Below are 112,027 nucleotides of genomic sequence, written 5' to 3' on the forward strand. Positions count from 1 at the left end.
GGAAGCGCCGGACCGGAGGCGTCCGCGCCCCTGCGGCCGCTCGACCGGGGGCGGACCGCGCGGCGGATGCGGACCGGGGCCGGGGGCCGGGCGGGAGGCCACCCGAAGAGTGGACTAGACCTTTCCCGGCAGTCACGGGAGACTGTCCCCGTGACTCCTCGGCTGAACGACACCCCGTACGTCATCGCCCTCGACGTGGGCGGCACCGGCATGAAGGCCGCCCTCATGGGCGCCGACCGCGCGCTGCTCCACGAGGCGCGCCGCCCCACCGGGCGGGAGGGCGGGCCGGAGGCGGTCGTGGACAACGTCCTCTCCTTCGCCGCCGACCTGCGCGAGACGGGCCTGCGGCGGTACGGCGCCGAGCCCGCCGCGGTGGGCGTCGCCGTTCCCGGGATCGTCGACGGCGCGACGGGCACGGCGGTCTACTCGGCCAACCTCGGCTGGCGGGACGTCCCCCTGCGCGACCTGCTCGTCAAGCGGCTGGACGCGCCCGCCACCCCCGTCGCCCTGGGCCACGACGTGCGCACCGGCGGGCTCGCCGAGGGCCGCATCGGGGCGGGCGCGGGCACGGACCGCTTCCTGTTCGTGGCGCTGGGCACCGGCATCGCCGGGGCCATCGGCATCGACGGCCGGGTGGAGCCCGGCGCCCACGGCGGCGCCGGCGAGATCGGGCACGTCACCGTGCGCCCCGGCGGCTCCGAGTGCCGCTGCGGACGGCGCGGCTGCCTGGAGCTGTACGCCTCCGCCGCCGCCGTCGGCCGGGCCTGGGCCGCCGCGTGCGGCGACCCGGAGGCGACGGCGGCCGACGCGGCCGGGGCCGTCGAGGCCGGCGACCCGCGGGCGCTCGCCGTCTGGAGCGACGCCCTCGACGCGCTCGCCGAGGGCCTGGTCACCGCCGTCACCCTGCTGGATCCCCGGGTGCTGATCGTCGGCGGCGGGCTCGCCGAGGCGGGCGAGACGCTCCTCGCGCCGCTGCGCGAGGCCGTGCGCGCCAGGCTCACCTTCCAGCAGTTCCCCACCATCGTTCCGGCGGCCCTGGGGGACGCCGCCGGGTGCCTGGGCGCGGGACTCCTCGCCTGGGACCTACTCTCCGCGGAGGTTTCGAGCCGATGACGCCGACCACACAGCCCACACGGCGCGCAGTGCTGACCGGTGCCAGGGTGGTACTGCCGGACGGCGTGGCCGAGGGAGGGCGGGTGACCGTCGAGGGCGGCCGGATCGCCGAGGACGCCCCCGGCGAGGCGAGCACGCTCGACCTGTCGGGCCACTGGCTCGTGCCCGGCTTCGTCGACATGCACGTCCACGGCGGCGGCGGTGCGTCCTTCTCCGCCGGCTCGGCCGAGGAGGCGCTGGAGGTCGTCGCCACCCACCGGGCGCACGGCACCACCACGATGGTCGCCTCCACCGTGACCGGCCACCTGGACGACCTGGCCCGGCAGGCGGCCGTGCTGTCGGAGCTGGTGGAGCAGGGCGACCTCGCGGGCGTCCACTTCGAGGGGCCGTTCATCTCCCGCAACCGCTGCGGCGCCCACGACCCGGCCCTGCTGCGCGACCCGGACCCGGCCGACGTGCGCAAGCTGGTGGAGGCGGCGCGCGGCACGGCGCGGATGGTGACGCTGGCGCCCGAGCTGCCCGGCGGCCTGGAGTCGGTGCGGATGCTCGCCGACAGCGGGGTGATCGCGGCCGTCGGCCACACCGACGCCGGCTACGAGGCGGCGGTCGAGGCGGTGGAGGCGGGCGCGACGGTCGCCACGCACCTGTTCAACGCGATGCCCACGCTGCTGCACCGCACGCCCGGCCCGGTGGCCGCGCTGCTGGAGGACGAGCGGGTCACCGTCGAGCTGATCAACGACGGCACCCATCTGCACCCGGCCGTCCTGGAGCTGGCCTTCGCCCGCGCGGGCGCGGACCGGGTCGCGTTCGTCACCGACGCCATGGGCGCGGCCGGGATGGGCGACGGCGTCTACCCGCTCGGTCCGCTCCAGGTGCGGGTCACCGACGGGGTCGCCCGGCTGGTGGAGGGCGGCTCGATCGCGGGCTCCACGCTCACCCTGGACACCGCGCTGCGGCGCGCGGTGACGGTGGACGGACTGCCGGTGGCGGACGCGGTGCGGGCCCTGACGGCCACCCCGGCGCGGATGCTGGGGCTCGCCGACCGGGTCGGGAGCATCGAGCCGGGCAAGGACGCGGACCTGGTGGTGCTGGACGGCGACTACCGGGTGGCGGGCGTGATGCGCAAGGGCGAGTGGGTGGTCGCTCCCCCGGCCGCCGGAGCGCCCGCCTCGCCCGGACGGTCCGGGACGGCCTGATCTCGTTCCGGTCTCGTTCGCACATCGAGCGGGGGCAGCCCGCCCGAACCACTGGGCCCGCCGCCCCCCGCTTTGGCATGATCGCTCGCGCGGCCGCCCCGCCTACGCCACAGTAGGTACCCCGGATGTTCACGTGCCGCCGTCGGGAGGTGGAGAGACCGGATGATCCTGACCGTCACGCTCAACGCGGCGCTGGACATCACCTACCGCGTGCCCCGGCTGGAGCCCCGCTCCTCCCACCGGGTGCGGGAGGTCGTCGAGCGGCCGGGCGGCAAGGGCCTGAACGTGTCCCGGGTGCTGGCGGCGCTGGGCCACGAGACCCTGGTGACCGGTTTCGCCGGCGGACCGTCGGGCGAGCGGCTGCGGACGCTGCTGGCGGAGGTGACGGAGGAGGGCCCGGTCGGGGACGCGCTCGTGCCCGTCGCCGGGAACACCCGCCGCACCGTCGGCGTCGTGGACGAGGCCGCCGGCGACGCCACCCGGTTCAACGAGCCGGGACCGCAGATCACCCCCGCCGAGTGGGACCGCTTCCTGGAGACCTACGACGGGCTCCTGCACGACGCCACCGCCGTCGCGCTCTGCGGCAGCCTGCCGCCCGGCGTACCCGTCGGGGCGTACGGGACGCTGGTGCGCGCCGCGCGCGCCGCCGGGGTGCCGGTGCTGCTGGACACCAGCGGGGAGCCGCTGGTGCGCGGCCTCGCCGCCCGTCCGGACGCGGTCAAGCCCAACGCCGGCGAACTGGCCGCCATAACGGGCACCACCGAACCGCTGCGGGCCGCGGAGCAGGTGCGGCGGCGCGGGGCGCACGCGGTGGTGGCCTCGCTGGGCGCCGACGGACTGCTGGCGCTCACCCCGGACGGCTCCTGGCGCGCCGAGCCGCCCCGGCGGCTGGCGGGGAACCCCACCGGAGCGGGCGACTCGGTGGTGGCCGCGCTGCTGGCCGGACTCGTCGAGGGGCTGCCCTGGCCGGACCGCCTGGCCCGCGCCGCCGCCCTGTCGGCGGCGACGGTACGGGCCCCGGCGGCGGGCGAGTTCGACCGGGCCGTCTACGAGGAACTGCTGCCCGGGACGAAGGTCACCGCGCAGCTGGTGGCGGCCTGAGGCCGCGGGCGGCGCGGGCCGCCGGGAGAGCGAGTGCGAGGGAGCAGTCGGCATGCCACTGGTGGGGACCGGGGAACTCGTCGCGCGGGCGCACGCGGCCGGGCACGGCGTCGCGGCGTTCAACGTGATCACCCTGGAGCACGCCGAGGCCGTCGCCGCCGGCGCGGAGGCCGCGGGTGCCGCCGCGGTCCTCCAGGTCTCCGAGAACGCCGTGCGGTTCCACGGCGGCCGGCTCGGTCCGGTGGCCGCCGCGGCGGCGGCCGTGGCCCGCGCCTCCAGCGCGCCGCTGGCCCTGCACCTGGACCACGTGGAGAGTCCCGAGCTGCTGCGCGCCGCCCCCGGCGCGGGCTTCGGCTCGGTGATGTTCGACGCCTCGAAGCTGCCCTACGCCGAGAACGTCGCGGCGACCGCCGAGGCCGTGCGCTTCGGCCACGCGCACGGGATGTGGGTGGAGGCCGAGCTGGGACGGGTCGGCGGCAAGCCCGGCGACCCGTCCCCCGGGCGCGGCCCGCTCGACGCGCACGCCCCCGGGGCGCGCACCGATCCCGAGGAGGCGCGGGAGTACGTCGCCGCCACGGGCGTGGACGCGCTCGCCGTCGCGGTGGGCAGCTCCCACGCGATGACCGAGCGGACCGCCGCCCTCGACCACGGCCTCATCGGCGAACTGCGCCGGGCCGTCCCCGTGCCGCTGGTGCTGCACGGCTCGTCCGGGGTGCCGGACGGCGAGCTGCGGCGGGCGGTCGCCTCCGGCATGGTCAAGATCAATGTGGGGACGGCGCTGAACGCCGCCCTCACCGGCGCCGTCCGCGCCTTCCTGGAGCGGGAGCCCCGGGTCGTCGACCCGCGCAGGTACCTGGCGCCGGCGCGCGAGGCCATGGCGGAGACGGTGGCGTCCTTCCTGCGGACGGTCTCCCCGGCGGGCGGCCCCGCCGGAGCCGTGCCGGCCGGGGCCGTCTCCCCCTGATCCCCGCCCCCGCGGCTCCCGGCAGGGACGGCGCGGACGGCGGGGACGGCGGGGACGGCGCGGCAGAAAGACGACGGGGGCGCGGACCGGATCCGTCCGCGCCCCCGCCCTCCGTTCCGCGTCACCTGTTGACGTGGCCTTCCTTCAGCCACACCTGGTCGATGACGAAGCCGCACTGGTTCCCCTGCTCGCAGGAGATCCTGACGGTGTTGGCGCCCTTCTTCAGGTCGACCCAGGCGAAGGTGCGCGTCCAGCCCTTCTCCCAGGCGCCTTCCTCGGCCCCGGCGAAGTTCTTCATGTTGAGGGCCTGCTGGCGGGGCTCGCCGTTGACCGTGAGCGTGGCATCGGCGTCCTTGCCGGGCACGCCGTAGCCGACGAACAGCGTGTACTTGCCGTCCTCGGGGACCTCGAAGGTCCAGTTCACCGCGGAGCCGGGCTGGTCCAGGCCCCCGACGTAGGAACCGCTCTTGGCCCGGGAGCCCTTGATGTCGCCGGCCGCGTTCGCGGCGCCCTCCAGGCGGAGGCTGGCGGCGTCCTCCTCGGGCAGGGAGGCCGGGACCTCGGTGGCGCCGTCGGCGCCCTCGTCCCTGCCCCCGGCCGCGTCCTCGGTGGCCCCGGCGGTGGGGGCCGGAGTGGCGCCCGCCCGGTCGTTCCCGGTGTCGTCGCCGTCGCTGAAGACGATCGCGGCGCCCACGCCGAGGATCACGGCCGCGACGACCGCGATGGCACCGACCAGCAGTCCGTTGTGGTTGCGTCCCCCGCGTCCCCGCCCACCGGGTCCGCCCGGAGCGCCGGCGGCGTCGCGGCGCGCGGCGGCCCGGCCGCCGGGGACGGTCTCGGGGGCCGCGTAGTGCGCGCTCGGCTGCTGCTGGCCGGCCGCCTGGTGGGGGGCCTGCTGCGTCCCCTGGGCGCCGTACCGGCGCTGCCCCACCGCGCGGACCTGGTTGTACGAGGTACGGGGAACGCCGGGCTGTTGTGGCGCCGCGCCGCCCGCGCCACCGCCCGTACCGCCCTCGGAGCGGTAGAGGTAGGCGAACGGGTCGTCGTTCTCCGGCGTGCCCGAGCCGTTGTTACCGGCGGTCATTCCGTGCGCTCCTCCATTACAGGTGCCTGCCCGGCGCAGCCTACCCCTTTCGGGGTAAAGGTCGTGGCGCCCTTGACCCTCCGGCCGCGGCGGGCGAGGAATCTCACCCGGCCCGGCGGTGGGCCTTCGAACGCGCCCTCTTCTCGATGTACATCCGCTGGTCAGCGGAGTGCAGCACCTCTTCCGCCGTCATCCCGCACCCGGCCCAGCCGATACCGAAGCTGGCCCCTACCCGCACCGCGCGGCCCTCCACCCGAATGGGCGGAAGAATCGCGTTGCGCAGGCGTACGGCCAGGTCAGCGGCATCCTCCCGGCCCAGTCCGTCCGCGAGTACAACGAACTCGTCACCACCCAGACGCGCGACGGTGTCGTTGTCGCGAACGCCACTCGACAGCCGGCGCGCGACCTCGATCAGCACGGCGTCCCCGCAGTGGTGGCCGAAGCGGTCGTTGATCGACTTGAAACCGTCCAGGTCGCAGAAGAGGACCGCCAGCCCCTTGTCCGAGGCGCCGTCGCCCGACGGCGGGACGACGTGCACGTGGTGGTCGTAGGGGTCGTAGCCGCCGGGCGGCTCGGGGAAGCCGTCCCCGAAGTCCGGGTCGAAGCCGGAGCCGGATCCGGCGCCCACGCCCGGCCCCATCTGCGCCGCGTCGGGTGCCGGCGCGGGCTTGTCGCACAGCCGGGCGCTGAGCCGGGCGCGCAGTTCGGCGCTGTTGGGCAGGCCGGTGAGGGAGTCGTGGCTGGCGCGGTGGGCGAGCTGGAGCTCGTGCCGCTTGCGCTCCTCGATGTCCTCGACGTGGGTGAGCAGGAAGCGGGGGCCGTCGGTGGCGTCGGCCACCACGGAGTTGCGCAGGGAGACCCAGACGTAGGAGCCGTCCCGCCGGGCCAGCCGCAGCTCGGCCCGTCCGCCCTCGGCGGAGGTGCGCAGCAGGGTGGCCAGGTCCTCGGGGTGGACGAGGTCGGAGAAGCTGTAGCGCCGCAGCGCCGACGCCGGGCGGTCCAGCAGCCGGCACAGCGCGTCGTTGGTGCGCACCAGCCGGCCGTTCTGGTCGCCGCCCAGCTCGGTGATCGCCATGCCGCTGGGCGCGTACTCGAAGGCCTGCCGGAAGCTCTCCTCGCTCGCCCGCAGCGCGTGCTGCTCCCGTTCCAGCCGGACCAGCGCGCGTTGCATGTTCGCCCGCAAACGCGCGTTGCTGATCGCGATGCCGGCCTGGAAGGCGTACATCTGGAGCGCTTCGCGCCCCCATGCACCCGGGCGCCGTCCGTTGCGCGGCTTGTCGACGGAGATCACACCCAGCAGGTCCCCGTCGGAGGAGTACATCGGCGCCAGGAGGAGGTCCATCGGGTGCCACTCGTCGGCGTACCGCGGCGCCGGCCCGGCGGTGTGCCACTGCGGCACGTCGTCGTCGAGCAGGACCCACGCCTCGGTGTACGGGATGAAGCGCAGCTCCCCCCAGCGCTCCCCCATCGCCAGCCTGCGCTCCCAGGCCGCCCGGGAGCCCGTGCGGCCCGCCATCATGGCCTCGGCGCCCTCGCTGCCTGCGACGGCGGCCACCACGAGGTCTCCGTCGGGCTTGACGAGGTTGACCGCGGCCAGCTCGAAGTCCATGCCCTTGACGATGCCGTCGGCGACGGTCTGCAGGGTGTCGGCCAGACTGCGGGCGGTGTTCAGCTCCGCCATGGACTGGTGGAGCTTGCGCAGGGTGGCGAGGCGCACGTAAGGCTCCGACTCGGCTTCCATCCGCCCTCCCCCTGAGACTCGAACGAGCAACTCCAGACGATTCGGGTTGTGACTTTCCGCCTCCGTCAAGCCACTGAATCACAGCGTGCTGCCCGACAGGTACACAGGGTCAACAATTGGTCCCTCATGTGACTCAAGTCACAACGGAGCGTGGGCGGATGACTGCGGTCCGTTGAGGAGCCCCACCCTGCTTCACACCCGTACCGAACGCAAATCCCGGCTCTGACCTGCGGAACGTTCAGCCAATGTACCTAGGTCCGGCCTGGGACCGGGGGCCGATGCGGCGCCGCGGCGCACCGTCTAGCGTGCGGTGTGTGCACCCGACACCACCGCAGCAGATGCCCCAGAACGTCCCCGTATCGCAGGAGGCCGCCGGCGCCCCCCATCCTGGAGGGGTGGACGAGGAGGAGTTCCGCGCCGCCATGGCGCGACTGGCCGCGGGAGTGGTGCTCGTGACCGCGCACGACCCGGAGGACGGGCCGCGCGGCGAGGACGTCGGCATGACCGCGACCTCCTTCCTCTCCGTCTCGCTGGAGCCCCCGCTGGTCCTGGTGAGCGTCCGCCAGGACTCCCGGATGGACGAACTGCTGGAACGGCAGCCGCTGTGGGCGGTGTCCGTCCTCGCCGAGGGCCAGCGCCCCATCGCCGGCCGCTTCTCCATGCGCGGCCGCGTCAGCGACCGCCTCCTCTTCCAGGACATGCCCCGCACACGCGGCACCGTCTCCGGCGCCCTCCTCGTCGACGGCGCCCTGGCCACGGTGGAGTGCCGCACCGAGCAGCGGGTGGACGCGGGCGACCACACCCTCGTGATCGGCCGGGTGCTGGCCACCTCGCTGCCGGCGGGCGCGGAGGGCGGGCCGCTGGCGTACTTCCGGGGACGCTACCGCCGCCTGGCGTAGCCCCGCACGGCCGCGCGCGGCCGAACGCCCGCCACTGGCCGGTGGGTTGACCCAGGCGCCGACTACACTGCCGTACCACGACCATGGCGCAACGTGACGGCTGACCGGGGGACGGGGGACACGGCGTGACGGGCGGACGTGACACGGGCGGTGGCAAGGACCTCTCGTACGAGGCCGAGTCACTGGCCTCCTTCAAGGGGCGGATCGACACGATCCTGAGGGAGCTGGAGGGCTCCCCCGCCTCCCACCGGCAGATCAGCAGCCAGGACATCACCCCGGACGCGTACGGGACGGGCTTCAGCGCGGCGGCGGACCTCTCCTCCCTCTACGACAAGGTCCACACCCGGCTCCAGGACCTCTCCCGCCTCTTCGGCGAGCAGTTGGAGGCCCTGGGCATCGCCACGCAGATCGTGGACAAGGGCTACCAGAACCTGGAGGCCGACCAGGTGCGGCGCTACCAGACCATCCAGGAGCGGGTGGAGGAGTACAGCCAGGCGCGGCAGGACGGCGGGAGCGGTCCGGAGGCCGAGCGGGACACCGCAGCCGACGGCGGCAGGAAGTCCGGCGACACGGACACGGACTTCGGTTAAAGGGGGCAGGAATGGCCACGGGAGAGTTCGAGGACAAGTCGCTCGGCGCACTCCGCGCGATGGTCGCGAACGCCGATCCCGGTGTGCTCGCCTCGCGGGGCGAGGCCCTCGCCAAGGCGAGCACCGACCTGGACGGCATCGGCCGCGAACTGCGCACGTACGTCGACCGCGTGGAGTGGAAGGGCGAGGGTGCCGACGCCTTCCAGGAGTGGGGGCGGCACTTCGCGCTGGAGACCATGCGGTTCGCCCTGTACGTCCGCACCCTGGGGCGGCACATGGTGGACGCCGGCCAAGCCCTGACCGAGACCAAGGCCGCCATCCCGAACCCGGAGATGTGCTACGCCGACCCGGAGAAGGACAAGGCCCGCCGGGAGGCCGAGGAGAAGCAGCGCCAAGAGGCGATCAACCAGATGAACCGGTTGTCGTCGTACTACAGGGCGGCCGGGGAGAACCTGCGGGGCGCGGAGGAGCCGGAGTTCAAGCCGCTGCCGGGTAACGCCGAGCGTCTCCCTGGGAGTTCAACCACGTCGCCAGGGGCTGCTCCCACAGGAGATACCGAACAGCGAGAAGCAAGCACCGCACACAAGGGGACCATTCCTGGTCAGGAAGCGGGAGGTGCACACAGTTCCGCCCCTACATACCACGGTAGATCTCCTATGACGGACCAGCCCGTCACCACAACCATCGACTCTGTGGCACCGCCTCCCTCCGTCGAATCACGTTCGCAGACGATCACCCCTACGCCCCCATCCCCCTCCACCGGGCCGTCCTCATTGACCCCGGGCCCGGTTCTGCCCTCCACCCCGGCCCACCGGACCGACCGAACACCTTCGTCATCTCGCAGCCCGCTCAATGGCAGGTCGACGGGCAGCAGGGGAAGCAGCATTCTGCCGCGGGATCCCAGCGGTAAGAACATCACCGGTGGGACACCCCGTCAGCCTGGTGTTCCCGCGGTTGGTGGGTCAGGCAGCACACCTCCTCGCGGGGGAAACGTCGTGGGTGGGGATCGCTCACTCACCGGACGGCCCATAAGCGGCGGCTATCCCGCAGGCACGGGTGGGGGAGCTCCGGCAAGCGGAGGTACGCATCCAGGACGCCCCGTGTCCCCACAACCTGGTGTCAATGCAGGGGCGCCACGCACGGGCAGCGGCCGCGTAGCGTCAGCGTTCACCCCTGGCGGTACTGGCCTTGTCCGGGGAGGCGCCACCTCCCCCGGTGGTACAGCACGGGCGGCCAACACGAGCCCTCCCCCAAGAGCCCGCCGAAACAACAGCGAACGCCCCGACTACCTCGCCGAGGACGAAGAGACATGGTCGGCAGGGCAGCGGAACGTGGTGCCACCGGTCATTGGTTAACTCCCGAGAAAGTGCACAGCTTCATGCGAACCCAAGCCCTCGCCCCACAGAGGCGCGCGCTGGCCGTAATGGCATTGCTGGCGGCCATGCTCGTGCATCTGGGTCTGTTCTCTCCACCCGCTGCCGCCAACATCAAGCCGGATCAGCAGTGGTATCTCGATTCCATGAGGGCATCAGAAATCTGGGATGTCACCAAAGGTGAAGGCACCACCGTTGCTGTCATCGACTCGGGAGTTGACCCGATCTCCAGTCTGAAGGGGAGGCTCCTACCGGGGAAAAGCTTTGTACCCGAAAAAGAAGTTCACTCTGATCCGACCGGCCACGGCACGACAATGGCCTCCTTGATCGCTGGTTCGGGGACGGAAAACAGCCTTCAGGGATTGGCGCCCGATGCGAAGGTTCTTCCTCTGCGGGTGAGCGATGGCAAGTTCTCGTACGGGCCCACATGGGCGACCAGGTTGACTGACGCCATCCGCTACGCCTCTGCGAGCGACGCCAGGGTCATCAACATTTCAATGGGAATGTCCGGGCTGGACAGAAGCGCGGTGACCAAGCTTCAGAAAGCAATCGATGAAGCCAATGAACGCGGGAAGCTCATTTTCGCCGCCGTTGGGAACGACGGTCGTCGGATTGACGGCACCGATTACCCGTCAGTGCTTCCGGGTGTAGTCGCTGTGGGCGCAGTCAACGAGAAGGCCACCGTAACCGACCTCTCCAACTACGGCCCCCACCTGGTCCTCTCCGCCCCCGGTGACCCCGGCGGGACCAGCCAGGCCACCGCGCTGGCCTCCGCGACCGCCGCGCTCATCTGGTCCAAGCACCCCGACTGGACCAACCACCAGGTCCTGCGCGTGATGATCGAGACGACAGGCATGTCGGAGCGGGGCGAGAAGCCGAGCATGTACCTCGGGCACGGCATCATCCGCCCCTCCAAGGTCATCGTCGACGGCCAGGGCGACCCGGGGCCGGCCGACAAGAGCCCCGTCTTCTCCAAGTACTTCGCCTCCCTCGAAGCCTCCGGCTCCCCCTCCCCCGGCTCCGACTCCGGTTCCGGGGACGACAGCCGGACGGACGGCCGGAACCAGGGGAGCGAGAAGGAAGCACCTTCCGGACCGGACTCCGACCGGAGCCAGAACGCGGCACAGGCGGACGACGACAACACCACGCTGTGGGTGACCGGCGGCATCGCCGCCGCAGTACTCGTCGTCATCGCGGCCACCATCGCCGTCATCGCCGTCCGACGGCGGGACCGGGAACGGCAACCCCGGTACTGACCCCGGCCCCGGCCCCCGAAAGACCCCGAAGGCCGACGGAGAGCCGCCCCGGCTACCCCCAGTCGCGACCGGAGCGTCCCCGCTTGACGTCGGAACGGTGCTTCTTGCTCCGCAGCCGCCGCTCGTTGATCCCGCGCGGGACCTTGCCCTTCCTGCGCGGGCGCGGGGGCGGGGCGGTGGCCTCCGCCAGGAGCGAGGCCATCCGCACGGCCGCGGCCTCGCGGTTGCGCCACTGGGAACGGTGCTCGGCGGCCCGGACGACCAGCACCCCGTCCACCAGCCGCCCGGCCAGCCGCTCCAGCGCGCGCTCCTTCCACACCTCGGGCAGCGCCTCGGTGCGTGCGAGGTCGAAGAGCAGCTCGACGCGGCTGTCGCTGGTGTTGACGTGCTGGCCGCCTGGTCCGGAGGAACGTGAGAAACGCCAGGTCAGCTCGGCCTCCGGCAGGGAGACCGAGCCGCGGATGACATAGGGCCCGGACATGACTCCCATGATCCCGCCCTTCGGGGGACGCCGTCACGGCGTTTTCGGCCCCCGGTCGGCCGCGCCCCTGCCGGGACGGCGGTGTCCGGTCCGGTGCCGATGGTAAAGAAGGCAAAGAAGCTGGAACCCCGCCGCCCCTCGCCGACGTTTGGGGGGTAGGAAGTGGACCAGTAACGGGTCAGCAGAGAACCACCACAGAAGGGCACCCCGATGGCTGTAAGCCTGTCCAAGGGCGGCAATGTCTCCCTCACCAAGGAGGCCCCCGGCCTGACCGCCGTGACGGTCGGTCTCGGCTGGGACGTCCGGACGACCACCGGCACCGACTTCGACCTGGATGCCAGCGCCATCGCGGTCAAGGCCGACGGCAAGGTCTACTCGGACCAGCACTTCGTCTTCTTCAACAACAAGTCCACCCCCGACCAGTCGATCGTCCACACCGGCGACAACCGCACCGGTGAGGGTTCGGGCGACGACGAGCAGATCAACGTCAACCTCGCCGCGCTGCCCGCCGACATCGACAAGATCGTCTTCCCGGTCTCGATCTACGACGCCGAGACCCGCAGCCAGAACTTCGGCCAGGTCCGCAACGCCTACATCCGCATCGTCAACCAGGCCGGCGGCACCGAGATCGCCCGCTACGACCTGAGCGAGGACGCCGCCACCGAGACGGCCATGGTCTTCGGCGAGCTGTACCGCCACGGCGCCGAGTGGAAGTTCCGCGCGGTCGGCCAGGGCTACGCCTCGGGCCTGGTGGGCATCGCCCAGGACTTCGGCGTCAACGTCTGAGACGGGCCCGCCCCGGCGGTTCCGCCGCATTCCGCAGGGCGCCCGGCACCGTGTGCACACGGTGCCGGGCGCCCTGCGCGTTCCGCGGGGAACGAGCCGGGGCGTCCGCCGGGCCTGCGTCCACAGCCTGTGGGTCAGGCGCCGTCGTCCCGGTGGTGGCAGGGACAGGTGCAGGTCAGGACGGTGACGCCGTCGCAGGGCGGCCCGGGGTCGGGCGGATCCGCGTGGCGGCAGGCGGGGTGCTGTCCCAGGCGGCAGGACACGGAGCGGTAGGGCTCGGCTGCCTGCCGGGCGTGGAGTTCGTCCCTGAGCCACTGCGGGGCGTGCGGGAGGGTGGCGAACCAGCGGGCGTGGTCCGGGCAGGCGTAGAGCATTCCGCCGGGGCCGGAACCGGATTCGACCACTCCGACCAGGACGGGGCGGTCGGTGAGGCGTTCACAGCGGCAGCAGGGCACCCGCCGCCCGGTCACCGAGCGGCCCCCACACGCACACCGTGGATGAGGTGCGGACCGACGTCGATGCCGTCGAGTGCCAGGGCGAGCGCGCGACGCCGTTCGCGCTGTTCGTGGGCGATCACGAACGGACGCACCAGGGGCACGTCGACGGGGGCCGGTTTGTCGGTCGTCCACCGGCACCGCCGCGCAACCGGCGCCGGCATCGCCCGACCGGTGACGAGGACGCGTGTCCTGACGTACCCGCGTCGGTGGCGGGCCACGGCCTCGGTGACGGGCGTGCGGGGCTCGCGGGGCGAACGGGGAGGGCGGGGAGGGCAGGCCCGGTGCCGCCCTCGTCCCGGCGGCGCGAGCAGCGCCCTGAGCCAATCGAGGCAGCGGCGGATAAGGTCTTTCACGTCGATCTGCTCCATTCAGGTCGGCCATGCCCCCGGACCGGTGCCAGCGGTCGCGGGGGCGCTTGGTGTGGTCGACGATACACACACCTGTATATGCCCTGCCATGGCATGACACAGATTCATCAGGCCATTCCTGCCTTCATACGGTCGGTTCATGGTGGAGATTCCCGACGGTTACGGACCCGACGACGAGATCGATCACGATGCACCGGAACCCGTCTACCTACAGCTCGCCGCCGTGCTGGTGGCCCGCATCAAGCGAGGCGACTACCCGCCGCGACGTGCCGTTCCGGGCGTGGACCGGCTGGTGCAGGAGTTCGGCATCGCTCGGGGCACCGCGCGGAAGACGCTTGTGTTCCTCGCCGAGAAGGGCATCGTGCAAACCGTCGTCGGCAAGGGTTCCTTCGTGATCGAGTCGTCACAGGAGTCCGGCGACGCCTCGGAGTGACCCGCCCCCGCCTCCGCACCGGCCGGTGGCGTGCCACCATCGCTTCCGTGCTCGACATCGGCTACTCCCTCTCCCGCCGCTTCCCCGACCCTCCGCAGACCGACTACCGCTCGGCCGACGTGCGGACGCTGCGGCACGACCTGTTCTGCGGTGACGTCTACCTCGCGGACACCGACACCGACCGGGAGCTGTCCACGGCCCGGGGGACGGTGCCGGTGCTCGACTTCGCCTGGGCGCTGTGCGACATCGCCGAGCGCCTGGACCGCGACCCGCTCGGCAGCCGCGCCTCCCGTCCCCAGCGCGCCGAGCTGGACTTCGTGGAGTCGGCCGACAGCCTCCGCTTCCTGCGCCGCTTCGGCTGGGTGGAGATCACCGCCGACTGGCTGCCCGAGGACGAGCCGCCGCTGACCGTCAACCACGGCGTGCTGCGCCGTGAGGCCCGCGACTTCCTCCACGATCTGATCGCCGACCTCATCGACATCCACGACGACCTGGGTGACAACCCCGTGATCTGGGACCTCCAGGCCCGCTTCCCCCGCGTCTGACGCCCGGCGCCGCCGCCCCGGACGGACTTGACCTCAAGGCGGCTTGAGGTCGGAGAGTGGTCACCGCCAACGGCACGACCACCCGCACATCCCGAGGGGGACCTCTCATGCACGCCGTTCGTCTGCATTCCTTCGGCCCCGCCGACAACCTCCGCCACGAGCGGGTTCCCGACCCCGAACCCGGTCCCGGCCAGGTACGGATCGCCGTGAGGGCGGCCGGGGTGCACCTGGTGGACACCGCCCTGCGCGAGGGGCTGCGGATCGGCCCCGTCCCCCTGCCGGAGCTGCCGACGATCCCCGGACGCGAGGTGGCCGGGACCGTCGACGCGGTCGGCGAGGGGACCGATCCCGCGTGGCTGGGCCGCCGCGTCGCCGCCCACCTGGGCCACGCGCCCGGCGGCTACGCCGAACTGGCCGTCACCGGAACCGAGCGGCTGCACGCCCTGCCCCACCGCCTCAGCGAGGACCACGCCGTCGCCCTGGTGGGCACCGGGCGCACCGCGATGGGCATCCTCCGCTTCACCGACCTCTCCCCCGCCGACACCGTCCTGGTGCTCGCGGCGGCGGGCGGCATCGGCTCGCTCCTCGTCCAGTACGCCCGGCACCGAGGCGCCGCGGTCGCCGGCGCGGCGGGTGGCCCGGTCAAGGTGGAGGCGGTGCGGGGGCTGGGCGCGGACCTCGCCGTGGACTACACGGAGGACGGCTGGGAGGAGCGGATCCGCGAGAAGTTCGGGGACCGTCCCCTCACCCACGTCTTCGAGGGGGTCGGCGGAGACCTGGGCCGCGCCGCCGTGACCCTCCTGGCCCCCGGCGGCACGCACCTGTCGTACGGCTACGCCTCCACCGGTTTCTCGTCCGGGGGGCAGGCCGTGCTCTCCGGCGAGGAGCAGCGGAGGCTGGGGATCACCTCGCAGTCGGTGCTGGGCGAGCCGATGTTCGACAAGGTCGGCGGGGCGGGGAACCTCAGGGTGCTGGAGGACGAGGCCATGGAGCTGGCCGCCGCGGGCGTCCTCGTCCCGCTCGTCCACCACTTCCCGCTGGCGGACGCGGCCCGCGCCCACCGCGCGCTGGAGACCCGCGGCACGCTGGGCAAGGTCGTCCTCGTCCCCTGACCCGGCACGCCGTGCCGGACCCGGTGGGGCGGGTCCGGCACGGCGCGGGACCGGGCCCTCGGGCCCGGCGGGATCGGTCAGCGCAGGTAGACGTCGGGTCGGGGCGGGGTGCTCATGCCGTGCCCGAGGAAGAAGCTCGGGTGCGGCGGCTGGTTGTAGGCGGTGTTCTGCCAGGCCAGCGCCACCCGGTACTGGGCGTCGTGGACCAGGGTGTGCAGCTTCAGGTCCGTCCGCGCGGTGGTGGCGTAGATGCGCAGCGCCGAGTTGTCGCTGTGCCGCCAGACCACCTCCTCGCGCCAGTCGCCGAACAGGTCGCCCGAGAGGACGGGCGTGGACTTGGTGCCGTTGCTGGACGCCACGCCGCTGCCGGTCAGCAGCCGGGTCTCGCCGCCGGTGCCGTACTTGTCGACCCGGGTGCCGTCGAGCAGTTCGCGCACCGGGTCACCGTCCCACCAGACCAGGAAGTTGGCCGAGGACGGGTTGCGGCCGACGTTCGCTCCGGAGGCGTCGCGCAGGTTGGTCATGTTCGGGCCCGACCCCCAGAACTCGGCACCGGGGTTGCCGGCGTGTATGTCGGCGGCCACGCCGCGCCCCGGTCCCTCCGAGCCGCTGGTGGGGGTGCGGTGGAGGACCTGGCCGGTGCGGGCGTCGTGGAGGTCGGAGCCGGGCTGGTTGCCGGACTCGTGGATGGTGAAGACCTCCAGGCCCGACCGGGACGGCACGAAGTCGCCGACGTGCAGGGCGTCGCCGTGGCCGAAGCCGGTGGCGTACATCAGGGTGCCGTTGTCGTCGATCGTGGCCGAGCCGTAGACGATCTCCTGGCGGCCGTCGGCGTCCACGTCCGCGACGGAGAGCTGGTGGTTGCCCTGGCCGTACGCGGCGCCGTTGCCGGAGGTGTTGGAGTCGAACAGCCAGCGCCGGGTGAGCTGCCCGTCGCGGAAGTCCCAGGCGGTGACGGTGGCGCGGGTGTAGTAGCCGCGGGCCGTGATCAGCGAGGGACGGGAGCCGTCCAGGTAGGCGGTGCCGGCCAGGAAGCGGTCGACGCGGTTGCCGTAGGAGTCGCCCCAGGAGGAGACGTTGCCGCGCCCCGGCTGGTAGTCGACGGTGTCCAGCGCGGCGCCGGTGCGGCCGTCGAACACGGTCAGGTACTCGGGGCCGGTGAGGATGTAGCCGCTGGAGTTGCGGTGGTCGGCGCTTCCGTTCCCGATGACGGTGCCGCGGCCGTCGCGGGTGGCGTCGGCGGTCTTCGCGGCCACCTCGGCCCGGCCGTCGCCGTCGTAGTCGTAGACCTGGAACTGGGTGTAGTGGGCGCCGGCGCGGATGTTGCGGCCCAGGTCGATGCGCCACAGCCGCTCACCGGTCAGCCGGTAGGCGTCGAGGTACACGTTGCCGGTGATGCCGGACTGGGAGTTGTCCTTGGCGTTGTCCGGGTCCCACTTGACGACCAGTTCGTACCGTCCGTCACCGTCCAGGTCGCCGGGGCTCGCCTCCACGGGGGTGTAGGTGAAGCCGGGGCGGGAGAGCGGCACGTCGAGGTGGTCGCCGCCGGTGAGGCGCAGGGAGTTCTCGGAGGCGGCCTGCTCGGTGCCGTTCACCACGGCGCGCACGGTGTAGGCGGCGTCGGCGGGCGCGCCGGAGTCCAGGTAGTTGGTGGAGTCGGTGATCGGCGAGGAGTTGACCTTCGTGCCGCCGCGGTAGAGGTTGAAGGCGACGTCGCGGCCCTCGGTGCCCAGCAGCCGCCACGACACCAGGTTGCCCGTGCCCGAACGCACCGAGACCAGGCCCCTGTCCAGGTCCTCCATCTGCTTCGCGCTGCCGGGCGGCGGGTCGACGGGGCCGGGGCCCGGGCCGCCGTCCACCCTCACCAGACGCCACTGCTGGTTGGCGCTTCCGTTGTCGGTGTACTGGGAGATCCGGGCGCCGTCGGCGGTGGACCGCTCCCACACGTCCAGCGCCTTGCCGCTGTGGCGGTTGATCAGCCGGATGTGGCCGCCGTCGGAGTCGGCGACGCGGAACTGCTGGTTGGTGCCCTGGGTGTCGGTCCACTGGACGACGTCGGCGCCGTCGGCGGTGGAACGGCCCGACACGTCCAGCACCTTGCCGCTGTGGCGGGCGGCGATCCGGTACCAGCCGTCGCCGGAGGGGAGGAACCGGAACTGCTGGTTGGCGCCGGTGCCGGGTGTCCACTGCACCACGGCCGCGCCGTCGGCGGTGGAGCGCTCGGCGATGTCGATCGCCTTGCCGCTGTGGCGGGAGATCAGCTGGTAGTAGGCGGAGGTGTCGATCTCGGCCGCGCCGGCCTCCTGCCGTGGCAGGACGACGAGCGAGACGGCCGCGAGCAGGACGGCGAGTGCCCCGGCGTACAGGGTGCGGAAGCGGGCGCGGGGGGTGCCCGGGCCGACGGGCGCGTCGGGGACTCTTCGGGTACTGCGGGCAGGCATCGCGGCTCCTTGGTGGGGGTCGAGGCGCGCTCCGGGCGTGGGAAGAGTCTTATGAAACGTTTCATTAACCTACCGCGGCCACCATGGGCGAGCCGGCGGCCGGACAGGGGGATGGGAGCGCTCCCGTGACCATAGGGCCGCCCGCTCGGGAACGACAAGGGGCGTGCACGGAAACGGCTCCGGCCCACCGAGGAGCCCTCTCCTCCCCGGCGGCGGAGAGGACGGGCCGCGGCGGGCCGGAGCCGCCGTCCGGGTCCGCGGCGCCGGATCAGCCCGCCGAGGGCCCCGTCCAGCCGGCCGGCACGTGGCCGACGCGCACCCGCTGCGGGTGGTCGCCGACGGGGACGGAGACCACCTTCCGCCCGGTCTCGAAGTCGATCACGCTGACCCGGTCGGCGCCGCTCTCGGAGACCACGCAGTGCCGCCCGTCACCGCTCACCGTCGCCCAGTACGGCTTGGCGGCGGGCACCAGCGGCCCCTCCCGGAGCGTCCCGCGGTCCACGACGGTGGCGTAGTCGTCCATCGTCCCGGCGACGCACAGCCTGGTGCCCTGCGGGTTCACGGACATCCCGTGGTGGCGCGAGTCGTTGACCCAGGTGGTGCGGTCCTCGTCCGTCCCCGGGTTCTTCGGCAGCTCCTTCAGCCGCGTGATCTCGTCCGCGGCCACGTCGTACTCCAGGAAGCCGTTGAAGAACGACACCTGGAAGTAGAGCGTGGACCCGTCGGGTGTGAAGGCCACGGGACGCACCGAGTCCGACAGGTCCCGGCGGCCGAAGGCGTCCAGCCGCTCGCGCATGTCGATCACCCTCACCCGCTCGAAGGTGTCCGCGTCGGCGACGGTGATGCGCCGGTCGCCCTTCGTCCAGTCCAGCCAGGGGGCGTCGAGGGCGTTGTTGACCTCGCCGATGGACATGTTCCAGACGTACCGGCCGCCGTCGGTGAAGACGTTCTCGTGGGGCTTGTCCCCGGTCCTGAACGAGCCCAGCTCCCTCCCCGTGACGATGTCCAGGACGTGGACGGTGTTGGAGGTCGAGGCCGAGACGGCGACCTTCCGCCCGTCGGGCGAGACGGCCATGTGGTCGGAGCGGAAACCGGACACCGGGAAGCGCCAGTCGACCTTCCCCGTGGTGACGTCGATGGAGACCACGTCGGCGAAGCTGGGCCGGGAGACGACGACGGCCGAGCCGTCCGGCGTGGAGTACATGTCGTCGACGTACTGGTCGTGGCCCTCGCCGACGGTCTCGCGGATGCCCAGGTAGAAGGCGAGCCTGATCGGGTCGAGGTGGATCTCCCGCAGCCGTTCGCCCTTGTCGGGGACGACGTCGATGCGTCCCACCCTCGCGTAGTCGCCGGTGGACTCGATGACGTCGGCGGTCCCCTCCCAGTTGTTGCCGACGAACATCACCTCGTTCAGGCCGGCCCTCGCCGTCCCCGTGTCCGCGGGGGCGGCCGCCGACGCCGGCGCCGCGGCCGCGGCGGCCAGCACGAGAGCGGCGGCGCAGCCTGCGGCTCGGGGGACGCGGCGGTGCCGCGGGGAGGGGCCGTGGGGTGACGTACGGATCGTCATGCGCGCTCCCTGGTCGAACGGACGGACGGGTTACCGTTGGTAACGTAACGTTCGTCCGAGCGGTCGGCCAGATGCGCGGCAGCCGTAAAACCCGTTGCCGTGCGCGCGCCGTTCCCACTCCAATGCCCGTATGACCGCTCACGGTGAACACGTGGAGACCAACCGGCGCTACTGGGACGAGGAGGCCGCCGCCTCCCACGGCCCGCTCGCCCGCGCCCACTGGTCGACGACCAAGCCGGCGTGGGGCCTGTGGAGCACCCCCGAGTCGCGCCTGTCGCTCCTGCCCGGCGACCTCGCCGGCCGGCGCGTGATCGAACTGGGCTGCGGCACCGCCTACGTCTCCGCCTGGCTCGCCCGGGCCGGGGCCCACCCGGTCGCCGTGGACCTCTCCCGCGAACAGCTCGCCACCGCCCGCGCCATGCAGGAGGAGTTCGGCCTCGACTTCCCCCTCCTGCACGCCGACGCCGAGCGCGTCCCCTGCGCGGACGGCAGCTTCGACCTGGCCGTCAGCGAGTACGGCGCCTCGCTGTGGTGCGATCCGCGCCGCTGGATCCCGGAGGCCGCGCGGCTGCTCGCCCCCGGCGGGCTTCTGGTGTTCATGCGGTACTCGCCGCTGTTCGCGCTCTGCGCCTCCCCGGACGGCCCGGCGTCCACCGCCCTGCGCCGCCCGCAGTTCGGCCCCGGCGGCCTGGGGCGGCTGGAGCTGGGCGGCCGCGTGGAGTTCGTGCTGCCGCACGGCGAGATGATCCGCGTCCTGCGCGACGCCGGGTTCACCGTCGAGGAGCTGGTCGAGATCCGCGCGCCCCGTCCCGCGCCCCGCGAGTACCGCGAGGTCACGTCCGCCTGGGCGCGCGACTGGCCCTGCGAGGAGGTCTGGAAGGCCCGCCTGGAGGGCTGAACCGCCCGGCGCGGGAGGGCCGTTCGCACCCCGGCGGCCCTCCGCTCCACCGGTCCCCCGCCGGAACGGGGCCGGGCGCCCGGACGTCAGCCTGCCGGAGCGGCCGCCTCATGGGCTATGTCCACCACGAGCCGGCCCTCGGCCACCGTCACCCGGAAGCCCGGACGCCCCCCGCCCCGCCGGGCGTCGACGCCGATGCCGAAGCGGGTGTCCCCCTCGAAGTAGCTGACGAGTTCCACCTCCCGGACGGTGGGGGTGGCCGCGGCGCGAGGGCCGGGGTCGAACTTCCGCTCGGGGTGCTCGGGCTGGGCCCTGCTGAGGATGATCATGATCTGGTGCTCCCCGGCGACGGGGACCTCCTCGCCGGAGCCGTCCTGGTGCAGCGCGTCCACGTACTCGGCGGTGTACGCCGGAACGCCTCTCTCGAAGTCGAGGACGACCCGGTCGTAGGAGCCGTGGACGCCCACCCGCACCCCGGTCAGCACCGCGAGTTCGGTGGCGTCCGCTCCCCGGCCCCCGCCCGTCTTCCGCGAGGTGTCCCGGGGGGTGTCGGCCGCCGGCCCGTCCCCGCCGGCGGCGGGCGCGTCCGGGACCCCGGCCGAGGAGGTGGAGGGCGTGGCGGACGCGGCCCCGGAGGCGCCGGGAGCACCCGGGCCCCCCGTCTCCCCGGCGCTCCGGGACGCGGTGGGCTCCGGGGGCGGACTCACGGACTCCGCTGTTCCGCTCTCTCCTCCGCCCCCTCTCCCGCAGGCCGCGACCAGCAGGGCCGTGCCGAGGGCGAGGGCGGTTGCGGTCATGGTGGAACGGCGTGTCACTGCGTGCTCCTGGGCGTAGACGGCCGGATGGACGGCTCGGTGCTCGCACCGGCCCGGAGGGGACGCGCCGGTCCGCCGTCCGCCGCGCCGGGTGCCTCCCGGCCGCGGACGGGCCCGGTCCCACCGGTGCCGGACGGGTGGATCCGTGCCACCGTAACAACCGTCACCATCCCCTCGAAAGGGGCATTTTCGCCGTTTCCGCAACCCCGTGGCCGAACGCGCCGGCCGGGGGGGCGGCGGCGGACCGTTCCGGGCGGCCCCCGCAGCCCCGGCGCACCGGTGCTCCCCCCTGACGCTCCGGACCGCCGGCGGGTCACCCGCCCGGCGGCCTCTACAGTTGCCCGGTGGCCATACGAACTCGCGTTCTGACATCGCTCACCTCGGCGCTCGTGCTGGTGCTGGCGGCGGCGGGCTGCCAGGAGACGGCGGCCCTCCCCGAATCGGCCGCGGAACCGTGCTCCGTCCCCGCGGGCATAGCGCACCGCGGCTCCCCCGGCGACGGGGCACCCGAGAACACCATGGCGGCCTTCACCGCGGCGGTCGCCGACCGGGCCGACGGACTCGAACTGGACGTGTGGTGGACCGGCGACGGCGTGCCGGTGGTGATCCACGACGACACGGTGGACCGCACCACCGGCGGCACCGGCCGGACGACCGACCTGACCGCCGCCGACCTCTGGCGGCTGGACGCCGGGCGGGGCGAGCGCGTGCCGACCCTGGACCAGCCGCTGGAGCACGCCGCCGCCCACGACGTGACGGTGGTGGTGGAGCTCAAGCAGGTCCCCACGGACGCCCAGGCGCGGTCGCTGCTGGAGACGGTCCGCCGGGCCGGTGCGGCGGACCTCGTGACCGTCAGCAGCTTCGAGACGCGGGCGCTGGAGGTGGTCCGCCGGACCGCCCCGGACCTGCCGACCGCACTGACGGTGGGGAAACCGGTGTCCGCGGCCGAGGCGGCCCGGCACGGGACGACGCTGCTCATGCACCACCGGCACGTCACCCGGAAGCGGGTCGCGCAGTGGCACGCGGCCGGCCTCACCGTCTACGCCTGGACCCCCGACCTGCCCCGGGAGTGGGAACGGGTGCGGGCGGCCGGGGCGGACGGGGTGATCACCGACGAGGTCGCCTCCTACCGGACGTGGGCGGCGGCCGCGTGCCGCTGACCGGCCCCGTCCGGCCGCGGGACCCGGCGGTCGCCGCCGGCGTCGCCCACGGACGCCGGAAGCCCCGGGCCGATCGTAGTCCGGGGCGTTCTCGCTGCTCGGGCGTGGAGCCGCCTGCCGGGTTCGAACCGACGACCTTCACTTTGCGAGTCCGATCACGTAGCCATGTACTCGGTGCTCAGCTCCACCGTGGCTTCTGCTGGTGATTGCGGGAGTCCGCTCCCATCCGCTGTCATTGATGTCAGCAGTGGATGTCAAGCACTGGTTCGATGACATCGCCCCACACTCGGCTGCTCCACGGGTTCCCGCCGACTCCGAGGCGTGCCGCGACGACATCGTCGAGAAAGTGGGCCTGAGCCTCATCGATCGCTTCGTCGGGCCACCACAGGGAGTCGCACTCGGTGCAGAGGAAGAACGGAGTGCCGTCGGACCTGAAGCGGTACGGGCGTACCCAGTCCTGCTGGCAGCGCGGACAGAGCAGTTGAGCTGGCACGACCGACACGCTACCTGGGGCATGAGTACGCTTTCCAAGCCTGTGGGTGGCCTAACGACGGTTGTCCACCGCCGTTCACCTGCGTCTACGCCCATCCGGCGGTGCGGCTCGGTCGCTGCCGCTGCACCGAGCCGAACGGGTGTGGACGCCAGCGAATGAGACGGAAACTGAGACAGCCGACGCTGCGCTGACCTGGGGCGGAGGTCTATGGGCTACAGACCACGAAGAGCCTCGTAGAGGCTGCCGTAGGCGCTCCAGCAGTCGACACTGCCATCCTCGTTCAGGCTGCCCATGTACCAGTCCTCACCGTTGGCCGGTTTCACCAGGCAGAGTTCGTGAAACCTCAAGATGATCTGAGGATAGAGCCGTTCATCCTTCCCCGATCGGCCCAGCCACGTCACCGCGCGATCGGTGCTGAACACCTCGGCCTCGCGATCGCCGGAGACGTCGCGGATCTGCTCCAAAGTCCACCCTGCCGGTAGCTGCGCGCCTGCCATCACATGATGATGACAGGCGCCGAGCTGCGGCCCTCCTCTCAGAGCACCGCATTAGGAAGAGAGGAGAGGGTGCTTGGCCGGTGGTCTGCGGCTTCTTGGGTTGAGCTAGCGAGCACGGACGCCCCTGCTCGTCCACGCTGTTGACCGTGGCTGACCCCTGCATCTGGCACGACTGTGGCACGGGAGCTCTTCGTCCCGAACTACTGGGTAGGTGGACTGGTCGGGAGGCCACCTGTGTACATTGGCGGTTGGCGGCGGCCGGGGTGGTTATGTACTTCGCTGCTGTACTGCAGCCCTCAGGGAAGTTATTCAGCCGGTCGTACTCGGCAGCTTGAACGTGGCTCACACATGAGGGCGGGTGGGTGTTGCTGGCTGCCGACCGCGCAGTTCTGTCCTACAGGTCACGTCTCGTGGTGACGGCTCTGAGGGTCCACTACGGTGGATCACCCTGTTGGAAGGGGAAACCGATGCCTACGCTGCTCTACTACCCTTTGGTAAGACCGCCTCAAGCGGTCCTGCACCAGGCGTTGTTGTACTGGGACGACATGGCGTCCGTGGTGCCGATGGATCCAGAGGTATACGAGGATGCAGTCTCGGATGAGCTGAAGGATCTCAGGGAACGAGGGCTCTACCATCCCATCGTCCTCGGCACTGAATACCGCCAGCCACTCGGCGACATGCTTCATCTTGAAGTCTTGACCCGGGAACTTCGTGATCTTGCTGCCGGGTCGCCTAGTCCTCATATTTCTGTCATGGATGCTTTTCTCTTCCGCTCGAAACTCGGCCACTTTTTGGAACAAGAGATCATCCGGTTAGGTTTGGGGCGTAGGCTTGAGAGCTCGGCGAGGTGGCGTGGTGCCGGCCTGGCCGTGTCTAGGGAGGTGCGCCTCCTATTACTCGGCACACTGGCACAGGAAGTGGCTTTTACGACTAACACTCGCGCCTACACGCCGTACACCGATCAACGATTCGCCCATGAGACGTCGCTTCGGCCGATGGCTGCTGGCTTCGGTGTAGCAGCCTGGCGAGTTGAGCTTGGCCGTCTGCTGCCCATGCCAGCACCGGGCACCACCACATCAGAGGTACTGGCCTTTCGTGACAGGTATGCCGACGAGCGGGAACGTTTGATGGGTGTCACTCAGACCATGCTCAGCGATTTGCGCCGCGAATGGGAGCACCCGGCCGACGTGCTGGAACGCATGCGAGTGGCGCTACAACAAGCGCGCGAAGACTACCAGGCGGCTGCTCAAGCCAGCCGTATGGCCTGGGTGCAGAGGTCCATCTCAGTCACGGTGGGAGTGGCTACAACTGCGGTGGGCGCGTTGGTTGTCCCTGATCTCGCCTGGGTGGCAGGCATAGCAGGCAGCATAGGGTTCAATATCGCTACCCGTGAGGTCCGTCCGCTGTTCCGGGCGAGGAATGGGCACCCGTTCAGTTATCTCCATCAGGTTGATCGCGAGCTGGCGTAACGTTAACTGCCGTCGGTGTTGCATGCGTGGTATGGCACCTGGAACAGCAAAGGACTGGCTCGGGAGGAACCTCTTTTGAGCTGGCCCTTCTCACTGTGCCCCCGGCATGATTCGAACCTGCGAAACCCGCTTTATACCGTGTCCTATTGACCAGAAACGGTTCGGGTTCTGGGTAGTTGTAGGAGTGCGAGCGATCTGGTGGAGGACGCGCGGCATCTGTCGCCGTCGGCGCAGGAGGTCCTGCGGCTACTTCGGCGGCCCGCACGTCCGCTGCACCTGGACGAGAACCCCATGAGTCCCTGATCAACAGAGGCGGTGGAGCACGTCTCGGCAGGCGGCTTCCATCGGCTCGCGGCGCGTACTGGTCGGCGCCGGCTTGATCCCTAACCTTCGGCGGTGGACTGGGCGAGCAGCTGAGAAACGCGTTGGGGCGAGACATGCAGGACGTGAGCGATGTCCCGGCCGGTCAGGCCCTGACTCTTGAGGGCTGACGCCGTTCGCCGAAGTTCTACCGCTGCCCGGAGTTGGGCCTTGCGGGCATCGACGGTTGCCTGGGTTGCAGCCTTGACACGCTGGTTGAGCTCGTCGCCGAGGTCGACCGTGAGCTGGATGCCGTTATCGGCTCCGGGTACGCCGGCGGCCTTCATCAGCGCACGTCCGCAGTCTGCTGCTTCGCTCAGTCGGCGAACGTAGGCGGGGGCGAGACCGTCCATTGTGAGCATCCACCCGCCCTCGGTCCGATGGGCCACGATTTTGGGAAGATCCATACTCAACGCCTCCTTCAGGACGTGACGGCGAGTCTAGCCCGGGTAGATTTTCCCGTCTAGGGGGGCTAGATGCCGTGGTCGCGCTGTGCTTTCCCTCAACGCTCGGGTTGCTGACGTGACCTTCGGCCTGTGCGGCGGGCCGTGAGGTGGTCGACTTCCTGGTCCGGGACCGGTGGTTTCCGGTGCCCGGGCCGGGCAGGCGGTCTTGGGGCGGATGCGCCGGAAGCCGCAGCGCATACGCGCGGGCGTCAGTCCGCCGGGGTCTGCATTGAAAGTGATCTTGCCCGGAGCACCAGTGAGGCCGTGCGGACCGCCGCCTCGCGGGAGACGGCGGTCCTGCCGTACCGGGTGGTGATGCCACGGAAGCCCTTCAGACGGTTTACGCGCCGCTCGACGGTGTTGCGGCGACGGTGGATCTCACGGTCGAAGCCCGGTGGCCGACCGCCCCGGCGCCCCTTGTTCCGACAGTGCCTTCGCCGGTCGCTCCTCTCCGGAGCGGTGTTCGGACGGAATCCGGTCTGCCTCCGCCTGCAGCTCCTCCACCCGGACCCGGACAGCAGCCTCCCGCTCCTCCAGCAACCCGTCACCGACGCCACCGGCCACTCCGCATCGCCGAGGACGAACCGATCGCCCGAACGCTCCCACGCGATACCGGAACCATGTCCGAGAAGCGGGAACTCAGTGATCACATACGGTGGGACGAGATCAGCCGGCTGGGGACGACGGCCCGGCTCCGTGCCCTGCGGCTGTCCACCGGTGGAGGCCGATCGGTACGGCCGCGCAGACGGCCAGAAGCACGCCCACGAGAATCCAGATCCCCGCTTCCCGGCTGATGGACAAGGCGACCGCGGTGCCGATGAGCGCCCCCGCAGGCAGGCCGAGCGTGGGCCGCCAATCCCGTACGCGGTCCGCCAGGACGACGCCCAGGCACAGAGCCAGGGACCCGCCGAGGACCAGGAGCATGTTCCTGCCGTTGTGCTCCTGCTTCCCCGGTTCCGTATCGCAGCGGCGGCGTCCCGCCGCACAGTCGGCGACGTCGATCCAGTCCGCGATCCCCCAGGCTGTTCCCGCCGCACTGAGTACGAGCAGGACGAACGCCCCCCACTTGATGACCATGGGATGGAGCGTAGGACATGGCGGTACGGGAGATCAGGACAGCACGCGCCGGCCCCCCTGCCATGGAATTCGGCGACTGGGATCCGTCCTCGAAGTGATCCGGTCCAGAGCGGCAGTGAGCGTGATGCCCGGCGCCGTCCCGGCCGCGGTGGAGGGCCTGGGCCGTGCCGGACCCGATGACGTGGCTGGAGGTGGGCGGTCCCGTCGCCGTAGCCGGTGGCGGATGCGGCAGCGTGCGGCGGCCCGGCGGAAGGACGCGGAGCTGCCGCCGCCCTCGTGGGTGCTCCGCGCCCGCACGGCCGTCCGGTCGAGCCGGGGGACCCCAACCGGTCCTTCCTCCGGATCGCGGATCCGGCCGGCCTGCGGCGCACCGACCGTGGGTGACCGCCCTCGTCGATGTCACCTGTGGATGTCAGACGGATGTCGGAAGCCCCGGACCGATCATGGTCCGGGGCGTTCTCGCTGCTCGGGCGTGGAGCCGCCTGTCGGGTTCGAACCGACGACCTTCGCTTTACAAGAGCGGCGCTCTACCAGCTGAGCTAAGGCGGCCTGCGCGGTGGCGCGTACGCAGTGTACCCACTCCCCGGGCGGAGCCGCCCGAGTTCTCCCGGTGTGAAGTACTGACAAGAGGCACCCCTCCGGGTTAACGTCAGCGCACGTTCGCACACGTTCACACACGTGCAACGCGACCTTTACTCGGATCGTCCGGCACGTTCCTGCCGGTGAAGGAGACAACGGACCATGGCCACGGTCACGTACGACAAGGCGACCCGCATCTACCCGGGGTCCGACAAGCCCGCCGTCGACAAGCTCGACATCCAGATCGAGGACGGCGAGTTCCTCGTCCTCGTCGGCCCCTCCGGCTGCGGGAAGTCCACCTCCCTGCGCATGCTCGCGGGCCTGGAGGACGTCAACGGCGGCGCCATCCGCATCGGTGATCGGGACGTCACCCACCTTCCGCCGAAGGACCGGGACATCGCCATGGTGTTCCAGAACTACGCGCTCTACCCGCACATGACCGTCGCCCAGAACATGGGCTTCGCGCTCAAGATCGCGGGCGTGCCGAAGGACCAGATCCGCGCCAAGGTCGAGGACGCCGCGAAGATCCTGGACCTGACCCCGTACCTGGACCGCAAGCCCAAGGCGCTCTCCGGCGGTCAGCGGCAGCGTGTGGCGATGGGCCGCGCGATCGTCCGCGAGCCGCAGGTGTTCCTCATGGACGAGCCGCTGTCGAACCTCGACGCCAAGCTCCGCGTCCAGACCCGCACCCAGATCGCCAGCCTCCAGCGCCGCCTGGGCATCACCACGGTCTACGTCACCCACGACCAGACCGAGGCCATGACCATGGGCGACCGGGTGGCCGTGCTCAAGGACGGGCTGCTCCAGCAGATCGACGCCCCGCGCCACATGTACGACAAGCCGGCGAACCTCTTCGTCGCGGGCTTCATCGGCTCCCCGGCCATGAACCTGGTCGAGGTGCCGATCACCGACGGCGGCGTGAAGTTCGGCAACAGCGTCGTCCCGGTCGAGCGCGAAGCGCTCGCCGAGGCGTCGAGCAAGGGCGACAAGACCGTCACCGTCGGCATCCGCCCCGAGCACCTGGACGTCGTCAGCGGCGAGGGTGCGGGGCTGTCCAAGGATGCGCCCGCGGGCCTGGCCGTCACCGTCAACGTCGTCGAGGAGCTCGGTGCCGACGGCTACGTCTACGGCACCGCCGAGGTCGGCGGCGAGCCGAAGGACCTCATCGTCCGCGTCGGCGCCCGCGAGATCCCGGAGAAGGGCTCGACGATCCACGTGGTGCCGCACGTCGGCGAGACCCACGTGTTCTCCACCTCCACCGGCGAGCGCCTGAGCGACTGAGCGCCCCGGCGAGGCGTCCCGGCGCGCGGCGGGGCCGCTCCCGCCGCGGTGTCCGCCACACGGCCGTCCCAGGGCCCGTACGTCCGCACCCGCGGCCGTGCGGGCCCTCGCCGTGTTCCCCCTCGACTCCCGTATGCCGGCGAGGGGTTGGCACGTCAACACAGCGCCTCGGCCGCACCTGGGGATATGCCGGATCCTTCACTCGCAGGGGTGACCGAAAGTCGCCAAATCACCACTCCTCGCTACCATCGCAACCGCCCCTGAAGCGGGCTCCATCCGCCCTTCGCGAGGAAGACTCCAGCAGTGAATCAGGTAGCGCGCCGCATCGGCCGAACTCTCGCCCTCGTCCTTCCGGTCGTCCTGGTCCTGTCCGGGACGCTCGCCGTCACCTACGTCCCCTGGGCCACCCCGTCGGGGACGCGGATGCTCACCGCCTCCGCCGAGCGGACGGCCCCGGAGGGCAGGCCCCGCGCCCCGCACGAGGCGCTGCGCGACCGCCTGGTCGCCGAACTCCGCCGGGAGGACCCGGGCACCGCGCTGACGAGCCTGCAGAAGGAGGTCAACCGCAGGCCGTCGCTGGCGAGGCACTGCGCCTCCATCGCCGGGGCCCTGGGCCGTGCCGCCGTGGAGAAGTACGGCGCCGTCCGCGCCCACTCCTACTCGCGCCCGGTGTGCGACACCTCCTTCGCGGCCGGGGTCGCCGCCGCCCGCTGACCCCGCCGTCCCCGTGTCTCCGGGCGCCCGCCGGGCCGGCGGGCGCCCGGAGGCGCGGGGGCGGCGGGCACCGGGTGGACGCGGGGTCGGCTGCGCATATCGTCACGGCATGACTCTCGACGCCCAGTTCGCCCACACGTACCCGACGCAGGCCGTGGTCCTGGCCGGTGGCCAGGGATCGCGGCTCCGTCCGTACACCGACGACCGTCCCAAGCCGATGGTCGAGATCCCCGGCACGGGAACGCCGATCATCGGCCACCAGCTCGCCTGGCTGGCCGCCGAGGGCGTCACCGACGCCGTCGTCTCCTGCGGCCACCTCGCCGAGGTCCTCCAGGAGTGGCTGGAGGGCGCCGAACTGCCGCTGCGGGTGACGACCGTGGTCGAGAAGGAGCCCCTCGGCCGCGGCGGCGGGCTGAAGCACGCCGCCGCCTCCCTCCCCCGCCCCGGCGAACCCTGGTACGCCACCAACGGCGACATCTGGACGCGCTTCTCGCTGCGCGAGATGGCCGCCTTCCACGCCGAGCGCGACGCCACCGCCACCCTCGCGCTGGCCCGGCCCCGCATCCCCTGGGGAGCGGTCGAGACCGACGAGTTCGGGCACGTCCTGGACTTCATCGAGGCACCGCCCTCCCCCTACCTGATCAACGCGGGCGTCTACGTCTTCTCGGCACCCTTCACCGCGCTGCTGCCCGACCGCGGCGACCACGAGCGGACCACCTTCCCCCGACTGGCGCGCGAGCGCGCCCTGGCGGGGTTCCCGATTCCGCAGGGCGCCTACTGGCGGGCCATCGACACCGCCAAGGACCTCAGCGAGGCCGCCCGGGAGCTCGCCGCCCAGAGCCACCGCTGAGGCCCTCCGGGCACCCGGGGGCGCTGCGGGCCGGGGCCGGAACGGTCCCAGGGCGGGTCAGGGCGGGTCAGGGCGGGCGGCACCGCGAACGGCGCGCCCGGGGGCCGGGGAGGAGGAGGACCCCCGGACGCTGCTCTGGGGAGAGGGCGGCGGGACGGGAGGAGAGGGGGGCGGCCGCGGTGCCGCGGGCCGCGCCGGCCCTACCCCAGCAGACCGCCCAGCGCGCCCTCGCCGTCGCCTCCGCCGCTGCCGCCCCCGGAGGTGGAGGTGCCGCCCGGGGAGCCGGCGTCGCCGCCGTCCTCCCCGCCGACCGTTCCGGCCTCGCCGGAACCGCTCCCCGTACCGCCGGAGCCGGTCGGGGTCTGCGGCTGGGGCGCGACCGGGACCTCGGGCCGCTGCGGCGGTGCCTCCACCGTCTGCCGCTGGCTGGGCGAGTCCGGGGTGCCGCTGCCGGTGCTGCCCGCGCTGGGGGCGGTGGAGCCGGGGCCGGAGGGGGTGGACGGGCCGGGCGCCGTGCGGTTCCCCGGGGTGGGGGTGCCGCTCGCCGGGCCCGGGGTGGAGGGGCTCGGGCCGCCACCGGTCCTGGTGGGCAGCGGCGAGCCCGGCTGGTTGTTGGTGAGCGGGTCGCCGGGCCGGGGCACGCTGTCGAGCCGCGCGGAGCGCACCGCGCTTCCCATGACCGAGCCGACCAGCAGCGACAGGCCCAGCACGACCGCAGCGACGACCGCGCCCCGGCGCAGCACCCGCTTGCGCAGCTCCCACACCTCCGCGCGCGGACCGAGCGTCCGCCAGGCCTCGCCCGCCAGCCGGGCGTCCAGCGAGTAGTAGGGGGCGCCCGCGATGAGCAGCGGGCTCCAGGCGGCGAGGTAGATGATGTCCGGCGCCTCGTAGACCGGGACGGTGCGCCAACTCACCGTGACGATCAGGGCCGCCGACAGCAGCGCCCCGACACCGGCTGCGGCCCGCTGCCACAGGCCCAGGATCGTCAGCACGCCGACGACGATCTGGAGGAAGGCGACGCAGAGGCCGGACCCGACCGGGTGGGCGAGGGCGAGGTCCCGCAGGGGCTCGGCCGCGGCCCACGGCTGGAGGGAGCGGAGCCAGACCACCAGTGAGCCGCGGTCGCCGCCGTCGAAGTAGACCGGGTCGCAGAGCTTGCCCATCCCGGCGTAGATCGAGATGAGGCCGAGGAGGATCCGCAGCGGCAGCAGGACCACGCCGAGGTTGATGCGGCGGTCGGGGTAGTAGCCGTGGCGCGGGGCCTCGCGGCGGCGTGCCGACTCCTCCCCGCCGCAGCCGTCGGCGCAACCGTCCGCGTAGGCGCCGTCATGGTCCTCGCCGTAGCCGCCGTAGCCGCCGTCCGCGGCCGGCCCGTACGGCTCCTCGGGGAGGTCGTACGCGCCCTCGGCAGGGCGCACACCGTCGAGCAGGGGGCGCTCGGACGTCCGGTGCACGCGGGGGGTGAGGACCGTCTCCCCGTCCCCGTCGAAGGCGGGGAGCACCGTGGTGTGCCGGACGCCGCCCTGGCTCGGGATGGCCGGCGGCACCACGCGCGGCAGCGCCCGGGTGGTGTCGTCCGGCTCGTCCCCGCCGAAGCCGACCGCGCCGCCGGACCCGCGGCCCGCGCGGACCGCCTGGAGGAGCCGGGTGGCCCCGTCACCGGGCTGCGTGCGGCCGCTCCACACCACGGGCGCCCGGCGCCCGGCGGACGGACGGCGGACCGGGGTGGCGCCGCGCACCGCCGTCAGCACGGCGGTGCCGCCCGCGCCGGCACCCGACCCGACCGCCCCGACGCCGGCCGGCACGCGGACCGGCCCCAGACCCGGGGAGGGGGACGGCGGCGAGGCGAACTCCACCCGGAAGCTCGCGTGGTTGACGACGACCTCGGCCGGGTCGCTGGGCACCTTGACCGTGCTCAGCGCCGGCTCGTCGTCGAAGAAACCGCGGGGTGTTCTGGTGTCCACACTCCACTAACCGAGTGACGGACGCATAGGACACTGCCTGAACGGTCCCTTTATGTCGGGGGCCCGTCAAGGTCCACGACGGCGGCCGGCCGCGTGCCCCGGCCCCCTCCGGACGGCGGGACGCGGACCGGCCGGCTGACGGCCGACCGTCAGCCGCGCCGGCGCCGGGCCGCCTCGTAGAGCGCCACGCTCGCGGCGACGCCCGCGTTGAGGGACTCCGCACCGCCCGGCATCGGGATGCGCACCCGCAGGTCGCAGGTCTCGCCGACCAGCCGCGACAGGCCCTTGCCCTCGCTGCCGACCACGATCACCAGCGGGCCGTCGAGCGCCGCCACGTCCTGGAGCTCGACCTCGCCCTCGGCGGCCAGCCCGACCACGAACAGGCCCTCCTTCTGGTACGCCTCCAGGGCGCGGGTGAGGTTCGTCGCCCGCGCGACCGGGGTGCGCGCGGCGGTGCCCGCGGAGGTCTTCCAGGCGCCCGCGGTCATGCCCGCGGCCCGGCGCTCGGGGACGACGACGCCGTGGCCGCCGAAGGCGGAGGCGGAGCGGACCACCGCGCCCAGGTTGCGCGGGTCGGTGACGCCGTCGAGGGCGACGATCAGCGGGTCCTCGCCGGCGTCGTACGCGGCGGCGGAGAGGTCCTCGGGGTGGGCGTACTCGTAGGGCGGGATCTGCATGACCAGGCCCTGGTGGTTGAGCCCGCCCGTCATGCGGTCCAGCTCCGGCCGCGGGGCCTCCATCAGGTTGATGCCGCCGCGGTCGGCGACCAGTTGCAGGGCCTCGCGCACGCGCTCGTCGTTGTCGATGAACTGCTGCACGTACAGCGTGTTCGCCGGCACCCCCTCGCGCAGTGCCTCGACCACCGGATTGCGGCCGACGACCAGCTCGGCGCTGCCCCTGCCCCCGCCCCGGCGGGGAGCGGGGCGGCGGGCGGCCTGGCGGGCCTTGGCGTTGGCCATGCGGTTCCTCACGTGGCCCTTGCGCATCTCGGCGGGCGGCGTGGGGCCCTTGCCCTCCAGGCCGCGGCGCCGCTTGCCGCCACTGCCGACCTGCGCGCCCTTCTTGTTGGACGTGCGGCGGTTGGGACGCTGGCTGTTCCCGGCCATCGGGATCACTCATCTCTTCTTGCTGCCGGCGGGGCCGCGGTCCGGTTCTCGGGCGCGGCCCCGCACACGGGTACTTCTGTCTGTGCCGGCGGTGCGGTTGCGGTTGCGGTTGTCCGGCCGGGCTACCGCGAGCCCAGCTCCCAGCGTGGCCCGGACGGGGTGTCCTCGACCACCAGGCCCGCCTGCTGGATCCGGTCGCGGATGGCGTCGGCGGTGGCGTAGTCCTTCCGGGCCCGCGCCGCCTGGCGCTGTTCGAGCAGGAGTCCGACCAGGGCGTCCACGGCCCCGCGCAGCTCCTCGCCGCGCCCGTCGCCCGTGCCGCCGGCCCAGTGCGGGTCGAGCGGGTCGAGACCCAGCACGCCCAGCATCGCCCGCACCCCGGCCAGCGCGGCGGCCACCGCCTCCTTGTCGCCGTCGCCCAGGGCCGCGTTGCCCTGCCGGACGGTGGTGTGGACGACCGCGAGCGCCTGGGGGACGCCGAAGTCGTCGTCCATCGCCGCGGCGAACTCCTCGGGCACCTCCGCGGCCGGCTCCACCGACCCGGCCAGCTCGACGGCCCGCTGGACGAAGCCCTCGATCCGGCCGAAGGCGGCCTCGGCCTCGCGGAGGGCCTCCTCGCTGTACTCGATGGTCGAGCGGTAGTGCGGGGTGCCCAGGTAGTAGCGGAGCACGATGGGCCGCCACCGCCTGACCATCTCGCCGACGAGCACCGAGTTGCCCAGCGACTTGGACATCTTCTCGCCGCTCATCGTCACCCAGGCGTTGTGCACCCAGTAGCGGGCGAACTCGTCGCCGTACGCGCGCGCCTGGGCGATCTCGTTCTCGTGGTGCGGGAAGACGAGGTCCACGCCGCCGCCGTGGATGTCGAAGGCGCTGCCCAGGTACTTGTGGGCCATCGCCGAGCACTCCAGGTGCCAGCCGGGGCGGCCGCGGCCCCAGGGCGTCTCCCAGCTCGGCTCGCCGGGCCTGGCGGCCTTCCACATGGCGAAGTCGCGCGGGTCGCGCTTGCCCGTCTCGCCCTCGCCGGAGGGCTGGCGCAGGTCGTCCAGGTCCTGGTTGGAGAGGGACAGGTAGCCGGGCAGGGAGCGCACGTCGAAGTAGACGTTGCCGTCGGCGGCGTAGGCGTGGCCGGCGTCGATCAGCGCGCGCATCATCTCGATCATCTCGGGCACGTGGCCGGTGGCGCGCGGCTCGTAGGTGGGCGGCAGGCAGCCGAGCGCGGCGTAGCCGTCGTTGAAGGCGCGCTCGTTGGCGTAGCCGATCGCCCACCAGGGCCGCCCCTGCTCCGCTGACTTGGCGATGATCTTGTCGTCGATGTCCGTGACGTTGCGGACGAACGTCACCTCGTAGCCGCGGTACTCGAACCAGCGGCGCATGACGTCGAAGTTCAGCCCCGACCGGATGTGGCCGATGTGGGGGGCCGCCTGCACGGTGGCACCGCACAGGTAGATCGAGACACAGCCCGGTGTCAGCGGGGTGAAGTCACGGATCTGCCGGGCGCTGGTGTCGTACAGGCGAAGAGTCACGGGCCCAAGGGTAGTAGGAAAAGCGCGGAACGAGGCGCCGGGCGGCGTGCCGGGCGGCGCCGGTGTCCGGCTCCGCCCGCCTCCCCCGGCCGCCTCGGGCGCGCACGGCCCGCCGGGTCCGGCGGCCGGGGCGCGCCCCCGTCAGGGACGGCGGACGACCAGGGCGGTCGCGACGGCGGCCAGCCCCTCGGCGCGGCCGGTCAGGCCGAGCCCGTCGGTGGTCGTGCCGGAGACGGACACGGGCGCGCCGACCGCTGCCGACAGCGCCTTCTGCGCCTCCTCGCGCCGCTTGCCGATCTTGGGCCGCACGCCGATCACCTGGATCGCCACGTTGCCGATCCCGAAGCCCTCGGCCCGGACGATGCGGGCCGCCTCGGCGAGCAGCGTGACGCCCGAGGCGCCGGCCCACTCGGGGCGGGAGGTGCCGAAGTGGGCGCCGAGGTCGCCGAGGGAGGCGGCGGAGAACAGGGCGTCGCAGGCGGCGTGGGCGGCGACGTCGCCGTCGGAGTGGCCGGCCAGGCCGTGGGTCTCGCCCTCCCAGAGCAGGCCGGCGCACCACAGCTCGCGGCCCTCCTCGAAGGCGTGCACGTCGGTGCCGATCCCGACCAGGGGGAGCGGGGGTGCCGCGGGCGCCGGTTCAGAAGCCATCGGTGGCCCTCCTGCGGGCGAGCACGGCCTCGGCCAGGACGAGGTCCAGCGGGCGGGTGACCTTGAACGCCTCCTCGTGGCCGGGCACCAGCACGACCGGGACGCCCATCCGCTCCACCAGGCCGGCGTCGTCGGTGGCGCCCTCGCCCTCGGCCGGGGCCTGGGCGTGGGCCTTCAGGAGCGTGTCCCGGTCGAAGCCCTGCGGCGTCTGCACCGCGCGCAGCAGGGAGCGCTCGGGGGTGGCCACCACCGGCTCGGGAGCGCCCGCCGCACCGCCGGGGGGCGACGCGACCTGCTTGACGGTGTCGGTGACGGGCAGCGCGGGCACGACGGCGGGCGCCCCGTCCCGCACGGCGGCCACCACGGCCTCGACGGTCTCCGCGGGGACCAGCGGCCGGGCGGCGTCGTGGACGAGGACCACGTCGACGTCGTCGGTGAGCACCCCCAGGCCGCGGGCGACCGACTCCTGGCGCGTGGCGCCGCCGGTGACGACCACCACGTCGGTGGCGCCGGCGGAGTCGGGCAGCGGGTGCTCGTCCAGGATCGTGCGGACGGCCGCGGCGCCGTCCGGCGGGGCCACGACGACCACGAGGCGGACCGTGCGGGCACGGGCCACCGCGCGCACGGCGTGGACGAGCATCGGAATGCCGCCCAGCGGACGCAGCGCCTTGGGGGCGCCGCGGCCGAGCCGTACCCCGCGGCCGGCGGCCGGGATCACCACGGCGGTGCGGGGGGCGTCGGCGGGAGCCGGGGACCCGGGGCCCGCCGGAACGGCGGGCGTCTCTTCTTCTGGCATCGGTTGCACGTTCAGGTTTGTGTCCTCGGCCGAGGTGGGTATGGCACACAGCGTGCCGGGCGCGGCGCCCCGATCGGCCCCTTCCGTGACGAGCCGGTCGTGCGGCCGCCCGGGGCCGGCGTTCCGCCGCCGGCGGGTGCGGGATCCCACCGCCGTCCGCCGCGCGGTGCGCACGGCGGCCGCCGGATGTCCCCGCCGGCGTCTCCGGGGCTTCCGTCCGCCGCAGCAGGCAACCGCAGTCGGCGTACCGCGGCCGACACACCGCAGCACCCGGTGAGGGACCCGCCGTCCGCACGGCTGTCGTCATCCGGGCACTGCGGCGGTGTCCACGGTCCGCGGCTCATGGGGCCGCCGCGTCGCGTCGCCCGCGGCCCGCGCCGCCGTCACCGGACGGGACGGTGGTGGTGGGGGACGGGCAGGGCGTCGCTCGCGTCGCGCCGCGCCTTTCGTCGGTCGGTCCGCCGGGGGTCGGGGTCAGGAGGCCAGGACCTCGTCCAGCAGCGTCTCGGCCTTGTCCTCGTTGGTGTTCTCCGCGAGGGCCAGCTCGCTCACCAGGATCTGGCGCGCCTTGGCGAGCATCCGCTTCTCACCCGCGGACAGTCCGCGCTCGCGCTCACGGCGCCACAGGTCGCGGACGACCTCGGCCACCTTGATCACGTCACCGGAAGCCAGCTTCTCCAGGTTCGCCTTGTACCGCCGCGACCAGTTGGTCGGCTCCTCGGCGTAGGGCGCGCGGAGCACCTCGAAGACCCGGTCGAGGCCGTCCTGGCCGACCACGTCGCGCACGCCGACGAGCTCCGCGTTTTCCGCCGGTACGCGCACCTCCAGGTCGCCCTGCGCGACCTTCAGAACCAAGTAGGTCTTGTCCACGCCTTTGATCTGGCGAGTTTCGATGGCCTCGATCAGCGCGGCCCCGTGATGGGGATAGACCACGGTGTCGCCAACCTTGAACGTCATGTGACAGGTACCCCTTCCGTGGCTATCCAGGGTAACACGAGAACGCCTTCTTCTGAATGGCGTTTTCGCAGGTCAGGGCATATCTCGGGGCTTGACAACAGCCCCCGGATCGTGCTCCGGGGTGTCGGCGGGACCGGGAATTCGCAGGTGGGAGGGGGTGTTCGCGAGGCCGGAATCGCGCACCCAAGCGCTCCGGAGAGGTTGACCGAAACACCCGTACGTCCGTTTTGTCGGAATCTGCGATCCGGATGAACGAGCCATCCGAATTGATCAACCGGAGGGAGGGAGCGGCCGCCGGGCGATTTCCGGTGAAGCTTCCGTGCGCCCTTCCCGCGGACTTCCCGGGAATGCGCGTAATCGTTCGCACGGACGTGCAGTCGATATTCGGCCCCTCCCCGCCCCCGGGCCCCCCGCGCCGGCCGCCCCACCGGTCCCCGCGGCCCCCGCCGGATCGCGGCGGGGACCGGGACGGGGACCGGCGCGGGGCCGGAGTGCGGCACTCGGACGTCCCTGGGGCGGGTCGGGTGCGGAAGCCTCCGGAGGGCTCGGTACGCTGAGGCCGCCTATCAGACCATCCACCCGCAAGGAGTTGCCGCCGCCGTGAGCAGCAGCCTTCGACGCGGCGCCCTCGCCGCCAGCGCCATCGCGCTCTCGATCGCGTCCCTGACCGCCTGCGGGGCCGGGCCGAACGCCCAGAGCCTGGACATCGTCCTCGACAACGCCTCGGCCGAAGTCGACGAGATCAAGGTCCGGAACGTCAACGTCATCACGTCCGAGGACGGCGAAGGGCCCGCGAGCGTCTCGGCCCGCATCTACAACGAGGGGACCGAGGACGAGACCCTGGAGTCCGTCACGGTCGGCGGCCGGGAGGTGGAGCTGAGCCCGGCCGAGGGCCGGCAGGAGCTGACCGTCCCGGCGGGCGGCTCCCTGGCCCTCGGCGGTGAGGGCAACGCCGCCGCACTGATCGAGGACCCCGCCGCCGCGGGCATCGCGAACGGCAACGCGCAGGAGCTGGCCTTCGAGCTCAGCTCGACCGGCCGCATCGAGCTGCGCGCCACCGTCGTCCCGGCGGAGGGCACCCTGGTCCAGTTCGGCCCCAGTGGCGCCCCCTCCCCCACCGCCCAGCCGACCGAGGGCCCCTCCGCCACCCCGGACCCCTCCGCCACGGGCACGCCCGGCGGATCCGGCGAGGAGGACGACCAGCCGGGGGCCGACGAAGGCGCGAACGACTCCGGCGACGACGACACCCAGGGCGAGATCGGCGGCGAGGAGAACGACGGCCAGAACTGACCGGCGCCGCCCCGGCCGCACACGCGCAGCGGGGCCGCTCCCTTCGAGGGAGCGGCCCCGCTGCGCACTCGGGTCCGGCGGCCGCGGCGGTGCGCCGGCGGACACCGGGGCCCGTCAGGGCTCGAACTTGTAGCCCAGCCCGCGCACCGTCACCAGGTAGCGCGGCGCGCTCGGGTCCGGCTCGATCTTGGCGCGCAGCCGCTTGACGTGGACGTCCAGCGTCTTGGTGTCGCCCACGTAGTCGGCGCCCCAGACCCGGTCGATGAGCTGCATCCGGGTCAGCACCCGGCCGGCGTTGCGCAGCAGCATCTCCAGCAGGTCGAACTCCTTCAGCGGCAGGTCGACCTTGGTGCCGCCGACCGTCACCACGTGCCGGTCCACGTCCATCCGCACCGGCCCGGCCTCCAGCGCCGCCGGCACCGACTCCTCCGGCTCGCCGCGCCGGCGCAGCACGGCCCGGATGCGGGCCACCAGCTCGCGCGAGGAGAAGGGCTTGGTGACGTAGTCGTCGGCCCCTATCTCCAGGCCGACGACCTTGTCGATCTCGCTGTCCTTGGCGGTCACCATGATGACCGGGACGTTGGAGCGGCCCCGGAGCTGACGGCAGACCTCCGTGCCCGGCAGGCCGGGCAGCATCAGGTCGAGCAGCACCAGGTCCGCTCCGTTGCGCTCGAACTCCTCCAGCCCGTCCGGGCCCGTGGCCGCCACGGCCACCTCGAAGCCTTCCTTGCGGAGCATGTACGACAGTGCGTCGCTGAACGATTCCTCGTCCTCGACGACGAGCACTCGGGTCACGGGAGGACCTCCGGGGCGGGATCAGAGTGGTGATCGTTGGGATCGTGGGGGGTACGGGGGTTGCCGCGAGAACGCTCGCGCAGCGTGGGGGGGCGGATGCCGGCGGCGCCGGCTCCGCCGGTACCGCCATCGTCGGGGCGATCGCCGGGGCCGTCGAGGCGGCCCGCGCCGTCCGGAGCACGCGTACCGCCGTCGGGGTCCGTGCCGCCGTCGCCGGTCCCGTCGTCCTCGTCGTCGTACTCCTCCGGCTCGCGCAGCGCACCGCTGAGCCGGTTCCTCTCGCGCCGCTCGGCCTCGCTCCGCTCCCGGGCGCTGGCCGCCTCCGGCAGGCGCAGGGTGAAGGTGGAGCCCTGTCCCTCGGCGCTCCACACCGTGACCTCCCCGCCGTGCGAGGCGGCCACGTGCTTGACGATGGCCAGGCCCAGACCGGTGCCGCCGGTGGCCCGGGAGCGGGCCGGATCGACGCGGTAGAAGCGCTCGAAGATCCGGTCCTTGTCCTTGTCGGAGATGCCGATGCCCTGGTCGGTCACCGCGATCTCGATCATGTCGCCGCCCGGCGCGGCGACCCGCCGCCCCGAGATGCCCACGCGGGTGCGGGACGGGGAGTAGTTCACGGCGTTCTCGACGAGGTTGCCCAGCGCCGCGGCGAGCTGGCCGCGGTTTCCCCAGACGTGCAGGTCGGCGGTGCCGCCGGTGGCCATGGTGATCTGCTTGGCGCTCGCCGCCTGGCGGCAGCGGTCGATGGCCTCGGCCACCAGTTCGTCCACCCGGACCGGCTCGGAGTCCTCCAGGGGGTTGTCGTTCTGCACCCGGGAGAGGTCGATCAGCTCCTGGACGAGGTTGGTCAGCCGCGTCGCCTCGTTCTGCATGCGGCCGGCGAAGCGCTCCACCGCCTCGGGGTCGTCGGAGGCGTCCATCACCGCCTCCGACAGCAGCGACAGCGCGCCGACCGGGGTCTTCAGCTCGTGGCTGACGTTCGCGACGAAGTCGCGGCGGACGGCCTCTATGCGGCGGGCCTCCGTCAGGTCCTCCACCAGCAGCAGGACCAGCCGGGAGCCCAGCGGCGCCACCCGCGCGGAGACGGCCAGCGCCTCGCCCCGCCCGGTGCCGCGGCGCGGCAGGTCCAGTTCGACCTGGCGGATCTCGCCGTCCCGGCGCGTGTCGCGGGCCATCTGGAGCATCGGCTCCACCGCCAGCTTCCCGCCCCGCACCAGCCCGAGGGCGTACGCGGCCGAGCTGGCCTTGACCACCGCGTCGGACTCGTCGAGCACGACCGCGGACGACCGGAGCACGGACAGTACGGTGTCCACACCGGGCGGCAGCACGGCCTCGGTGTGCAGCGAGCTGCGCGTGGGGCGGGCCTGCTCGCGCTCGCTCCAGCGGAACGCGAGCATGGCGATCACGCCGGTGCACACCCCGGCGACCGCTGCCGCTGCGGCGACCGCCGCGTTCACGTCCATGCGTCCAGGTTATGCGGGCTCCGGAAGGTCCCCACAGCCGTTCGAGGGCCTGCTCGAACAGACGTCTCCGAGAGTTCACGTCGGTGTCGGTGGTGGTTCACTTGGGGTGGCCGAGCCGGACGTGTTTCGGACGGAGCGTGGGAGCGTAGGGGAGAACCGGGGGCCCGCGCGCCGCGCGGAAGGGCCCGCGGTCCCCGGCGAACGTCATGCGAGGGAAGGACAGTCATGCGGGACGCTTACCACGAGGAGTTGGACTCGATCGGTGACAGCCTGGTCGAGATGGCCCGGCTCGTCGGCTCCGCGATCGGCCGCGCCACCACGGCGATGCTGGACGCGGACCTCAATCTCGCCGAGAGCGTCATCGCCGCGGACGAGAAGGTGGACAACCTCCAGCGGGACCTGGAGACCAAGGCGATAAACCTGCTGGCCCGCCAGCAGCCAGTCGCCACCGACCTGCGGATCGTCGTCACCTCGCTGCGGATGAGCGCCGACCTGGAGCGCTCCGGCGACCTGGCGCAGCACGTCGCCAAGGTGGCCCGGCTGCGCTTCCCCGAGTCGGCGGTGCCGCGCGACCTCCAGGCGACCATCCTGGAGATGGGCCAGCTCGCCCAGCGCCTGATGGCGAAGGCGGGCGAGGTCATCATCACCAAGGACGTCGACCTGGCCCTCCAGCTCGAGCAGGACGACGACGCGATGGACCTCCTCCACCGCACCCTCTTCCAGCACCTGATGGACGACCGCTGGAAGCACGGCATCGAGACGGCCGTGGACGTCACCCTGCTCGGCCGCTACTACGAGCGCTTCGCCGACCACGCGGTCTCCGTCGCCCGCCGCGTCGTCTACCTGGTCACCGGCGACTACGCGGACGAGGTGGACCCCGCCGCGGCGGCCGCCGCGGAGAGCGCGGAGCAGGGGGCCGGAGCGGCCGGCGGCGCCTGACGCCGAGGGGCGCCGCGCGGGGGCGCGGGGACACGGGGGTGGTGCGGCCCGCGGGGCGCGCGCCCGACCTGCGGATCCGTCGCCCTGGAGGCGCCCGGGGTCCTCGAAGCGCTCCCGGCCCAGGCCCGCGTGCCCCCGGCTTGCGGGCAGGCGGCACGCGCCACCGCGCGCCGTTGACGCGCTCGCCGGTGGAGGACGTCAATGGGTGGCGAGGCGAGCCGGTGGACGGCCGGCGAGACACGGAGGAGGACTCATGGCGGACTTCCCGACTCCCCCCGCGGCGGCGGAACTCCAGGGCGCGCGGCCCGCGCCGCCCCTGCCGGGAGCGTGCGGCTGCGGCTCGGGGTGCTCCTGCGGGTGCCAGTCCGGCGGCAGCTGCAGGTGCGGCGGCAGCTGCTGAGCCACCGCTCCGCAGGGGAGCGCACGGAGACGAAGCGGGGCCCGGCCGTCACCGGCCGGGCCCCGCGCCGCGCTCCCGCACCCGGGACTCCCCCACCGGGGGGACTTCCCCCACCGGGGGGACTTCCCTCACCGGGAGGCGGCGTCCTCCTTCTCCGCCGTGCGCTGGAGCGTCCCCAGCACGCCCTTCGGGCTGCCGTCGGCCAGGACGGCCTGCCCGATGTGCTCCTTGATCTCCTCACCGACCGCGGTCCAGGAGACCTTGTGGCTCGGGTGGAACTCGGCCGTCCCGAGCCGGTCCAGGAACGGCTGCATCCGCCGGTGCTCCGCGTCGCGCGCCATCCGCTCCGTCGCCGAGACGGTGACCGGCAGCATGGTGTGGCGGGCGGCGAACCGGTGGTGGTTCTCCTCCGCGTAGACGTGGTCGAGGAAGGCGCCCACGGCCTCGTCGTTCCCCTCTTTGCGGAACGCGAGCATCCAGTGGGCGGACCCCATGGTCGTCCGCGACGGGCCCGTGCGGCCCGGCACCGTGGTCATCCCGTACCCGATGCCCGCGGCGTCGGCCTGCCGCATCAGCGACAGGCTGCCGTTGAGCATGCCGACCTTCCCCTCCGCGAACAGGCCCGAGAGCGCCTGGCGGCCGGTGAGGGCAGGGTTGGCGGTCGTCAGTCCCGTGCCGACGAGTTCGTCGCGCAGCCAGCTCATCGTCTGGACGTTGGCGGGCGCGTCGATGGCGTACATGCCGCCCTCGCCGGTGAAGCCGCCGCCGTTGCCGAGCATCCAGGTCATGGCCTCGACGTGCGCGTCCTTGGAGCCGAGCGCGAGTCCGTAGGGGACGTCGACGCCGGCGGCCCGGAGGGCGAGCGCACAGTTCCTCAGCTCCGCCCAGGTGCGCGGCGGCCGTTCCGGGTCCAGGCCGGCCGCGGTGAACAGCGCCTTGTTGTAGAAGAGGAGCTGGAGGTTGACGGCGAACGGCAGCGCGTACCGCACGCGGCGCATCTCGCCCGCCGAGGCCAGGGCCGGGACGAAGTCGGCCTGGACCGGGATGGAGAGCACCTCGTCGGTCACGTGGAGCCGGCCCGCGGCCGCGTGCCCGGCGAACGAGGCGATCTGCGCGATGTCCGGCGGCTCCCCCCTGCCGGCCAGCTCCGCGACCTTCCGCTCGGCCACCCTGGCGGAGTGGACGGCCACCTCCACCTCGATGTCCGGGCGCTTCTTCCGGAAGGAGGCGACCACCTCCTTCCAGTACGCCCGGGTGAGGCCGTCCCCCTCGGCGCCCCCGTAGTCCGTGGCGATCATCGTCAGGGCGGCGCTCCCGGAACGGGCCGTCCCGCCCTCCCCGCACCCTGTCGCCGTCCAGGCGATAGATCCGGCCACTCCTGTCGCCAGGGCCAGGAACCGTCTTCGCCGCATCGTGCCACCCCTCAGCTGAACCGGTATTGCTCCTGATCGGGCACCACAGGGGCGCCGAGCCGGGAATCTGTCCGGGAAACAGGGCATGGCGCCCTCGGAGGGGCCTTCACAGGCTGGCTGAAAAGTAACGATCGGCGGAGGCTCCGACCAGACCGAACGGTGGACCGATACACAAACGAGTCCAACGCCCGGGTACCGGGCGAAACAGCCGGGGGCGCGTGCGCTCACCGGTGGCCGCCCGCCGTCCGGCCCGTCCGCGGGCCTCCGGCCGGTGGGGCCGGGCCGCGGGCAGACAGCAGCGCGGCGCGGCGGCCAGGGGCCGCCGCGCCGCAGGTGCGGTGTTCCGGGGGGGTCCGGACCCGGGTGTCCGGACCGCCCGTCAGCTCACCGTGAGGTTGGAGCTGCCGCTGCTCTGGTATCCCTCCGTCGCGAGGATCATGTAGTAGCTGAAGTTGCCCAGGCGCATGCCGTAGCGGGACCACGCGTCGAAGTGGTTGCCGGTGGTGATGGTCCCCCCCGTCCTCTTCGACTGGCGGACGCTCCAGTACTGGTTGAAGGTCTTGGTGCCTTCCACGGAGGGGGCGTTGTACCGCGTCGTCTGGTAGACGTCGTACGTGCCGCCGTCACTGGTGACCGTGCCCTTGTACGTTCCCGTGGGCCGGTAGGTGCCCCAGTTGTCGACGATGTAGTACTCCACGAGCGGGTTCGACGTCCACCCGTAGAGGCACAGGTAGCCGTTGCCGGACGGGTTGAAGCTGCCCGAGTAGCGCACGGTCCTGCGGCTGCCGTTGCTCCAGCCCTTGCCGCAGACGAAGTTCCCGGTGTTCCGCCATGAGGTGCTGTAGCTGCCGCCGGACCCCATGGTCATGGAGACCGATCCGCCGCCGTCGGTCCAGAACGAGTAGTAGTAACCGTTGTGGGTGCCGGTCTGGTTGGTGGTGATGGTCTGGGCGTGGGCGGTGCCGGGCAGCACCAGTCCGGCGGACGCGCCCAGGGCCAGGGCGCCGGCTCCGCCGATGAAGCCTCGGCGGCTGACCGGGCGGGCGGGGGCCTTGTCCTCGTCCTCGTACATGCTTCCTCCTCGTGGGGGCTGCGGGAAGCCGGGCTCACGACGCGACCCGGCGGGTCCGTCGGTGGCCAGGGGATGCCGACCGTGCGTCGACGTCGTGCAACACAGCGGGGCTCGGCCGGTCGTCGTGCGCCCGACGACCGGAGGACCGGATCGCGGTGGGCGATCCGGCTCGACAGCGGTGGGGCCTGTCGATGGCGTTAGGTTGGCTTGACCCCGTCAAGTTGTCAACGGTTTCCGCAAGGTTAACGGAAGCACCGTCCGAGGGGTGGACTTCCCAGAGCCTCGTTCCCCCTGTTCACCGGCCTTTACTGGCCAGTTGAGGTTGAGGAGCGCCAATTCCCGCCTCGGTTTGACGACGAAGTGGAAGACGCTTCGGACCGAAAGTTTCGGAGAAATTCCGGATCATGTGGGGCGGGGAGGGCGGTCGGCGACGGCCACCGCCGGCCGCCCTCCCGCGGTCGGCGCGGCCCGAACCGCTCCGGCCGGCTCGGAGCGCTGACGACCACTCGACCGAACCGGTCCGCGCACAGGGCCGGACGGCCGCCGTGACCTCCACGTCGAAGGCGTTCTCCCCCGCCGCGGACGGCAGGCCCAGGACCCGGTCGAGCACACGGCCCCGGAGGCCGCAGCCGGTGGTGCCCGGGACGGCGAACGGCCCGTTCGTGACCAAGCGGCCGGTCATCACCGTCCCGACGGGCGGCCACATCCGGCACGGCGCACTCGACGAGGACGCGTGGAAGCCCGCGCTTGCCGCGGCCGGTGTGATCCCGACACCGGAGCCCGGCGAGGCGTACGAGGCGTCGGGGCGGACGCGCAAGGCGGCCGCTGCGGCCTTCAGGAAGAGGCGGGCCGCCCGAATCGGACGGGACCGTCGTAGCAGCCCGGCCGGGCGAGTGGAACGGAGCTGAAGGGTCCGGGTTGCCGCCGGGGCATCGGCAGATCAGGAGAGCGCCTCGGTGACGGCATTCCTGACGGAACGGCCCACAAGCGGCCCGGAGACGGTGCGGAGCCCCCCGCCGGCGGCAAAGCCGGCAGGGGGCTCGGGGGCTCAGCTACAGCGCGTGGTTACTTCTTGCCCTGGTTCTTCACGGCCGGTTCCGCAGCCTGCGTCTGCTCGACCGACCAACGCTCTGACCTGCGGCTGAGCCGTCAGCGGTTGTCATCTTTGGTCACCGCCGGCCGCCTTCCGACGGCCCAACGACGGCCCAGCAAGCCGGTTGGCATCGCGCACTCGGGCAGGGCCATACCTGAGCAGGCACCGTTCGCGTGATTTTTTCGTCCCGAACAGGTTCGGACGGATCGGTGACCGACTCCTCCGCTATTTCTGCAGGTCATAGGGTTGGGCTGGGATGGCCTCGGTCGGTCTGGACACCTTGGCCCCGGGCTCGGGAATGCGCCAGACGATTCGGACCTGCTTGTCGAGGGGGAGCGAGGGGCCACTGACGTAGATGCGGTGGATGAGGTAGAGAATGGCCAGCCGGAGTGCCTCGGGCTCGATGTCGTCCAATGTCGCCACCGTCGCTCGGCTCAGCTTGTTCACCTGGCGGACGATGCGTGGCTCGGCTTCGAGGGGGCCGAGCTCGGCGACAACCTCCGGTTCGAGTTTGCCGTCCTCGCGCATGGCCAGGATCGAGCGCTGCATTAGGCCGGGCTCGGCTTCGATCCGGTCGAGAATACGGGCGAGGACGTAATCGTGGATCACGTCCGCCTCGATGCGGCCATGCTCCTCGCCCGTACAGCTCGGACACCCCCCGCACTCCACGGGCCCGACGGGGTCGTCCTCTGGCCCTTCGTCGGCTTGCCGAGTGGAGAAGAAGCATGAGGCCACCCACATGATCTCGGCCCGGCTTAGCTCCAGGTCTTCGGCGGTCCACAGGTCAGGGTCGGCGGGTCCGCTGCTTCCTCCCTCCCCTGGTATCGGAATCTCGGAGCGCATCAGGGACTCCAGGCTGACGAGAACCGGTTCCCAGTCTTGAGTGCTGAGTAGCAGCGTCGCCACCGCGTCCCCCGGGCGTTTCCAGAAGATGAGGTCCTCGTCCTCGCCGTTGACGAAGTGCAGAACGTGGTCCGCCGGGTCGAATTCGGCTCCGGACATCTCACCCAGGTGGGTGAGGAAGGCCTGTCGTCCTCGGTAGCGTCCGACGTAGCGTCGGGCCTGATCGACGAAGAACTCGATGGTGGTGTCGTCCAGCACCGCGTTGGGACTGATGCCGATGAAGCGCGGTGGATTGAGGGGACCGAACCGGCGGAGCTGTTGGGTGGCGTTCGCCCAGTACAGCCTTTTGGCATCCGGGTCGTACACCACGCAGTAGACAGGGATGTTCCCGTTTGCCCAGGTGTCGCCATGCTGGTCGACAGGCACCGCGTAGCCGTTGCCTCGGCGCCAGCTGCCCCCACCCTTGACTTGGACCTTGATCGTGTCGCTCGTGACATCCCCGTTGTCGGTGAAGGTGACGTAGAGGTCCTCGCCGAAGTCGTTCTGCCCGGATATCTCCTGGACGATGTGATCGTGCTCTTCGAGCAGGGCACGCAGCACGTTCACCGCAGTCTGCCCTACGCGCCGCCCTTTCGGGATCTTCGGCATACCACTCTCTCCGGCGGTTCCTCGTTGGCCCCGGGCGGATCCGGGGCAGTGTTGTCCATGATCATCCTGCCTCACGCCTCTGACATCGGGCCCCAGCGAAGAGGGGATGTCAGGGCCCGCTGCGGTCCGAGAGGGGGCACGGGCACCCCAGACTTGGAGCCAGCCAGCAGAGGGGCAGACGGGGCTCGGGATAGCGAGTGACCATGGCCGTCGGTGACGGGGGCCGAGAACGAGGCCGGCTCCCAAATGGCCTCAAGCGGGCCCAGGGACAGGTCAGGTCCCTGATCTAGTGTTTCCTGTGTCGGGTGACGGAGTCTGAACTCGCGATCTCTCCGTCCCGAACTACCGGAGGTGCGGTCGCTGAGGTCCTCGCCCGGTCATCTGGCCGCTGGGATTCGCTGACGTTCGCTTGCGGTCGTGCTGGTTTCTGTACTCCATGCTGTACGGCAACGGTTCCAGAGGTTCCATGTGCCTCAGATTTTCCTGCAGTTCAGACCCTTTGAAGCGTCCCATTGCCCCTCATCGGTCCGCGAATGGTCCGCAACTGGTCAGGCGGCCACCGTGGGCGGTACGGGGACGGCACTCGGCGTGTGCTCCCTCTGCGCGCCGGATGCCCTCTTGCGTACATCGTGTGCACAGAGCACGGTTTCAGATAATGCTGCTCGGCGCTCCGGCGCCACCAGGGGAGGGGCGGTGCCTCGTGGGCTCAGCCAGTTCGTGGGCGCATAGGACCTTTGGTGATGTGGCCAACCAGCTGGTGGATGTCATCCCGGCCTGCCTCCTGCGGGCTCATAGAAGAGCTCGCAACGGCCACGAGGGAGTCCACACCCAGACCTTGGAAGCGTATGGCCACGGCTTGTACGCTGTGCAGTACGAGGAACTCGCTGCCGGCCTCGGCGCCGTCGAGAAGGCCACACCTGTACGTCTTCAGGGGCGGACCGTGATGATCGTCGCCGGCCATGTGATCTACCCGATCCGCTACGCGAAGAGGGACGTCCCTGTCACAGCAGCTCGCCTGCGGCGGGCGACAGGGTTCCGCGCGGAACTGATCCGGCGCCACGGCCCAGAGCCCATGCAGCAGGCACTCGACCTGGGCCTCGACGAGCTCGAAGAACCCGAAACCCACCCCGACCTTGGACTTCTTCCCGAAGACACCCGCCTCGTCCTGGTCGCCTACGCATGCTCCATGGAGCAGGGCGTGATGCGTATTGAATGGGGCTCCGCGGAACTGCGCCGGGAAGACAGATACCTTATCTGGCACCACCATGAGCCTTTGCCTGTGGAGGGGCGGCCTCAGTAGCGCTATACACCTGGCATTGGCCTCTGCTTTGTAAGCCCGCTCCACCCTCGGCGTGGTAGAGCCCACCCACGCACACGCGAGCCACCCACGGCCGCCCATTGCTGCTGCTGTCTGTGACCGTTGATGTCAGCGTTGGATGTCGATGGAACACCTCCGGTACCGAACAGACCTCCATTGGCTCGGCCGGTCAGCCCACCTACCCAGGGCGCGATGGGGCGAACTTCACTTTTAGGAAACCAGTGGATCTGGCGATGCGTGGCTCTGCAGAACAGAACACATAGATACCGAAGACACTCAACTGTCGCTTCTCGCAGAGTGGATCGACGAGGCGGCTCAGGCTCAGACCAGCTTCGCGGCTCAGCGATCGCTCAACAAACGCATCCCAATCAGCGAGCATCGAGGCGCTCTCGATGAAGAGAACTCCCGAGACCACTGCGCGGAAATCAGCAGCTTGGACGTTCGCATACCAGGTTCAAGTGGTCGAAAATAGCGGTAAATAGCGGGCCCAGATCGTGCCCTGCCTTGATGACCCAGACGGCTCTTCGGTACCTCCACGCGTTAGGGAAGTCCCCGACGCTGATGCTCAAGTGTGGTCGACCCTGAGTAAAAAGTGTCGTCTAATTTCGGCAAAGCAAGGCTGCACCACCTTCTCTTTGAAAGAAGATTCGGGAACGTCTACGACCATGCAATCCAAGCGTCGCGGCCCTACCTTCAACTCTCACAGGAGTGGACTGAGTGGCTTGACGTAGAAGAAGCGCTAAGCATTTCCCTCCGTTTGGCGCGAACCGTTGGCGAGAAGGACCTAGCCGCTCAGGTCATGGACAAAATGCTCAACACAATAAACCAGGTAATCGCGGGAGAAAGGGACGTGCCTGGTGTTGTTCTGAGGCTCCTCCGTCCTCTTGTTGGTGAACGCACAGCCCCTGGGGGCCTGAATGCCCTAAGGGCTGTCCCGTAATTGATCTTCGACTTGTCTCGGGCATGGCGGACTGCCGTACGGCCCGCCGCCCTATCCGGCGAGGGCGAGGTTGTGCATCCGGGCGATGCCGAGCATGGCGTGGTGGACGCCGTCGCCTTCGAGGCGGCAGTCGCGGAGGATCTTCCAGGTCTTCATGCGGGCGAAGGCGTGCTCGATGCGGGCACGGACCTGCTTGTGGGACCGGTTGCGTTCTTCCTTCCAGTCCGGGAATTCGGTCTGGCCGCGCTCCCTGCAGTGCGGGATGACGAGTCCGGTGCCCCGGTAGCCGCCGTCGGCGATCGTCAGGGTCCTGCCGACGGCGACCTTGGCGCCGGATTCCTCCCATGCCTTGCAGTCGTTGCGGTTCCCGGCGAGCGGTTGGCCGACCACGACGACCAGGCGGGTGTCGGCGTCGATGACGACCTGGTGGTTGGTGGAGTACCGGTGGTTCTTCGACCGCTCGGCGATGGTGTGATCCCGGGTGGGGACCAGGGTGCCGTCCACGATGAGCACGGTGTCCTTGGCGAACCGCTTGCGGGGTTTGAGGGCGAGCATCGGCCCGAGATGGTCGATGATCCGGTCCGCCGCCTACTTGGACATTCAGAACAGCGGGGCGAGCTGGCGCATGGTCAGGTTCGTGCGCCAGTACGTCGCGACCAGCAGTGCCCGGTCCTCCAGCGGGAGGCTCCATGGCCGGCCTTTGCGGACCATATCCGCGCCCTCGCGCCGCAGAAGCGTCACCAGCTTCCCGAAAGCGCGTGGGCTGAGCCCGGTGAACGGGGGTACCCAGGACGGCTCCGACGCCGTGATCACACCAGCCACAACCAAATCATTTCAGCCGTCCTATCATCCGATCCAAGAAGACGAGCAGCCGTCGAGGGGGCAGATAGGGATGGCCGCAGCACGCATGGCAGCAGCTGTGCTGGTGACATGGGCCGCGCTGATCGCGCTCCTACTCGCGCCGTCGCCCCTGCCAGAGCAGTGGCGCCACTACATCTACTCTCCAGCGAGCGTGGGATTGTGGCTGCTGGCCATGCTTGTCGCGCCCGTCGTGGTCTGTGCAGTCAAATGGCCATGGATCAAGTCGGGCGGTAGGTGAGCCCTCGACCTGCATACGAGCTCGCGGACTATCCCGTAACGGCTGGTCATCGATAACGGGACAGCTCTTAGGGAGACTCCCTTCCTCTTCACGGGTCTCGGAGCTGCCACGCTCGCGGCTTGGGCCGGTGTGTCCACCGCCGTCACGACGATGGCGGTCATCCCGATCCTGTTCGAGATCACCGTGCATCTCCGGCGCGGCCCGCATCGTTGTTGATCCTGCTCTGACGGCCCCGCCACGGCCCAGATGTCGCAGCGAAGCCCCCTGCCAACGGAAAGCCGCTGGTAGGGGGCTTCTTCGGCTCCGGCTGCTACTTCTTGCCCTGGTTCTTCACGGCCTCGATGGCGGCCTTCGCCGCCTCCGGGTCGAGGTAGGTGCCGCCCGGGTTGACCGGGTGGAAGTCGGCGTCCAGGTCGTAGGAGAGCGGGATGCCGGTGGGGATGTTCAGGCCCGCGATGTCGGCGTCCGAGATGCCGTCGAGGTGCTTGACCAGCGCGCGCAGGCTGTTGCCGTGCGCGGCGACCAGGACGGTGCGGCCGGTGAGCAGGTCCGGGACGATCGCGTCGTACCAGTACGGCATCATCCGGATCACCACGTCCTTGAGGCACTCGGTGCGCGGACGCAGCTCGCTGGGGATCATCGCGTAGCGCGGGTCGTCGCTCTGCGACCACTCGGCGCCGTCCTCCAGCTCCGGCGGCGGCACGTCGTAGGAGCGGCGCCACTGCATGAACTGCTCTTCGCCGAACTCGTCGCGGATCTGCGCCTTGTTCTTGCCCTGCAGGGCGCCGTAGTGGCGCTCGTTGAGGCGCCAGGAGCGGCGGACGGGGATCCAGAGGCGGTCGGCGGCCTCCAGCGCGATCTGGGCGGTGCGGATCGCGCGCTTCTGGACGGAGGTGTGGACGACGTCGGGGAGCAGGCCGGCGTCCTTCAGCAGCTCACCGCCGCGGGCCGCCTCCTTCTCGCCCTTCTCCGTCAGGTTGACGTCCACCCAGCCGGTGAACAGGTTCTTCGCGTTCCACTCGCTCTCGCCGTGGCGGAGGAGGATCAGCTTGTACGGTGCGTCGGCCATGCCCCCGAGCCTAATCGAACGTCCGGGGGCCGGTGCGGTGCGGCCGACTGGCGAGACGTCCGCGCCGCGGCGGCGGGTCCCCGGGGGCGGCGGGGCGCCGATTGACGGCGGGCGTCAATCCGGTGGCGTGGGCGGCCGCGCATTATGTAACGTGCGCTTGGCGGTTGCGACTATTACACATGGCATCGCGTTCGTCCCGCCCGTCCCAGACGCACAGCTGCACACGGAGGCGTGTCATGCCCATTCCCAGAGGCTTGTCGAAGACGGTCTCCGGGCTCCCCCGGACGTTCTGGTGGCTGTGGACCAGCACCCTGGTCAACCGGCTCGGCGCCTTCGTGGCGACCTTCCTGGCGATGTACCTCACCGTCGAGCGCGGCTACTCGGCCACGTACGCCGGCCTCGTCGCCGCGCTGCACGGCCTGGGCGGGGTGGTCTCCTCCGTCGGCGCCGGGGTGCTGACCGACCGGCTGGGCCGCCGTCCCACCCTGCTGCTGGCGCAGCTCGGAACCGCCGTCTCCGTCGCCGTGCTGGGCTTCATGACCCACCCCGCGGCCATCGCGGGCGTCGCCTTCGCCGTGGGCGCGACGAGCAACGCCTCGCGGCCCGCGGTGCAGGCGATGATCGCGGACATCGTGCCGCCCGAGGACCGGGTGCGGGCCTTCTCCCTCAACTACTGGGCCATCAACCTGGGCTTCGCCGTCTCGGCCTCGGCCGCCGGGCTCATCGCCGAACACGGCTACCTGGCGCTCTTCCTGGGCGAGGCGGCGATGACGCTGGTCTGCGCGGTGCTGGTCTACGTCCGGATCCCGGAGTCGCGGCCGGGGCACGGGGCGGAGGGCGGCCGGGACGGGACGGGCGCGGCCGGCACCGAGGACGGCGGCCGGGAGCGGGTGTCGATGGCCACGGTGCTGCGGGACGGGCCGTTCATGGCGGTGGTGGGCCTGAGCTTCCTGGTCTCCACCCTGTTCACGCAGGCGTTCGTGACCCTGCCCGTGGACATGGCCGGCAAGGGGCTGAGCAGCTCCGACTACGGGCTGGCCGTCGCGGTCAACGGCGTGCTGATCGTCGCCCTCCAGCTTCCGGTCACCCGTTTCATCGAGCACCGCGACCCGGCCCGGCTGCTGGTGGTCTCCTCGCTGCTGACGGGGCTCGGGTTCGGACTGACGGCCTTCGCCGGTTCGGTGGGCGCCTACGCGCTGGCCATCTGCGTGTGGACCCTGGGCGAGATGGTCAACGCCCCCACCCAGACGGGCCTGGTGACGCGCATGGCACCGGCCCACGGCCGGGGCCGGTACCAGGGGATGTACACGATGTCCTGGTCGGTGGCGGCGCTGGTGGCGCCGCCGGCGGGCGGCGCGGTGCTCGACCTGTGGGGATCGGGCGTGCTGTGGGGGCTGACGGCGCTGGTCGGCGCGGTGGCGGCGGTCGGCTACCTGGTGCTGATGCGGGTCACGGCGCGCCGGGAGGCGGCCGGGTCCGGGGCCGCCGCGGGCACGGGCGGCCCGGGTGCGGACGGCGCGGTGGCCGGTGCGCAGGACGTGCGGCCCACCGCCCCGGTGGAGGGGTGACGCCCCGCCCGGGCGGCGGGCCGGCGGGTGCCGCGGGGCCGGGACCTGTCCGGCCGATCGCCCGGAGGTCGCCGACGCGTTCACGGGGCAGTCGTTGACGCCGCCGGTCGACCGGAGTCGGGAAACACGGGGGGCACCGAACGGCGGGACCGTATCCTGAGGCAGGCGACGCAGGCACTGCCGCTGTGTCGCAGCCGTCCGTCGCCACCCACGCCGGGCACCGGATGCCCGGCGAACGATCGGGAGTTGACCATGATCAGTCTGGCCGCAGTGGGGGGAGTGGCCCTGGTCGAACTGGGCATGGCGCTGACTCCGGGACCGAACATGATCCACCTCGCCTCCCGCGCGATCACCCAGGGCCGCAGGGCGGGCCTGGTCAGCCTGAGCGGGACCGCCGTGGGATTCCTGTGCTACCTGCTGGCCGCGGCCGCCGGCCTGTCCGCGTTGTTCGCCGCCGTACCGCCGGCGTTCACGGTGGTCAAGCTCGCCGGGGCCGCCTACCTGGCCTACCTGGCCTGGGACATGCTCAGGCCCGGTGGCCGCTCACCCTTCGCGCCGTCCCGAGACCTGCCTCCCGTCTCCGACGCCCGCCTGTTCTCGATGGGACTCCTGACCAACCTGCTCAACCCCAAGATCGCTCTGATGTACGCCGCTCTCCTGCCCCAGTTCATGGATCCGCAGGCGGGTCCGGCCTGGGCGCAACTGCTGCAGCTCGGTGCTGTGCAGATCATCGTGGGGATCTCCGTGAACGCTCTGATCATGCTCGGCGCAGCACGGGTGTCGGGGTTTCTGGCTGCCCGGCCCCGCGTGATGGCCGCTCAGCGGCTCACGGCAGGCGGCTTGCTCGGTGTCTTCGCGCTGCACACAGCCCTGTCCCGTACGCCTGGTTCGGCCTGAGCCGTGCCCGTGCGCCCGTGGGGTACCGGTGCTGCCGTGACCGGCCGGGCACACGGGGCTAGGAGGCCAGGTCGCGCAGGGCGGCGCGGATCGCCCCGGTGGCCCCGGGCGTGAGGATCACCGAGTAGTGGTTGGCGCCGGGCACGCACCGGACGTCCACGCCCCCGACATCACCCCGGGGCCCCAGCCCGGCCGCGGCGAGGCGCTGCTCGTCGTACAGGCCCTGCGGTTCGTCGAGCATGCCCCGCTCGGCCCACAGCAGCACCAGGGGCACCGCGGCCGAGGCCGCGCGGACGGCGCCGAGCACCTCCGGGTCGGCCAGGACGTCCGCGCCGTCGGCGCGCACCGCGTCCAGCACGCAGCTGCTGCGCAGCGCCGGCTCCCTCCCCACCAGGTCGCGGTCGACCTGCTCCCGGACGGCGTCGCACCAGTGGGGGCCCAGCGCCGGGTGCTCGCGGAAGAAGGCGCGGTACGCCTCCCGGTCGGGGAAGGTCATCGACAGCCGCCGCATCGCCGGGCCGATCACGGCCTCCAGCAGCCCGTCGATGTCCGTGCCCTCAGGGGCGGGGAAGCCCACGCCGCCGTCCACCAGGACCGCTCCGGCGATCCGGTCCGGATGCCGGGCGGCGGCCAGCGCGGCGGTGAAGGCGCCCATGGAGTGGCCGACCAGCACCGCGCGCTCCAGACCGAGGTGGTCCAGCAGGGCGAGGACGTCCTCGACGTGGGTGCCGAGCCCGTACGGCCCCGGCAGCCCGGCACTGCCCGCCCGGCCCCGCAGGTCCGGCGCGTGGAGCGGAACGTCCAGCGCCTCGGCCAGCGCCCCGAAGGCGCGGCCGTTGGCGGTGATGCCGTGCAGGGCGACCACCGGCTCGCCCGCGCCGGGCCAGTGGGAGACCGCCAGCTCGCCCCCGCGCACCGGGACCCTCAGCTCCCGCGCCCCGCGTCCGCCGCGCACCGTCATCCCCCGGCTCCCTTCCCCGTCCTCCGCCACGGCAGCGGGCGCCGCACCGACGCCACGCCGCCCGGTGCCGCGTACACCGCGACCACGAACAGGGTGCCGAGGACGACCATCGGCTCCGACAGCGGGGCCCGCAGGAACTCCGGCAGCCCGTGGACCTGTTCGGAGCTCGCCAGCACCGCCAGGCGCTGGTCGAGGAAGGTGAACAGCACCCCGCCGAGCACCGGCCCCCAGCGGGTGCCGCTGCCCCCCAGGACGACCATCACCAGCAGGGTGAGGGTGAACTGCGGGGTGCTGGAGTGCGGTGTGGCGCCCGCCGTGACCAGCAGGTGCACCGCCCCGCCCAGCACCCCGAGGACGGAGGCCAGGACGAACACGCCGAGCTTGTGGCGGAACGGGTCGTGGCCCAGGACGGCCACCCGCTGCTCGTTGTCGCGGACGGCCTGCCAGATCCGGCCGACCGGGCGGGAGACGGCCGTCCACACCACGGCGGCGACCAGTGCCAGGTAGGCCAGCGCCAGCCAGTAGACGTGGGCGGTGTTCTGCACGCCGACGAGCGCCGCGGGCACGCCGTCGGTGGGCAGCGGCAGCCCTTCCTCGCCACCCGTCAGACCGCCGGGGTTGCGCTGCACCCAGATCGACCCGGCCTGGGCGAAGGCGAGCGTGACCATGGCGAAGCCGATGCCGCCCAGGGCCAGGCCGCGCAGCGAGACCGCGCCCAGCAGCACCGCGGCGGCGGCGCCGCCGGCCAGGGCCAGCAGGACCGCGGGCAGGAGGTCCAGACCGAGTTCGGACATGGCGAGCCGGGTGCCGTACGCACCGCCCGCGACGTAGAGGGCGTGGCCGAAGGAGAGCAGTCCGGTGCGGCCGAACATCAGGTCGTAGCCGAGCGCCAGCCCCCCGAAGACCAGGCACAGGGCGAGGAGCTGGAGGGAACCGGGCGAGTTGACCGGGCCGTCGAGCAGGACGGGGACCTCCAGCGCCGAGTACGGCAGCAGGGCCAGCACGGCCAGGACCGCGGCCGGCGCGGCCAGGCCCCGCCACCGCGGGCGGGCGGCGGACGCGGCCGGGGACCGGGGCGGGGCCGGGTCCGCCCCGGTGCCGGCGGGGGATGCGGTGGGGGTGGAAGGGGCCGTCACGCCGTTCCTCCAGCGAGTCGGGGGGCGGGCCGGGCGAGGACGACCGCGGCGAGCAGGACGACGACGGCGAAGTCGCCGTAGCCGTCGGCGTAGTAGTTGGCGTACTGCTGCACCAGGCCGACGGCGAGCGCGGAGAGCGCCACGCCGGGGATCGACCCCATGCCGCCGATGACCACCACGACGAAGGCGAACACCAGCAGCGAGGTGCCCTGGTGGGGGGAGAGCGAGCCGAAGTAGAGCCCGCCGAGCACGCCCGCGAGTCCGGCGAGCGCCCCGCCGATGGCGAAGACGAGGGTGAAGGCGCGGGTGACGTCGACGCCCAGGGCGGTGACCATCGCCCGGTCCTCCACGCCCGCCCGCACGATCAGCCCGTAGCGGGTGCGGGAGAGGAAGAGGGTGACGGCCGCCAGCACCAGTCCCGCCGCCGCGATCAGCACGAAGCGGCTGGCCGGCACCTGAGCGCCCAGTACCCCGACGGTGCCCGACAGCGCCTCGGGGACGGGGAAGGGGCGGGAGTCCGCGCCCCAGACGGCCTGGACGAGGGCGGGGACGGCGAGGGAGAGGCCGACGGTGACCAGGATCTGCTCCCGGGGCCGGCCGTAGAGGCGGCGGATGAGGACGAGTTCGACGGCGACCGCCAGCAGCGCGCCGGTGGCGGTCCCCACCAGCGCCGCCAGGGCCAGGCCGCCGGTGCCGCCGACCGTCTCGGCGGTGCGCCAGGCCGCGTAGGCGGCGACGGTGAGGAAGGCTCCGTGGGCGAAGTTGAGGACGTCCATCAGACCGAAGATCAGGGCGAGGCCGGAGGCGATGAGGAAGTACAGGGCGCCCAGGCCCAGTCCGGTGAGGGTCAGCAGGACCAGGGTGCTCATCGGGGGGTCTCCTTCCGGGCCTTCTCCGCGGCCTTCCCCGCCTCCGCCGCCCGCTCCCCCGGCGGTGTCCGGCCCGGTCCGGTGCCGCGGCCGGGCGCGGTCGCGGGCGCGTTCCCGCGGCGGCCGACGCCGAGCAGGGCGGTGGTGCGGTCGCGGTCGGCGAGCAGTTCGCCCGCGTCGCCGGTGTGGACGGTGCGGCCCGCGTCCAGCACCACCGCGTCGCGCGCCAGGCGCCTCACGACGGCCAGGTTCTGCTCGACGAGCAGCAGGGGCACGCGTTCGGCGGCGCGCTCCAGGGCCTCGGCGACCTCGGTGACGACGCGGGGGGCCAGGCCCTTGGTCGGCTCGTCGACGATGACCAGGCGGTTGTCGTTGAGGAGGGCGCGGGCGAGGGCGACCATCTGCTGCTGGCCGCCGGAGAGGGTGCCGGCGCGCTGCCGGCGCCGGGCCTTCAGTTCGGGGAAGAGGTCGTGCACCAGGTCGTAGTGGTGCGGTCCGCCGCCGCGTTCGGCGAGGGCGAGGTTCTCGGCGACGGTGAGCCCGCCGAACACCCCGCGGTCCTCCGGGACGTAGCCGACGCCGCGCCGCACCACCGTGTGGGTGCGGTGGCCGGTGACGTCGGTGCCGCCGAGGACGACGGTGCCGGCGGTGATCCGCCCGTCCTCGGGCAGCAGGCCCAGGACGGAGCGGACGGTGGTGGTCTTGCCGACGCCGTTGCGGCCCAGCAGGGCGGTGGTCCCGGTGGGCGCCACGTCGAAGCCGACGCCCTGGAGGATGCGGGACCGGCCGATGCGCACCCGCAGGTCGCGCACCGACAGGACGGGGGCGCGCCCGGGGTCCGTGCTCACAGCTCCTCCCCCACGTACGCCTCCTGGACGGCCGGGTCGGCCATCACCGCGTCGGGTGTGCCGACGGCGAGCAGGGTGCCGTGGTGCATCACGGCCACCCGGTCGGCCAGGCCGAGCAGGACGTCCATGTGGTGCTCGACCATCAGCACGGTGCGGCCCTCGGTGCGGTGCAGGGCGCGGATGACGCCGGTCAGCTCGCCGACCTCCTCGGCCGCGACGCCCGCCATGGGCTCGTCGAGCAGCATCAGCCGGGGGCCGCCGGAAGCCGCGCCGAGGGTGGGGGCGAGCAGCATCGCCAGCTCCAGCTTGCGCTTGTCGCCGTGGGAGAGGCCCGCGGCGAGGTCCCCGGCGCGGTGGCCGAGCCGTACGCGCTCCAGCACGGCCCGCACGCCCCGGCCGTCCTCCGCGGCCCGTCCCGCGCCCGCCGCCCGCGCGGCCAGGGCCACGTGCTGGGCGACGGTCATGGTCGGGAAGACGGAGGAGGACTGGAAGGTGCGGCCCACGCCGCGCCGGGCGCGGCGGTGCGGGGGCAGGGAGGTGATGTCGGCCCCGTCCAGGCGGATGGTTCCGCCGGTGGGGCGGGCGATGCCGGAGAGCAGGTTGAACAGGGAGGTCTTGCCGGCGCCGTTGGGTCCGATGACGGCGACGAACTCGCCCTCGCCGACGGCGAGGTCCACGCCGTCGACGATGGCCGCCGCCCCGACGGACCAGCTCAGTCCGTTCAGTTCGAGGACGGCCATGCGCTCAGCCGATCCTCTTCTCGGCGGGGGCGGCGTCCTGCGGGTCCACGGTGTGGACCACGGACGGCTCGTCCCCCTCGAAGGCGGCCTGGAACATGGGCTGGACCAGGGCGTGGTCGCCCGGCCGCACGGTGTTCACTCCCTTGACGCCGGAGAAGGTGAAGCCCTCCAGGGCCTTCACCATGGCGTCGGTACCGCCGTCCGCCCCGGCCTCGCGGACGGCCCGGGCGACCATCTGGGCGGCGTTGAAGCCGTCGGGGGTGAACAGGTCGGTCTTCCAGCCCTTCCGCGCGAAGTACTCCTCGGCGGCCTTCGCCTCGGGGGTGTCGGTGGCGCCGGGCACGTAGTGGGCGAGGAGGGTGACCTTGTCGCGGGCCCTGCCGAAGACCGGGTAGGCGGCGCGGCTGTCGAGTCCGGTGACGACGGTGGCGGCGTCGAGCACGCCCTGCTGGTCGAGGGTGGTCCACATCGACCGGGCGGTGTCGCCGGCCCAGGCGACGAAGACCATGTCGGGCTCCGCGGCCTTGACCTTGGTGGCGGTGGGGGTGAGGTCGGTGGCGCTGGGCGGGGCCAGGACGGGGGTGACGGTGGCGCCGCCCCGGCCGAGCACGCTCTCCACGGCCGCGACGTTGGCCTGGCCGAAGGCGTTGTCCTGGGCCAGGACGACGACCTTCCCGCCCCCGCTCCCGCCGCCCTTCTGCCGCAGCAGGATCTGCTGGGCGGTGGCGACGTCCTGGAAGGTCTGGCGTCCGGAGCGGAAGGTGTACCTGTTGGCGGCGGTGAGGACGTCGGTGGCGGCGGGGCCGGAGATGTAGAGGACCTTGTTCTGGGCGGCGACCGGGGCGATCTGGGTGGCGACGCCGGAGGCGGCCGTGCCGGCGATGATCTCCGCGCCCCGGCCGGCGCTCTTCTTGGCCAGGGAGACGCCCTTGGCGGGATCGCCGGCGTCGTCGTACCGGCTGACCTCGATGGTGACGCCGTCGATCTTCCCGGTGCCGCCGGTGGCGTGGTCGAGTCCCGCCTCGAAGCCCTGGAGGTACTGCTCCCCGTAGGAGGCCAGCGGGCCGCTGGTGGAGGTGATCAGGGCGACCTGGACCTTCTGCGCGCCGTCGCCGCCGGACGCGGCGGTGCCGGGACTGGAGCAGGAGGTGGCGAGCGCGGCGGCCACGACTGCCGCGGCGAGGGAGGTGGTGGCGGTTGGGCGCATGGCGGGGCGGCTCCTCGGCGGATCGCGTGACGGCCGGACGCGGCCGGTTCGTCGTGGTGACGCCTGGCAGCGTCCGCCCCGCGCCGGGGTGGCGGCAATGTCCGCGCCGCACACAGGAAGTGCCCGGCCCGTGGGTCCGCGGCCCATGGTGCCGGGGAGGTCCGTCCGCCCCCGCCTCCCGGCCCGCCCCCCGCCCGCGGCGGGAGCGGGCCGGCGGGTCACTCGCCGCGCAGCAGGTGGGCGAAGGCGTCCAGGTTGCGTGTGGACTCGCCGCGCGAGGTGCGCCAGGCGTGCTCCCTGCGGATCGCCGAGGCGAAGCCCATCTCCAGCAGCGTGTTGAAGACCCCGTCGGCGTTCTCCAGGACGGCGCCGAGCAGCCGGTCCACCTCCTCGGGGGTGACGGCGGCCAGCGGCAGCCTCCCCACCAGGTAGATGTCGCCGAGCCGGTCGAGGGCGTAGCCCACCCCGTACAGGCGGGTGTTGCGCTCCAGCAGCCAGCGGTGGACCTCGGCGTGGTTCTCGTCGGGGCGGCGGATGACGAACGCGTTGACGGACAGGGAGTGCTTTCCGACGATCAGCGAGCAGGTGGTGGAGAGTTTGCGGGTGCCCGGGAGCGTGACGACGTAGCTGCCGCCGGACGGGCTCTCCCACGTCAGCTCCGCGTCGCGCAGCGCCTGTTCGATCGCGGCCTCGGCGGTGGCCGGTGTCGCACGTCCGGCGCGGTCGCCGGCGTGCCGCCGCCCACCGCCCGTTCCGTTGCCGCCCTTGCCGCCGTTCTCGCCGTTGTCGCTGTCACCGATGGGCATGGACCGATCGTAGTTGGCCGAGCCTGCGCCCGGCCGCCGCCTCGGCGCACGCCTCGGCGTACACCTCGGCGGTGGCGGCGGCGGCCGCGTCCCAGCCGAAGCCGCTCGCGTGCCGGGCCGCGGCCTCGCCCATCCGGGCGGTCAGGTCGGCGTCGCCGGCCAGCCGGCGCAGCTGCCGGGCGTATCCGGCCGGGTCGTGCCCGTGGACCAGGAAGCCGCTCACCCCGTCGCGCACCGCCACCGGCAGACCGCCGACGGCCGCCGCGACGACCGGGGTGCCGCACGCCTGGGCCTCGATCGCCACCAGTCCGAAGGACTCGCTGTGGGAGGGCATCACCAGCACGCTGGCCGCGCGGTACCAGTCGGCGAGGACGTCCTGCCCGACCGGCGGCCGGAAGCGCACGACGTCGGTGATGCCGAGCCGGGCGGCGAGCTTCTGGAGTTCCTCGGGCTTGGCCAGCCCGCTGCCGCTGGGTCCGCCGACGACCGGGACGACCAGGCGTTCGCGCAGGCCGGGGTCGTCGTCGAGGAGGAGCCGGACGGCGCGCAGCAGGACGTCGGGGGCCTTCAGCGGCTGTATGCGCCCGGCGAACAGGGGGACGAAGGCGTCCTGCGGCAGCCCGAGGCGGGCACGGGCGGCGGCGCGGCCGTCGGCGGGGCGGAAGCGCGCGAGGTCGACGCCGGGGTGGACGACGGCCGTGCGGCCGGGGTCGGCGTCGTAGTGGCGGACGAGCTCGCCGGCCTCCTCGGCGGTGTTGGCCACCAGCCGGTCGGCGGCCCGCACGATCTGCGTCTCGCCGATGACGCGGGCGGCCGGCTCGGGGGTGTCGCCCTCGGCGAGCGCGGCGTTCTTGACCTTGGCCATGGTGTGCATGGCGTGCACCAGGGGGACGCCCCAGCGCTGGGCGGCCAGCCAGCCGACGTGGCCGGAGAGCCAGTAGTGGGAGTGGACGAGGTCGTAGTGGCCGGGGCGGTTCCCGGCCCAGGCCTGCATCACGCCGTGGGTGAAGGCGCACAGCTGGGCGGGCAGGTCCTCCTTGGCCAGTCCCTCGTAGGGGCCGGCCTCCACGTGCCGCACCAGCACGCCGGGGGCGAGTTCGACGGTGGGCGGGAGGTCCCTGCCGGTGGCCCGCGTGAAGACCTCGACCTCGATGCCGTGGGCGGCGAGCTGCCTGGCCAGCTCGACGATGTAGACGTTCATGCCCCCGGCGTCTCCGGTGCCGGGCTGGTGCAGCGGCGACGTGTGCACGCTGAGCATGGCCACGCGCCGCGGCCGCCGCGTGAACCGGTGCCGCCGCCGAACGAGCCGGGTGGGATGCGGGCTCACCTGCGGTGCCTCCTCCGGGGTGGGACGCCGAGCGCGGTCCGCGCTTCTCGGGGGTCCAACCACGAGGAGGCCGGTTCCATTTCCGTTTTGCCAAACCGTGACCCCAGCCCGCGGGGCGGGCCGGAGCCGTTCGGCCGCGGCCCGGCGGTGCCCGGGAGGGCATATGCCCCCCGAGGTTGACAGGTTTCACCGGGGTCACAACGATGCCTGGTACCACGGTGGCCGCCGCGCCCCGTGCGTGTTCTTCCGACCACTGAGCCCGGCCGGCCCCGGCCTGCCCTTCCACGCCCCGCGCGGTCCGGAACACCGCGCCGGCGGGCGGGAGGGCGCACGCACGCCGGCCGGCTTCCGATCCGACATCGCGTTGGGAACAACATGCCCATAGTGAACCGCTCCACCGCGCGACTGCTGGGCGCGGGCGCCGTCGCCCTGCTGCTCTCCGCCGGTGGTGCCACCACCGCCGCCGCCCACTCCGGCGGCGACGGCTGGGGCGGGGGGAAGGCCTCCGACTTCCGGCCGGGGGAGGGCGCGGGCAGCAAGTCCGCGGCCGACACCTGCGAGTTCTCCCTCGACGGGGCGGCCTGGCACTCCTCCGTCAAGGTGGACGACGTCCGCCTGAAGCCCGCCGCGGACGGCACGGTCCGCCTCCACGTCCGGACCGCCCCGAGGGCCGACTCCTGCACGGCCTCCCTCGCCGCGTACCGCACCCACGGCCCCACCTGGGAGACCTCCGGCGCCCAGGTGTTCCACGACTTCGACACCACCTCCCTGCGGAAGGGGGGCGTCGACACCCTGGACATCTCGGTGCCCGACGAGGGCTGCTACGCGCAGCTCGACCTCTACCGCGGCAGCACCAGGTTCGACGGCGGAACCGGCGAGGGGCACGGACCGCTGCCCGTCGGCCCGGACCGGCCGGTGATCAAGGACAAGCTGATCGCCGCCTGGAACGGCGGTACGCGCGAGTGCCTCGACGAGACCCCCGCCCCGACCCCCGAGCCCTCGGAGCCCGCCGGAACCCCCTCCGCGACTCCCCCGGAGTCCGGTGGGCCGACGCCGTCCTCGGAGGCCCCCACGCAGACCCCCGCGGAGCCGGCCCCGAGCGCCCCGGGGGAGACCGCCCCCGGCAGCGGGCCGGCCTCCCCCGGCGGTGAGTCCCCGCAGGCCCCGGAGGCCTCCCGGTCCGCGGTCCAGCCCGCCGGATCCGGAACCGGGTCCCCCTCCGGCACCGGCGGGCTGGCCGAGACCGGCGGCACCGTCGGCCCCGCCGCCGCCGGCGCCGCCGCGCTGCTGCTGGCCGCCGCCGGTGTGCTCTACGCCCTCCGGCGCCGGAGGGCCGCCGGGAGCTGACGCCCGGCCGCCGCGCCACCGGCCCCCGCGCCCCGGGCACCGCCCGGGGCGCGGGGGCCGCGCCGTGTCCGCGTGCCCGTAGGGTGCTGTCCATGGGCAGGCGTGCGGCGGAGCGGCCGGTCGGGGCCGTCACGCGGGGGACGACGAATCCGAACCGGCTGCGGCGGATGGACCGCTGGATCGCCGCCGTGCACGGGCCCGCCCTGCTCCGCACCGCCGACCCGGCGGGCCCCGTCGCCGTGGACCTGGGGTACGGGGCCGCGCCCTGGACCGCCGTGGAGCTGCTGGAGCGGCTGCGGGCGGCGTGCCCGGACGTGAGCGTGGTGGGGGTCGAGATCGACCCGGCGCGCGTCGAGGCGGCGCTGCCGTACGCGCGCGAGGGGCTGGCCTTCGTGCACGGCGGGTTCGAGGTGCCGCTGCCCGGCGGACGGCGGCCCATGCTGATCCGGGCGGCGAACGTGCTGCGGCAGTACGACGAGCACGAGGTGGCACCCGTGTGGGACCGGTTGCGCGCCCGGCTGGCGCCCGGCGGGCTGCTGGTCGAGGGGACGTGCGACGAGGTCGGGCGGCGGCACGTGTGGGTGGCGGTCGGCCCGGAAGGGGCGCGCACGGTGACCTTCGCGGCCCGGCTCGGTTCCCTGGCCGCCCCCTCCGACCTGGCCGAGCGGCTGCCCAAGGCACTCATCCACCGCAACGTCCCCGGCGAACCGGTGCACGCCTTCCTGCGGGACATGGACCGGGCCTGGGCGGCCGCCTCCCCGTACGCCGCGCTGGGCGTCCGGCAGCGGTGGATGCGGACGGTGCAGGAGGTCGCGGCCCACTGGCCGGTCGTCGACGGGCCGCGCCGCTGGCGCCAGGGCGAGGTCACCGTGCGGTGGGACGCCCTGGCGCCGGGCGGGAGCGGGAGGCGGGCGTGAGGGCCGGGGCCGTGCGGGCCCGGCCCTCCGCGCCGGCCGGCGGGAGCGGCCGGCGGGTCAGCCGGTGAGCTCCTTCTTCCGGTCGCCCCCGCTGATCCGGATCTTCCGCGGCTTGGCCTGCTCCGCCACCGGGATGCGCAGTGTCAGCACCCCGGCCTCGTACGAGGCGTCGATCCGCTCGGTGTCGAGGGTGTCCCCCAGGAAGAGCTGCCTGCTGAACCGGCCGGTCGGGCGCTCGGCGGCGATCCGCTCGGCGTCCTCGGGGCCGGTCCGGGCCCGCTCGGCGGTGACGGTCAGGACGTTGCGCTCGATGTCGAGGTCGACGCTCTCGGGGTCCACACCCGGCAGGTCGAAGTGGACGACGACCTCGTCGCCGGCGCGGTAGGCGTCCATCGGCATCCCGACGGGCCGGGTGGCCGTGCCCAGCAGCTGCTCGGTGAGGCGGTCGAGCTCACGGAACGGGTCGGTGCGCATCAGCATCACGGACCATCTCCCTCCTTGGCGCTCCTGCCTGTGATGCCTTCGATTCCTGTATAACTCCGGGGAGAAAAATTGACAAGCCTCCACTCAACTAAGTTGACCGTTGAAATCGGGCGGCGGGTGAAGAGCAGGTCGGAGGGGTCTTTCGAAGCCGCAGGCCGAGGCTGGGCGGGCACGGGAGGACCGCGTCCGGGCGGGAGAACAGCAGTCGGCCCGCCCTCGGGGCGGGCCGGGCGCAGAGCCGGACGAAGCCGGACGAAGCCGGATGAGCCGGATGAGGACGGGTGAACCCGGATGAAGTAGAAAGAACCCGGGTGAAGACGGGCGAGGGCGCCGGTCCGGAGGCAGGGGCCGGCGGGGCGGGCGTCAGGCCACGGGCAGGACGGCCAGCAGCGCGTCCACCAGCCGGCGGTCGTGCTCGCGGGTGAGCTGCCGCCGGGCCTCTCCCGGCGGCAGCCACAGCAGCCGGTCCACCTCGTCGCCGGGCGTGAAGGCGCCGCCGGTGGCCTCGGCGGACCAGTAGCGCACCTCCTTGGGCACGCCCCCGACGGCATACCGCACGGTGGGGAGCACCGCGCCCGGCGTGCAGGACATGCCGGTCTCCTCGCGCACCTCCCGCACCGCCGCGGCCAGGGCGGTCTCGCCCTTCTTGAGCTTGCCCTTGGGATGGGACCAGTCGTCCCACTTCGGCCGGTGCACGAGGGCGATCTCGACGCCCTCCCGCGCCGCGGCCGAGCGGCGCCACAGCACACAGCCGGCCGCCCGGACCGTCGGGGAATCCGCCACCGTCAGCCCCTCTCCGCCCCGGTCGCCGCGGGGGCCGCGGGACGGGCCGCGCGGTCCGCGGCCGCCTGGTGCCACAGCCGCCCGAAGCTGAACCGCGCGGCCTCCACCTCGTGCCGCTGGTCGGCGTGGAGGACGCCCAGCGCGTAGGCGGTGGCGGGCGCGATGCGGGGGGTGCGGGCGGCCGCCGCCGCGGCGGCCGCGGCCTCGGCGGCGTCCCGGTGCCGGTCCAGGGCCCGGCCCGCCGCCACCAGCGCCGGGTCGTCGCCGCCGAGGACCTCCAGGGCGTACCGGCGCAGCCGCACCAGCAGCCGCACCTGGTTCCAGGCGGCGTCCAGCTCCCCGTCGACGGCGAGGGTGTGGGCGAACGCCTCGCCGTTGTACGACTGCCGCGCGCGGGTCAGCGGCAGGGCCTCGACGGCCTCGGCCGCGCGCCGGTGGGCCAGCTCGGCCAGCGGCGGCAGCACCAGCTCGGCCGGGTCGTCGGCGGACTCCGCGGACAGCGGCGCCTCGGAGGCGAGCACGGCGACCGCGTCGGCGACGGCGTGGAAGCGGGAGGAGCCCAGGGCCTGGAGCGCGGCGGAGTGGGCGCGGGTGCGGGCGAGGGTGAGCTGCCGGTCCAGCAGCGCGCCGGCCCGGGCGGCTCCTATCCCCAGCCCGCCGCCTCCACCGGCGGAGGGCCCGCGCTGGGCGGGCGGTCCGGACGTGCCGGCGGACGCGGGCGCCGGCGCGGAGGCGGCGGCCGCCGGTGCCTCCGGCGGTGCGGACGACAGCCGGTGCAGCGCCCCCAGCAGCCGCTCCAGGCGCGTCTCGTAGGTGCGCTCCCGCCCCAGCACCCCCGAGAGCCAGGCCAGCTCGCCGCTGAGCTGGTCGGCCCGGGCCCCGTCGACCAGCGGCCGGTAGACCTGGAGGACGGCTCCGATGCGGCGGGCCGAGGCCCGCAGCATCCGCACGGCTTCGGCCGCGACGGCCGCGGACTCGGGGCGGCCCGCGCTCTCCTCGTGCAGCCGCAGGCTGCGCAGGAAGCCGGTCGCCTGCCGGTGGAGGTGCTCGGCGAGCACCTCGCCCGCGCTCGCCCCCCTCAGGACCGGCGGCTCCGGCCGCGGCCCGGCGCCCGGTTCGGGGGTCGGGAGGGCCGGTTCCGGGCGGTTGCGCACTCCCCCGCCGGCCGCCCCGGGGGACAGGTCATGTGGATGGACCACGTCGGCGCCTCCGGGCGTCGATGAGCATTTCCTGGATGTTCCGCAGGGGGCGCCCCTCGGCGTCGGTGGCGTGCCGCGTCCAGTCGCCGTCCGGGCCGAGGTGCCACGAGGCGGTGGTGTCCGCCGTCCCCGTCTCCAGCAGCCGGTCGAGGGCGGCCCGGTGGCCGGGGTCGGCGACCCGCACCAGGGCCTCGATCCGCCGGTCGAGGTTGCGGTGCATCATGTCGGCGCTGCCGATCCACACCTCCGGGTCGTCCCCGTTGCAGAAGATGAAGACCCGGGAGTGCTCCAGGAAGCGCCCGAGGACGCTGCGGACCCGGATGTTCTCCGACAGCCCCGGCACCCCCGGGCGCACCGCGCAGATGCCGCGCACCCACAGGTCGACGGGGACTCCGGCGCGGGAGGCCCGGTAGAGGGCGTCGATGACCGCCTCGTCGACGATCGAGTTGACCTTGATGCGCACGTACGCCGGCCGCCCGGCCCGGTGGTGGGCGATCTCCCGGTTGATCCGCTGGACCAGTCCGTCGCGCAGCGAGCTGGGCGCGACCAGCAGCCGGCGGTAGGTGGTGCGCCGCGAGTAGCCCGACAGCCGGTTGAACAGGTCCGACAGGTCGGCCCCGACCTGCGGGTCGGCGGTGAGCAGGCCGAGGTCCTCGTAGAGGCGGGCGGTCTTGGGGTGGTAGTTGCCGGTGCCGACGTGGCTGTAGCGGCGCAGGGTGTCGCCCTCCTGCCGCACCACCAGCGACAGCTTGCAGTGCGTCTTGAGGCCCACCAGCCCGTACACGACGTGGCAGCCGGCCTCCTCCAGCTTCCGCGCCCACTTGATGTTGGCCTGCTCGTCGAAGCGTGCCTTGATCTCGACCAGCACCAGCACCTGCTTGCCGGACTCGGCCGCGTCTATCAGCGCGTCCACGATCGGGGAGTCGCCGGAGGTGCGGTACAGCGTCTGCTTGATCGCCAGCACGTCCGGGTCGGCGGCGGCCTGCTCCAGGAAGCGCTGCACGGAGGTGGAGAACGAGTCGTACGGGTGGTGCAGCAGCACGTCGCGCTCGCGCAGCGCCCCGAAGACGTCGGGCGCGGACGCGGACTCGACCTCGGCCAGGTCGCGGTGGGTGCCGGCGACGAACTTGCGGTACTTCAGCTCCGGCCGGTCCAGCCCGGCGATCGCGAACAGCCCCGTCAGGTCCAGCGGGCCGGGCAGCGGGTAGACCTCCGCCTCGGAGACCTTCAGCTCCCGCACCAGCAGGTCCAGCACGTACGGGTCGATGCTCTCCTCGACCTCCAGCCGCACCGGCGGGCCGAAGCGGCGCCGCATCAGCTCCTTCTCCAGGGCCTGGAGCAGGTTCTCGGCGTCGTCCTCCTCGACCTCCAGGTCCTCGTTCCGGGTGACGCGGAACATGTGGTGGGCGAGGACCTCCATCCCGGGGAAGAGCTCCTCCAGGTGCGCGGCGATCACGTCCTCGACGGGCACGTAGCGCTGCGGGGACGCCTCCAGGAAGCGGGAGAGCAGCGGCGGCACCTTCACGCGGGCGAAGTGGTTGTGGCCGCTGACCGGGTTGCGCACCACCACGGCCAGGTTCAGGGAGAGGCCGGAGATGTAGGGGAAGGGGTGCGCCGGGTCCACCGCCAGCGGGGTCAGCACGGGGTAGATCTGCTGCCGGAAGAGGGTGAAGAGGCGGGCCTGCTCCTTCTCCGTGAGGTCCGGCCAGCGCACCAGGTGGACGCCCTCGTCGGCCAGGGCGGGCAGGACGTCCTGCTGGAAGCAGGCGGCGTGCCGGGCCATGAGCTCGCGCGAGCGGGTCCAGATCAGGTCCAGCGCCTCGCGGGGCTGGAGGCCGGAGGCGGAGCGGGTGGCCACGCCGGTGGCGATGCGGCGCTTGAGACCGGCCACGCGCACCATGAAGAACTCGTCGAGGTTGCTCGCGAAGATCGCCAGGAAGTTGGCCCGCTCCAGCAGCGGTGTGGTGGGATCCTCGGCCAGCTCCAGCACCCGCTCGTTGAACGCCAGCCAGCTGCGCTCGCGGTCGAGGAAACGTCCCTGCGGGAGTCGCGTCTCGGTGGAACCGGGCTCCTCGCCCTCCTGGTAGGCGTCCGGGTCGGAGTCGAGACCGGGGTCCAGGTCGTGCGGGGGCGTGGCCACAGCGTGCGGACGCGAGGCGGCGATGAAACCGACGGAGGTCTGGGCAGACTGGCTCATTCCTCCATTGTTCCGCGCCGCGAGGATCGGCGGCGCCTCGGCGATCGGCGCTGGTCCCGGCTCCGGGACCGGTGCTCTCGACACGGCGGGCTGCATTCCGCGATGCTCGCAAGCAAGGTTGAATCAGCGGTTAAGTCGACATGGCGGTCAGGCGATCCGCACCCCTCGCCTGGGTGCCCCACACCGGAATGGTTCGCTCCGGCGAAGCCTCCGGACGGCGGACCGCCCCGCCCGGATCCGCCCGGGCGCTGTCACACCCGGTGTTCGCCGGCGGGCTCCCGGTGACCCCCGGCGCGGCCGCGCGACCGGCCGGGCGGCCACCCGCACCGGGTGCGGGCCGGCGCCGGGGCGTTCCGGCCCCGGCACCGATCCGGAGCCCGAACACCGCCCGCGCACCCGGCCGTTGTCAGTGGCCGCCCCTATCGTCGTGCCGTATGACGACCACCACGTCGGTGCACACCTACACCTATCTCCGCCCCTCGGCCGTGCGGCGCGGCGCGGGCGGACCCGAGCTGGTGCTGGAGACCTCGGGCGGGGCGGCTCCGGCGGGCGCGGGCGGGGCGGCTCCGGCGGGCGCGAGCGCCCACCCCCGCCTCTTCGCCGGGTTCCTCACCGCACCGGAGGCCGCCGCCGCCGCTCTGCTGTCCGTCGCCGACGTCGCCTCGTCCCGCCACCACCGGCGGCCCTCCCCCGCCTCGCCGGACCCGGTGGTGACGGGCGGCGGCGGCCGGCTGCGGTTCGAGTCGTTCTCCGGCTGCTGCGGGGTCCACGCCCGCCTCGACGTCCTGGAGGAGGGGACGGGCGGGGCGTGGACGGGTCGCGGCACCACCAGCGTGAACGTCAACACCCCGCTGCGCGAGGCCCTCGTCCGGGTGAGGGCGTCCGACCCCCTCCACCTGCGGGTCGGCCCGGAGGAGCCGGAAGCGGCGGCGCCCGGCGGGCCGGCGGTGCGGAAGGAGGTGCCGCTGCCGGACCACTGGCTGCGCGGGTTCGCCCGGACGCAGGTGGTCGCGTCCTCCTTCGACCTGCGCGCGGAGATCACCGCCGCCGAGGCCGTCCGCGTCCTGCGCTCCCTGCCGCGGGCCGGCTCGGGCCCGGGCTCCGCCGTCTGGGCCGTCCCGGCCGGACGGGGGCTGCGGCCCGTGGGGCGCCCGGTGCCCGGCGCCGTCTGCCTGCCCGGCCCGGACCGGCTCTCGGCGCTGCTGCGGGTGCTGCGCCACGCCGTCGGGCTGCGGCTGTACGGCCCGCCGGTGACGGCCTCCGGCACGCCGACGGCATCCGCCTGGGAGGTGCTGCTCCCGGGGATGCGGCTGACGCTCACCCTCTCCCCCGACCCGGTCCGCGGCTTCTGCGGCGAGGGCGCGGCACGGGAGGCGCCGGCCGGCGGCGAGGCGGTCGGCGACGCCGGGCCGGTCTCGGCGCTGCTGGCCCGGGTGCCGCACGCGGACGCCGGCGAGCTGGCCCGCCGGACGGGCCTGCCGCCCGAGCGGGTGCGCGCCGCCCTGGCCGTCCTGTGCTCCTCCGGCCGGGCCGGCTACGACACCGCGGAGGGCGCGTACTTCCACCGCGAGCTGCCCTTCGGCGCCGGGCGCGTCGAGCCGCGCGGGGAGCGGGGCCCGGATGCCGCCGCGGTGGAGGGGGCGGCCGCGGCCGGGTGAGACGCGGGCGGTGAGGCGGCGCGGGGGCCGGGGCCGTCCGGCCCCGGCCCCTCAGAGCTCCGTGCGGTACATCAGGTCCGCCTCGTGGGTGCGGAAGCCCAGCCGCTCGTAGACCGTCACGGCGGGGGTGTTGTCGGCGTCCACGTAGAGCATCGCGGTCGGCAGCCCCCGGTCGAGGGCGAGGTAGCGCAGCCCCGCCACCGTCAGGGCCCGGCCCAGACCGCCGCCCTGGGCCCCGGGGACGACACCGACGACGTAGACCTCGCCGAGCTGGTCGGCGCTGTGCACCTTCGTCCAGTGGAAGCCGACGAGTTCCTCGCCGCCCTCCCCGCCGTCGCGCACCGCCAGGAAGAAGCCCTTGGGGTCGAACCACGGCTCGGCCTTGCGGTCGTCCAGGTCCCGCTGGGTCATGCCGCCCTGCTCGGGGTGGTGGGCGAAGGAGGCGGCGTTGGCCGCCAGCCAGGCGGTGTCGTCCTGCCCGGGGACGAAGGTGCGCAGCCGCACGCCCGGCGGCAGCACCGGCTCGGGCAGCTCCACATCCGTCAGCGGCATGCGCATCTGCCGCAGTTCGCGGAAGAGGGTCAGCCCCAGCATCCGGGCCAGGTGCCGGGCGGCCGGGTGGCCGCCGTGCGCCCACACCCGCAGCCGCCGGCCGGAGGCCTCCAGCAGGGCGCGGCCGAGCAGGCGGCCGTAGCCCTCGCCCCGGTGGGCCGGGTGGACGACGAACTCCCCGGCGGGCGCCTCGACCGGGTCGTTGTCCTCCAGCTGGCCGTAGCCGACCAACTCGCCGCGCTCCCACAGCAGCAGGTGGCGCACGCCCTCGCGGCGGCCGCCGCGCAGCTGGAGCCTGCCCTGCTCGGAGACGGCGGGCTGCCCGTCCACCCGGGCGGCCTCGTCGATCAGGCGTTGGGCGTCCCGCACGACCTCGGCCGTCACCTCGTCCACAACCACCACGTCACTCATGGGGACAGGTTACGCAGTATCGAAACCTGCCGGTTACCCGCGGAACCATGACACGCTACGCGCGTTGACCTAGGCTGCCCTCGGCCACCTCGGCCACCTCACGGCCCCGACAAGGGAACAGAAGGGGACAGAACATGTCCACTCCGCCCACGCGGTCTCCCCTCTCCCGCAGACTCACCGCCGCCGCGGCCGGTCTGCTGGCGGTCGGCGCGCTCGGCGCCGCCACACCGGCCGCCACCGCCCACGGCGAGCACGGCGGACACGACGACCGCGGCAGGCACCACGGCCGCACCGTCGACCTCCAGGTGCTGGCCCTCAACGACTTCCACGGCAACCTGGAACCGCCCACCGGGTCCTCCGGACGGGTCACCCACGAGCACCCGGACGGCACCACCGAGCAGATCGACGCGGGCGGCGCCGAGTACCTGGCCACCGCCCTGCGCGAGGCCCGCGAGGGCCACGCCCGCTCGGTGACGGTCGCGCCCGGCGACGTCGTCGGCGCCAGCCCCCTGCTGTCGGGCCTCTTCCACGACGAGCCCACCATCGAGGCGATGAACGCCCTGGGCATGGACGTCGTGGGCGTCGGCAACCACGAGTTCGACGAGGGCGCGGCCGAACTCATGCGCCTCCAGAAGGGCGGCTGCCACCCCGAGGACGGCTGCTACGACGAGGGCCGCACCTTCGAGGGCGCCGACTTCCCGATCCTCGCCGCCAACGTCGTGAACGAGAAGACGGGCAGGCCGCTGATGGCGCCCTACACCGTCAAGCGGATGAAGGGCGTCGACGTCGGCTTCATCGGCGTCACGCTGGAGGGCACCCCGGACATCGTCTCGGCCGAGGGCGTCAAGGGCCTGAAGTTCCTCGACGAGGCCGAGACCATCAACAAGTACACCGAGGAGCTGCGGCGCAAGGGCGTCAACGCCGTCATCGCGCTGGTCCACGAGGGCGGCGTCCCCTCCTCCACCGCCTACAACGGCGACTGCGGCGAGGACGGCGCGAACCTCTCCGGCCCGATCGTGGAGATCGCCCGCAGCACCGACGCGGGCGTGGACGCCCTGATCACCGGCCACACCCACCAGCCCTACGTCTGCTCCATCCCGGACCCGAAGGGCAACGACCGCCTGGTCACCTCCGCGGCCTCCTACGGCCGGCTGTTCACCGAGCTGACCATGGAGTACGACCGCCGTACCCGTGACATCGTGCGGACCTCCGTGGAGGGCACCAACCACGTCGTCCACCGCGACCGGGAGAAGGCCGCCGACATCACCGGCCTGATCGACTACTGGAAGGCGCTGGCCGAGCCCGTCGCGAACCGGCCCATCGGCTGGATCTCCGAGGACATCACCGCCGACCGCGCCGCCGTCGAGTCCCCGCTGGGCGACCTGGTCGCCGACGCGCAGCTCGCCCACGCCCGGGAGCTGGACCCCCGGGCGGACCTGGCGCTGATGAACCCCGGCGGCATCCGCGCCGACCTGACCTACGCGGCCTCCGGCGGCGAGGGCGACGGTGTGGTGACGTACGGCGAGGGCTTCACCGTCCAGCCGTTCTCCAACACCGTCAACCTGACCACCCTCACCGGCGAGCAGCTGCTGGCGGTGTTGCGCGAGCAGGTCGGCGGCGCCAACGAGGCGTCCCCGAAGTTCCTCCAGGTCTCCTCCGGCCTCACCTACACGGTGGACCTCACCCGGTCCGGCGCGGACCGGATCGTCGCCGACTCGGTGCGCCTGAACGGCGAGCCGATCGACCCGTCGGCCTCCTACCGCGTCGCGGTGAACTCCTTCCTGGCGGGCGGCGGCGACGGCTTCGCCACCCTCGCGAAGGGCACCGACCCGCTGGTGGGCGGCGACGACCTGGCGGCCCTCCAGGAGTACCTGAGCGCCAACTCCTCCGCCTCCGACCCGCTGGACGCCCCGGCGGCGGACCGGATCACGGTCGTCCGGTGACCCCCACCGCCGGATGACCCCTCCTCCGCGTCGCCGCCCGCCCGGCGGCCCGCGGAACTCCCCCCACAGCGCCGCCGGCCGGTCGCCTGACCGGTCGGCGGCGCTTTCCGTGTCCCCGTGGGCGTGCCCGCCGTGCGCCGTGGCGGCCGCAGTCCCGTCTCCGTCCCCGAATCCGGCCCGAGTCCTTTTTCGCGCAAACCCGTTGACAGCGCCACCGGTGGCCCGATGGGGTCGGGCGGCATCCGAAAGGACCGTGCCGTCGAGGAGGACCGTGTGAAGCGACGCGTCGCGTTCGTACTGGCCGCCGTGTGCGCGGTGGGGCTGCTCCCCGCCGCCGGCGCCGCCGCCGAGAGCCCGTTCCGGGGGCTGGACCCGGAGCCGTGGGAGCCGTACGCGGACCACGGGTTCTCGGTGCCCGCCGGGTACGTCTGCTCGTTCCCGCTGAAGGCGACCCCGCTGGAGCAGGACATGATCAAGCGGGTGCTGGAGCGCCACCCCGACGGTGCCGTCGAGCTCGAGGAGTACAAGGGCCCGCTGGTGGTCGAGTACGAGAACACCGACACCGGCGCGACCGTCGTGCGCGACGTCGGTGGGCACGGCTTCCCCCGGTACCGGAACGACGGGCGGCTCGAACGGTACACCGCCATCGGCCCGGTGGCCTTCGGGATGCGCGAGGGGGACGACCACCCCAAGGGCTTCTGGATCGTCGACGGCTACCACGTGGTGGAGTTCGCCGAGGACGGCACCCGGAGCTTCTCGGTCGAGAACGGCACCAAGGAGAACGTCTGCGAGGCCCTGGGCGACTGACGCCGGGCGCCTGTGGCGGTCCGGGTACGGGGACGGGACGGCCCGGAACGGAACCCGGCCCGGCCCGGCCCGTCAGGGAGCGTGGTCCGGCGGCGGCACGGGGGCGCCGGGGAGGCGCATGACGGCCTCGGTGCCGCCGCCCCCGTCCCGCGCCGGGCGCAGGGTGATCTCGCCGCCGCAGCGGCGGACCGTGCGGGCCACGATGGACAGCCCGAGACCGGAGCCGGGGAGACTGCGGGCGGAGGGGGAGCGCCAGAAGCGGTCGAAGACGTACGGCAGCTCCTCCTCGCGGATGCCGGGACCGTGGTCGCGCACGCGCAGGACGCCGCCGCTGAGGACGACCCCGACCGTCCCGCCGGGCGGGGAGAACTTCACGGCGTTGTCCAGCAGGTTGACCACCGCCCGCTCCAGGGCCGCCGGTTCGGCGCGCACGTACCAGGGCGACAGGTCGGCGGTGACGGTGACGCCCGTGCCGCGCAGCCGGGCGCGTTCGACGGCCCGCTCGGTGGCGTCGTGGAGGCCGACCACCTCGACGTGCCCGCCGGCCGCGGCGTCGGGCCGGGAGAGCTCCTGGAGGTCCCCGATGAGGGAGGCGAGTTCGGTGATCTGGGCCCGCACCGACTCCAGCAGCGCCCGGCGGTCCTCCGGCGGCAGCGAACGGCCGGTCTGCTCGCTGCGGACCAGCAGGTCGATGTTGGTGCGCAGCGAGGTGAGCGGGGTGCGCAGCTCGTGCCCGGCGTCGGCGATGAGCTGCTGCTGGAGGTCGCGGGAGGTGGCCAGGGCGGCGGTCATGGCGTTGAAGGAGCGCGACAGCCGGGCGATCTCGTCGTCGCCCTCGACCGGGATGCGGACGGCCAGGTCCTCGGTGCGGGCGACGTGCTCGACCGCGCCGGTGAGCCGGTCCACCGGCCGCAGGCCCGCACGGGCGAGCGCGACGCCCGCGCCCGCCGCGCCGAGCACCCCGACGGCGGCGACCAGGCCGAGGACGAGGACGAGGGTGTCGAGGGTGCTGTCGACCTCGCCCAGCGGACGGGCCACGGTCAGCGCGACGTTCCGCGTGTCCCCCAGCGGAGTCGTCAGCACCCGGTAGTCGACGCCGTCCGCGGTGACGGTGCGCAGCGACTCCCGGCTCTCGCCGCGGGCCACCGCCGCGTCGGAGGGGGCCACCGGCAGCGGCCGCTCGCCGAGGACCACGCAGCTCGTGCCGTCGCCGTCCACGAGCTGCACCGTGGAGCCGGCCGGGTTCGGCATGACCCGCCGCTCCTCCTCGGGAACGGCCCGGCACTGCCCGGCCCGCACCAGCTCCACCAGGACGGAGGTGGGGACCCGGTTGGCGCGCAGCGCCTCGTCGAGGGAGTCCACCAGCTGCACCCGCACCAGGAACCAGGCCGCGGCGGCGCACGCCGCCACCGCGACCGCCACGGCGGCGGCGACCAGCAGGGCCAGGCGCGAGCGCAGCGGCAGGGCGTTGAACCGCGACATCACCGGTGCGGGTCCCTCGGGTCCTCGCGGAGGACGTAGCCGACGCCGCGCACGGTGTGCAGCAGGCGCGGCTCGCCGCCCGCCTCGGTTTTGCGCCGCAGGTACATCACGTACACGTCCAGGGAGTTGGAGGAGGGCTCGAAGTCGAAGCCCCAGACGGTCTTGAGGATCTGCTCGCGGGTGAGGACCTGGCGCGGGTGCGCCATGAACATCTCCAGCAGCGTGAACTCCGTCCGCGTCAGCTCCACGGGGCGCCCGTCGCGGGTCACCTCGCGGGTGGTGAGGTCCATCCGCAGGCCGGCGAAGGAGAGCGCCCCGGTGTCCTCGGCGCCCGCCTGCTCGCGCGCGTAGGAGCTGCGGCGCAGCAGGGCGCGGATGCGGGCCAGCAGTTCGTCCAGCTCGAACGGTTTGACCAGGTAGTCGTCCGCGCCGGCGTCCAGCCCGGTGACGCGGTCGCCGACGGTGTCGCGGGCGGTGAGCATGAGGATGGGGACGGTCTCGCCGTTCGCGCGCAGCCGCCGGGCGGCGGTGAGCCCGTCCATGCGCGGCATCAGCACGTCCAGGATCACCAGGTCGGGCCGGTGGGCCTCGACCTGCCGCAGGGCCTCCAGGCCGTCGGCGGCCAGGTCCGTCGCGTACCCCTCGAAGGCCAGGCTGCGGCGCAGGGCCTCCCGGACGGCCGGCTCGTCGTCGACGACCAGGACGCGGGCGGACTCGGGGCCGGATCCTCCGGGCGGCCCGGGGACGGCGGGGGGCGGGGCGGCGGGCGGTCTCATGGACGCGAGTGTCGCATCACCGTCCGGCACCGGCGCGCAGGTCGTCGAGGATCTCCTTCACGTCGTTGACGGGGACGGCGAAGCCCAGGCCGACGCTGCCCGCCTCGCCTCCGGCCGAGGTGTTGTCGTAGATCGCGGAGTTGATGCCGACGACACGGCCGTCCATGGCCACCAGCGGGCCGCCGGAGTTGCCGGGGTTGAGGGAGGCGTCGGTCTGGATGGCCCGGTAGGTGGTGGTCTCCGCGCCGAGTTCGCCGTTGTACCGGCCGCCGCCGAACTCGAACGGCCAGGAGCCGTCGCCGCGCGGCCGGGTCTGCTCCCCCTGCTCCTTCTCCACCGTCACCTCGCGGTCCTTGGCGGAGACGATGCCGCTGGTGACGGTGCCCGACAGGCCCTCGGGCGAGCCGAACGCCACCACCCGGTCGCCGATGGAGACGGTGTCGGAGTCGCCGAGTTCGGCGGGGACGAGGTCCTTCGCGCCGTCCACCCGGACCAGCGCCATGTCGAGGTCGGGCTCGGTGCCGACGATCTCGGCGGTGACGGTGTCGCCGTCGGAGAAGGTGACCTCGATGTCGGACGCACCGGAGACGACGTGGTTGTTGGTGAGGATCTCGCCGTCCTCGGAGATCACCACGCCGGAGCCGGTGGCGGAGCCGGAGCCGGAGACGGCATTGATCTCCACGACGCTCGGGCCGACGGCCTCCACCACGTCCGAGACGTCCGTGCCGGCGGTGGAGGCGTTGGCGCCGGAGACCGCGGAGGTGCCGGGGGAGGGGGCGCCGTCGCCGTACGCGCCGCTCACCAGCGTCGCGGTGCCGCCGCCGACGGCCCCGGCCACGATGGCCACGGCCGCCAGCAGCCCCACGGGGCGGCGGGCCCGCCGGTGGCCGCGGCCCGCGTCCGGGGCCGGGTGGGGCGCGGGCTCGTACGACGGGCGGGGCGGGTGGAGGTGGTGCGCCGGGGTCGTGTCGTGGTCGCTCATGCCCTCAACGGTGCGCGCCCGGCATGAGAACTCCATGAGGACGGGATGAGACCCGGGGAAGAACCGCTCCGGGCCCCTCCCGCCGGCACCGCCCGCCCGGCCGGGGCGCGGCCCCCGTCCGGCCCCCGGCCGTCAGGCCTCGCAGCCGCAGGAGCGGCGCACCACCAGCCCGGACGGGAACTGCCGCACGCGCTCGCGCCGCGAGCCCGTCAGCCGCACCCCGTCGTCCAGCACCAGGTCCACCGCCGCGCGGGCCATCGCCTCGCGGTCCGAGCCCACCGTGGTCAGCGGCGGGTCGGTCAGCGCCGCCTCCTTGACGTCGTCGAACCCGGCCACCGCCAGCTCACCGGGCACGTCGAGGCCCAGCTCGCGGGCGGCGCGCAGCACGCCGATGGCCTGGTCGTCGGTGGCGCACACCAGCGCGGTCGGGCGGTCGGGGCCGCCGAGCAGGCCGAGGGCGACGCGGTAGGTGTCGTAGCGGTTGTAGGGGGCCTGGAAGAGCCGGCCCTCGGTGGAGCGGCCCGCCTCCTTCATCGCCCGGCGCCAGCCCTCCACGTGGTCGGTGACCGGGTCGCCGTAGGCCGGGGTGGACTCCACGCCGCCCAGGCAGGCCACGTACTCGTGCCCGTGCTCCAGCAGGTGGCGGGTGACCATCTGGGCGCCGCCGACGTCGTCGAGGACGACGGCCACGTCGTCGATCGCCTCGGGCCGCCGGTGCAGCAGCACCACGCGCGCGTCCCACGCCTCGATCTCGGCGGCGGCGCGCTCGCTGGGCCCCTGGCTGATCAGGATCAGTCCGGAGACGCGCATGCCGAGGAAGGCGCGCAGGTAGTGCACCTCGCGTTCGTCGAGGTAGTCGGAGTTGCCGACGAGCACCATCTTGCCGCGGTCGGCGGCGGCCTGCTCGACCGCGTGCGCCATCTCCGCGAAGAACGGCTGCCGGGCGTCGGGGACGATCAGCCCTATCAGGTCGGTGCGCCGCGAGGCCATCGCCTGGGCGACCCGGTCGGGCCGGTACCCCAGTTCCTTGATCGCGGCGAGTACGCGCTCGCGGGTCGCCGGGGCGACCGGCCGGGGACCGTTGTTGATCACATAGCTGACGACGGCGGTGGACGTCCCCGCCAGTCTCGCCACATCGTCCCGCGTCACCTTCGCCACAGCGCGCAGTCTACGTGCGTCGCCTCAGTTCCCACCCCGCCCGGACGCGGCCGTGCGGCCGCGCGCCTTCGGTGCGCCCTCCGCCGCGTCCTGCGCCATGCGCTCGGCGGCGTCGACGGCGGCCTTCCCCTCGCGGAGGGCCTTCTTCTCCTCCTCGCCGGGCTCCTTCTTCTCCGGCAGCACGAAGCGGTAGCCGACGTTGCGGACGGTGCCGATCAGCGCCTCGTGCTCCGGACCGAGCTTCGCCCGCAGCCGCCGCACGTGGACGTCGACGGTGCGCGTACCGCCGAAGTAGTCGTACCCCCACACCTCCTGCAGGAGCTGGGCGCGGGTGAAGACCCGGCCGGGGTGCTGCGCCAGGTACTTCAGCAGCTCGAACTCCTTGAAGGTCAGATCCAGGACCCGGCCCTTGAGCTTGGCGCTGTAGGTGGCCTCGTCCACCGACAGGTCGCCGGTGCGGATCTCCATGGGGCTGTCGTCGCCGGTGATCTGCCGGCGGCCCATGGCCAGCCGCAGCCGGGCCTCGACCTCGGCCGGGCCGGCGGTGTCCAGCAGCACGTCGTCGACGCCCCACTCGGCGGTGACGGCGGCGAGGCCGCCCTCGGTGACCACCAGGAGCAGCGGGCAGCCGGGGCCGGTGGAGCGCAGGAGCTGGCACAGGGAGCGGATCTGGGGGAGGTCGCGGCGGCCGTCGACCAGGACGACGTCGGCACCGGGGGTGTCGACCAGGGCGGGCCCCTCGGCGGGGGCCACGCGGACGTTGTGGAGCAGCAGGCCGAGGGCGGGCAGCACTTCGGCGGAGGGCTGGAGGGCGTTGGTCAGCAGGAGTAGCGAGCTCATGACGTCGAGTCCTTCCCCGGCCCCGCGAGGGGCGTGTGGCGGCACTGCTTCGTACTGCGCTCCGAAAAGCGACCGCGCTCCGAAAAGCACGAAAGGACCCGGGGGCGTCGCTGCCCGGATCCTTCTCGTGGTCGAGAATATCCCACATGAGTGCTGGGGCGGAGGGATACGGCGGACCTTTCCGTGGCGGGACGGTCACCTCGCGTGGCGGCCGTGCGGGGGCCGGGGAGGCGGCGGGAGGGCTCCGGCGGGCCCGGCTGCGGACCTGTGACGGGGTGGGCATCGAGGCCGAGTACCGACCCCGGACCGGGGGTTCCGGCGGTCGGGGCGGGGAAGCGGAAGGTGACGCTCCCAAGGGTGCCGCGATCGTCGTCGCCCACGGCTTCACCGGTTCCCTGGAGCGGCCCGCGGTGCGACGAGCGTCACAGGTGTTCGCCCGGCACGCGGACGTGATCACGTTCTCCTTCCGCGGCCACGGCCGCTCCCAGGGCCGCTCGACGGTCGGCGACCGCGAGGTGCTGGACCTGGCGGCCGCGGTGCGCTGGGCCCGCTCGCTGGGCCACTCGGCGGTGGCGACGGTGGGCTTCTCGATGGGCGGCTCGGTGGTGCTGCGGCACGCGGCGCTCCACGCTCCCCACCGGACGGGCGGCGGGCAGGACGCGGAGACGGCGGACGGGACGCACGGCGAGCGGATGGACGCGCGAGGAGGCGCGCACACCGACGCCGTGGTCGCCGTGAGCGCCCCCGCACGCTGGTACTACCGGGGCACCCCGGCGATGCGGCGCGTCCACTGGGCGGTCCAGCGGCCGGTCGGGCGGCTGGTCTCCCGCTACGGCCTGCGCACCCGCATCCACCACCGGGACTGGGACCCGGTGCCCCTGTCCCCGGTGGAGGCGGTGCCGCTGATCGCCCCGACACCGCTGCTGGTGGTGCACGGCGACCGGGACGCCTACTTCCCGCTCGACCATCCGCTGTCGCTGGCCGGGGCCGCCGATCCCGCGGCCACGGAGCTGTGGATCGAGCACGGCTTCGGGCACGCCGAGAACGCCGCGCCCCCCGGGCTGCTGGAACGGATCGCCTCCTGGGCGACGGCACGCGCCGAGCGGGCGGCACGCCATGATGGTGCCGGCACGACGGACGGCTGAGAGGGACACACCATGCCGAGCGGCATGATCCGCTACTGGGCCGCGGCGAAGGCCGCCGCCGGGGTCACCGAGGAGAGGTACGAGGCCCACACGCTCGCCGAGGCGCTGGACCACGCACGCGAGCGGCACGCCGGCCGGCCCGACTTCGCCCGGGTGCTGCTGCGCTGCTCCTTCCTGGTGGACGGCTCCCCCGTCGGCAAGCGCGACCACCGGCTCGTCCGACTCACCGAGGGCGGCACCGTCGAGGTGCTTCCCCCCTTCGCGGGAGGCTCCCGATGACCGACCAGCAGTACCCGTCCCGCCCGCGCCCGGAGCAGTCGGGGCACCCGCAGCCGCCCCGCGGCGGACAGCCGTACGACGAACGGCGGCACGGCGGGCAGCAGCACGGCGGGTACGGGACGCCGTACGGCGGGCACGACGGGTACGGGCAGTACGGCGACGGGTACGGCGGGGACCGGGACGCCCGCGCCCCCTACGACCCCCATGCCGCCTCCGGCGGCTCCTACGGCGCGCAGAGTTCCCCGTACGACCCCGCGTACGGCCCATACGATGCGGCGCACAGCCCGTACGACCCGGCGCACGGCGAGGGGTACGGCACGGGCGGATACGGCGGCGACGGGTACGGCGGTGCTCCGGGCGGGCAGGCGTACGGCGACCCCGGCGCCCACCGCGCCGCTCCCCCGCCGCCCCGGCAGCGCCACGGGGGCCATCCCGACCCCGCCGCCTGGCAGCCCGGCCCCGGCGGCGAGCCGTGGAGCGGCGGCGGAGCGGCCGGCGGAGACGGCACCGCCCACGCCTCCGGTGCACCAGCCGCCGCCACCGCCACCGCGGGCGCCCCCTCGGCCCCGCCCGGTCCGGCACCCCGCACCGGCGACCCGATCATCCCGCCGGGCATGACGCCCGCCGCCCTCACCGCCGTCCTGTGCGCCCTGCTCGCGGCCACCGCCCAGCTCTCCCGCCCGGTCTCGGCCGTCGCCGTGGTGCTGCTCCAGGCGGTCACCGCGGCGGGCTGGTACCGCCTCAACGGGATGTGGCCCGCCCGCCAGGGCATCGCACTGGCGTTCCTGGGGGGCGTCGCCGCCGACATCGCCCTGCTCGCGGCCGGAACCGACCGGGCGCCGACCGTCATCCTCGGCACACTCGGCGTCTGGTGCCTGCTGGTGATCGTCCTCCACCTGCGCAACCACTCCTCGCCCGACGAGCGGCTGTACGCCCTGACCGCCGGGGTGGCCTCCGCCGCGCTCACCGTGCTGGCCACCGGCCACCTGGCCGCCGAGCCGGACGCGGTGACGGCCGGCGCCCTGGCGGTGGCCGCCGCGGCGCTCGCCCGGGCCCTGCCGCTGCCGTCCGCCGTCTCCGTGGCCGCCGCGGTGGCGGCCGCCGCGGGCGCGGGTGTCGCCGCGGGACAGTTCACCTCGCTGGGCGCCGCGGGAGCCGTGCTGGGCCTGGCCGCCGGGGTGTGCGCGCTGGTCGGGCTGCGGGTGGCCAGCTACGACTTCCCCTCCCGCTTCGTCCACATGACGGCGGGCGTGGCGCTGCCGCTGACCGCGGCCGTGCCGGCGGTCTACCTGCTCGGCCGGGCACTGGCCTAGGGGCCGCCGCCCCGTCCGGCCGGGATGGGGGCGGGCCCGGTCCGCCCGTGCGGGCCCCTTCCGGAACCCACCCGTTAGGCTCGCCGGAACCCGGTCAAGTCCTGCCGACGTCGATCACTTCGAGCACACCGAGCACGCCGAGCACCGAGCACGCCGACCAGCCGACCGGCTGGATCGCGAAACGGCCACCCTGGGGGGACCACCACGATGCGCGCACTGCGAGCCCTGCTGATACTCCTGGTCGTCCTCGGCGGCCTCTTCGTCGGTGCCGACCGGCTGGCGGTCAACCTCGCCGAGGACGAGGCCGCCGCCAGGATCAAGAGCTCCAAGGGCCTCGCCGAGCAGCCCTCCGTGGAGATCCGCGGCTTCCCCTTCCTGACCCAGGTCGCGGGCAAGGAGCTGGAGTCCGTCGACGCCACGCTGGACGGGCTGACCGTCCAGGTCGCCGGACGCGACGTCGACATCACCGAGGTGGACGTCGCGCTGGAGGACGTGCGACTGGAGAACAACCTCTCCTCCGCCGTCGCCTCCCGTGCCTCCGGCAGCGCGCGGATCAGCTACCAGGACCTGACCGAGGCCGGCGCCGAGGGGGCCACCCTGTCCTTCGCGGGGGCGGACCGGGCCGCGAAGAACCAGGTGAAGCTGGACGTGAACGCCGCGATCGCACAGCTCACCCTCTACAGCACGCTGCGGGTGGAGAGCGGCAACACCATCGCGCTGCACGCCGAGGACCTCCCCGACCTCCCGGTGGCCGAGGGGCTCGTCCGCGGCCAGATCGACCGCAAGCTGGAGGTCACCGGGCTCCCCGAGGGCCTGGAGCTGCAGAAGGTGGACGTGGGCGACACGGGTGTCGTCCTCCACCTGAGCGGTTCGGACGTGGCCCTGATCGGCTAGCGGCACGGCCCCGGCGCCGCGGCCCGTGTCCCCGCCTCCCCGGGCGGGGGCACGGGCCGCGGCGCGCGGTCCACGTTCCGAGACGGCCGTGTCCGTACCGCAGGAACCGCCGGGGAGACGCCCGGACGCCCGTTCGGACGGGCGCCGCGACCTACCCGGCATCCCACGATCCGGGCACCCAAGTCTCACCATGCGGAACAGCGGTGACATCGCCGCCGTTCCGTCCCTACGATCGGACGCATGAAGCGACAGGCGGATCTCACGAAGCGACGGGCAGTCGATCTTTGCCGTGTCGCCGCCATGCTCTGTCGCGCCGTCGTCTGACGGCCGGCTCTCGGTGCCCTTCGCAGCCCGGACCGCAGCCGCACACCGCCCGCTGTTCCCCGCTCCGCGACGTACAGCGCCGTGCGCGCGCACCGGCGTCCCGCGCCCCGCGCCGCACACCCACCGCACCCGCATCGCAAACCCGCAGCACCTGCCCTCCGGAGGAGAGACATGAGCCGCAGTGACGTCCTGGTGGACGCCGACTGGGTCGAGGCCCACATCGACGACCCCAAGGTGGTCATCGTCGAGGTCGACGAGGACACCTCGGCCTACGAGAAGAACCACATCAGGAACGCCGTCCGGATCGACTGGAAGGGCGACCTCCAGGACCCGGTGCGGCGTGACTTCGTCGACCAGGCCGGCTTCGAGAAGCTGCTGTCCGAGAAGGGCATCGCGAACGACGACACCGTCGTCCTCTACGGCGGCAACAACAACTGGTTCGCCGCCTACGCCTACTGGTACTTCAAGCTCTACGGCCACCAGGACGTGAAGCTCCTCGACGGCGGCCGCAAGAAGTGGGAGCTGGACGCCCGCGAGCTGGTCTCCGAGGTGCCGTCCCGCCCGAAGACCGAGTACAAGGCCAAGGAGCAGGACACCTCCATCCGCGCCTTCCGCGACGAGGTCGTCGAGGCGATCGGCAAGCTCAACCTGGTGGACGTCCGCTCCCCCGACGAGTTCAGCGGCAAGCTGCTCGCCCCGGCCCACCTGCCGCAGGAGCAGTCGCAGCGTCCGGGCCACGTCCCGACCGCCCGCAACATCCCGTGGTCGAAGTCGGCCAACGACGACGGCACCTTCAAGTCCGACGAGGAGCTGAAGGAGCTGTACCAGGAGGCGGGCGTGGACCTGGGCAAGGACACCATCGCCTACTGCCGCATCGGTGAGCGTTCCGCCCACACCTGGTTCGTGCTGCACGAGCTGCTGGGCCAGGAGAACGTCAAGAACTACGACGGCTCCTGGACGGAGTACGGCTCCCTCATCGGCGTGCCGATCGAGCTCGGCCCCGCCAAGGACGCCTGAGTCCCGGCGGCTCCGACGATCCCCAGACGCCCGTTCCCACCCGGAAGGTAGAGCACCCAGACATGTGCGGAGCACAGGCAGGCGGCCCCGACGCCTCCTCCATCAAGCCCGGTGAGACGACGATCCAGGGCCAGGTGACCCGCGACGGCGAGCCCGTCACCGGGTACGTCCGACTCCTGGACAGCACCGGCGAGTTCACGGCCGAGGTCCCGACCTCCGCCACCGGCCAGTTCCGCTTCTACGCGGCCGAGGGCACCTGGACGGTGCGCGCCCTGGTGCCCGGCGGCACCGCGGACCGCAAGGTCGTCGCCCAGAAGGGCGGTCTGGTGGAGGTCCCCATCGCGGTGTGACCGCGCGGGCCGCCGCACGCCGTGACGGCGGCCCGCTCCACGCACCGGACGCACGGAGGCCGCGTCCCCGAGGGTTGGACAGCCTGGTCGGGGGGCGCGGCCTCCGCGCGTGCGGAGCGCGCGGAACACCCCCCGGCGGGCGCCTCAGTAGACGAGCGCCTGCACACCCTCGCCCATGATCTCGCTGACGAAGACCTGGGCCCCGGCGATGCGGACGCCCTCGATCACGTCCCGCTCCCCGATGCCGCGCCGCGCCGCGCACTGGGTGCACAGCGTGATCCGCCCGCCCGCCAGCACGCCGTCGATCAGGTCCGGCAGCGGCGCGGCGTGCGGCAGCTCGAACTCCGCCGCCCGGCCGGGCAGCGCGAACCACGACGACTCCCCGGTCAGCCAGAGGGAGACCTCCACCCCGCCGGCCACGGCCACCGCCGCCACCGTGAACGCCTGCGAGCACCGTTCGGGCGCGTCCGCGCCGGCCGTCACCTTGATCACGAGCTTCTTCGTCCCAGCTGCCATGCCGACCACGGTAGCGGTGCCGTGCCACCGGGCGGTGGCCCTCCAGGCCCGGTTCCCGAGCCGACCCGGGCGTTCAGCCCCGCGGCGGAGCGACGCACCTCACGGCGGCGCTCCGCCGCGGGCGACTAGACTCGGCGGCGGGCCGCCCGCCGGCCCGTCCGTCCGTGCCGAGCCCTTGAGGAGCGCTCCCGTGCTTGAGGCATTCTTCACCGCCCTGCTGGTCCTGGTCTGTGTCGGCGTCCTGGCCTTCATGGGCCTGACCGTGAAGAAGCTCTACCAGGGCCAGCGCTGATCCGGCGGCTCCCGGCCGCCGTCCCCGCGCGGCACGCCCGCGCGCCGCAGCAGTCCACCCGCCCTCGACGAAACGTCTGAGCACCCCATGATCGAGATCCCGTCCGACCTCCACCCGGACCTCGTCCCCCTGGCCTTCCTCCTGGGCAACTGGGCGGGGGCGGGCGTCGCCGACTTCCCCGGCCGCGACCAGTGCAACTTCGGCCAGGAGGTCTCCTTCTCCCACGACGGCCGGAACTTCCTGGAGTACGTCTCGCGCAGCTGGGAGCTCGACGACAAGGGCGAGAAGGTCCGCCCGCTGGAGACCGAGACCGGTTACTGGCGGATCGACGGCGAGCGCAAGGTCGAGGTCGTCATGATCCGCGACCAGGGCGTCGCCGAGGTCTGGTACGGCGAGATGGCCGAGAAGAAGCCGCAGATCGACCTGGCCACCGACGCCGTCGCCCGGCTCTCCTCCTCCGACGACTACTCCGGCGGCAAGCGCCTGTACGGCTACGTCAAGGGCGACCTGATGTGGGTCGGCGAGCGCGCCACGGCCACGACGCCCCTGCGCCCGTACATGTCGGCCCACCTGAAGAAGGTCGTCGACCCCCGCGAGTGGGCGAAGGACCTCAAGGACCTCCCGGACGACGGGATCGCCTTCTTCAAGTGACGCCTCCCCGGCGGCCGCGGTCCCGCGCGTCCGCGGCCCGGCCGCCGGTGCTCCGCGGCGTCCCGTCCCCGTGACGGTGCTCCGCCCTCCCGGAGACCGGGCGGACCGGCTACGCTACGAGCGTCCCGTGGGGGAAGTCCGGTCGAAGTCCGGCGCTGACCCGCAACGGTAGGCGCGCGCCGACGGCGTGCGCGAGCCCGATCACCCACGGCGACACGAGCTCCTGACGACTCGCCGTGGACTGCGAGAGGGTGCCTGTGCCCGGCACGGCCACGTGCCGCGGGCCGGTCCTTCCCACATGTGCGCGGCCCGACGCGAAGGCGGACCGCCCGTGGTCACACCCGCCACCCCCGTGGCACCGGCCGCCGAGAGCGGCGCGGCCGGAGCGGCGCCGGGCCGCCGGCACGTCGGGGTGCCGCCGCTGGTCGCCCTCCTCGGCGCTGCCCTCGTGCTGTCGCTGCTGTGCGCGGTGGGACTGGGGGCCTCCGACCTCACCTGGGGGCAGACCCTCCGGTACCTGTGGGCCGGGCTCACCGGCGGGACCGTCGCGGCCGACGAGGCCGCCCCGTACACCATCGTCTGGGACCTCCGCCTCCCGCGCGCCGTCCTGGCCGCCGTGGTCGGGGCCGGGCTCGCGTCGATCGGCGTCGCGGTGCAGGCCATGGTCCGCAACGCGCTCGCCGACCCCTTCGTGCTGGGCATCTCCTCGGGCGCGGCGGTCGGCGCCAACGCCGTGCTGCTGCTCGGGGCGTTCGGCGCCCTCGGGATCTGGGCGCTGTCCTCGGCCGCCTTCGCCTCGGCGCTGGTGGCGATGGTGCTGGTGTACGCGGTGGCCAACAGCGGCCGGGGACTGACACCGCTGCGGCTGGTGCTCACCGGAACGGCGATGTCCTACGGCTTCTCGTCCGCCACCACCGTCATGGTGTTCTCCGCCGACCACGGCGAGGCGGCCCGCTCGGCGATGATGTGGCTGCTGGGCAGCCTGGGCGGGGCGACCTGGGCGTCGGTGCCGATCGCCGCCGCCGCCGTGGCCGGCGGCATCGGGTACCTCGCGCTGGCCGCCCGCCGGCTGAACGCCCTGGCGATGGGGGACGAGACGGCCGCGGCGCTCGGTGTGGACGCCGGGCGGCTGCGCCGCGAGCTGTTCGTCGTCGCCGCGGCGGTCACCGGGGCCGTGGTCGCCGTCAGCGGGGCGATCGGCTTCGTCGGCCTGATGGTGCCGCACGCCGTCCGCATGGTCGTCGGCGCCGACCACCGCCGCGTCCTGGCCGTGGCCCCGCTGGCCGGAGCCGTGCTGCTGGTGTGGGTGGACCTGCTGTCCAGGCTCGTGCTGGCACCGGCCGAACTGCCCGTCGGAGCGCTGACGGCGCTGATCGGCGTGCCGTGCTTCCTGCTGCTGATGCGCCGCCGCGGATACACCTTCGGAGGCGCGTGATGCGGCTCGACATCGACGCGGTGACGGTGGAGGTCGCGGGTGCCCGGCTCGTACGGGACGCCACGCTGCACGTCGGCGACGGGCGCCTGGTCGGGCTGGTCGGCCCGAACGGCAGCGGCAAGTCGAGTCTGCTGCGCTGCGTCTACCGGGCCCTGCGCCCCGCCTCCGGCGCGGTCCTGGTCGGCGGTGACGACCTGCACGCGCTGGACCCGAGGGAGGGCGCGCGGCGGGTGGCCGCGCTGCCGCAGGAGGCGGCCACCGAGTTCGACTTCACCGTCGCCGAGGTCGTCGCCATGGGACGGCTGCCGCACCAGCGGACCGCCGGGCGGGCCACCGAGGCCGACCGCGAGGCGTGCCGGGCGGCGCTGGAGCGGGTGGGCGCCGCGCACCTGGCCGGCCGGGGCTTCCTGTCCCTGTCCGGCGGCGAGAAGCAGCGGGTCCTCATCGCCCGCGCGCTCGCCCAGCAGCCGCGCGTCCTGGTCCTGGACGAGCCGACCAACCACCTGGACATCGCGCAGCAGCTCCAGGTGCTGTCGCTGGTGCGCGCCAGCGGTCTGACGGTGCTGACCGCCCTGCACGACCTCGACCTCGCCGCCGCCCACTGCGACGTGCTGTACGTCGTCGCGCACGGCTCCGTCGTCGCCTCCGGCCCTCCGCGCGACGTGCTGACGCCCGAGCTGCTGGCCGAGGTCTTCCGCGTGCGGGCGCACCGCGTGATCCACCCGGAGACCGGCGCGGTGCGGCTGCTCTTCGACCCCCTGCCCGACCCGGCCCCGACCCCGTGAGGAACCCATGATCCGTCGACTCGCCCTGGTGGGCGCCCTCGTCCTGTCGCTGGCCGGCTGCGGTGCCCGGGTCGCCGGGGACGGCGACCGCGGCGGCGCCGGGTCCGGCGGCGGCCACTACCCCGTCACCATCACCAACTGCGGGCAGGAGAAGACCTTCGACCGGGCTCCCCGGCGGGTGGTCACCAACGACGTCGGCATCACCGAGATCATGTTCGCGCTCGGGCTGGCCGACCACATGGCCGGCTACGTGATGCCCGACGACAAGGGCGACCTCGACGGCGTCCCGTGGAAGGACGGCTACCGCAGGACCACGTGGCTGTCCAAGGAGCGGATCACCAAGGAGCTGGTCCTCGACGCCCGCGCCGACCTGGTCTTCGCGGGGTGGAACTACGGCTTCAGCGAGGAGACCGGCCTCACCCCCGCCGCTCTCGACCGGCTCGGCATCGACTCGTACCTGCTGACCGAGTCCTGCCGCAACGGGCGGAACGGGGCACGCGGTGTGATGTCCCCGCTGGACGCGCTCTACACCGACCTGCGGACCCTGGGGAAGATCTTCGACGTCGAGGAGCGGGCCGAGAAGCTGATCGGGGGCTTCGAGGAGCAGCTCGCCGAGGCCGCCGCGCGGGCCCCCAGGGGGAAGGACCGGCCCCGGGTGTTCCTGTACGACGACGGCCGGGACAAGCCGCTGACCTCCGGCCGGTACGCCGGGCCGCACGACATCATCACCCGGGCGGGCGGCGACCACATCATGAAGGACCTGGAGGACTCCTGGACGACGGTCGGCTGGGAGACCGTGGTCGAGCGCGACCCGGAGGTCATCGTGATCAACGACTACGGCGACACCACCGCCGAGCAGAAGCGGTCGTTCCTGAAGTCCTACCCGCCGCTGGCCGGCGTCTCGGCCATCAGGAACGACCGGATCTTCGTCCTCCAGTACGTCGACCTCGTCGAGAGCCCCCGCAACCCCGCCGCCGTCGCCACCCTCGCCTCGTACCTCGGCAGGACCGGCTCCTGACCGGGCCCCGGCCGCGGGGAGGGTCCGTCCCGACCACGCCCCCGCGGGCCCTCGGCCCTCCTACACTGGCCGTGTGGTGAGCACCGACTGGCAGAGCGACCTACGCAGACGCGGATACCGGCTGACGCCGCAGCGCCAGCTCGTGCTGGAGGCCGTCGACAAGCTGGAGCACTCCACCCCCGACGACATCCTCGCCGAGGTGCGGCGCACCGCGGGCGGCGTCAACATCTCCACCGTCTACCGCACGCTGGAGCTGCTGGAGGAGCTGGGGCTGGTCAGCCACGCCCACCTGGGCCACGGCGCCCCCACCTACCACCTGGCCGACCGGCACGACCACATGCACCTGGTGTGCCGGGACTGCTCCAAGGTCATCGAGGCGGACGTCGCGCTGGCCGCCGGCTTCACCGAGCGGCTGCGGCGGGAGTTCGGATTCGACACCGACATGAAGCACTTCGCGATCTTCGGCCGCTGCCGCGAGTGCGGCGCCCGGCGTGCGCGCGAGGGCGGGGACGCGGACGGCGGCGCGGACGGCGGCACCGGCGGGAGCGCGGGCGGCGCGGAGTCGTAGGCTGGCGGCATGTCGTACAAGAGCCCCCTGCTGTCGCTGCCCGGCGCCGTCCCCGCCGAGGCCCCGGACGAAGGCGTCGCCGCGCACTACGGCGACCTCTTCCGCGAGCAGCGCACGCTCGCCGGCGGCGGCGGCCTGGTGGACCTCTCGCACCGCGGCGTGGTCACCGTCGGCGGGGAGGACCGGCTGAGCTGGCTGCACCTGCTCATCACCCAGCACGTCAGCGAGTTGGAGCCCGGCCACGCCACCGAGGCGCTGATCCTCTCCGCCCACGGCCACATCGAGCACGCCCTCTACCTGGTCGACGACGGCGCCACCACCTGGATCCACGTGGAACCGGGCACCCAGGGGGAGCTGATCGCGTACCTGGAGAGCATGAAGTTCTTCTACCGGGTCGAGGTCGCCGACGCGACGGGCGAGTACGCCGTGGTCCACCTACCGGCGGGCTCCATCGCCGACGCGCCCGAGGGCACCGTCGTCCGCGAGACGCCGCACGGGCGGGACCTGTTCCTGCCGCGCGGCGAGCTGGAGTCCTTCGCCGCCTCCCACGGCCCGGTGATCGGCGTGCTGGCCCTGGAGGCGCTGCGCGTGGAGGCGCACCGGCCGCGGGTGGGCCTGGAGACCGACCACCGCACCATCCCCCACGAGCTGGGCTGGATCGGCACGGCCGTCCACCTGCAGAAGGGCTGCTACCGGGGCCAGGAGACGGTGGCGCGCGTCCACAACCTGGGGAAGCCGCCGCGCCGCCTGGTCTTCCTGCACCTGGACGGCAGCGAGGTGCACCTGCCCGGCCACGGCACCCCGGTCCGGCTGGCGTCCGACGGCCCCGACGGCCGGCAGCTCGGCTTCGTCACCACCTCGGCCCGCCACCACGAGCTGGGGCCGATCGCGCTGGCGCTGGTGAAGCGGAACGTCCCGGTGGAGGCGCGGCTGCTCGCGGGCGACACGGCGGCGGCCCAAGAGGTCGTCGTCGAGCCCTGAGCCCGGCGCCCGGGGGCACGGGGGGCCTCCCCCCGCCCCGGGGCCCGCCGCCGCACGACGTGCCGCGGCGCCCGGACCGGGGGCGGTACGCCGGGTCGCACACCGGCCCCGCGGGTGCATACTGGCAGTGATGACGAAATCGGCCGTAGCCCGGCGCCACCTGCCCACCAGCCCCTTCAAAGCCCCGGCCGCACCGCCCGACAAGCACTTCGCCGTGGGTGAGCGGGTCACACACGACACGTACGGCCTCGGCCGGGTCACCGCCGTCGAGGAGGGGATCGCGGTGCTCGTCGACTTCGGTTCGCGGCAGGAGCGGATCCCCACCCCCTACACCAAGCTGAGCGTCCTCTGAGACCGCCGCGTCCGGCCGGCCCGCAGCGGCCGGCCGTCCGCCCCCCGCACGACGCTCCCGCCCCGAGAGGCAGCCTCCCCATCGACACCACCCCCCTGTTCTCCGCGCCCGAGCCGGCGCCCCCGGTCACCACGACGGGTGCGCGGCCTCTGACGCGGGACCTCTTCCGGGCCCCGGACTTCGGAGACGACCCCTTCGAGGACTTCCCCGAGGACCCGGCCGACGACCTGCCCGAGCCCGCCGCCCCCGCGGCCGCGGCCCCCGGCGGCCGGGAGCGGTCGGCCAGGTCCGCACCGCACCACCGGCGCGGCCCCTCCGGCGGCTCGCGCACGCGGGGGGACCGGGCGCGGACCGGCCGCCGGCCCCGGCCGTAGGCGGTCCCCCGGGAGGGGCCGGACGGTGGGCGGCGAGGGCCCCGGCCCGGTCCACCGCCTCCCAGGAGCGCCCCACCCCATGACGCACCGCCTGCGCGACGCCGCCGCGCAGGCCGCGCACCGGTCCAGCCGGTACCCCCTTGAGGGCGGCCACGGACGAGGCCCGGGTGCCCGGCGCGAGGACGAGAGCCGGACCGTGCCACCCCGCGCTGCCGCGGGCGGGAACGGCACCGGGCGGATCGCCGGCGGCCCGACGCGGCCGCCGCCGTCGCGGCCGCCGTGACCGGACGCGCGCCACCGTACGGCAGCCGTCGCGTCCCGCCGGGCGGCGGAAACCAGCCAATGTCGTTTACGGCGCAACCATCGCGTCCCCTCGCACGTCATCCAGGCGCCATACGACATTCACCGTCCCGTGGGGGGATCTCTCTTGCGCAAGCGCCCTGCCATAGCCGTGGCCCTGACCGCCGGCACCCTGGCCCTCCTCGCCGCCACCCCGGCCCAGGCCGCCGAGTACAGCTCGGCCCTGAAGATCCGCGGCGTCCAGTACGACGCGCCCGGCCGGGACTCCAACAAGTGCTCCGGCGGGAACACCAGGGAGGAGTACGTGACGATCAAGAATTACTCGTCCTCGACGACCGTCAACCTCAGGGGCTACGTCGTCAAGGACGCCGCCGGGAACCGCTTCGCCTTCAGGGCCGACCACCACCTCCAGCCCGGCGACTACGTCAAGCTCCGCGGCGGCAACGGCAACGACTCCGACGCGTACAACGTGGTCTACCGCGACAACTGCAACTTCCTGTGGAACAACGACCGCGACACGATCCACCTGTACAAGCCCTCCGGCAGCCGCGCGGACGTCCACTCGTACACCAAGAGCGGATCCGACCGCGACGGCAACGGGTACGTCACCTTCCACAAGTGAGCCGGCTAGAGAGCCGGTGAGCCGTCACGGGCGGGGGCGCGGCCCCCGCCCGTGGCCGCCGCTCACAGCGTCTCGCTGAGGGTGTCGGCGATGCGGCGGCGGGCGGCCCGGGCGGCCGGGAGGGCCGAGACGGCGGCCGAGACCGCCACGGCCGAGACGACCACCAGCAGCAGGGTGACGGGGGACGGCGGCTGGGCTATCCCCGCACCGACGCCGCCGGCGTGGGAGAGGGCGTCGATCAGCCACGTCCCGGCGACGGCGCCGACGGCCGTGCCGGCGACGGCGGCGGCCAGGGCGGTCACGCCGGTGGAGACCACCATCACCCCCGCGATCTGACGCGGGGTGAGCCCGACGGCCTTGAGGGCGAGCAGGTCGCGGCGGCGGTCGCGGACGCGGGCGCCGAGGAGGGTGGACAGCTCGGTGAGGCCGATCAGGGCGAGCACCGCGACCAGTCCGGCGACGACACCGCGGGCGGCGGCGAACCCGTCGGCGGGGTTGGGGACCTCGCGGACCTCCAGGCGTCCGCCGGAGGAGGCGGCCAGGTCGGCCCCGACCTCCCCGGCGTCGGCGCCGTCGCGCAGCACCAGCCGGTGGAAGCCGGGCTCGGTGGTGCCGTCGTCGTCCAGTTCCAGGTTGTCCAGGGAGGTGGAGACGATCCGCCCGCCGTCCTCGGGCTCGATGGTGCGGCCGGTGATGCGGAGGATCTGGGGGCGGCCCTGGACGGTCATCCGCACCCAGTCGCCGACGCGCACGTCCAGCAGGTCCAGCAGCCCCTGTCCGGCCACCGCCTCGTCCGGGCCGCCCGGGAGGCGCCCCTCGGCGAGGGCGAACGGGTAGGGGTCGGCGTCGGTGCCCAGGCCGCGCAGGGTGATGGTGGCGGTCTGGCCGGGGACCAGCGCCTGGGCCTCCGCGCCGGGGTGGACGGCGGTGACGTCGGGGTGTCCGGACGCCAGCCGCCCGACGTCCACCGGGCGGTCGCCCGGTCCGCCGGGCGACGCCTCGCGCACGGTGAGGGCGGCGGGCAGGCCGACCTCCCCGGGCTCGCTCCGGAACCGGTCGAGGGTGGCCCAGGCGCCCAGCGCGACCGTGATCATCGCCAGCGGCACGGCCAGCCGGCCGACGGCGGCCAGGGAGCGGAGGCGGCCGGGGAAGGCGCCGCGCCAGCCCAGCACCAGGGCGGGCGGCACGTCCTTGCCCAGGGCCCGCCGCTCCAGCCGGGTCAGGGCGCCCGGTCCGCGCGGCACGGCGGTGCGGGCCACCGGCACCGGCGGCACCCGGCCCGCGCGCCAGGCGGCCAGCCAGGTGGCGGTGGCGATGAACAGCACGGAGCCGGCGGTGGTGCCCAGCACCGTCCAGGTGTGGCCGGGCAGTCGCCGCCACAGGTCCACGGCCTCGCCTATCCGGCCGGGGACGTGCGCGCCGAGCAGTTCGGTGACGGCGGCGCCGGTGGCCACCCCGAGGAGGGCGAAGGCCAGGTGCTGGACGAGGAAGACGCGGACGACCTGGGCGGGGGTGAAGCCGATGGCCTTGAGGACGGAGATGTCCCGCAGGTGGCCGTGGATACGGGTGCTGATCGCCCCGGCTACCGCCAGCGCCGCGGCCAGCAGCGCCCCGAGCCCGAAGAGGGCGAGCACCAGCCCCAGCAGCCGGTTCTCGCCCTCGGCCTCGCCGCGGGCCTGCTGCCAGCGGGTGACCTCCTGGACGCGGTCGGCGCCCAGGAGGGTGACGGCCCGCTGGACGGTGAAGTCGGTGTCGCCGGGGTCGCCCAGGCGCAGGCCGACGGTCCGCCCGGTCTGCTCGGGGGCGGGTGCCAGCGCCTCCAGCGCCTCGGGCGGCAGCCAGGCGATGCCGGGCCTCTCGCCGGGGGCGTAGCGGCGCTCGGCGGTGTCCGCGACGCCCACGACGCGCAGTTCCCGCTCGACGCCGGGGCCGCCGCGGACGGTGACGGTGTCGCCGGCCTCGGCCCACAGGGCGGCGGCCAGGGAGCCCTCCAGGACGATCTCGTCGTCGGCCCCGCCCTCGGCGGTGCGGCCGGCGGTGACGAGCGGGCGGGCCACGGCGGGCGGTTCGGGGCCGGTGGCGCGCAGTTCCACGGCGGCGCGGGCACCGCCGAGTTCGACGGTGGTGCGGGCGGTGGCGAAGGGGCCGGCGACCCCGGTGACGCCCTCCAGGCCTGCGAGCCGGTCCGGTTCGGCGTCGGCGCGGGTGTGGATCCACACGTGCGCGCCGTCGGACTGGGTGAAGACCCGCTGCCAGGGGTCGGCGGCATAGGAGAACAGCGCTCCGGCCAGCAGCAGGCAGGCGGTGATGCCGGCCGTGGCCAGGACGATGAACAGCGCCTCGCCGCGGTGCGCCCGCAGATCGGCGTGGGCCCAGCGCAGGGTGGCGCGCACGTCGCTCAGTCCTTCAGTTCCAGGACGCCCGCCACGCCGCCCGGGCCGCGGCGCGGGGGGCGGCCGTCGCCGTCGTCCAGGGCCGCGTCGTCGACGACGCGGCCGTCGAAGAAGCTGATCACGCGGTCCGCGGCGCTGGCCATCCGGGCGTCGTGGGTGACGAGCAGGATGGTCTGGCCGCGGGCGTGGAAGCGGGAGAGCAGCCGCAGCACCTCGCGGGTGCCCTTGCTGTCCAGGCTGCCCGCGGGTTCGTCGGCCAGCAGCAGGTCGGGGTGGTTGACCAGGGCGCGGGCCAGGGCGACGCGCTGCTGCTCGCCGCCGGACAGCTCGCCGGGCATGCTGCGCTCCTTGCCGGCCAGGCCCAGTTCGTCCAGGAGCCCGGCGCGGTCGGCGCGGGCCTGCTTCGGGGAGCGCCCGGCCAGCAGGGCGGGCAGTTCGACGTTGTCGGCGACGGTGAGGTTGGAGACGAGGTTGAAGAACTGGAAGACGATGCCGATGCGGCGGCGGCGCAGCACGGCCCACTGGGACTCGCGGTAGGAGTCCAGGCGCTTCCCGTCGAACCAGATGCTGCCCCCGTCGGGCTTCTGCAGGCCGCCGAGCAGGTGCAGCAGGGTGGACTTGCCGGCGCCGGAGGGGCCGGTGACGGCGACGAACTCGCCGCGCGAGACGCGCAGGTCCACCCCCCGCACGGCGTGCACGGGGGCGCCCTCGCCGTGGTGGGTCTTGGTCAGGCCCTCGGCGCGCACGAGGGGGTGGGCCCGCGGCCCCGGGTCCTGCCGTCCGGGGTCCGGCCGCGCCGGCGTCTCGCCACGGCTCACTCCAACTCCTCCTGACAGCGCTCCAGCCAGTCCAGGTCGGCCTGGAGGTGCAGCATCGCGCCCTCGATCAGCAACTGCGCCACCCGGTTGTCCCGGTCCTCGGCGGCGGCGAGCTTCGACAGGGCGCGCATGGTGTTGAGGTACTGGCGGCGCTGCTTGTTGATGAGGGAGATCTGGTCGGCCAGGCCCGTCCGGGGGGCGAGCGCGAGCTTCATGAAGAACTCGTCGCGCACCCTCGGCTCGTCGGTCGGCTCCTCGAACCAGGTCCGCACCGCCTCGCGTCCCGCGTCGGTGAGCCGGTAGATCCTCTTGTTGGGCCGGGCCGACTGGGCGACGTCCTCGCCCTCGATCAGGCCCGCCTTCTCCAGCCTGCCCAGGGTGACGTAGACCTGCCCGACGTTCGGCTGAGGGTACGCGGCGCCCAGCAGCTTCTCAAGGGCCTGCTTGAGCTCGTAGCCGTGGGCGGGTCCGGACGCCAGGAGCGCCAGGAGGGGCAGACGCATGCGCGCACTCCTCCTCCCCGTCCCGGTTCCGGGTCCGGTCTCCGCGCCGGCACCCGGCTCCCGCGGCCGGCCGTCGGCCTGTGGTCGGCCTCCGCATCGGTCTGCAGGTCGGCCGGCGTCTAGTATCGCCCATGCCTAACAGGTATATATGGGCGTCCGGGACTCGACGGGGAGACCGGTGCGCGGGGGACGGCGCACGACCGTGCGCGGGAGGAAGCCTATGCGGTGGACGCGGGCCGCGGGCAGGGGACTCCTGGCCGCCGCCGTCGTGCTCGCGGGCTACGCCGGCCTGGGTCCGTGGTCCGGCGAGCGGGCGGCGCACGCCGGGGAGCGCGGCCCGGTCACCCTGGTCACCGCCGGGGACCTGACCGACTACCTCGATCCGGTGCTGGACGACTGGAACCGCGCCCGCCCGGACGAGAAGGCCACGCTGGTGGAGCTGCCGGAGTCGGCGGACGAGACCCGCGCCCAGCTGGTCACCGGGCTGCGCTCGGGCAGCGACCGCTTCGACGTGCTGAACATCGACGTCGCCTGGACCTCGGAGTTCGCGGCGGCGGGCTGGATCTCGCCGGTCGACCCCGGCCGCTTCCCGCTGGACGACCTCCTGCCGCCGGTGGTGGACACCGCCACCTTCGGCGGGCGGCTGTACGCCGTCCCCTACGTCACCAACGCCGGGCTGCTGTACTACCGCTCGGACGTGCTGGAGGCGGAGGGCGAGGAGCCGCCGCGCACCTGGGCCGAGTTGGAGCGGCTGGCGAAGGAGGTCGCGCCGAGGCACGGGCTGGAGGGGTACGCGGGCCAGTTCCTGCCGTACGAGGGGCTGACCGCCAACGCCACCGAGGCGGTGCGCTCGGCGGGCGGCTCCCTGCTGGTCGACGAGGGCGCGAAGGTGACGGCGGACTCCGCCGGGACCGAGGAGGGCCTGCGCTTCCTGGCCGACGGGGTGCGCGAGGGCTGGATCCCCGAGGAGTCGCTGTCCTGGAAGGAGGAGGAGTCCCGGGAGGCGTTCCAGGACGGCCGGCTGCTCTTCCTGCGCAACTGGCCGTACGTGTACGCGGTGGCGGGCGGTGAGGGCTCGCGGGTGGCCGGGAGGTTCGGCGCGGTGCCGCTGCCCGGCCCGGACGGCCCGGGCATCAGCGTGCTGGGCGGCTCCAACCTCGCGGTGAACGCCAACTCCCGGCATCCGGAGACGGCGGCCGACCTGATCGCGTACCTGACCAGCGAACCGGTGCAGCGCCGGGTGCTGACCGAGGGTTCGCTGCCCCCGGTGCGGGCGAGCCTGTACTCCGATCCGGAGCTGGTGCGCGCCTTCCCCTACCTGCCGATCCTGCGCGAGAGCGTGCTGGCGGCCGAGCCGCGCCCCAAGAGCCCGCGGTACGACCAGGTGAGCCTGGTGGTGCAGGCGGTGGTGCACGACGCGATGGCGGGGCGGCAGAGTCCGCGGCAGGCGGTCGAGCGGCTGGCGCGCGAACTGGGGTCCATCGCCGGCGGGGACTGACCCCGCGTCCCCTTCCCCTGCATCCCGCCTCCTAGTTACACGTTAGGCACGGAGAAGGCCGTTCACGGTTGACCCCAGCCGACATACCGGGGCAAACACCGGCAGCTTTTCCACCATCCGTTGACACCTCGCTGTTACCGCTACCTAACATGAATGCATAACGACAGCCTTCGGGCCGTCACAGTCCCATGCACAGAAACCGGGATCCGAGGGATGCTCACAGCCACGACCCACCACGGCATCTCCGCCCGCCCCCGGGCCGGTGCCCGCACCGCACCGGCCCGCGACTGGTGGCGGGACGCGGTCATCTACCAGGTCTACGTCCGCAGCTTCCTGGACAGCACCGGGGACGGCATCGGCGATCTGGCCGGCGTCCGCGCCGGCCTGCCGTACCTGCGCAAACTGGGCGTGGACGGCATCTGGCTGAGCCCCTTCTACCCCTCCCCGCAGCACGACCACGGCTACGACGTCGCCGACTACCTCGACGTCGACCCGGTCTACGGCGACCTGGCGGAGTTCGACCGGCTCGTGGCCGCCGCCCACCGCCTCGGCCTGAAGGTCGTCATCGACATCGTCCCCAACCACTGCTCCAGCGAGCACCCCTGGTTCCGCGCCGCGCTGGCCGAGGGGCCCGGCGGTCCGCACCGCGCCCGCTTCCACTTCGCCGACGGCCGCGGCGCGGCGGGGGAGCTGCCGCCCAACAACTGGCGGGCGATGTTCGGCGGCCCCGCCTGGTCCCGCGTCACCGAACCCGACGGCAGGCCCGGCCAGTGGTACCTGCACCTGTTCACGCCCGAGCAGCCCGACCTCAACTGGCGCGAGCCCTCCGTCGCCGACCACTTCGACCGGGTGCTGCGCTTCTGGCTGGACCGGGGCGTGGACGGCTTCCGCGTCGACGTCGCCGCCGGCCTGTTCAAACACCCTCAGCTGCCCGACTCCCCCGACCCCGGGGCCGACGAGCGCGCCCGCGACTCGGTCAACCCCCTGGCCTGGAACCAGCCCGAGGTGCACGGGGTGTGGCGCCGCTGGCGGGCCCTGTGCGACGAGTACGCCGACCGCGACGGCCAGGACAGGCTGCTGGTCGGCGAGGTGTCCGTCCCCACCGCCCGCGAGCACGCCAGGTACGTGCGCCCCGACGAGCTGCACCAGGCGTTCTTCTTCCACCTGCTGGGCGCCCCGTGGGACGTGGACGCCTTCCGCCGGGTCATCGACGAGGCGCTGACCGACATCGCGGGCACCGGCTCCACCGTCACCTGGGTGCTCAACAACCACGACCAGGTCAGGACCGTCACCCGGTACGCGACCGCCGGCGACCCGGAGGGCACCGCCGACCAGGGGCTGGGCGCCACCCGCGCCCGCGCCGCCGCCCTGCTGATGCTCGCCCTGCCCGGCGCCGCCTACGTCTACCAGGGCGAGGAGCTGGGCCTGCCCGAGGTCGTGGACCTGCCCGACGAGGTGCTCACCGACCCCATCTTCCGCCGCACCGGCAGCCGACGGCGCATCCGCGACGGCTGCCGCGTCCCGCTGCCGTGGTCCGGCCAGGCCTCGCCCTTCGGCTTCAGCTCGGGCGCCGAGGAGGCCCGGCCGTGGCTGCCGCAGCCCGACTGGTTCGCCGAGCACGCCACCGACCGGGCCCTGGCCGACACCCGCTCGTTCTGGCACCTGTACCGCGACGGCCTCCAACTGCGCCGCTCCCTGCCCCAGCTCGGCGAGGGGACGCTGCGCTGGCTGGACGCCCCGCCGCAGGTGCTGGCCTTCGAACGCGGCGACGGCCTGGTGTGCGCGGTCAACTTCGGCACCACCCCCGTCCCCGCCCCGGCCCCCGGCACCCCGCTGCTGTCCAGCGGCGAGTGCCCGGACGGGACCCTGCCGGGCTCCACCGCCGCCTGGTGGGTCACCGACTGACCCGCCGGGCCGCACCCGTCCACCGTCCGCCCCGACCCCCGCGAAACCGCTGAACAGGCCCTCCGTGAACCGTCCGGCCGCCCGGCTCCCCCGGGCGCCACAGCCCTCCATCCGTTCACCGGCCGCCCGGCCGGACCGAACCCGAAAGGGACCCGCCATGACCAGACGACGCACAGCCCTCGCGGGCGCCGCCGCGCTCCTCCTCTCCCTGACCGCCACCGCGTGCGGCGGTGAGGACCCCACCACCGCCGCGGGCGGCGGCGGCCAGGAGCTGAAGGGCCGGAAGGTGACGGTCGCCGGGGTGTGGACCGGTGTCGAGCAGAAGAACTTCAAGAAGGTCATGGACGCCTTCGCGGAGAAGACCGGTGCCGAGATGACGTTCGTCTCCACCGGCGACAACGTCTCCACCGTCGTCGGCAGCAAGATCCAGGGCGGCAACGCGCCGGACGTGGTGATGGTCCCGCAGGTCGGCGTGCTCCAGCAGTTCGCCGAGAAGGGCTGGCTCCAGCCGCTGTCGAAGGAGGCCGACAAGCTCGCCCGCGAGCACTTCGCCCCGGTGTGGAAGGAGTACGGCACCGTCGACGGGGTCTTCTACGGCCTCTACTTCAAGGCGTCCCACAAGTCGACCGTCTGGTACAGCCCGGAGGCGTTCGAGCAGGCGGGCGTCACCCCGCCGGAGGACTACGCGGGGATGCTGGAGGCGGGCCGGGTCCTGTCCGACTCCGGCACGGCCGCCTTCTCCGTGGCGGGCGAGGCCGGCTGGCCGCTCACCGACTGGTTCGAGAACATCTACCTCTCCCAGGCGGGCCCGGAGATGTACGACAAGCTCGCCGCCCACGAGATCCCCTGGACCGACCCGTCCGTGGTCAAGGCCCTCACCACCCTCGGCGAGCTCTTCGGCGACGAGGAACTGGTGGAGGGCGGCGGCGCCGGGGCGCTGCGCACCGACTTCCCCGAGTCCGTCGAGAAGGTCTTCGGCAGCGAACCGAAGGCGGGCATGGTCTACGAGGGCGACTTCGTGGCGGGCCTGATCTCCGGCCAGTTCGGCAAGAAGGTCGGCGAGGACGCCGAGTTCTTCCCGTTCCCGGCGGTCGACGGCGGCAAGCCCCCGGTGGTCGGCGGCGGTGACGCCGCGGTGGTCCTCAAGGACGGCGAGAACGCCGACGCGGGCATGGAGTTCGTGGAGTACCTGGCCACGCCGGAGGCGGCCGAGGTGTGGGCCGCGGCCGGCGGCTTCCTCTCCCCCAACGAGTCCCTGAGCCTGGACGCCTACCAGGACGAGACCACCCGGGAGACCGCGCGGTCCCTGGTCGAGGCCGGCGACGGCATGCGGTTCGACATGTCCGACCAGGCCCCGGCCGCCTTCGGCGGCACCCAGGGCGCCGGCGAGTGGAAGATCCTCCAGGACTTCCTGCGCGACCCCTCCGACCCGGAGGCCACCGCGAAGGCGCTGGAGGCCGCCGCGGCCAAGGCCTGGAAGAAGAGCTGAGGCGGGACGCGCCATGCCAGCCACAGCACCCGCGGTGCCGCCCGCCTCGGCGGGCGGCACCCCGCCCGCGCCGCACCCGTCCGGCGGCCGGTCCGCCCCCGGCGGGGGAGACGGCCCGCGGCGGCGCGCCCAGCGGCGCCGCCGGCTCGTCGCCGCCCTGTTCCTGCTGCCCGCGCTGCTGCTGCTCGGGGCGCTGGTCGCCTACCCGATCCTGTTCTCCGTCGGCCGCAGCCTCTTCGACGCCACCGGCACCCGCTTCGTCGGCGCGGACAACTACGTCGAGATGTTCCGCGACCCCACCACGCTCAAGGCGGTCCGCAACAGCGCGATCTGGGTCGTGGCCGCGCCGGCGCTGCTGACCGGCCTCGGGCTGATCCTGGCCGTGCTCACCGAGAAGGTGCGCTGGGCCACGGCGTTCAAGCTGCTGATGTTCATGCCGATGGCGATCTCCTTCCTCGCCGCCGGGATCATCTTCCGCATCACCTACGAGCAGGACCCCGACCGCGGCGTCCTCAACGCCGTCGCCGTCGGCGTCCACGACGTCTTCGCCGACCGGCCCGCCTACCCCGGGGCCCGCGCCCGCGAGGAGGGCGGGGTCACCGAGGGGGAGGACGGCTCCTACGGCACGGCCGCCGACCTCTCCCCCGGCGGCACCGTCGCCCTGGGCATCGTGGGCGTGCCCCCCAAGGAGGTGCCCGCCGAGGCGGAGCCCGCCGCCGCCCCCGCGGCGGACGGCGGTTCGGGGGACGCCCTGACCGGCACCGTCTACCTGGACTTCACCCCCGGCGGGGGCGGTGAGCCGGGCCGGATCGACGACGGCGAGCGCGGGCTGCCCGGCCTGACCGTCCAGGCGGTGCGCGACGGGACGGTGGTGGGCGAGACGACCACCGCCGCCGACGGCTCCTTCCGGCTGGCCGGCCTGGCGGACGGCTCGTACGCCGTGCGGCTGCCGGCGTCGAACTTCGCCGAGCCCTACGGGGGCGTCTCCTGGCTGGGCCCGGCCCTGGTCACCCCGGCGATCATCGGCGCCTACCTGTGGATCTGGACGGGCTTCTCCATGGTCCTCATCGGTGCCGGGCTCTCCGCGATGCCCCGGGACGTGCTGGAGGCGGCGCGGATGGACGGCGCGAACGAGTGGCAGATCTTCCGCAGGATCACCGTGCCGCTGCTGGCCCCGGTGCTGACGGTGGTCTTCGTGACCCTGGTGATCAACGTGATGAAGGTCTTCGACCTCGTCTACATCATCGCCCCCGGGCCGGTGCTCCAGGACGCCAACGTGCTGGCCATGCAGATGTGGCTGGTCTCCTTCGGCGGCGGCAACAACCAGGGCCTGGGCAGCGCCATCGGCGTGCTGCTGCTCCTCCTGGTGGTCCCGGCCATGATCTTCAACATCCGACGCTTCCGCAGGAGCCAGCGATGACCACTCACGGCACCTCCGAGAAGGGGGCGGCGAAGGGGGCCGCACAGGCGGCGGCACCACGGACTCCGGCGTCCGCGGCCGCGGCGGAGGCCGCGGGCGCCGGGCTCGCCTCCCCCGCCCGCCCCGCCGCCGCGCAGGGGCGGCCGTCCCCGGCGTCCCGCTCCCGGAGGCCGGTCGCCGCGCGGCTGACGGGGCTGCTGGGCAGGGGCGCGGTCCAGGCGTTCCTCGCCGTGATCGCCCTGGTGTGGCTCACGCCCGCCCTCGGGTTGTTCCTGTCGTCGCTGCGCTCGGAGGAGGCCAACTCCACCAGCGGCTGGTGGACGGCCCTGACCGAGCCGGGGCAGCTGTCCGTCGACAACTACGCGGCCCTGCTGGAGGACTCCGGGATCACCCGGGCGCTGTGGAACACCGTGCTGATCTCGGTGCCCACCACCGTCGCCGTGGTGGTCGTGGCGGCGCTGGCCGGCTACGCCTTCGCCTGGCTGGAGTTCCCCGGCCGGGACTGGATCTTCCTGGTGGTGGTCGGCCTGCTGGTCGTCCCCGTCCAGGTGGGCCTGCTGCCGGTGGCCAAGATGTTCGGCGCCCTCGGGCTGTTCGGCACGATCCCCGGCGTGGTGCTGTTCCACGTCGCCTACGGCCTGCCGTTCGCGATCTTCCTGCTGCGCAACTACTTCGCGGAGATCCCCCGGGAGATGCTGGAGGCGGCCCGGATGGACGGCGGCGGCGAGTGGCGGATCTTCACACGGCTCGTCCTGCCGGTGGGCAAGCCCGCGATCGCGAGCCTGGCCATCTTCCAGTTCCTGTGGGTGTGGAACGACATGCTGGTGGCGCTGATCTTCGCCGACAGCGACTCGCAGCCGCTGACCGTCGCCCTCCAGTCGGAGATGCGGCAGTTCGGCAGCAACATCGAGATCCTGGCCCCCGGCGCCTTCCTCTCCCTGACCGTCCCGCTCGTGGTGTTCTTCGCCTTCCAGAAGCACTTCGTGCAGGGCGTCATGGCGGGCTCGGTGAAGTGACCCGGTCCGGTCCCGGCCGCGTCACGGGGGCGGCCGGGATCAGACCTCGACCAGCACCGTGAACGGGCCGTCGTTCACGAGCGAGACCTCCATCCTCGCCCCGAACCGGCCCGTCTCCACGTGGGCGCCCAGCTCGCGCAGCCGGGCGCACACCTCGTCGACCAGCGGTTCGGCCACCGGGCCGGGTGCGGCGGCGTGCCAGGTGGGGCGGCGCCCCTTGCGGGCGTCACCGTAGAGGGTGAACTGGCTGATCACCAGCAGCGGCGCCCCGGTGTCCGAGCACGACCGCTCGTCCTCCAGGATCCGCAGCCCCCACAGCTTGCGGGCGAGCCGCCCGGCCTTCTCGGGGGTGTCGTCGTGGGTCACCCCGACCAGCACGCACAGCCCCTCGCCCTCGATCCTGCCGACGGTCTCCCCGCCGACGGCCACGGCGGCACCGTTCACCCTCTGCACCACGGCTCGCATGCCGACCATCATGCCGCGTCCGCCTCCCGGCCCGGGGAGGCGGCCGCCGTACGGGTGCCCGTGAGGACCCCGCGCTGCACGGAGGGTACCGACGGTGGCACGATGCGTGCAGCACGGTGCGCACGGCGGCCAAAGCGGCGTATCCGTGACGGACCGTGGCGTTCCGTTGTGATCCACGGCACAAGGGGATGAGGGGCACAGCACCATGAGCACTGCCGGGACCGGGCGCACGCCCGGAGCCGTACCGGCGGCCCGCGGGGCCGCCGACCCGACCGGAGCGACCCGCCCTGGCGGGGAGGCCGCACCGGACACCGAACCGGCGCGGTGCGCGCCGCTCGCCGAGCCGCACGCCGCACCGCGGCCTCCCCGGCAGCCCCCGCAGCCGGACGGGTCCGCGCGGCCCCGCTCCCGAGGGCACGACCGGTACGGCGAACTCCCCGCCGTCCTGCGCGACACCGAGCCCCCCCGGCTCACCGGCCTGCGCCTGCCCCAGCTGCGCGAACTGCGCCGCCAGGTCCAGCAGGAGGAGGCCGACCTCAGCTACGTGCGGCGGCTCCTCCAGGGCCGGATCGACATCCTCCGCGCCGAGCTGGCCCGGCGCGGGGGTGCGGACGCGCCGCTGATCGACCGGCTGGCGGAGATCCTCGCCGACGCCCCGCCGCCCGGCGGGAGCACCGCCCGCTCCGCCCGGCACGTGACGCTTCGCACACCGCGCAGCGAGGAGTACCGGCGGCTGGCCGAGGAGATGCTCTCCGAGGTCGAACTCTCGGACCTGACCGCCCGCACGGACGACGAACTCCACGCGGCCATGAGCCGGTTGGGCCAGTACGAGCACCAGATCTCCCGGCGCCGCCGGACGCTCCAGGAGACGGCGAACGGCTGCGGCTCCGAAATCGCGCGCAGGTACCGTGAGGGGGAAGCACACCCGGACGACCTGCTGCCCTGACCCCGGGCCCGGTCGTCCCCCCCTCCACCCAGGGAAGGACGTCCATGACCACCACCGCGTCCGCCGCCGCACCCGGCGTGCTCTCCGGCGCACCGCTCCCCGTCCTCGCCGAGGTCGTCCGCTCCGGCTTCACCGAGGGCCGGCACCGGGGCTCGGTGGTGGTGCTCGACCGCGACGGCCGCGTGGACTGGGCGCTGGGCGAGGTGACCGCGCCCGTCTACCCGCGCTCGGCCAACAAGCCGATGCAGGCGGCGGCGGTGCTGCGGGCCGGCCTGGAGCTGTCCGGCGAGCGCCTGGCGCTGGCCGCGGCCAGCCACTCCGGCGAGCCGTTCCAGCAGGAGCTGGTCCGCACCATGCTCGCCGAGCACGGGCTGACCGAGGACGAGCTGGGCTGCCCGACGGACCTTCCGCTGGACCGGGAGGAGGCCGACCGCTTCCTGGCGTCGGGCGCGCGGCCCTCGCGCGTCGCCATGAACTGCTCGGGCAAGCACACCGCGATGCTCGCCGCGTGCCGGGTCAACGGCTGGTCGCGCGCCGACTACCTCGCCCCGGACCACCCCCTGCAGCTGCTGGTCCGCGAGTGCGTGGAGGCCGCGGCGGGCGAGGAGGTGGCGCACACCGGCACCGACGGCTGCGGCGCGCCGCTGATGGCCGTCTCCCTCACCGGCCTGGCCCGGGCCTTCCGCTCCTTCGTGACGGCCGGGTCCGGCACTCCCGAGCGGCGGGTCGCGGACGCCATGCGCGCCCACCCCGAGTACGTGGCCGGCACCCGGCGCTCGGACACCCGGCTGATGCGCGCGGTGCCGGGTGCGCTGGCGAAGATGGGCGCCGAGGCGGTGCAGGCGGTGGCCCTGCCCGACGGCCGGGCACTGGCCCTGAAGATCGAGGACGGCGGGATGCGGGCCCTGGCGCCGGTCACCGCCCGGGTCCTGGCGCGGATGGGCGTGGACTCCCCCGTGCTGGCCGAGCTGGCCGAGGCCCCGCTGCTGGGCGGCGGGCGGCCGGTGGGGGAAATACGCGCGACGTTCTGAGCCCGGCGGCCTACCGTGACGGCCATGGCTTCGAACGCTGCCGGGATACGCGCCGTCACCGAGGAGGAGTTCCCGCGGTGGCTTGAGGCCCTGCGGGCCGGTTTCCTCCACTCCCAGGAGATCTCCGAGGAGGAGATCCGGGTCCGGCGCGAGGCGGTGGTCCTGGAGCGCACCCTGGGGGCGTTCGAGCCGGACGGCCGCTGCACGGCCACCTTCCGCACCCTGCCGCAGCGGCTGACCGTCCCCGGCGGGGCGCGGGTGGACTCCCTGGCCGTCACCAACGTGACCGTCCTGCCCACCCACCGCCGCCGCGGGCTGCTGACGCGGATGATGCGCAGGGCGCTGGCCGAGGGCAGGGAGCGCGGGGACGCCTGCTCCACCCTGGACGCCGCCCAGTACCCGATCTACGGGCGCTACGGCTACGGCCCGGCCGCCTGGGCGACCGAGTGGACGGTGGACTCCGCCCGCGCCGGCCTCGATCCGCGCTGGTCCCGCCCCGAGGAGGAGGGCGCCCGCATCGACCTGGCCGGCGCGGAGGAGTTCCGCGCCCTGGGAGCCGAACTGCACGAGCGGGTGTGCGCCCTGCCCGACCGGCAGGGCATGACCGACCGCACCGAGCGCTGGTGGAGGCTGCGCACCGGAGGGATCGACTGGCCCGGCAGGGACCCCGCCCGTCCCTTCCACGCCCTGTACCGGGACGCCGGCGGCCGGGTCCAGGGCCTGCTGGCGTACACCGCGGACGAGAACTGGGAGAACAACGCGCCGCGCGTCAACGCCCGCGTCCGGGACCTGATCGCGGCGACGGCCGCCGCCGAGCGCGCCCTGTGGCACTTCCTGCTCTCCCTGGACTGGGTGGCCACCGTGCACTCCGGCCCCCGCGCCCCCGACTCCCTCCTCCCCCTGCTGCTGCCGGACCCGCGCGCCGCCCGGACCACCTCCCACACCGACTTCCTGTGGCTGCGGCCGCTGGACGTGCCCGCGCTGCTCGCGGCCCGCACCTACCCGGTCCCCGGTTCCCTGGTGCTGGAGCTGGCGGACCCGATGGGCCTGTCCGGCGGCCGCTTCCTGCTGGACGCCTCGCCCGACGGCGCCGCCTGCACGCCCACCACCCGCTCGGCCGACCTGTCGATGGGGGTGGGCGCGCTGGGCTCGCTGTACCTGGGGGACGAGTCGGCCTCCCGGCTGCGGGAGCTGGGGCTGCTGGAGGAGGAGCGGCCGGGGGCCGCCGCCCTGGCGGACGTGCTGCTGCGCACGGCCCGCCGCCCCTGGGCCCCGGACGAGTTCTGACCCCGGTCGCGGGCCGCGCGGGGTGTACGGGCCCGCTCCTCCGCCTCCGCCGCCGGGCGCGGGATGCGGGCCGGCGGCGGGGGACGGCGGGGAGCGGTGCCGGGCCGGCTAGGCCGCCGGCACGAGCAGCAGGGTCAGCACCAGGGCGCCGATGGAGCTGCAGGTGGCGTTCCTCTCCCGGTAGCCGATGGTCAGCATGATCAGGCCGAAGGCTCCGACCAGCCCGAAGCGGGACTCCACGAGCTGCTCGAGGGCGGCGAGCGCGAGGGCGTAGACGGGCATGGCGTCCCTCCTTCGGGATGTGCGTCGGGACGGGGGCGTCGGCCGGTACCGCGCGCCGCGCCGTCGGCCGGGCCGCGTCATGGAAGTTGCAAGGAGCTTGCGGCCAACTGGGGGAAGGTATGCCTAACTTCCGAAAGTTGGTCGCCAACTTATATGAAGTTCTTCCCACTTCCATGAAATCTCAAAGCCGCTGGAGACCAACTCCCACTCAATGGCCAGAAGTTGTACGGTCACCCCGTGACCCCCGACAGCCCCGCCCCCAACGGAACGCGGTCTTCGGCGCGGGACCGCGTGGCCGGCGCCCTGCGCGACCGCATCCTCTCCGGTGACCTGCGCCCGGGCGACAAACTGCCCACCCAGCACGAGCTGGCGGACGAGTTCGGCACCAACCGCACCGCCGTCCGCCAGGCCCTGGACGTCCTCCGGCACGAGGGACTGCTGACCGGCACGGGCCGCGGCGCACCGCCCGCGGTCGCCGAGCGCCCGCCGTCGCACGGCCGGCCCCGCAGCGAGGGCGTCGAACTCTCCGACCGCCTCTACGCGGCGTTCCACGCCGAGCACGTCACCATCGACGTCTTCTCCCTGACCACGGAGACGTTCAACATGGCCCTGGCGCCCTCGGTCATCGCCGTCAGCAACCACGAACTGTCGCCCCGCTCGATCACGGTGCGGGTCCTGCTCCCCAGCATCGACGCCAACCTGGCGCTTCCCCGCATGGAGGCCGACGAGGAGAGGGACGACCCCCGCCCGCTGGAGCGGCTGCGCGAGCTGACGCGCACCTTCGCCGGTGCGCTGCGGTCCAGCCTGGAGGCGCTCCAGATCAGGGAGCTGGTCCCGGAGGTCCGCGTCGACATCCGCACCGTCCCCCTCACCCCCACCCACAAGGTGTACCTGCTCAACGGCTCCGAGGCGCTCTACGGGTACTACAAGGTCGTGCCCCACACCGTCTTCCACCGGGGCGAGTCGATGAGGATCCACGACGTGATGGGACTCGGTGCCCTCCTGTTCCGCCAGGCCGCCGGCCCGGACGGCAGGGGCGGCCAGGACGCGGCCTTCATCGAGGAGACCCGCCTCTGGTTCGACTCCCTGTGGACGAGCATCTCCCGTCCGCTGGAGCTCGGCTGACGCACCGTCGGCTCCCGCGGGCCCGGTGAACCGAACGTTTCCGGCCACCCGCGGACCCCGTGCGCCCCTCCTCCGGGCCGTGCCCTCCCCTTGGGGACGTCCCGCTTCCCCGGTCCCCGGCGCCCACCCCTCGCCGGGGGCCGCGGGGCCACGGCCCGCCGGGCGGCGCCGCCCGGCGGACGGCCGGGAGGCGGCACCACTCCCGGCACCACCGGTACCACCCCCGGACACCGGATGTCCGATCCCCCGCCCCCGACCGACGGACCTGTGTGAACGACGTGACCGACGTACCCGATCTGCTCGGCGCCGCCGAGTGCGTCCTCTTCGACTTCGACGGCCCGGTGTGCGGGCTCTTCCACGGCCACCCGGCCGCCGGCGTGGCCCGGCGGCTGCGCTCCCTGCTCCGCCGGAAGGCGGGCGAGGAGCTGCTCACCCCCGAGCTGTGCTCCACCGACGACCCGTTCCTCGTCCTGCAGGCGGTGGCGGCCGCCCGGCCCGGCGGCGAGCCGGCCCGGCTCGTCGAGCGGGCCCTCACCCGGGAGGAGAAGGCGGCGGCGGCGAGCGCCGTCCCCACCCCGCACGCCCACTCCCTCGTCCGCGCCCTGTCCGCCACCGGGCGCCGGCTGGCCGTCACGACCAACAACTCACCCGCGGCCGTGGAGCTGTACCTGCGCCGGCACCGGCTCGCCGGCCCCTTCGGCGGGCACGTGCACGGGCGGACCGCGGACGCCCTCGCCCTCAAGCCCGACCCCGACTGCCTGCTGCGCGCCCTGCGGACGACCGGGACGCCGCCCGGCGGGGCGCTGATGATCGGCGACACCCCCACGGACCTGCTGGCCGCCCGCGCGGCGGGCGTGCCCTTCCTCGGCTACGCGCGGGACGCGGGCAAGGCGGCCCTCCTGCGCTCCTACGGGGCCGGGGCCGTGGTGACCTCGCTCGCGACGGTGCTGGAGGCGGTCGGGGCGGCCCCCTCGTACCGGTGACCGGCCGCGGGCCCCGCACAGGGCCCGCCCCCGGCCGGACCCGCCGGCCGGGGGCGGGCCGGCGCCGCCGCCGCGTCAGCGCCGCGGCGCCGCGTGCGGCAGCAGGCGCCGCAGCGGGCCCGGCAGCCACCAGGCGCGACGGCCCAGGAGCTGCATGACGGCCGGGACGATCAGGCAGCGGATGACCACCGCGTCCAGCGCGACGGCGACGGCCAGACCGAGGCCGAACTGCCGGAGCATCCGGTCGGGACCGAGCACGAACGCGGCGAAGACCACGATCATGATCGCCGCCGCGGCCGTGATGACCCGCCCGGTGTGGGCCAGGCCCTCGCGGACGGCGAGCGCGGGGTCGCCGGTGGCCCGCCACTCCTCGTGGATGCGGGAGAGCAGGAAGACCTCGTAGTCCATCGACAGCCCGAAGACGATCGCGAAGACCATCACGGGGATGAACGCCTCGATCGGGCCCGGTTCGGCGCCGAGGAGGCCGTGCTGGAAGACCAGGGTGACCGCGCCCAGCGAGGCGCCGATGCCCAGCAGGTTGAGCACCGCCGCCTTCAACGGGACCGCCAGCGAGCGGAAGACCAGCGCCAGCAGCAGCGCCGACAGCCCCACCACCAGGGCCACGAACAGCGGCATCCGCTCCCGGACGGTGGCCGCGAAGTCCTCGGCGGCGGCGGTCGGCCCGCCCACCAGGAAGCGGGCTCCGGTCTCCGCCTCCAGCGGCGGCAGCACGTCCTCGCGCAGGTCGGCGACCAGCCGGGAGGTCGCCTCGTCCTGCGGTGCGGACCGGGGGAAGGCGACCACCGTGGCGACGGCGGAGCCCCCGGCCGGGGCCGGCGGCGCCACGGCCGCGACGCCCGGGGTGCCGGCGAGGGTCTCGCGCAGCCTCCGCGCCGCGTCCGCCGCCCCGCCCTCCCCGCTGCCCGCCCCGGTGTCGGCGACCACCACCAGCGGGCCGTTGAAGCCCGGCCCGAAGCCCTCGGCCAGCAGGTCGTACGCCGCGCGGGCCGTGGTGCCCTCGGGGCGGCTGCCCGCGTCCGCGAAGCCCAGGCGCATGTCCAGCGCGGGCGCGGACAGCGCGCCCAGCGCCACCGCGGAGACCAGCAGCGCGGCCCACGGCCGGCGCTGCACCGCGCCCGCCCAGCGGCGCCAGCCGGCGCCCTCCTCGCGGGTGCGGCCCCGCGCCTCCCGCCGGGCCTGCCGCCGCTCCACGCCGCGCCGGATGCGTCCGTCCAGGATGCCCAGCAGCGCGGGCAGCAGCGTCAGCGCGGCCAGCATCGTCACCAGCACGGTCAGGCCGACGGCCAGGGCCACGCCCCGGAGGGCGCCCAGCCCGAGGACGACCAGCCCCAGCAGGGCGATGACCACGGTGCAGCCCGCGAAGAAGACGGTGCGGCCGGCCGCGTCCAGGGCGGCGCGGGTGGCGCTCCCGCCGTCGGCGCCGCGCAGCAGCTCGGTGCGGTGGCGGGAGAAGACCAGCAGCGCGTAGTCGATGCCGACGCCCAGGCCGACCAGCATCATCACCGGCGGGGTGAAGTCGGCGACGGACGCCAGGTGGGAGGCGAGCACGATCAGGCCGAGCGCGCCGCCCACCGCGAACAGGGCGGTGACCACGGGCAGGGCCGCGGCGACCAGCGAACCGAAGAGGAGGACCAGGATCACCAGGGCGCCGAGGAGGCCCGCGCCCTCGGCCGCACCGCCCCCGCCCTCCTCGGCTGCGGCCACGGCCTCGCCGCCCAGCTCCACGCGCAGTCCGCCGCCCTCCGCCTCCCGCGCGGTCCCGACGATCCGCTCGGTCACCCCGGCGGGGACGTTCCCGGCCTGCTCGTCGAGGGTGACGGTGGCGTAGGCGACGGTCCCGTCCGCCGAGACCATCGTGTCCCCGGAGCCGTCGCCGTAGGGGCTGGTGACACCGGTGACGTGCGGCAGCCGGGCGACCTCGGCCAGCATCTCCCCGGCGCGCCGCTCGTGCTCCGGCGACCGCACCCCGGCGCCGCCCTCGTCCCGGAGGACGATCCGGATCTCGGCGCCCGCCTGCGCGAAGCCGTGCTCCCGGAGCAGTTCGGCCGCCTGCTGCGACTCGGTGCCGGGCAGGGAGAAGTCGTTGCGGTAGTCCTCGCCCACGGCCCCGGCCAACGCCTGCACGGCGACCAGCAGCGCCGCCCACAAGGCCAGCGCCTGCCACCGCCGCCGGT

General features: G+C 73.6%; 101 protein-coding genes, 1 tRNA gene and 1 pseudogene (1 of these 103 only partly in view). 52 read left to right on the forward strand and 51 right to left on the reverse strand.

The window, feature by feature from the left end; all coding sequences use genetic code 11:
* Window positions 1-210: 210 nt before the first annotated feature.
* The 4 genes from ACFSJS_RS03325 to ACFSJS_RS03340 all read left to right on the forward strand — a co-directional run bounded on the left by ACFSJS_RS03325 (window position 211) and on the right by ACFSJS_RS03340 (window position 4,374).
* Window positions 211-1,113 (forward strand): ROK family protein, encoded by a 903-nt coding sequence (locus tag ACFSJS_RS03325; RefSeq protein ID WP_380896792.1) that lies wholly within the window; start codon window positions 211-213, stop codon window positions 1,111-1,113.
* Window positions 1,110-2,309 (forward strand): N-acetylglucosamine-6-phosphate deacetylase, encoded by a 1,200-nt coding sequence (gene nagA / locus ACFSJS_RS03330; RefSeq protein WP_380896439.1) that lies wholly within the window; start codon window positions 1,110-1,112, stop codon window positions 2,307-2,309. Before ACFSJS_RS03325 ends, nagA begins: the two co-directional genes overlap by 4 nt.
* Before the next feature lie 162 nt (window positions 2,310-2,471).
* Window positions 2,472-3,410 carry a 1-phosphofructokinase family hexose kinase gene (locus tag ACFSJS_RS03335; protein WP_380896441.1) on the forward strand — a complete coding sequence of 313 codons (939 nt, stop codon included), beginning with the start codon at window positions 2,472-2,474 and terminating at the stop codon, window positions 3,408-3,410.
* A 52-nt stretch (window positions 3,411-3,462) separates the two neighbouring features.
* Entirely contained in the window at window positions 3,463-4,374 is a 912-nt protein-coding gene (locus ACFSJS_RS03340; protein ID WP_380896443.1) for a class II fructose-bisphosphate aldolase, read from the forward strand.
* A gap of 121 nt (window positions 4,375-4,495) precedes the next feature.
* Here ACFSJS_RS03340 and ACFSJS_RS03345 read toward each other — a convergent pair whose 3' ends face one another.
* On the reverse strand, window positions 4,496-5,458 hold the full coding sequence (locus tag ACFSJS_RS03345; protein WP_380896445.1) for a carbohydrate-binding protein: 963 nt from the start codon (window positions 5,456-5,458) through the stop codon (window positions 4,496-4,498).
* 103 nt (window positions 5,459-5,561) lie between these two features.
* Window positions 5,562-7,199, reverse strand: coding sequence for a diguanylate cyclase CdgB (gene cdgB, locus ACFSJS_RS03350; protein ID WP_380896447.1), 1,638 nt, complete (start codon window positions 7,197-7,199; stop codon window positions 5,562-5,564).
* Between the two features lie 338 nt (window positions 7,200-7,537).
* On the opposite strand from cdgB, the gene ACFSJS_RS03355 reads away from it, so the two are divergent.
* From ACFSJS_RS03355 to ACFSJS_RS03365, 3 genes are all read left to right on the forward strand, one after another.
* Window positions 7,538-8,098, forward strand: a complete 561-nt coding sequence (locus ACFSJS_RS03355; RefSeq protein WP_380896795.1) for a flavin reductase family protein — start codon at window positions 7,538-7,540, stop codon at window positions 8,096-8,098.
* Between the two features lie 125 nt (window positions 8,099-8,223).
* The gene (locus ACFSJS_RS03360; protein WP_380896449.1) at window positions 8,224-8,688 is read left to right on the forward strand and encodes a hypothetical protein; all 465 of its coding nucleotides are present in this window, start codon (window positions 8,224-8,226) and stop codon (window positions 8,686-8,688) included.
* Between the two features lie 1,519 nt (window positions 8,689-10,207).
* Window positions 10,208-11,317 (forward strand): S8 family serine peptidase, encoded by a 1,110-nt coding sequence (locus ACFSJS_RS03365; protein WP_380896796.1) that lies wholly within the window; start codon window positions 10,208-10,210, stop codon window positions 11,315-11,317.
* A gap of 52 nt (window positions 11,318-11,369) precedes the next feature.
* On the opposite strand, the gene arfB is transcribed toward ACFSJS_RS03365, so the two are convergent.
* Complete coding sequence (gene arfB / locus ACFSJS_RS03370) at window positions 11,370-11,807, reverse strand: alternative ribosome rescue aminoacyl-tRNA hydrolase ArfB (RefSeq protein ID WP_380896451.1); 438 nt, start codon at window positions 11,805-11,807, stop codon at window positions 11,370-11,372.
* Window positions 11,808-12,008: 201 nt separating this feature from the next.
* Between arfB and ACFSJS_RS03375 the strand changes: the two genes are divergently transcribed.
* Window positions 12,009-12,584, forward strand: coding sequence for a TerD family protein (locus ACFSJS_RS03375; RefSeq protein WP_380896453.1), 576 nt, complete (start codon window positions 12,009-12,011; stop codon window positions 12,582-12,584).
* A 134-nt stretch (window positions 12,585-12,718) separates the two neighbouring features.
* Here ACFSJS_RS03375 and ACFSJS_RS03380 read toward each other — a convergent pair whose 3' ends face one another.
* Together ACFSJS_RS03380 and ACFSJS_RS03385 are read right to left on the reverse strand one after the other, a co-directional pair.
* A complete protein-coding gene (locus ACFSJS_RS03380) occupies window positions 12,719-12,988 on the reverse strand; it encodes a hypothetical protein (protein ID WP_380896455.1) in 270 nt (89 codons plus the stop codon).
* 62 nt (window positions 12,989-13,050) lie between these two features.
* Window positions 13,051-13,449 (reverse strand): hypothetical protein, encoded by a 399-nt coding sequence (locus tag ACFSJS_RS03385; protein WP_380896457.1) that lies wholly within the window; start codon window positions 13,447-13,449, stop codon window positions 13,051-13,053.
* Between the two features lie 139 nt (window positions 13,450-13,588).
* Here ACFSJS_RS03385 and ACFSJS_RS03390 point away from each other — a divergent pair, with 139 nt between their 5' ends.
* The 3 genes from ACFSJS_RS03390 (at window position 13,589) to ACFSJS_RS03400 (ending at window position 15,539) form a co-directional block, all read left to right on the forward strand.
* Window positions 13,589-13,882 (forward strand): GntR family transcriptional regulator, encoded by a 294-nt coding sequence (locus tag ACFSJS_RS03390; RefSeq protein WP_380896459.1) that lies wholly within the window; start codon window positions 13,589-13,591, stop codon window positions 13,880-13,882.
* A gap of 47 nt (window positions 13,883-13,929) precedes the next feature.
* Window positions 13,930-14,427 carry a hypothetical protein gene (locus ACFSJS_RS03395; RefSeq protein WP_380896461.1) on the forward strand — a complete coding sequence of 166 codons (498 nt, stop codon included), beginning with the start codon at window positions 13,930-13,932 and terminating at the stop codon, window positions 14,425-14,427.
* 107 nt (window positions 14,428-14,534) lie between these two features.
* Entirely contained in the window at window positions 14,535-15,539 is a 1,005-nt protein-coding gene (locus ACFSJS_RS03400; protein WP_380896463.1) for a zinc-binding dehydrogenase, read from the forward strand.
* 77 nt (window positions 15,540-15,616) lie between these two features.
* Here ACFSJS_RS03400 and ACFSJS_RS03405 read toward each other — a convergent pair whose 3' ends face one another.
* Complete coding sequence (locus ACFSJS_RS03405; protein ID WP_465269786.1) at window positions 15,617-17,980, reverse strand: rhamnogalacturonan lyase family protein; 2,364 nt, start codon at window positions 17,978-17,980, stop codon at window positions 15,617-15,619.
* A gap of 268 nt (window positions 17,981-18,248) precedes the next feature.
* Window positions 18,249-19,547 carry a YncE family protein gene (locus ACFSJS_RS03415; protein WP_380896465.1) on the reverse strand — a complete coding sequence of 433 codons (1,299 nt, stop codon included), beginning with the start codon at window positions 19,545-19,547 and terminating at the stop codon, window positions 18,249-18,251.
* Window positions 19,548-19,677: 130 nt separating this feature from the next.
* Between ACFSJS_RS03415 and ACFSJS_RS03420 the strand changes: the two genes are divergently transcribed.
* On the forward strand, window positions 19,678-20,445 hold the full coding sequence (locus ACFSJS_RS03420; RefSeq protein WP_380896467.1) for a class I SAM-dependent methyltransferase: 768 nt from the start codon (window positions 19,678-19,680) through the stop codon (window positions 20,443-20,445).
* Window positions 20,446-20,531: 86 nt separating this feature from the next.
* Here ACFSJS_RS03420 and ACFSJS_RS03425 read toward each other — a convergent pair whose 3' ends face one another.
* The gene (locus tag ACFSJS_RS03425) at window positions 20,532-21,242 is read right to left on the reverse strand and encodes an AMIN-like domain-containing (lipo)protein (protein ID WP_380896469.1); all 711 of its coding nucleotides are present in this window, start codon (window positions 21,240-21,242) and stop codon (window positions 20,532-20,534) included.
* 362 nt (window positions 21,243-21,604) lie between these two features.
* On the opposite strand from ACFSJS_RS03425, the gene ACFSJS_RS03430 reads away from it, so the two are divergent.
* A complete protein-coding gene (locus ACFSJS_RS03430) occupies window positions 21,605-22,420 on the forward strand; it encodes a glycerophosphodiester phosphodiesterase (protein ID WP_380896471.1) in 816 nt (271 codons plus the stop codon).
* 241 nt (window positions 22,421-22,661) lie between these two features.
* Here the strand turns inward: ACFSJS_RS03430 and ACFSJS_RS03435 are convergent, their stop codons facing one another.
* Both ACFSJS_RS03435 and ACFSJS_RS03440 read right to left on the reverse strand, forming a co-directional pair.
* Window positions 22,662-22,913, reverse strand: a complete 252-nt coding sequence (locus ACFSJS_RS03435; RefSeq protein WP_380896473.1) for a hypothetical protein — start codon at window positions 22,911-22,913, stop codon at window positions 22,662-22,664.
* Between the two features lie 212 nt (window positions 22,914-23,125).
* On the reverse strand, window positions 23,126-23,410 hold the full coding sequence (locus tag ACFSJS_RS03440; RefSeq protein WP_380896475.1) for a hypothetical protein: 285 nt from the start codon (window positions 23,408-23,410) through the stop codon (window positions 23,126-23,128).
* 467 nt (window positions 23,411-23,877) lie between these two features.
* Between ACFSJS_RS03440 and ACFSJS_RS03445 the strand changes: the two genes are divergently transcribed.
* A complete protein-coding gene (locus tag ACFSJS_RS03445; RefSeq protein ID WP_380896477.1) occupies window positions 23,878-24,879 on the forward strand; it encodes a hypothetical protein in 1,002 nt (333 codons plus the stop codon).
* 383 nt (window positions 24,880-25,262) lie between these two features.
* On the opposite strand, the gene ACFSJS_RS03450 is transcribed toward ACFSJS_RS03445, so the two are convergent.
* The 3 genes from ACFSJS_RS03450 to ACFSJS_RS03460 all read right to left on the reverse strand — a co-directional run bounded on the left by ACFSJS_RS03450 (window position 25,263) and on the right by ACFSJS_RS03460 (window position 27,311).
* Entirely contained in the window at window positions 25,263-25,646 is a 384-nt protein-coding gene (locus tag ACFSJS_RS03450; RefSeq protein WP_380896479.1) for a hypothetical protein, read from the reverse strand.
* Between the two features lie 705 nt (window positions 25,647-26,351).
* Window positions 26,352-26,762, reverse strand: a complete 411-nt coding sequence (locus ACFSJS_RS03455; protein WP_380896481.1) for a hypothetical protein — start codon at window positions 26,760-26,762, stop codon at window positions 26,352-26,354.
* A 473-nt stretch (window positions 26,763-27,235) separates the two neighbouring features.
* Window positions 27,236-27,311, reverse strand: a tRNA-Thr gene (locus tag ACFSJS_RS03460).
* 192 nt (window positions 27,312-27,503) lie between these two features.
* Here ACFSJS_RS03460 and ACFSJS_RS03465 point away from each other — a divergent pair.
* The 3 genes from ACFSJS_RS03465 to ACFSJS_RS03475 all read left to right on the forward strand — a co-directional run bounded on the left by ACFSJS_RS03465 (window position 27,504) and on the right by ACFSJS_RS03475 (window position 30,186).
* Entirely contained in the window at window positions 27,504-28,622 is a 1,119-nt protein-coding gene (locus ACFSJS_RS03465; RefSeq protein WP_380896483.1) for an ABC transporter ATP-binding protein, read from the forward strand.
* A 303-nt stretch (window positions 28,623-28,925) separates the two neighbouring features.
* Window positions 28,926-29,336, forward strand: a complete 411-nt coding sequence (locus ACFSJS_RS03470) for a hypothetical protein (RefSeq protein ID WP_380896485.1) — start codon at window positions 28,926-28,928, stop codon at window positions 29,334-29,336.
* Between the two features lie 109 nt (window positions 29,337-29,445).
* Window positions 29,446-30,186 (forward strand): nucleotidyltransferase family protein, encoded by a 741-nt coding sequence (locus tag ACFSJS_RS03475; RefSeq protein WP_380896487.1) that lies wholly within the window; start codon window positions 29,446-29,448, stop codon window positions 30,184-30,186.
* Window positions 30,187-30,386: 200 nt separating this feature from the next.
* Here the strand turns inward: ACFSJS_RS03475 and ACFSJS_RS03480 are convergent, their stop codons facing one another.
* The 6 genes from ACFSJS_RS03480 to ACFSJS_RS03505 all read right to left on the reverse strand — a co-directional run bounded on the left by ACFSJS_RS03480 (window position 30,387) and on the right by ACFSJS_RS03505 (window position 37,183).
* Window positions 30,387-32,150, reverse strand: a complete 1,764-nt coding sequence (locus ACFSJS_RS03480; RefSeq protein WP_380896489.1) for a DoxX family protein — start codon at window positions 32,148-32,150, stop codon at window positions 30,387-30,389.
* 149 nt (window positions 32,151-32,299) lie between these two features.
* Window positions 32,300-33,256, reverse strand: a complete 957-nt coding sequence (rlmB, locus tag ACFSJS_RS03485) for a 23S rRNA (guanosine(2251)-2'-O)-methyltransferase RlmB (RefSeq protein ID WP_380896491.1) — start codon at window positions 33,254-33,256, stop codon at window positions 32,300-32,302.
* A gap of 122 nt (window positions 33,257-33,378) precedes the next feature.
* The gene (cysS, locus tag ACFSJS_RS03490) at window positions 33,379-34,782 is read right to left on the reverse strand and encodes a cysteine--tRNA ligase (RefSeq protein ID WP_380896493.1); all 1,404 of its coding nucleotides are present in this window, start codon (window positions 34,780-34,782) and stop codon (window positions 33,379-33,381) included.
* Window positions 34,783-34,923: 141 nt separating this feature from the next.
* Window positions 34,924-35,430 (reverse strand): 2-C-methyl-D-erythritol 2,4-cyclodiphosphate synthase, encoded by a 507-nt coding sequence (ispF, locus tag ACFSJS_RS03495; RefSeq protein WP_380896495.1) that lies wholly within the window; start codon window positions 35,428-35,430, stop codon window positions 34,924-34,926.
* On the reverse strand, window positions 35,420-36,226 hold the full coding sequence (gene ispD, locus ACFSJS_RS03500; RefSeq protein ID WP_380896497.1) for a 2-C-methyl-D-erythritol 4-phosphate cytidylyltransferase: 807 nt from the start codon (window positions 36,224-36,226) through the stop codon (window positions 35,420-35,422). Before ispD ends, ispF begins: the two co-directional genes overlap by 11 nt.
* Window positions 36,227-36,700: 474 nt before the next feature.
* Window positions 36,701-37,183, reverse strand: coding sequence for a CarD family transcriptional regulator (locus tag ACFSJS_RS03505; RefSeq protein WP_093658831.1), 483 nt, complete (start codon window positions 37,181-37,183; stop codon window positions 36,701-36,703).
* 600 nt (window positions 37,184-37,783) lie between these two features.
* On the opposite strand from ACFSJS_RS03505, the gene ACFSJS_RS03510 reads away from it, so the two are divergent.
* On the forward strand, window positions 37,784-38,473 hold the full coding sequence (locus ACFSJS_RS03510; RefSeq protein WP_380896500.1) for a copper chaperone PCu(A)C domain-containing protein: 690 nt from the start codon (window positions 37,784-37,786) through the stop codon (window positions 38,471-38,473).
* 114 nt (window positions 38,474-38,587) lie between these two features.
* Here ACFSJS_RS03510 and phoP read toward each other — a convergent pair whose 3' ends face one another.
* Window positions 38,588-39,259: a two-component system response regulator PhoP gene (phoP, locus tag ACFSJS_RS03515; protein ID WP_465269788.1), complete on the reverse strand. Its 672-nt coding sequence runs from the start codon at window positions 39,257-39,259 to the stop codon at window positions 38,588-38,590.
* Between the two features lie 5 nt (window positions 39,260-39,264).
* Complete coding sequence (locus ACFSJS_RS03520; protein ID WP_380896504.1) at window positions 39,265-40,728, reverse strand: sensor histidine kinase; 1,464 nt, start codon at window positions 40,726-40,728, stop codon at window positions 39,265-39,267.
* 225 nt (window positions 40,729-40,953) lie between these two features.
* Here ACFSJS_RS03520 and phoU point away from each other — a divergent pair, with 225 nt between their 5' ends.
* Window positions 40,954-41,667, forward strand: coding sequence for a phosphate signaling complex protein PhoU (gene phoU / locus ACFSJS_RS03525; protein WP_380896506.1), 714 nt, complete (start codon window positions 40,954-40,956; stop codon window positions 41,665-41,667).
* A 528-nt stretch (window positions 41,668-42,195) separates the two neighbouring features.
* Here the strand turns inward: phoU and ACFSJS_RS03530 are convergent.
* The 3 genes from ACFSJS_RS03530 to ACFSJS_RS03540 form a co-directional block, all read right to left on the reverse strand.
* Complete coding sequence (locus ACFSJS_RS03530) at window positions 42,196-43,479, reverse strand: extracellular solute-binding protein (protein ID WP_380896508.1); 1,284 nt, start codon at window positions 43,477-43,479, stop codon at window positions 42,196-42,198.
* A gap of 379 nt (window positions 43,480-43,858) precedes the next feature.
* Window positions 43,859-44,551, reverse strand: coding sequence for a glycoside hydrolase family 11 protein (locus tag ACFSJS_RS03535; protein ID WP_380896510.1), 693 nt, complete (start codon window positions 44,549-44,551; stop codon window positions 43,859-43,861).
* A 1,318-nt stretch (window positions 44,552-45,869) separates the two neighbouring features.
* Window positions 45,870-47,135, reverse strand: coding sequence for a DUF4365 domain-containing protein (locus ACFSJS_RS03540; RefSeq protein ID WP_380896512.1), 1,266 nt, complete (start codon window positions 47,133-47,135; stop codon window positions 45,870-45,872).
* Between the two features lie 655 nt (window positions 47,136-47,790).
* Between ACFSJS_RS03540 and ACFSJS_RS03545 the strand changes: the two genes are divergently transcribed.
* Complete coding sequence (locus tag ACFSJS_RS03545; RefSeq protein ID WP_380896514.1) at window positions 47,791-48,435, forward strand: hypothetical protein; 645 nt, start codon at window positions 47,791-47,793, stop codon at window positions 48,433-48,435.
* Between the two features lie 1,009 nt (window positions 48,436-49,444).
* Here ACFSJS_RS03545 and ACFSJS_RS03550 read toward each other — a convergent pair.
* A pseudogene (locus ACFSJS_RS03550) lies at window positions 49,445-50,215 on the reverse strand (transposase).
* Window positions 50,216-50,802: 587 nt separating this feature from the next.
* The gene (locus ACFSJS_RS03555) at window positions 50,803-51,561 is read right to left on the reverse strand and encodes a phosphoglyceromutase (protein ID WP_380896516.1); all 759 of its coding nucleotides are present in this window, start codon (window positions 51,559-51,561) and stop codon (window positions 50,803-50,805) included.
* A 236-nt stretch (window positions 51,562-51,797) separates the two neighbouring features.
* Between ACFSJS_RS03555 and ACFSJS_RS03560 the strand changes: the two genes are divergently transcribed.
* The gene (locus tag ACFSJS_RS03560; RefSeq protein ID WP_380896518.1) at window positions 51,798-53,129 is read left to right on the forward strand and encodes an MDR family MFS transporter; all 1,332 of its coding nucleotides are present in this window, start codon (window positions 51,798-51,800) and stop codon (window positions 53,127-53,129) included.
* A 252-nt stretch (window positions 53,130-53,381) separates the two neighbouring features.
* Window positions 53,382-54,026: a LysE family translocator gene (locus tag ACFSJS_RS03565; RefSeq protein ID WP_380896800.1), complete on the forward strand. Its 645-nt coding sequence runs from the start codon at window positions 53,382-53,384 to the stop codon at window positions 54,024-54,026.
* A 58-nt stretch (window positions 54,027-54,084) separates the two neighbouring features.
* Here ACFSJS_RS03565 and ACFSJS_RS03570 read toward each other — a convergent pair whose 3' ends face one another.
* The 8 genes from ACFSJS_RS03570 to mshA form a co-directional block, all read right to left on the reverse strand.
* Window positions 54,085-54,987 carry an alpha/beta hydrolase gene (locus ACFSJS_RS03570; protein ID WP_380896520.1) on the reverse strand — a complete coding sequence of 301 codons (903 nt, stop codon included), beginning with the start codon at window positions 54,985-54,987 and terminating at the stop codon, window positions 54,085-54,087.
* Entirely contained in the window at window positions 54,984-56,123 is a 1,140-nt protein-coding gene (locus tag ACFSJS_RS03575) for a branched-chain amino acid ABC transporter permease (RefSeq protein WP_380896522.1), read from the reverse strand. Before ACFSJS_RS03575 ends, ACFSJS_RS03570 begins: the two co-directional genes overlap by 4 nt.
* Window positions 56,120-56,992 (reverse strand): branched-chain amino acid ABC transporter permease, encoded by an 873-nt coding sequence (locus tag ACFSJS_RS03580; RefSeq protein ID WP_380896524.1) that lies wholly within the window; start codon window positions 56,990-56,992, stop codon window positions 56,120-56,122. Before ACFSJS_RS03580 ends, ACFSJS_RS03575 begins: the two co-directional genes overlap by 4 nt.
* Window positions 56,989-57,840 (reverse strand): ABC transporter ATP-binding protein, encoded by an 852-nt coding sequence (locus ACFSJS_RS03585; protein ID WP_380896526.1) that lies wholly within the window; start codon window positions 57,838-57,840, stop codon window positions 56,989-56,991. Before ACFSJS_RS03585 ends, ACFSJS_RS03580 begins: the two co-directional genes overlap by 4 nt.
* Window positions 57,837-58,580 (reverse strand): ABC transporter ATP-binding protein, encoded by a 744-nt coding sequence (locus ACFSJS_RS03590; RefSeq protein WP_380896528.1) that lies wholly within the window; start codon window positions 58,578-58,580, stop codon window positions 57,837-57,839. Before ACFSJS_RS03590 ends, ACFSJS_RS03585 begins: the two co-directional genes overlap by 4 nt.
* A 4-nt stretch (window positions 58,581-58,584) precedes the next feature.
* Window positions 58,585-59,787: a substrate-binding domain-containing protein gene (locus tag ACFSJS_RS03595; RefSeq protein WP_380896530.1), complete on the reverse strand. Its 1,203-nt coding sequence runs from the start codon at window positions 59,785-59,787 to the stop codon at window positions 58,585-58,587.
* Between the two features lie 218 nt (window positions 59,788-60,005).
* Window positions 60,006-60,593, reverse strand: coding sequence for a type III secretion system chaperone family protein (locus ACFSJS_RS03600; protein ID WP_380896532.1), 588 nt, complete (start codon window positions 60,591-60,593; stop codon window positions 60,006-60,008).
* A complete protein-coding gene (gene mshA, locus ACFSJS_RS03605) occupies window positions 60,580-61,920 on the reverse strand; it encodes a D-inositol-3-phosphate glycosyltransferase (protein WP_380896534.1) in 1,341 nt (446 codons plus the stop codon). Before mshA ends, ACFSJS_RS03600 begins: the two co-directional genes overlap by 14 nt.
* 375 nt (window positions 61,921-62,295) lie before the next feature.
* On the opposite strand from mshA, the gene ACFSJS_RS03610 reads away from it, so the two are divergent.
* Together ACFSJS_RS03610 and ACFSJS_RS03615 are read left to right on the forward strand one after the other, a co-directional pair.
* A complete protein-coding gene (locus ACFSJS_RS03610) occupies window positions 62,296-63,267 on the forward strand; it encodes a hypothetical protein (RefSeq protein WP_380896536.1) in 972 nt (323 codons plus the stop codon).
* A 92-nt stretch (window positions 63,268-63,359) separates the two neighbouring features.
* A complete protein-coding gene (locus ACFSJS_RS03615) occupies window positions 63,360-64,184 on the forward strand; it encodes a class I SAM-dependent methyltransferase (protein ID WP_380896537.1) in 825 nt (274 codons plus the stop codon).
* A 57-nt stretch (window positions 64,185-64,241) separates the two neighbouring features.
* Here the strand turns inward: ACFSJS_RS03615 and ACFSJS_RS03620 are convergent, their stop codons facing one another.
* The 4 genes from ACFSJS_RS03620 to ACFSJS_RS03635 all read right to left on the reverse strand — a co-directional run bounded on the left by ACFSJS_RS03620 (window position 64,242) and on the right by ACFSJS_RS03635 (window position 68,846).
* Window positions 64,242-64,664: an Hsp20/alpha crystallin family protein gene (locus ACFSJS_RS03620; RefSeq protein ID WP_380896539.1), complete on the reverse strand. Its 423-nt coding sequence runs from the start codon at window positions 64,662-64,664 to the stop codon at window positions 64,242-64,244.
* Window positions 64,665-65,030: 366 nt separating this feature from the next.
* On the reverse strand, window positions 65,031-65,456 hold the full coding sequence (locus ACFSJS_RS03625) for an NUDIX hydrolase (protein ID WP_380896801.1): 426 nt from the start codon (window positions 65,454-65,456) through the stop codon (window positions 65,031-65,033).
* Entirely contained in the window at window positions 65,453-66,649 is a 1,197-nt protein-coding gene (locus ACFSJS_RS03630; protein ID WP_380896541.1) for a CHAD domain-containing protein, read from the reverse strand. Before ACFSJS_RS03630 ends, ACFSJS_RS03625 begins: the two co-directional genes overlap by 4 nt.
* Window positions 66,633-68,846: an RNA degradosome polyphosphate kinase gene (locus tag ACFSJS_RS03635; RefSeq protein WP_380896543.1), complete on the reverse strand. Its 2,214-nt coding sequence runs from the start codon at window positions 68,844-68,846 to the stop codon at window positions 66,633-66,635. Before ACFSJS_RS03635 ends, ACFSJS_RS03630 begins: the two co-directional genes overlap by 17 nt.
* A 434-nt stretch (window positions 68,847-69,280) precedes the next feature.
* Between ACFSJS_RS03635 and ACFSJS_RS03640 the strand changes: the two genes are divergently transcribed.
* Window positions 69,281-70,504, forward strand: coding sequence for an SWIM zinc finger family protein (locus ACFSJS_RS03640; protein WP_380896545.1), 1,224 nt, complete (start codon window positions 69,281-69,283; stop codon window positions 70,502-70,504).
* Between the two features lie 51 nt (window positions 70,505-70,555).
* Here the strand turns inward: ACFSJS_RS03640 and mshD are convergent, their stop codons facing one another.
* On the reverse strand, window positions 70,556-71,467 hold the full coding sequence (mshD, locus tag ACFSJS_RS03645) for a mycothiol synthase (RefSeq protein ID WP_380896546.1): 912 nt from the start codon (window positions 71,465-71,467) through the stop codon (window positions 70,556-70,558).
* Window positions 71,468-71,601: 134 nt separating this feature from the next.
* Between mshD and ACFSJS_RS03650 the strand changes: the two genes are divergently transcribed.
* Window positions 71,602-73,410 carry a bifunctional metallophosphatase/5'-nucleotidase gene (locus ACFSJS_RS03650; RefSeq protein ID WP_380896548.1) on the forward strand — a complete coding sequence of 603 codons (1,809 nt, stop codon included), beginning with the start codon at window positions 71,602-71,604 and terminating at the stop codon, window positions 73,408-73,410.
* 273 nt (window positions 73,411-73,683) lie between these two features.
* Complete coding sequence (locus ACFSJS_RS03655) at window positions 73,684-74,217, forward strand: hypothetical protein (protein WP_380896550.1); 534 nt, start codon at window positions 73,684-73,686, stop codon at window positions 74,215-74,217.
* 72 nt (window positions 74,218-74,289) lie between these two features.
* Here ACFSJS_RS03655 and ACFSJS_RS03660 read toward each other — a convergent pair whose 3' ends face one another.
* From ACFSJS_RS03660 to ACFSJS_RS03680, 5 genes are all read right to left on the reverse strand, one after another.
* Window positions 74,290-75,699: a HAMP domain-containing sensor histidine kinase gene (locus ACFSJS_RS03660; RefSeq protein WP_380896552.1), complete on the reverse strand. Its 1,410-nt coding sequence runs from the start codon at window positions 75,697-75,699 to the stop codon at window positions 74,290-74,292.
* Window positions 75,699-76,475, reverse strand: coding sequence for a response regulator transcription factor (locus ACFSJS_RS03665; protein WP_380896553.1), 777 nt, complete (start codon window positions 76,473-76,475; stop codon window positions 75,699-75,701). The genes ACFSJS_RS03660 and ACFSJS_RS03665 overlap by 1 nt, the downstream gene beginning before the upstream one ends.
* A gap of 16 nt (window positions 76,476-76,491) precedes the next feature.
* Entirely contained in the window at window positions 76,492-77,457 is a 966-nt protein-coding gene (locus ACFSJS_RS03670; protein WP_380896555.1) for a S1C family serine protease, read from the reverse strand.
* Between the two features lie 132 nt (window positions 77,458-77,589).
* Entirely contained in the window at window positions 77,590-78,615 is a 1,026-nt protein-coding gene (locus ACFSJS_RS03675) for a LacI family DNA-binding transcriptional regulator (RefSeq protein WP_380896556.1), read from the reverse strand.
* A gap of 24 nt (window positions 78,616-78,639) precedes the next feature.
* Window positions 78,640-79,455, reverse strand: a complete 816-nt coding sequence (locus tag ACFSJS_RS03680; RefSeq protein ID WP_380896557.1) for a response regulator transcription factor — start codon at window positions 79,453-79,455, stop codon at window positions 78,640-78,642.
* 146 nt (window positions 79,456-79,601) lie between these two features.
* Here ACFSJS_RS03680 and ACFSJS_RS03685 point away from each other — a divergent pair, with 146 nt between their 5' ends.
* From ACFSJS_RS03685 to ACFSJS_RS03715, 7 genes are all read left to right on the forward strand, one after another.
* A complete protein-coding gene (locus tag ACFSJS_RS03685) occupies window positions 79,602-80,600 on the forward strand; it encodes an alpha/beta hydrolase (RefSeq protein ID WP_380896559.1) in 999 nt (332 codons plus the stop codon).
* Between the two features lie 12 nt (window positions 80,601-80,612).
* Window positions 80,613-80,879 (forward strand): MoaD/ThiS family protein, encoded by a 267-nt coding sequence (locus ACFSJS_RS03690; protein ID WP_380896561.1) that lies wholly within the window; start codon window positions 80,613-80,615, stop codon window positions 80,877-80,879.
* Window positions 80,876-82,192, forward strand: a complete 1,317-nt coding sequence (locus tag ACFSJS_RS03695; protein ID WP_380896562.1) for a hypothetical protein — start codon at window positions 80,876-80,878, stop codon at window positions 82,190-82,192. Before ACFSJS_RS03690 ends, ACFSJS_RS03695 begins: the two co-directional genes overlap by 4 nt.
* A gap of 207 nt (window positions 82,193-82,399) precedes the next feature.
* Entirely contained in the window at window positions 82,400-83,086 is a 687-nt protein-coding gene (locus ACFSJS_RS03700; protein WP_380896564.1) for an LmeA family phospholipid-binding protein, read from the forward strand.
* Window positions 83,087-83,326: 240 nt separating this feature from the next.
* Window positions 83,327-83,410: a putative leader peptide gene (locus tag ACFSJS_RS03705; protein WP_369126573.1), complete on the forward strand. Its 84-nt coding sequence runs from the start codon at window positions 83,327-83,329 to the stop codon at window positions 83,408-83,410.
* Between the two features lie 171 nt (window positions 83,411-83,581).
* Window positions 83,582-84,427, forward strand: coding sequence for a sulfurtransferase (locus ACFSJS_RS03710; RefSeq protein ID WP_380896565.1), 846 nt, complete (start codon window positions 83,582-83,584; stop codon window positions 84,425-84,427).
* A gap of 62 nt (window positions 84,428-84,489) precedes the next feature.
* Entirely contained in the window at window positions 84,490-84,777 is a 288-nt protein-coding gene (locus ACFSJS_RS03715; RefSeq protein WP_380896567.1) for a DUF1416 domain-containing protein, read from the forward strand.
* 144 nt (window positions 84,778-84,921) lie between these two features.
* Here ACFSJS_RS03715 and ACFSJS_RS03720 read toward each other — a convergent pair whose 3' ends face one another.
* A complete protein-coding gene (locus ACFSJS_RS03720; protein WP_380896569.1) occupies window positions 84,922-85,293 on the reverse strand; it encodes a DsrE family protein in 372 nt (123 codons plus the stop codon).
* Window positions 85,294-85,672: 379 nt separating this feature from the next.
* On the opposite strand from ACFSJS_RS03720, the gene ACFSJS_RS03725 reads away from it, so the two are divergent.
* The 8 genes from ACFSJS_RS03725 (at window position 85,673) to ACFSJS_RS03760 (ending at window position 92,671) form a co-directional block, all read left to right on the forward strand.
* The gene (locus ACFSJS_RS03725) at window positions 85,673-86,236 is read left to right on the forward strand and encodes a heme-binding beta-barrel domain-containing protein (protein ID WP_380896571.1); all 564 of its coding nucleotides are present in this window, start codon (window positions 85,673-85,675) and stop codon (window positions 86,234-86,236) included.
* A 331-nt stretch (window positions 86,237-86,567) separates the two neighbouring features.
* On the forward strand, window positions 86,568-87,671 hold the full coding sequence (locus tag ACFSJS_RS03730) for a FecCD family ABC transporter permease (protein ID WP_417823144.1): 1,104 nt from the start codon (window positions 86,568-86,570) through the stop codon (window positions 87,669-87,671).
* Window positions 87,671-88,456 (forward strand): ABC transporter ATP-binding protein, encoded by a 786-nt coding sequence (locus ACFSJS_RS03735; RefSeq protein WP_380896575.1) that lies wholly within the window; start codon window positions 87,671-87,673, stop codon window positions 88,454-88,456. The genes ACFSJS_RS03730 and ACFSJS_RS03735 overlap by 1 nt, the downstream gene beginning before the upstream one ends.
* 7 nt (window positions 88,457-88,463) lie before the next feature.
* Complete coding sequence (locus tag ACFSJS_RS03740) at window positions 88,464-89,474, forward strand: ABC transporter substrate-binding protein (protein ID WP_380896577.1); 1,011 nt, start codon at window positions 88,464-88,466, stop codon at window positions 89,472-89,474.
* Between the two features lie 73 nt (window positions 89,475-89,547).
* Entirely contained in the window at window positions 89,548-90,042 is a 495-nt protein-coding gene (locus tag ACFSJS_RS03745; RefSeq protein WP_380896580.1) for a Fur family transcriptional regulator, read from the forward strand.
* Between the two features lie 9 nt (window positions 90,043-90,051).
* Window positions 90,052-91,023 (forward strand): CAF17-like 4Fe-4S cluster assembly/insertion protein YgfZ, encoded by a 972-nt coding sequence (gene ygfZ, locus ACFSJS_RS03750; protein WP_380896583.1) that lies wholly within the window; start codon window positions 90,052-90,054, stop codon window positions 91,021-91,023.
* Window positions 91,024-91,153: 130 nt separating this feature from the next.
* A complete protein-coding gene (locus tag ACFSJS_RS03755; RefSeq protein WP_380896585.1) occupies window positions 91,154-91,375 on the forward strand; it encodes a hypothetical protein in 222 nt (73 codons plus the stop codon).
* 801 nt (window positions 91,376-92,176) lie between these two features.
* On the forward strand, window positions 92,177-92,671 hold the full coding sequence (locus ACFSJS_RS03760; protein WP_380896587.1) for a lamin tail domain-containing protein: 495 nt from the start codon (window positions 92,177-92,179) through the stop codon (window positions 92,669-92,671).
* Window positions 92,672-92,733: 62 nt separating this feature from the next.
* On the opposite strand, the gene ACFSJS_RS03765 is transcribed toward ACFSJS_RS03760, so the two are convergent.
* The 3 genes from ACFSJS_RS03765 to ACFSJS_RS03775 are packed head-to-tail and all read right to left on the reverse strand — an operon-like array spanning window position 92,734 to window position 96,385.
* Window positions 92,734-95,064 (reverse strand): FtsX-like permease family protein, encoded by a 2,331-nt coding sequence (locus tag ACFSJS_RS03765; protein ID WP_380896589.1) that lies wholly within the window; start codon window positions 95,062-95,064, stop codon window positions 92,734-92,736.
* A gap of 5 nt (window positions 95,065-95,069) precedes the next feature.
* Window positions 95,070-95,882: an ABC transporter ATP-binding protein gene (locus ACFSJS_RS03770; RefSeq protein WP_380896591.1), complete on the reverse strand. Its 813-nt coding sequence runs from the start codon at window positions 95,880-95,882 to the stop codon at window positions 95,070-95,072.
* Window positions 95,879-96,385 (reverse strand): PadR family transcriptional regulator, encoded by a 507-nt coding sequence (locus ACFSJS_RS03775; RefSeq protein ID WP_380896593.1) that lies wholly within the window; start codon window positions 96,383-96,385, stop codon window positions 95,879-95,881. Before ACFSJS_RS03775 ends, ACFSJS_RS03770 begins: the two co-directional genes overlap by 4 nt.
* A 220-nt stretch (window positions 96,386-96,605) precedes the next feature.
* Here ACFSJS_RS03775 and ACFSJS_RS03780 point away from each other — a divergent pair, with 220 nt between their 5' ends.
* The 5 genes from ACFSJS_RS03780 to ACFSJS_RS03800 all read left to right on the forward strand — a co-directional run bounded on the left by ACFSJS_RS03780 (window position 96,606) and on the right by ACFSJS_RS03800 (window position 103,713).
* A complete protein-coding gene (locus ACFSJS_RS03780; protein WP_380896595.1) occupies window positions 96,606-97,883 on the forward strand; it encodes an ABC transporter substrate-binding protein in 1,278 nt (425 codons plus the stop codon).
* 213 nt (window positions 97,884-98,096) lie between these two features.
* Window positions 98,097-99,788: a glycoside hydrolase family 13 protein gene (locus tag ACFSJS_RS03785; RefSeq protein ID WP_380896596.1), complete on the forward strand. Its 1,692-nt coding sequence runs from the start codon at window positions 98,097-98,099 to the stop codon at window positions 99,786-99,788.
* A gap of 157 nt (window positions 99,789-99,945) precedes the next feature.
* Window positions 99,946-101,277 (forward strand): ABC transporter substrate-binding protein, encoded by a 1,332-nt coding sequence (locus ACFSJS_RS03790; RefSeq protein ID WP_380896598.1) that lies wholly within the window; start codon window positions 99,946-99,948, stop codon window positions 101,275-101,277.
* Between the two features lie 13 nt (window positions 101,278-101,290).
* Complete coding sequence (locus ACFSJS_RS03795) at window positions 101,291-102,697, forward strand: ABC transporter permease (protein ID WP_380896600.1); 1,407 nt, start codon at window positions 101,291-101,293, stop codon at window positions 102,695-102,697.
* Window positions 102,694-103,713, forward strand: coding sequence for a carbohydrate ABC transporter permease (locus tag ACFSJS_RS03800; protein WP_380896602.1), 1,020 nt, complete (start codon window positions 102,694-102,696; stop codon window positions 103,711-103,713). Before ACFSJS_RS03795 ends, ACFSJS_RS03800 begins: the two co-directional genes overlap by 4 nt.
* A gap of 39 nt (window positions 103,714-103,752) precedes the next feature.
* On the opposite strand, the gene dtd is transcribed toward ACFSJS_RS03800, so the two are convergent.
* Window positions 103,753-104,178: a D-aminoacyl-tRNA deacylase gene (dtd, locus tag ACFSJS_RS03805; protein WP_380896604.1), complete on the reverse strand. Its 426-nt coding sequence runs from the start codon at window positions 104,176-104,178 to the stop codon at window positions 103,753-103,755.
* A gap of 205 nt (window positions 104,179-104,383) precedes the next feature.
* Here dtd and ACFSJS_RS03810 point away from each other — a divergent pair, with 205 nt between their 5' ends.
* From ACFSJS_RS03810 to ACFSJS_RS03820, 3 genes are read left to right on the forward strand one after another with little or no spacing between them, the layout of a single operon-like run.
* A complete protein-coding gene (locus ACFSJS_RS03810) occupies window positions 104,384-105,124 on the forward strand; it encodes an RsiG family protein (protein WP_380896606.1) in 741 nt (246 codons plus the stop codon).
* A gap of 44 nt (window positions 105,125-105,168) precedes the next feature.
* Complete coding sequence (locus ACFSJS_RS03815) at window positions 105,169-106,155, forward strand: asparaginase (protein ID WP_380896607.1); 987 nt, start codon at window positions 105,169-105,171, stop codon at window positions 106,153-106,155.
* Between the two features lie 24 nt (window positions 106,156-106,179).
* Window positions 106,180-107,442 (forward strand): GNAT family N-acetyltransferase, encoded by a 1,263-nt coding sequence (locus ACFSJS_RS03820; RefSeq protein WP_380896609.1) that lies wholly within the window; start codon window positions 106,180-106,182, stop codon window positions 107,440-107,442.
* A 108-nt stretch (window positions 107,443-107,550) separates the two neighbouring features.
* Here the strand turns inward: ACFSJS_RS03820 and ACFSJS_RS03825 are convergent, their stop codons facing one another.
* Entirely contained in the window at window positions 107,551-107,724 is a 174-nt protein-coding gene (locus ACFSJS_RS03825) for a hypothetical protein (protein WP_380896611.1), read from the reverse strand.
* A gap of 237 nt (window positions 107,725-107,961) precedes the next feature.
* Between ACFSJS_RS03825 and ACFSJS_RS03830 the strand changes: the two genes are divergently transcribed.
* Window positions 107,962-108,849 carry a winged helix-turn-helix domain-containing protein gene (locus ACFSJS_RS03830; protein WP_380896612.1) on the forward strand — a complete coding sequence of 296 codons (888 nt, stop codon included), beginning with the start codon at window positions 107,962-107,964 and terminating at the stop codon, window positions 108,847-108,849.
* Between the two features lie 269 nt (window positions 108,850-109,118).
* Window positions 109,119-109,832, forward strand: coding sequence for an HAD family hydrolase (locus ACFSJS_RS03835; protein WP_380896614.1), 714 nt, complete (start codon window positions 109,119-109,121; stop codon window positions 109,830-109,832).
* A gap of 75 nt (window positions 109,833-109,907) precedes the next feature.
* Here ACFSJS_RS03835 and ACFSJS_RS03840 read toward each other — a convergent pair whose 3' ends face one another.
* On the reverse strand, window positions 109,908-112,027 hold the 3' portion of the coding sequence (locus ACFSJS_RS03840) for an MMPL family transporter (RefSeq protein WP_380896617.1). 94 nt of this gene lie beyond the right edge of the window; only the last 2,120 of its 2,214 coding nucleotides appear in the window; its start codon lies off the right edge, out of view — the gene reads right to left on this strand; the stop codon is at window positions 109,908-109,910.

Source organism: Streptomyces desertarenae (assembly GCF_042681365.1).
Lineage (GTDB): Bacteria > Actinomycetota > Actinomycetes > Streptomycetales > Streptomycetaceae > Streptomyces > Streptomyces desertarenae.

Bases quoted from the DNA above. Each gene is read 5' to 3' on its own strand.
- ACFSJS_RS03720 (WP_380896569.1), bottom strand. From the start codon at position 85,293: ATGGCAGCTGGGACGAAGAAGCTCGTGATCAAGGTGACGGCCGGCGCG.
- ACFSJS_RS03580 (WP_380896524.1), bottom strand. From the start codon at position 56,992: ATGAGCACCCTGGTCCTGCTGACCCTCACCGGACTGGGCCTGGGCGCC.
- ispD (WP_380896497.1), bottom strand. From the start codon at position 36,226: ATGCCAGAAGAAGAGACGCCCGCCGTTCCGGCGGGCCCCGGGTCCCCG.
- ACFSJS_RS03520 (WP_380896504.1), bottom strand. From the start codon at position 40,728: ATGGACGTGAACGCGGCGGTCGCCGCAGCGGCAGCGGTCGCCGGGGTG.
- ACFSJS_RS03680 (WP_380896557.1), bottom strand. From the start codon at position 79,455: ATGAGCTCGCTACTCCTGCTGACCAACGCCCTCCAGCCCTCCGCCGAA.
- mshD (WP_380896546.1), bottom strand. From the start codon at position 71,467: ATGAGTGACGTGGTGGTTGTGGACGAGGTGACGGCCGAGGTCGTGCGG.
- ACFSJS_RS03390 (WP_380896459.1), top strand. From the start codon at position 13,589: ATGGTGGAGATTCCCGACGGTTACGGACCCGACGACGAGATCGATCAC.
- ACFSJS_RS03800 (WP_380896602.1), top strand. From the start codon at position 102,694: ATGACCACTCACGGCACCTCCGAGAAGGGGGCGGCGAAGGGGGCCGCA.
- ACFSJS_RS03610 (WP_380896536.1), top strand. From the start codon at position 62,296: ATGCCCATAGTGAACCGCTCCACCGCGCGACTGCTGGGCGCGGGCGCC.
- ACFSJS_RS03465 (WP_380896483.1), top strand. From the start codon at position 27,504: ATGGCCACGGTCACGTACGACAAGGCGACCCGCATCTACCCGGGGTCC.
- ACFSJS_RS03335 (WP_380896441.1), top strand. From the start codon at position 2,472: ATGATCCTGACCGTCACGCTCAACGCGGCGCTGGACATCACCTACCGC.
- ACFSJS_RS03735 (WP_380896575.1), top strand. From the start codon at position 87,671: ATGCGGCTCGACATCGACGCGGTGACGGTGGAGGTCGCGGGTGCCCGG.
- nagA (WP_380896439.1), top strand. From the start codon at position 1,110: ATGACGCCGACCACACAGCCCACACGGCGCGCAGTGCTGACCGGTGCC.
- ACFSJS_RS03700 (WP_380896564.1), top strand. From the start codon at position 82,400: ATGCGCGCACTGCGAGCCCTGCTGATACTCCTGGTCGTCCTCGGCGGC.
- ACFSJS_RS03685 (WP_380896559.1), top strand. From the start codon at position 79,602: ATGAGTGCTGGGGCGGAGGGATACGGCGGACCTTTCCGTGGCGGGACG.
- ACFSJS_RS03440 (WP_380896475.1), bottom strand. From the start codon at position 23,410: ATGGCAGGCGCGCAGCTACCGGCAGGGTGGACTTTGGAGCAGATCCGC.
- ACFSJS_RS03670 (WP_380896555.1), bottom strand. From the start codon at position 77,457: ATGAGCGACCACGACACGACCCCGGCGCACCACCTCCACCCGCCCCGC.
- ACFSJS_RS03740 (WP_380896577.1), top strand. From the start codon at position 88,464: ATGATCCGTCGACTCGCCCTGGTGGGCGCCCTCGTCCTGTCGCTGGCC.
- ACFSJS_RS03535 (WP_380896510.1), bottom strand. From the start codon at position 44,551: ATGTACGAGGACGAGGACAAGGCCCCCGCCCGCCCGGTCAGCCGCCGA.
- cdgB (WP_380896447.1), bottom strand. From the start codon at position 7,199: ATGGAAGCCGAGTCGGAGCCTTACGTGCGCCTCGCCACCCTGCGCAAG.
- ACFSJS_RS03715 (WP_380896567.1), top strand. From the start codon at position 84,490: ATGTGCGGAGCACAGGCAGGCGGCCCCGACGCCTCCTCCATCAAGCCC.
- ACFSJS_RS03810 (WP_380896606.1), top strand. From the start codon at position 104,384: ATGAGCACTGCCGGGACCGGGCGCACGCCCGGAGCCGTACCGGCGGCC.
- ACFSJS_RS03785 (WP_380896596.1), top strand. From the start codon at position 98,097: ATGCTCACAGCCACGACCCACCACGGCATCTCCGCCCGCCCCCGGGCC.
- ACFSJS_RS03790 (WP_380896598.1), top strand. From the start codon at position 99,946: ATGACCAGACGACGCACAGCCCTCGCGGGCGCCGCCGCGCTCCTCCTC.
- ispF (WP_380896495.1), bottom strand. From the start codon at position 35,430: ATGGCTTCTGAACCGGCGCCCGCGGCACCCCCGCTCCCCCTGGTCGGG.
- ACFSJS_RS03400 (WP_380896463.1), top strand. From the start codon at position 14,535: ATGCACGCCGTTCGTCTGCATTCCTTCGGCCCCGCCGACAACCTCCGC.
- phoU (WP_380896506.1), top strand. From the start codon at position 40,954: ATGCGGGACGCTTACCACGAGGAGTTGGACTCGATCGGTGACAGCCTG.
- ACFSJS_RS03365 (WP_380896796.1), top strand. From the start codon at position 10,208: ATGAGGGCATCAGAAATCTGGGATGTCACCAAAGGTGAAGGCACCACC.
- ACFSJS_RS03665 (WP_380896553.1), bottom strand. From the start codon at position 76,475: ATGAGACCGCCCGCCGCCCCGCCCCCCGCCGTCCCCGGGCCGCCCGGA.
- ACFSJS_RS03415 (WP_380896465.1), bottom strand. From the start codon at position 19,547: ATGACGATCCGTACGTCACCCCACGGCCCCTCCCCGCGGCACCGCCGC.
- ACFSJS_RS03755 (WP_380896585.1), top strand. From the start codon at position 91,154: ATGACGAAATCGGCCGTAGCCCGGCGCCACCTGCCCACCAGCCCCTTC.
- ACFSJS_RS03375 (WP_380896453.1), top strand. From the start codon at position 12,009: ATGGCTGTAAGCCTGTCCAAGGGCGGCAATGTCTCCCTCACCAAGGAG.
- ACFSJS_RS03540 (WP_380896512.1), bottom strand. From the start codon at position 47,135: ATGCCGAAGATCCCGAAAGGGCGGCGCGTAGGGCAGACTGCGGTGAAC.
- ACFSJS_RS03795 (WP_380896600.1), top strand. From the start codon at position 101,291: ATGCCAGCCACAGCACCCGCGGTGCCGCCCGCCTCGGCGGGCGGCACC.
- ACFSJS_RS03345 (WP_380896445.1), bottom strand. From the start codon at position 5,458: ATGACCGCCGGTAACAACGGCTCGGGCACGCCGGAGAACGACGACCCG.
- ACFSJS_RS03530 (WP_380896508.1), bottom strand. From the start codon at position 43,479: ATGCGGCGAAGACGGTTCCTGGCCCTGGCGACAGGAGTGGCCGGATCT.
- ACFSJS_RS03640 (WP_380896545.1), top strand. From the start codon at position 69,281: ATGACGACCACCACGTCGGTGCACACCTACACCTATCTCCGCCCCTCG.
- ACFSJS_RS03385 (WP_380896457.1), bottom strand. From the start codon at position 13,449: ATGGAGCAGATCGACGTGAAAGACCTTATCCGCCGCTGCCTCGATTGG.
- ygfZ (WP_380896583.1), top strand. From the start codon at position 90,052: ATGTCGTACAAGAGCCCCCTGCTGTCGCTGCCCGGCGCCGTCCCCGCC.
- ACFSJS_RS03450 (WP_380896479.1), bottom strand. From the start codon at position 25,646: ATGGATCTTCCCAAAATCGTGGCCCATCGGACCGAGGGCGGGTGGATG.
- ACFSJS_RS03455 (WP_380896481.1), bottom strand. From the start codon at position 26,762: ATGGTCATCAAGTGGGGGGCGTTCGTCCTGCTCGTACTCAGTGCGGCG.
- ACFSJS_RS03340 (WP_380896443.1), top strand. From the start codon at position 3,463: ATGCCACTGGTGGGGACCGGGGAACTCGTCGCGCGGGCGCACGCGGCC.
- ACFSJS_RS03695 (WP_380896562.1), top strand. From the start codon at position 80,876: ATGACCGACCAGCAGTACCCGTCCCGCCCGCGCCCGGAGCAGTCGGGG.
- ACFSJS_RS03445 (WP_380896477.1), top strand. From the start codon at position 23,878: ATGCCTACGCTGCTCTACTACCCTTTGGTAAGACCGCCTCAAGCGGTC.
- ACFSJS_RS03780 (WP_380896595.1), top strand. From the start codon at position 96,606: ATGCGGTGGACGCGGGCCGCGGGCAGGGGACTCCTGGCCGCCGCCGTC.
- ACFSJS_RS03615 (WP_380896537.1), top strand. From the start codon at position 63,360: ATGGGCAGGCGTGCGGCGGAGCGGCCGGTCGGGGCCGTCACGCGGGGG.
- ACFSJS_RS03820 (WP_380896609.1), top strand. From the start codon at position 106,180: ATGGCTTCGAACGCTGCCGGGATACGCGCCGTCACCGAGGAGGAGTTC.
- ACFSJS_RS03570 (WP_380896520.1), bottom strand. From the start codon at position 54,987: ATGACGGTGCGCGGCGGACGCGGGGCGCGGGAGCTGAGGGTCCCGGTG.
- ACFSJS_RS03595 (WP_380896530.1), bottom strand. From the start codon at position 59,787: ATGCGCCCAACCGCCACCACCTCCCTCGCCGCGGCAGTCGTGGCCGCC.
- ACFSJS_RS03690 (WP_380896561.1), top strand. From the start codon at position 80,613: ATGCCGAGCGGCATGATCCGCTACTGGGCCGCGGCGAAGGCCGCCGCC.
- ACFSJS_RS03355 (WP_380896795.1), top strand. From the start codon at position 7,538: ATGCCCCAGAACGTCCCCGTATCGCAGGAGGCCGCCGGCGCCCCCCAT.
- ACFSJS_RS03590 (WP_380896528.1), bottom strand. From the start codon at position 58,580: ATGGCCGTCCTCGAACTGAACGGACTGAGCTGGTCCGTCGGGGCGGCG.
- ACFSJS_RS03825 (WP_380896611.1), bottom strand. From the start codon at position 107,724: ATGCCCGTCTACGCCCTCGCGCTCGCCGCCCTCGAGCAGCTCGTGGAG.
- ACFSJS_RS03725 (WP_380896571.1), top strand. From the start codon at position 85,673: ATGATCGAGATCCCGTCCGACCTCCACCCGGACCTCGTCCCCCTGGCC.
- ACFSJS_RS03560 (WP_380896518.1), top strand. From the start codon at position 51,798: ATGCCCATTCCCAGAGGCTTGTCGAAGACGGTCTCCGGGCTCCCCCGG.
- ACFSJS_RS03325 (WP_380896792.1), top strand. From the start codon at position 211: ATGAAGGCCGCCCTCATGGGCGCCGACCGCGCGCTGCTCCACGAGGCG.
- ACFSJS_RS03405 (WP_465269786.1), bottom strand. From the start codon at position 17,980: ATGCCTGCCCGCAGTACCCGAAGAGTCCCCGACGCGCCCGTCGGCCCG.
- ACFSJS_RS03710 (WP_380896565.1), top strand. From the start codon at position 83,582: ATGAGCCGCAGTGACGTCCTGGTGGACGCCGACTGGGTCGAGGCCCAC.
- ACFSJS_RS03420 (WP_380896467.1), top strand. From the start codon at position 19,678: ATGACCGCTCACGGTGAACACGTGGAGACCAACCGGCGCTACTGGGAC.
- ACFSJS_RS03650 (WP_380896548.1), top strand. From the start codon at position 71,602: ATGTCCACTCCGCCCACGCGGTCTCCCCTCTCCCGCAGACTCACCGCC.
- ACFSJS_RS03600 (WP_380896532.1), bottom strand. From the start codon at position 60,593: ATGCCCATCGGTGACAGCGACAACGGCGAGAACGGCGGCAAGGGCGGC.
- ACFSJS_RS03775 (WP_380896593.1), bottom strand. From the start codon at position 96,385: ATGCGTCTGCCCCTCCTGGCGCTCCTGGCGTCCGGACCCGCCCACGGC.
- ACFSJS_RS03705 (WP_369126573.1), top strand. From the start codon at position 83,327: ATGAAGCGACAGGCGGATCTCACGAAGCGACGGGCAGTCGATCTTTGC.
- ACFSJS_RS03425 (WP_380896469.1), bottom strand. From the start codon at position 21,242: ATGACCGCAACCGCCCTCGCCCTCGGCACGGCCCTGCTGGTCGCGGCC.
- ACFSJS_RS03635 (WP_380896543.1), bottom strand. From the start codon at position 68,846: ATGAGCCAGTCTGCCCAGACCTCCGTCGGTTTCATCGCCGCCTCGCGT.
- ACFSJS_RS03660 (WP_380896552.1), bottom strand. From the start codon at position 75,699: ATGTCGCGGTTCAACGCCCTGCCGCTGCGCTCGCGCCTGGCCCTGCTG.
- arfB (WP_380896451.1), bottom strand. From the start codon at position 11,807: ATGGGAGTCATGTCCGGGCCCTATGTCATCCGCGGCTCGGTCTCCCTG.
- ACFSJS_RS03565 (WP_380896800.1), top strand. From the start codon at position 53,382: ATGATCAGTCTGGCCGCAGTGGGGGGAGTGGCCCTGGTCGAACTGGGC.
- ACFSJS_RS03815 (WP_380896607.1), top strand. From the start codon at position 105,169: ATGACCACCACCGCGTCCGCCGCCGCACCCGGCGTGCTCTCCGGCGCA.
- rlmB (WP_380896491.1), bottom strand. From the start codon at position 33,256: ATGGCCGGGAACAGCCAGCGTCCCAACCGCCGCACGTCCAACAAGAAG.
- ACFSJS_RS03555 (WP_380896516.1), bottom strand. From the start codon at position 51,561: ATGGCCGACGCACCGTACAAGCTGATCCTCCTCCGCCACGGCGAGAGC.
- ACFSJS_RS03475 (WP_380896487.1), top strand. From the start codon at position 29,446: ATGACTCTCGACGCCCAGTTCGCCCACACGTACCCGACGCAGGCCGTG.
- ACFSJS_RS03620 (WP_380896539.1), bottom strand. From the start codon at position 64,664: ATGCTGATGCGCACCGACCCGTTCCGTGAGCTCGACCGCCTCACCGAG.
- ACFSJS_RS03545 (WP_380896514.1), top strand. From the start codon at position 47,791: ATGCTGCTCGGCGCTCCGGCGCCACCAGGGGAGGGGCGGTGCCTCGTG.
- dtd (WP_380896604.1), bottom strand. From the start codon at position 104,178: ATGCGAGCCGTGGTGCAGAGGGTGAACGGTGCCGCCGTGGCCGTCGGC.
- ACFSJS_RS03505 (WP_093658831.1), bottom strand. From the start codon at position 37,183: ATGACGTTCAAGGTTGGCGACACCGTGGTCTATCCCCATCACGGGGCC.